Raw genomic sequence first — 95,538 nt, forward strand, 5'->3', positions numbered from 1 at the left:
CCACCAGCTAGAGACCGATCCGCGCGGCATGGCAGAGCAGATGCTGGGGCTGGTTCAGGGGGATGTCATTCTGAGTTTCGCCTTTCGTCGCGCCCCACGTGGCTATGCCGCTCTTATCGAGACCGCGCGCGAGGCCGGTGCCACAACCATCATGATTTCGGGCCAGTCGGGTGCGCTTCTCGCGCCGCGGCCTGACCAAATTCTGGCCGCGCCGAGGTCTGGTGACCCCGACGCGTTTCAGACCCTGACCGTGCCGATGACGGTGTGCAATGCCATCGTCATCGCCGCCGGTCTTACGGCTAAAGAGGAATCGCTGAAGAAGCTCGAACGGCTGGGACAGCTGATCGAGCGGTTCGAATAACGAAGGACCCAAGGGAGGATCACATGAAGGTTCTGACTGCAACGCGCCTCGGCGCGATAAGTATTCTCATGTCCACGGCTGCGTTGGCTCAGGACAATCTGGACACCATGACACCGGAAGAGCTGTTGCCTTTGGCGCAGGAGGAAGGGACCGTCACGGTCTATTCATTTACGAGCCGGATAGGCCGCGTCGAGACTGCGTTCGAGGAGGCGTATCCGGGCATCGACCTGCAAGGATTCGACATCTCGTCTACCGAACAGATCGCGCGCCTGACCGCCGAGGCGCAGGCCGGCGTGACGAATGCGGATGTCATTTACGTCTCGGACGTGCCTGTTGTTCTGCCTGCATTGTTGGAGGCCGGGATCATAGCCAACTATGTGCCGCCCCGGGTAGCCGATCGCGTCTCGGCGGAGTTCCAGTCGCCGCTATTGGCACAGCGGCTTTCAACCAAAGTCTTGATGTACAACGAGGAAGCCAATCCCGAAGGGTCTCCCATCACGAACCTGTGGCAACTCACCACAGATGACTGGCGCGGCCGGGTCGTCATGGTCGATCCGCTACAGCGTGGCGACTACCTAGACCTGATGACGGAAATCGTGCTGCGCTCCGGGGAGATGGACGAGGCCTATGAGGCCCAGTTCGGGCAGGCCATCGATCTCGACGGGGCCGCGAATGCAGGCGAGCGCTTCATTATGGACCTTTTCGCCAATGACCTGATCCTCGTCGGATCGACCGATGATGTGAACATCGCGGTGGGTGCGATCGGGCAGGAGAACCCGCCTGTGGGCTTCACCAGCTATTCGGACCGCCGCGACAATGAGGACGAGGGATGGGCGCTCCAGGTCGCGAACGGTGTCGAGCCCGCTCCGGGGATCATCTTCCCGGCGATCCTGGCCTTGTCTACTGAGCCGAACAACCCTGCTGCAGCGCGGTTGGTTATCGACTTCCTGATGGGAGACGAGACAGAGACCGGCGGTCCCGGCCTCGCGCCGTTCTATGTCGCAGGCGACTACGTAACCCGCACCGACATCCCTCCGCATCCCGACGCCGTGCCGCTCGACGATTTCACCGCCTGGCGGATCACCCCGGCGGAAACCGCCAAGATCCGCGCCGAGATTGGCGACCTGATCCTGACCCTTCAGTAGACGGGGCCTCCCTGGTGGGGGCGGGCGTGACGTAGCGACCGCCCCCGCATTATCATGACTTCAATCTATAGAGGTGACCTCGGATGGCGGATACAGCCATGAGCGGGCAGGGACGGCGCGTGTTCTTTCGACAGGGAACCGTTCTGAAGACAGTGGTTCTGGCGATCCTGATCGCACTGATCGTTCTGCCCCTCCTCAGAACTGTGCTCTTCACGTTGCAGCCTGGCACTGTCGGCGCCTGGTCGGACGTGCTCGTTGGACGGCTCTCGACCAATCTCTTCTACAAGCCGCTCGGCAACACGCTGCTTATCGGTTTCGTCGTGTCAGCGGGCTGTGTGCTCATCGGTGGATTTCTGGCCTGGCTTGTTGTGATGACGAACGTACCCTTCCGCAAGACTATCGGCGTGATGGCGACGCTGCCGTTCATGATTCCATCCTTCGCCGCGGCGCTGGCATGGGGATCGCTTTTTCGCAATGATCGCGTCGGCGGTCAGATCGGCTGGTTGCAGGGCTTGGGCGCAGACATCCCCGATTGGCTGGCCTGGGGCATGGTGCCGACCCTGATCGTGTTGACGCTGCACTATTTCAGTCTTGCCTTCACGATCATCGCCGCCGCGCTGGCGACCGTGAACTCGGACCTCGTCGAGGCAGCCCAGATTGCTGGTGCCAAGGGGAGGCGCATCCTGATGGGGATCATCCTGCCAGTGACGACGCCCGCGCTGGTCGCCGCCGGGTCGCTCTGCTTCGCCGGAGCGGTGTCGAACTTTGCGACGCCCGCGCTTCTTGGACTGCCGGTCCGGATGCAGACGCTCTCTACCCGGCTTTTTGGTATGATCGAGGTGGGGCAGGTCGGACGCGGCTATGTCATCGGCATACTACTGGTGCTGATTTCGGGCGCCTTCCTCTGGGCGGGGAACCGCATCGTCTCAGGGCGGCGTTCCTACGCCACGATCACCGGCAAGGGCGGGCGGGCCAAGCGCTTCGACCTGCGCAGTGCGCGCTGGCCGCTCTTCGCGGTGGCGATGGTAATCCTTCTCAGTTCCACAATCGTGCCGGTCATCGTGCTGACCGCATCTAGCCACGCGCCCTCTTCGGCCAATCTCTTCTCGGACTGGACGCTGCACTTCTGGATCGGGCAGAGCGATCCGTCCTTTGCGCAAGGCATCCCAGGCATCGCCTACAACGAGGATATCGTGCGAGCGCTGACAATCACGCTGGCCCTCGGCTTCGCGGTCGCTTTCACCGGCATGGCGGTGGGGCTGCTCGCCTCTTACACTACGGCGCGTTACCGCGAGGGCTGGATGTCGGCGGCGATCACGCAGGTCAGTTTCCTGCCGCTGCTGGTGCCCGGCATCGCCTTCGGCGCGGCCTATATCGCCTATCTCGGTGCGCCGATCGGACCCTTCCCGGCGCTCTACGGCACTTTCGCGCTGCTGGTCATTGCCGCCACCGCCTACCTGTTGCCATTTTCAGTGCAGACGGGGCGCGCCGTGATCCAGCAGGTTGGCGGAGAGCTTGAGGAGTCGGCCCGCATCACCGGGGCGAGTTTCGCCCGCAGGCTGGCGCAGATCACTGTGCCGCTGGCGATCCGGGGTCTGGCGGCAGGCGGCATCTTGATCTTCGTCAAGATCATCCGCGACCTATCGCTCGTTGTGCTTCTGTTCACCCCGACGATGCCGGTCCTGTCGGTGCTGGCCTACCGCTATGCGTCGGAAGGCTTCGGCCAGTTCGCCAACGCAATCACGGTCGTGATCCTGTTCCTCTCCATTGCCGCGACGCTCATCGCGAACCGGTTGCAATCGAAATCCCAGCCCTGGCTGCAGAACTAAAGGTAACCCATGCTGGAAATCCAAAACCTCGTAAAACGCTTCGGCTCGTTCGAAGCGGTCAAGGACGTCTCGATCTCCGTCCCAGACGGCGCTTTCCTTGTACTGCTAGGACCGTCGGGCTGCGGCAAGACTACGCTCTTGCGCATGCTGTCGGGGCTCGAACTGCCTTCGGCGGGGCAGATCGTTTTCGACGGCGAAACCGTTTCGGACGGCGATCGCAATTGGTCTGTCGATCCGGCCAAGCGCAATTCGGGCCTCGTCTTCCAGTCCTACGCGCTCTGGCCGCACATGTCGGTCAAGGGCAACGTGGAATGGCCGCTCAAGGTCATGAAGATGCCGAAGGCCGAGCGCGCTGCGCGGGTCGCCGAGGTGCTGAAGCTTCTCGACATCGCACAGCTGGCCGAGCGTTACCCGAACGAAATCTCGGGCGGCCAGCAGCAGCGCGTCGCCATCGCGCGGACCATCGCGCCGAAGCCCTCGGTCTTGCTGTTCGACGAGCCGCTGTCGAACCTTGACGCCAAACTTCGCGTCGAGATGCGGACCGAGTTGATGAAGCTTCATCGCGCGACGGGCGCGACAACCGTCTACGTGACCCACGACCAGATCGAGGCGATGACCATGGCGACCCATGTCGCGGTGATGAATCAGGGCCGTGTCCAGCAGTTCGGCACCCCGGCCGATCTGGTAGACCACCCCGAGACGGCGTTTGTCGCGACATTCGTCGGCACGCCGCCCAACAACATGGTGCCCGTGGTGAAAAACGGCATCGGTTACAAGGTGGGCGGGCGGCACATGCCTGTGACCCCGCCTGCGGACGAGTGCCTCGCAATGTACCGCGCCGAAAAGATGACGCTGGCGGAGACCGAGGGCGAAACAACCCTGCCCATGGAACTTGTCGAGACGAGCGCCATCGCAGGGCGCACCATGGTGACCGGATTGCGCGACGGGCTACGCCTGACGGCAATCGTTGACCGTCCACCCGCGGCCCGTATCGGCGAGACGGTCCAGTTCCGCCTACCCGAGCGCCCGGACAGCTGGTTCGCCCCCGACGGCGAGAGGATCGACTGATGCGGTTACTACTGGTCCGCCACGGGCAATCGGAATGGAACGCGGTCCACCGGTTGCAGGGTCAAGCCGATATTGGTTTATCCGAATTGGGCAAGGCTCAAGCCGATACTCTGCGTCCCGTGATTGAGAGGATTGGACCCTGCCGTACCGTGGCATCCGACCTCAAGCGTGTCCGCGAAACCGCCGCACGCATCGGTGCCGAGGCACCCCGCCACACGATGGGTCTTCGCGAGATCGATGTCGGAGACTGGACCGGACGGCCGATTGAGGAGATCGTGGCCGAGGACGAGGCGGCTTATCTCGGCTGGCGCGCCGGAACAGTGGCGCCGCCCCGGGGCGAGGCATGGGGCGACTTTGTGTTCCGCGTCTCGGGGATCATCGAGCAAGAACGGGCGAAGCCATGCGAGAATCTCTTGGTTGTTTGCCATGGGGGCGTGATCCGGGCGCTGCTCCAGAAATACATCGGGCTGGAACCGGCACATATCATCCCTGTCGCCCCGGCAAGCCTCAGCGCATTTCGCCTCGGCAACGGAAAGCCGCCGCGGCTTGAGCTTTTCAATTACCGCCCCACCGATCTGGATTTTGGGGCACCCGACTGATGGGCCTGGAAATCCTCTTTCTCGGCATCGGTGGTGCACTTCTGTTCTATGGCGGAGACTGGTTGGTGGACGGTATCGAAGGGCTCGCCACCAGTTGTCGCCTCCCGTCTGTCCTCGTGGCCTTCGTGGTCATGGGGTTTGGAACCTCCGCACCTGAACTTTTTGTCGCGGTGCAGGCCACACTGGCGGGGGCGCCCGACATCGCCATGGGAAACGTTGTTGGCAGCAACATCGCAAATCTGCTTCTGGTGCTCGCGGTAACGGCCCTGGTCATGCCGCTGGCCATCGACCGAAACGTCCTTCGGATCGATGGCGGCGCGATGCTTTTGTCGGCCCTGGCGCTCTGTGCGGTCGCATGGGACGGAATGGTCTCTAGGAGCGACGCACTCATGCTGATATTGGGCATGCTAAGCTACCTTGGATCTCGATACTGGACGCTTCCGGAGAGTGCCGCGGTTGATGATAACCCTGCGCAGGGTCATTCCGTATCGATTTTCAGATGTGTCACGGCGCTGGTTACCTTGCCAGTTGGCGCCTATCTTTTCATCGACGGCGCGGTCGGAATTGCAAAACTAGTTGGAGTGTCTGAAACGATAATCGGACTGACCGTCGTGGCACTCGGGACATCGTTGCCGGAAATGGCATCCTGCGTGGCGGCGGCCCTGCGAAGAAATTCCGACATGGTTCTCGGCGGCGTCCTCGGGAGTAACGTCTTCAACGGCACCATTGTCTTGGGAAGTGCCGCTCTGACCGTTCCTCTGCCGGTTTCGCCAGACTTCACGGGGTTCTGGATCCCGGTGATGCTTGTCGGTTCCGTGATAACTCTGATCTTCCTTAGGTCCGGGTTCGTGCTAAGCCGTCGCGAGGCCTCGATCATGCTCATTGGGTATTTCGCGGTGTTTCTGTCCATTTGACTTGCGAAAGTCGGGATTTGCAGGCTGAAGCATGAGCCAAAGACACTTTTTTTTTGGGCGTGCTGCACGATAATGGGACGCATTATCGCGTTCTAGACGTCCCTGTAATTTCGATACCTTTCCAATGTCCGCTATGGGGGCTGCACATGCAGCATACATCGCCGTTGTTGAAAGTCGGCTTTGGGCCGTCAGCGTGTCCCAACAACCAAGACCTCCGAGACACCGCGTTTACCGCTGTCGCGTCCCAGCTGAACAATGACATCGATAGATCGGCGGATGTAGCTCTGTACCTCGGCGAAGGTCAAAGGTGTCCCGGCCTGCAAGACCATGATCGCCAACCGGTCTATCGCCAGCTCAGCGGTTTCGGCGTGGATTGTCGTCACCGATCCGCCGTGACCCGTGTTTATGGCTTCCAGATATGTCAGCGCTTCGGCACCGCGCAACTCGCCCACAACGATGCGATCCGGGCGCATGCGCAAACTCGCCTGTAGCAAAGCATTTGTAGACCGCTGGGATGTCGGAACGCGTTCAGCCAGCAGGCAAACAGTATTTGGCTGGCCAGGGAAAAGCTCGAAGGCGTCTTCTATGGTGATAAGCCTCTCGTCGTCCGGGACCGATTTCAGCAGATGCCTTGCGAATGTGGTTTTGCCGGTGGACGTCCCACCGCTGACCAAGAGGTTCAAACGATGACGGACGAGCGACGACAAGGCTCTGGAGAGGTCGCTCTTTGCAATTTCCTCGACTTCTGAGACTCTCGATTGCCGCCGATCATCGAGCGAGACCGGTTTCCCGAACAGATACTCAGGATCGAAGGTTGTCTGGCCACCAACGCCAAATAGCCGAATGGAGATCGCTGCGCCGTGTTCTACCGCGGGTGGCACAACAACCTGGATGCGTAGCGGGCGCTCAAGGTATTCGATCTTACCAGAAACTAAAGGCGACTTCTGCGACACTCGCGCGCGCGCATCACCGACCAATGTGGCAGCCAGATTTGCTGCTGCGGCCACCTCTACAGTCCGGTCAATTCTCTCCATGGCGTGGGCACCTTGGCGTTCGATCCAGACATTACCATCCGGGTTGATCGCCAACTCAATGATGTCGTCCCCCAGGATCAAATCGCGGTAGGGTTCTAGGTATTGCTCGAGATACGAGGAGGGGAGGGACGCTTCGCTCAATAGATCACGATGTCCCTATCGACCAGTACGGTTACCATGGCCCCCTGATCGACGTAGATGGTTGGCGAGATCGAGACCTGATCGGCGATCACCGAACTTGTCGCGTCTTCGAGATCATTGCCGACCTCCTCCAGAACCTCGCGGGTTACTTCGTCTTCCGTGGAGTTGGCGGCGACGGCGGGGGCTGCGCCGATCATCGATATCAGAGCAGCTCCTCCAAAGCGTTCGTCGAACTTCGTATCCACCACACCGGTCAGGCCGGAGCGTCCGAGTCGATCACCCCCGACTGAGGTGATCTGCATGGATGTACCGTCCGGCGTGAGGACGCGCGTCCATAGAATGAGGATGCGCTTCTGGTTCACTTCCACACCAGATCGATATTGCCCGAACAACCGCGAACCTCGTGGGATCAGTACTGCGTCGCCGGAGAACGCGTAGACAGGTTCCGCGACGACCGCGACAACGTTTCCGGGCAGATCACTGTTGATGGCCGTTTGCAGTGCCGCCTGTATGACGGACCCTTGCGCGAGAGTGCGTTCGGGTCGCTCCATCTGCGCCGCCTCATCGATTTCAAGCGGCCGCGCCGCGCTTCTGAGATAGGCTTCGTTTTCATTCAGTGGGATATCTGCGCCTGGCGCGCCGTTCTGCAGGCCGCTGGCGTTTGGTGCCGAAACCGATGATCCTGTCGAATAGACTACGGCAGGAGACTGGATCTGGGCCCTCAATAGTTGTTCGGCCTGCTGTTCGGCTTCGCGGCGCTTTTGCTCCTCTTCCTGTCTGCGACGTTCCTCTAGAAGCTGTTGGTCGCGGATCAGGGCGTCATTGGCGCGTTCCGCTTCAAGGGCTTCGCGTTGCGCGCGTTCTGCGTCCAGAAGACTCTGAAGAGAGTTCAGCCGAGTCTCGCTGTCGCGTTCCAGGGCCGCAAGTTTTTCGTCTCGTTCCGCGACAGCGGCTTCGAGGGCTTGTGCTTGATCTGCGAAGGCATTGCGCAGTTCGGTGACGGCTGACTGAATCTCGGCGTTTCGCTCGGCTTGAGTAGTGGCGAGTGCTTCGCGAAGCTCAGCCAGTTCGGCGAGGATATCAGCGCTTGGTTCAGCCGCGGGCGGGACCGGCTCGGGGGCTTCAAGGGCTTCTTCCACAGCGATAAGGGCATCGTTCACGCGCTGGTCCGCTTCATTGGCGGGAAATTCCAGCCGACCACCATTTGAGATACCGTCATTCTGAAATGGCTCGACACCCGAAGTCTCTAGTTGGTCTGGATCCGCTTGCCAGTCAGTCGACAGGAAATACGCAACGCCCGCACCGCCGAGGCCGAGAGCGAGCGCCAGGGCAGTGACACCGAATCCGGATCTGGGTTTGGAACGTTTTGCCTTGCTGAATGTATCCAGCCGGTTCTTCAGGTTGGGATCATCCGACATGGCTCAGTCGCTCACGTATATCGCGGAGGTGTCTCGGTAGATGCAGAGCGCTTCTTCACCCAGCCGCAGTGTCCAGAAGTCGTTGACACCGGAGACGCGGACGGTGTTGCCGTTCTGGGTCCAATTGACCGTGCGCTCGCGACCGCGGTTGTCAGCCTTGAAGATCGCGGGTTGCCGTCCGCTTTCGGGAAAACTGAAGTAGGTGAACCGACCGTCGTCATAGACCGTGGCTGGGCGAAAGTCGCCTTCGCCGGCGATCTTGTAGTTGTAGTTGCGCGGCGCTTTGAGCCCTTTGGGCTGTGCGTTCGTCAGTGTGGCAAGGCGCTCTTCGCTCGGGTAGCGAAACCGCACTTCGAAGAACATGCCCGTGCGACCTGGAATCGAGCCTTCCCGGAGATGGAATGCATAGCTGCGACGGTTGGTGATCACGGTCATGTTGGTCGAAGCATTTTGGACATGCGGCTTGATCGTCAGCACATTGCCAAGCTCGGGAATTGGATCGACCTGAAAGCTTTCGGTGTCTCCCACGATTACAGCCTCGAACCGCTCCCCGTCTCCAAACTGGATCGTGGTCGAGTGCCGCAGATCCGTCTCGATACGGAACACCTGCTGCTCGTCGTAGACCGCATATCGTATGCGGATATCTTTCGGCCCACCCTGAGGCGTCGCTTCCGAAAGCACTTGAGAAGGTGCAAGAGCCAAAAGCAAACAGGGCAGGGCGGTGCGCAGCTTCATCACTCAGTTCTCCAACGTTTCGGCGTCGACACGATAAGACGTGACGACAAATCCGAGCGGGTTGGCCCAGACCTGCTGCAACCGCTGACGGGTTTCCGGGCGAAACTCGTAGCGCAGCGTAGCGACGTAGGGCCGTGTCACAGTCCTGTTGTCACGGGGTTTTCGAAGCGTTTTCGTGAACCGCACCTGCGCCACCCCGGGTTCGACCTGGTTCACAGACCGGATGACCACATCGATTTTCGCGTCCCGTCCATAGACTGAGATCGGATAGGCAGGATTGGTTGAAGACCAAAGATCGCGAAGCGTGCGTGCGGCGTCTTCGTCGGATCTTTGCAGGACCGAATTGATCCGTTCTTCACCGTCGGTCAGGTCGTAGGTTTCGCGATCATCCACGTAGGCGACCAGATTAGCCTGAATGATCGCATCACTTTCGTCGAGGCTGAGCGCCTCGACAGCGGCAACACGGTCCATTTCGCCGGTTTCCTTGTCGACGACGACCACGAAGGTCTCGACCGTCTTGAGCGGGAACAAAGCAACGGCTCCCACGAAACCGACCAAACCGACGATCACACCAGCAGCGGCGACAAAGTAGGCAAAACGCTCGCGCCTGCGTGGCCCAAAGATGAAGTCGGCCTCGAAAGCGTCCTGATCGAACTCCGCGCGGGTCATGTCTTGCGAAAGGATTTTGTCAGCGCGAGCGCGGCTGCAGGCGTCCGGCGGATCAATTCGTTGCTCTTCGTGGCCGCACCGCTCACTTCGCGTCGTAGCTCGTACGGCGTTCTGCCGGTCAAGATGCGTCCTGCACCACCCGCGCCATACTCTCCAGCGTTGACCACGCCGCGTCGCGCCAATCCCGTCAGGCCGATCGCATTCGAGGCGATGCCCATGACACCTGTGAGGTTGGATGCGATGAACGGGACGGCGGCCATCACGCCAGCTGAAAGGAGCAAGATCACGAGGAACGGCAGGATCAGGCTGACCGTTTCGACGTTGTCCGGGTCGGCGGAGGCGTCGCCAATAGACTCAGCGATGGCGACGATGATCCCGGCGGCTCCGGCAGCGGCCACAGGCATCAAGGCATAGCCGATGGTTGCCCGGGTCCAGGCTTCGAAAAGCGATTGGGTCGGTTTGAAGAGCGACGTCAGGATCATGAAGGGCGCGATAACGATCATCAGTGTGAAAACGATACGCGCATAGGCGATGATCCCGGCGGTGACGGCTGCGAAGATGGCGGACAGAACGAAGAAGATCGCTCCGAGCACTGCGCCAAACACCCAGCCTGCACGGTCGCCGATGGCGTCACCATAGGCGGTGATCCGGTTCACCATGCTGTCGAGGCTTTCGTAGACCCCTGCTTCATTCCCGGAATCCGTAAGCGCGAGAATCGATGCACCAATGCTTTCTGGGACTTCTGTGACAATCGTGTACACGACTTGGAAGTTGTCCCAACTCTGGGCAAATATCCCAATTAAAGAAATCTTTATTCCAAAAGCAAAACCACTTCCAAAGGTCATCGGTCTGATTTGCATTACTACATTGGTGCCGATCAAGATGAGCAAGACAGCTGACCCAATCGAAAGAACATCACCGACGGCACCTGCGGAAGAGACAAATCCATCCTGCGAAACCGTATCGATGGCGTCATCGACTTGTTCGAGTATGTCCCTTATTATTCCCATCAGTCTGCCGAGCATGCCGCAGTGCGGGCTTCCTCGAACTCAGTTGCCATTTCGTCCAATTTAACGACGTCAAACGGCAAGCGCGGGTTGCCAGAGATGACAAATTCTTCGGAACGTTCAACGACCTCCCGCCACGAAAACTCCGCGATCTGGCAGTCGCAGCCACCCGTTTCCCTCCAATGCTCTGTAGCGATGATGCGCAAAATCGCGCGGTAGCCGTTACGAATGTATGCGGTTTCCGCAAGGTCCTTCGGCGGCCGCGGAGCTTTGCATTCTGTTTGGTCATCGGTCGGTTGCACCATGGTTTCGAACCCACCTTGGGAGGTTTGAGCGCTCAGCGTCAGCGGCATGCAGACCAGCGTCAGCGCGGTCAGGGAAATGGGAGCCACTCGGATCATTTTGGCACCTCCATGGAGCGGAATTTTCGCTCCTCGGCGAGGGTTGCGGCATCAACAACACCCAACTGCCCGCCATTGACGCCGGCGGCGGCTTCCAGACGCCAGATCTGGGTGAGGATGATGCCGAGTTCGGCCGTCACGCGCGTGTTGAGATCGACCGCGGCTTTCAGACCGCCTTGGTCGTCGATCAGCCCCACCATGGTCTCAAGACGGCCAAGGCTTTCCCCGGCTTCGACATGGCTTTCCTGAGCGGCAACCGACAGCATCGCGCTGGACCCGGCTTGCGTCGCGATCCGATTGTCTGCGGGCTCACCGCTGGTCGCCAGGGATGTCAGGCGCTCTTGGGTGAACCCGCTGCCGGACAGAACCCGTTCAACGGCAGCATCCAGCTCCGCCCCCGGTCGAAAGCCGCTCAGAAAGTCACCGCTCGAAATGGCTTCGGCTGTCGCGAGTGGTGCCGTCAGCTTGCCACGGACCCTCTCGAACTCTTCGACGGTCGCAAAGAGTTGGCCCAATTCATTGCCATCGATAAGAGAGGCTAGTTGGCCCTCGAGGTTCAGAAGCTGGCTCAACTGCGTTTCCAACTCCTGCCGCATCGTCGCGAGCTGTTGCAGCTGGACATTCAGATCCTCCGCCATGTGTTCGAGCTGCAAGACCAATTGCCGAAGGTTTGAGTTGTCGAATGTCGGGACACCCTGGGCATCGGCTTGATCTGCGGGCGTGACGGCGAGAAGCGTGGCGAAGGCGGTGCCGAAGGTTTTTCCTTTCATCGGATGACTCCCATGCGCATGAAGTCGCGCTCAGAGAGCCGGTCCGCGGCCAGATGTTGGCCATGGGCTGCCTCGCGCTGACGGTTGGCAGCCATCAGACGAACGCGAAGGTTGAGGATGCGGCCTATTTCGGCCTTGGCGTAAGTATTGAGTTCGAAGGCCCGCTTGATGTCCGGCGTCTCGTCGATCTGCCGGATGATCGAGGCGAGCCGATTGATGACTTGCTCGGTCGTGGCGTGGCTATCGGCGGCGTAGTAAACACTGGCTTCTGAGATGCTGCTGTACTCCGCAAGCGCCATGTCCGACGGCGAGAGCGTGCCGAGCGCATCCGCCCCACCAACAACGGCGAGATATTCGTTGTAGAACCGCGAGATATTCCGAACATATCCCTGGGTTTCGGCAAAGGGTGGCACGCCGCCATATTCATGGACCCGGCCAGGTCCGGCGTTATAGGCGGCAAGTGCATGCGGGATGTTTCTGAACGTGTTCAGCTGCGTCGTGATGTACCGCGCGCCGCCGCGGAGGTTGTCCATAACATCGTATCGATCAACGCCCATGTCAGACGCTGTTCCCGGCATGAGCTGCGTCAGGCCATAGGCGCCCACGGGGCTTTGCGCGGTGACGCTGAACCGGCTTTCCTGTTTGATCAGCGCCTGGAAAAGGCAGCGCCACTGGGTGGCTGAAAGGCCAGCCCGCCGCACTCCGGCCGCTCCGGCATATTCATCGGCCACCCGCACAATCATCATCTCGATGGTCTCGCGTCCCTCCCCGAAGAGGCGGCCGTCCATAGGGTGATTGGCGGCAACGGGGTAGACATCGCCCGCAGGGAAGTCCGCATTTCCTTCCAGCGCGCGAATGTCGAGCCCCGGGCCGGTGAGTGCAGTTGACATTGCCTCCAGCACTCGAAGCTGATCGGATTGAACCGATGAGAGCGTTTCTCCCGTGCCCAATTGGTCGCGCTGCGCCTCCATATCGTCCCCCAGTTTCGAGAGGATGGTGAAAAGCTGCCCAAGCCCTGCGTTGTCTTGCGTCGGCACGCCTTGCGCCTGGGCGAGGGGCGTCGAGCAGACCAGAATGGCAATGAGAGAGGCCGCTGGTTTCATGGGTTGCGCCCGATCGCTTCGAAGTCGCAGTCCTTGGTGCCTTGCGCTGCAAAGGAGAGTACCTCTGTGCTGGCCCGGCTCACGGCAGGCGCGCCGTCGCGGCCAAAGCACGGCGAGGTGGCATCGGTGTAGCGTTCACAGGCGGTGAGTATGGTTGCCAGAAGGATCAGTATTAATCGCATAGCTGCCTCCAGAAGTCGGGGGTGCCGCGCCAGTCGTTGCCGAGCTGGGCCTCAGCGGACCGTCCGCCTCCCAAAATGGTAAGAAGCGGTCCAAGCGCTGTGAGATCCGCATCGACAAAGACGCTGTCACCTGCGGATCGCACCAGTGCGATGCGCTGGCCTGCTGTGGGTCTTGTCAGAAGTTCGGCTTCCTTTTCGTTCACGCGCAGGAAGTCGTAGTCGGAGGGGGTCGCCCGTTCATTGGGGAAAATTATTTGGGTCGGTACCGTCTCGATAATGGTCTTGCCGACCCGAGCCTCTCGCAACTGACTGGGGTATTGGGTCATCATCACGACGACGCAGTTCATCTTGCGGAGGGTGACGAGCCAGTTCTCGAGTCTCGCCGCGAAATAAGGATCGTCGAGAAGCTTCCAGGCTTCGTCCAGAACAATCACTGTCGGTCGGCGATCTTCTACGATCCGCTCGATCCGGCGCAGGATGTAGGACAAGACGGCCATGCGTTCGGTCGACATGTCGAGGATCTCGGTCATGTCGAATCCGACAATGTCACCTTCCATATGCAGGGCATCGTTGTCCTGCGGCATATCGAAGACCCAGCCATAACGACCGCCCGGTGCCCATTCCCCAACACGCGCCTGCACCTCGCCGTCGTCGTCGAGCGATTGAAACAAGGTCTGGAACGAGACAAACCGTTGCAGCGAGGGGCCGGCATCCGCATTCTGCGACACCGCGCTCTGAACGCGCCGAGACTGCTCTCCGGACAGATCGCCCGCCCGCGCCAGAAGCGTCGCCAGCCAGTCCGACAGCCAGGCCCGTCCGCGTTCATCCGTTTCTGTCTGCAGCGGATTGAGGCCGGTTGGGATACCGGCAAGAATCGTATTGTAGTGACCGCCCAGGGCGCGCACCGCCATCTCGAGCCCGCGATCCTTGTCGAAGAAAAACAGCCGCGCGCCGACCCGCTGCGCTTGGGCGGCGAGAAAAGCAGTCGTGAGGGTCTTGCCGCTGCCCGTGCGACCCAGAACAAGCGTATGGCCAACGGTCGGTTCGCGCTCGGGCGACCCGGGTTCGTGGAAATTGAAGCCGTAGGAAGAGGTGCCAGTCGTCGGGAAGACTGTCACGCGCGCTCCCCACGGCGTCTCTCGATCCGAACGTCCTTCGACGCATCCATGCAGCGCCGAGAAATCCGCAAAGTTGATCGTGGAGATCGGTGTCTTTCTAGCACGGTAGCCGTAGTTGCCGGGAGCCTGCCCAAAATAGGTTGCCTTGAGGGCCATGTTCTCTCGTACGATCACGGCCATGATTTCCTGCCCCAGACGTTTGATCTCGGCTGCGGCCTGTTCGAGCGTCGGTTGATCGGGCGCGTGGACGGCGATGGACAAGTGATGATCGCCGAACGCAATGCGCCCAGCTTCCTGATCATCGGCCGCTTCCATGAGCTGATCCCGCAAGGAGACTGCCGCGTCATCGGCCGCGCGCATCTGCCGAACGATCCGTTGAATCCGTTCTGCCATGATATTTGTGGGGATCGGGGTAAAGGAATTGGTCAGCACGATATCAAGCGGAAGGTCGAGACCGTCAAACAGAGAGACATCCGTAAGCGCAGGATAGCTCTTGATGCTGAAGAGGGCCGCATATCGTGTCTCGCCCGTCGTGCCACATGCGATCCGGGCCGTATCTCCGTCAAAAGTCGCTCGGCAGGATCCAAGCGCGTAGGCCAGGGGCAGGGGGGCGTTTGGTCGGGCAATCGGGGCGTATTGGCCGGTGAGCAGCGTCGCAAGAAACCCGAGCCATTCGCCGGTGATGTTGTCGAGACGAACGGGTTTTGCAGGTGCAAGCGCAGTCTCGAAGAATCCGGCCACTTCATCGAGTTCCCGCGCACGGCCCGCGCGGTCTTTCATCCAGGTTCGCTTGGCAAAGGCGTTGAGCAGCGGGACCCGTGCCCCGATCTCCGGACGTCGCAAGATGCTCAGATAAAGTTGCGGTTTCTTGGGCGCGAGTTGCGCGATGTGAGCTTGCCAGCGTCGGTCGATCTCCGCTGCAAAGCCGTCGCCTTGTACAGGACGCATCGCGAGCTTCTGAGGGACAAATATGCGATGGACATAAAAGCCGTAGAGATTGCCCGTTTGCGCGATGACGGCCGCGACCGCGCGTTTCATGGCATCAAGATCGGCGTCCGGCGTTGTCGGTGCCGCAAGTCCCTCGAGACGGAGCGTGGCCATCAGATCGCCCTCCCGCAAGACCATGACATCGGGTTTGGCGAAGGCGACGTAGGGCAAATGCTCGGCGAGATGGCTTTCGCGTGCCAAGGCTGTGCCGCTGGTTTCAATGACCGCCGGGCTGGGCTTTGCGTATTTTATCCCGTCAAGCGCCATAGCTGTCTCCGCCGTGAAGCGCTCGATTGCGCGTGCCGCGCACCGTGCCGTAGGAGACTCGCAGAACTTCGAAGAAATGCGGTTCCTTGTCGGCAACAAACCAGAGGACAGGATAGGCGAGCGCGCCGACCAGAAAGAAGACCGGTGACTTCGTCCAGATAAAGGGCAGGACCACGCCAAGCGTGAGCACGACGAGATATCCGACCGGCAAGCCGAGATATTTCGGTGGGCGGGCCAACCCGAGAAAGAGAGGGGATCGCATGGCCATCAGGTAAACCCGTCAACGATGGTGCCCGCGGAGAAGATCAGGACGATCCCGATCACCACGGAGGCGAACCATCCCCAGTTGAGCCGCCCCATCATGCACATGAAGCCAGTGCCGATGACGGCGAGCGTCGCGACCGCGATGCCGATTGGGCCGGTGAGCGCCGCTTCGATTGTCTCGAGCATTGTCTGGATGGGCGAGAGGTCCTGGGCAAGGGCAGGGGAGGCCCATAAGGCCAGAAGGCCAATGATTGGAGGCAGGTATCCTGGAGGCAATCTTCGCATCGGTTTCCCTCGTTTCAGGTCTTACTTCAGGTCGAGCACGACGACGGGACGCGTGGCGTCGCGCATCGTCGGTCCGGTCAGGTCTTGCGTGGCTGCGCCGGAAAGGTGCGCTCGAATGCGATGCACCCGGGCGATGTAGTCGCGTGTTTCCGTGAAGGGTGGCACGCCCCCGTATTCTACGACGCGATGCGGCCCGGCGTTGTAGGCCGCCAGCGCCAGATCGACATCGTTAAAGGATGCCAGCTGCGCCAAAAGGTACCGTGCGGACCCGTCGAGGTTCTGCGCGATATCGGTTCTGTCTACGCCAAGGTCGCGTGCGGTGGCGGCCATGAGTTGGCCAAGACCATAAGCGCCTTTGTCACTGATGGCGTCAGGGCGATAAGCGCTCTCGGCTTCGATCAAGGCGCGGAATAGAGCCAGCCAGTCATCGGAGCTGATCTCGAGTGCTCGTAGGGCTCGGTTGCGTTCATGTCTTGAAGCTGTCGCATGAATGGCCGCCAGCACATCCGACGGGGCCGTGGTCGCAAAGTTCTGAGAGTGTGTGGGCGGGGGGTTCTTGTCTACCTGGCCGTGAACCGTCCAGCCGTCAGTCGTTCTGACGCTTCCGTCCGCTCCGAAGATCATCGCCTCCGCCGGGAGCGTCGAAGGGGATAGAGTAGTCGCTGTCAAAACACAGAGTGCGACCATCGCCGAACTCGTGGTGATGTTTGAAGAGGCCGGGCCAGATGTTGAAGAGGCGGGGTTCTGGTCCGTAGGGTCCGAACCGTGTAGAGACGAGGATCGCCTCGGGCTCTCCTTCGCGCAGGTAGACACACTGATAGCGGGGCTTCCCATCGTCCGTGAACTCGACAAGCTCGTACCGACAGCGGAAGTCGACTCCCGACCCGATGAGGTCCTTCACCCCATCAATAGTAATCAAGATTTGGTCTCTTGCGATCGGCACCGGACTCCCCCACTGGGAGTCCTTCTACAATCGGCAGCATTCCGCAGAAAGCCATCACTCTGCAATATATAATAATGCGCAATACGTATTTTGAGCGAGAATTGGCCTAATCACTCCAGGAGGCCGATATGAGACACACCCGCCTTGCGTCACTGGTTCTGGCAGCCGGGCTGACGGTCGATGCCCAGAAAGCCCGTGCCTACGATATGGATTGCGCCATCATGCTGTGTATGGCCGGGGGGTTTCCGTCGAGTGCTGTGTGTTCCGCCGCCTATGCCGAAATGATCCGGCGGATTACGCCTTGGCCGAGCCGGCCACCCTTTGGGGTCTGCACCTATGCTGCCGTTCCGGTTGCTTTGGGCGGACCGGGTGGAGAGGATGCTCTCGATATTTCGACACCGGACTACGAATGGCTACGCCGAACGCGCGTGCTTTGGTGGCGCGGTCGGTCTTATGAGCCGCGCGATGAACCACGTCAGTGGGACTGGTCCATCAGATCCTGCGATCATGAAAACAAGAACTGTCATTACATCGTGCGCGTCTACGGCTCACATTCGCCTTGGCCGGCTTCGTTCGCGTCGGAAAACGGTCAGGAGATCCCGACACCTGGCTCCGGTGGGCTTTGGACCTTCTATAGCCGCGCCGTCATGATGGAGTATGGCGATTACGACGGCGCCATGGATTACACCGATTGGGTCAGATACTGAGGCGTCGTTCGGCAACTAAAGGTATTCGATATCGGCACGGGCCTGCGCCGCCAGTTTCGACAGGCCATGCCGGGTCAGGTCGAGCAGGAACTCGGACGGTGTCATCGGCGGGTTTTCATACCTTTTTCTCACGCGGCGGAGTGCACGGGCACCGCCGGATGGATACAGGTCGTAGGTATTGGCGAGCATGTCATCCGCGCCGAGCGTTTCGACGCCATAATCGTCGAGAACTTCGCTTGGGAAGTCTCGATGGTTTTCTGTCACAATAACCTGTGCCGAGCATCGGATCGCTGCCGCGAGAACGTGTCTGTCGTCCGGGTCCGGCAGGTCCAGACCAGCAATCAAGGGCTGGTATCCGGTCACGAAACATTCTTCGAAGGTCTCTCTAATCGCGGCTTCCTGCTGGCGAATGCTCTCTTCGAGATGTGGTTTGAGCGCGATCAGGTTGCGTGTCCATTCGTCGAGAATCTCATCTGTGACCCTGGCCCGAAACAGGCCTTCTTGTGTGAACGTCAAGAGGACGTCCCGAACCCGGAACGGAAACAGGACGTTGGCATCGAGGACAACCACGAAGGGGTTGGCCACAAAGCTCATGCGTTGTCGAACTCCTGACCCAATCGCGCAAGGTCGCGCATCGCTTGCTCCTGGCGCCGCTCTTTCTCTTCCCGGTATTGCATGAGCGCCGTCAGAGGCACGCGCCGGTGCTTGCCCACCTCTTCAAATCGGATCTTCCCCTCCTTGAGCAACTTCGTGAGATGAGGGCGGGATACGTTCAGCATGTCGGCGGCCTCTTGGGTTGTGAGCATTGTGCCGACCGGAACCAGCGTGACCATGTTGCCATTGCTCACATGGCCGAGCAGTTCGATGATCAGTTTTCCAACCTCTGGCGCGATGGAGACCGGATCGCCGTTCTCTCCCGAGACTTTCAAGCCTCCGTCCAGTTCCATAGCCACGGCGATGGCTGTCGCAGCATGCGCGGCACTGTCGATTTCTTCCGGGGTCGGCGGGCGCTCCATGAGTCCGCTCTGGGCTGGTCTTTCCGCGGTATCGGCCATGGTTTTTCTCCTCGGTTCATCCCCTTAGATGTACCCAGGGAGTCACGCATGCAAGAGAAATAAACGGAATAAGTGAAATAAGTGTAACGATTTTGATAGACGGGTCGCGCCATCGAGTGTAAACAAAACAGGAACAGAATCGCCTTAAGGAGCAGTCTCATGGGCAAGAACACGAAACGCACCTCGCGCAAAGTCGCGTCGCAGGCAGCGGCCACGCTAAGCGACCCGAACGCCTCCGCAACCGCCAAGAGCCTGGCGGCATCGGCGCTGGCGCAGTCCGGGACTGGTAAACAGACGGGGGCGGCGATGGAGGACAAAGCCTCCAAGGTCCTGCAAAGCGACAAGTATAGCAGTGACACGAAATCGTTGGCAGGAACGGTTCTCTCGCAATCGAACAAGGCGCGCTAGACTAGGCGGGTCCGGATCTATCGAGATCGATATCTCGTTCGATGATATTGACTACGCAAATCTCCTCGGGCCTTACGAGCCAGACCCGCGTGCGGTCGCCGGTGTTCCAGAGATGCTCTTGCCAGACGACAAGTTCCGACCCGTTCACGATTGCTACGCCTTCGCGCACGGGCACGCCTGTGAGCGGACGATCATCCACCCGCCATCCCGGAGCAGGGTGTCGTCCGGCCTCCTAGCTGCGGGGTTTGAGAAGTTCCGAAGGATCGATGTTCAGAGCCTGGGCGATCTTTTCGAGCGTTGTCAGCGAAGCGGAATACTTGGCATTTTCGATCTTGCCGACATAGCCGCGGTTCACACTTGCACGATGCTGTGAGCGATACTTGAACTGCGACTCCTATTCCTTTCGAGGGTAGGGGCGTTGGCCCATCTCTTCCATCATGTTTTCACGGAAGACCTCGGCGGGTGTTTTCCATCCGAGGCATTTTCTGGGTGTCGCGTTGAGGCGGTCGCAGATCATTTTCAATTCATGATCTGTGACCGCCGTGATGTCGCGCTTTCTCGGCAGCCATCTTCGAGCGCGCCGGTTGGTGTTTTCGACGGTGCCTTTTTGCCAGGGTGAGGACGGATCACAAAACCAGGTTTGCGTCCCGATCTCGGCCTGAAGGTGCGGCCAACTGACGAACTCGGTGCCACGGTCAAAAGTAATCGAACGACGCGCGATGTAGGGCAGGTCGCGCACCGCTTTCATGATCTTGCCCATCACCGGTTTGGTGCGCTTGTTCGGGTTTTTCAGAAGCACGGTGAACCGGCTCACACGCTCGACCAGCGAGGTCACGTTTGATTGCCCAAAGCGTTGTTTGAACAAGACAAGATCAGCCTCCCAGTGACCAAACTGGCGCCGGTGCGCGACATCATCCGGGCGGAACAGGATGCTGACATCACGGTCGAATTTGGGCTTCTGGCGCTTTCTGGCACGACGCGGCCTGCGGGCTTTGCGATGTTCGGGCAGGTACCACCACAGCTCCTGATCCATGCCTTCCTTGGAGTAGATGTAGCGGTAAATCGTCTCCTGACAGACGCGCAGTTTGGCGCCTTCATAGATCATCCGGTTGCCGATCTGCTCGGGCGTCCAACCTTGTTTGATCCGCGCGATCACCGTCTTGCACAGGTCTGGATGTCGGATCAGTTTGCGCTGCACCGACCGACGTTTGAGCGTCTGCAGTTGAGCGGCATGACCGAAGTACCCAGCATACTTCTTCGGGAAGGCATCATCCGCCCAGAAATTGCGTTTGATCTCGCGATGAATGGTCGACTTCGAGCGCTTCAGAACACGCGCCATTTCACGGACGGGGACCTTTGCGTGCCACCAATCCTCAATTCTCCGGCGTTCTTTCAAGCTCAGTTGCGAATAAACAGCTCCCATGCCATGGTCTCCTATTAGATAACTCATTGTTTTCTAATAGGAGTCGCACTTCAGGGTAGCGCGCTCCCAACGGGTGTTCTGAGTCTGATAAGATTTATTATGTTAATTATAAGACTTTCTCATCAAAATGTTCATCATATGCTTTCTTGGAAGCTGCTATTCAAACAGGTCGCAGCCAACGGCGGGTATGAGCCCATTTTAATCGATGCTGCATTGCTAATGAAAGTCGGTTATGTATACCGCAACTCGGAGTTGGTTAAGCGCCAGTTGTGTCGTTTAATTCTCGAAGAGCTTACCAAAAAGGCTGCTGGCTCGCCGCGATCGTGCTTCAATCTCGTCTTGAGACAAAGCCGGGACCGAGCCAAGAGATTGCTGCATTTGCAACTCGCCGATCAGGAGACTGACATACACCTCGGTTGCGACGGCGACGCCGTGTTCGAAAGTAAATTTCCCTGACGCCTCCATGCCCGCCAGCTGTGCCTTGATACAACGAAGCATCGCCTGGCGTGCATGTGTTTCAATTGCCTGAGACAGAAGTCCCGTTTCTTGCACATCTGCAACAGCCGCCCTGTTGATGATGATCGCCTTTTGCGTGGCTGTGAAACCGAGAACCAGCTTTCCCAGTGCAAAAAGATCGTCGCTGTCCCCGGTGAATGTACTCTCCAGAGCTTCCTCAACTGCCCCGGCGTTGGCCACGATAAGGCTCTGAAACAAGGACTGCTTGTTGCCATACCAAGCATAGAGTGTCTCGTTCGATGCTTTCGCTTCTTTGGCGATCTGCAGCATGCTGGCCTTCTTGTAGCCGACCCGCTCGAGCACCTTGAATGCGGCTGCTTCGATTTCGGCCCGACGCGTCGTCTGATCTTCACTCATCGTGGTCTCCGGATTTCTGTTGACTCGAACCGTACATAGGTTTACGGCATGAGTAAATGACCGTACATGTGTTTACGGTTGATTTGCTTCTCGAGGAAAGGAGTCGCATATGACCATCTTGAAATGGATCGGTGGAGGGGCGCTTGTCGCTCTCATCGCCACCTCAGCAACAATCGGTATCGGCACATACCTGACCAAGCGTGACATTTGACAGTTTCAGGAGCAGGTGGAGGAAATTGCACGCAGCGCACCGGCTCCGGTGGCTGCACAGGCAGCCATCTCGAACCTGCCTGAACCGGTGCAACGCTATTTCGGCTTCGTCTTTCCCGACGGCATTCCAGAAACGCGACTGGTGCGTTTGACGTCAGAAGGTCAGTTCCGTCGCCCACAAACTGACGGCTTCAGTTTCACGACATCCGAGCAGGTGATTGCGACAAACACGCCTGCGCTCATGTTCTCGGCTACAACACCCATCCTCCGTGGCGTCTGGGCGCGCGCCTATGACTTCTTTGCCAATGGCGAGATGGAAATGAAGGCCAAAGTGCTATCCACCATCACCGTTGTGGACGAACACGAAACGCCTGAGTTGAATGTAATCTCACTGCGCCGCTGGTTGTTGGAAAGTGCGCTTTATCCCCATGCCCTTCTCCCGGGTGGGCCGGTGACATGGGAGGTGATTGACGGTCAAACAGCCCGTGCCGTCGTCGCAGCCGATGGCCTGCAATCCTCGATGATCGTGCACTTCGGCGAGACGGGCGGCATCACACACATGGTCGCCGAGGAAGATGGCGATCTGAACACGCCATACCACGGGTCAGGAGAGCATGTGACCCGATCCGACTACCGCAACGTCGGCGGCGTCATGATCCCGCATGCTTTTGTCATCTCAAGGATGGCCGGAAGCGAGATTTATCCGTTCTTCGATGCTCAGATCATCAGCATCGTTTTCGAATAGGCCGTAAAGGAACCATAACCATGCTACTCAAGACACTTGTAATTCTTGTCGGCCTTGTTCTCTGCATCGCACTCGTCGCGGGTATTGGCCTTTACCGGGCGCATGGCCAGAATGCCGCTATCATCGACACCCGCGTGCTGGCGGATGAACCGATCACGATAGACCTCAGACCTGAGGTCTATGCCGATTTGCCGGCACCTGTACGGCGCTACTTCGCCTACGCATTCAACGGCGAAATAAGCGTCACGCTGCGCGGCGTCGAGTGGAGCCAGGATGGCGACTTCAAGTTACCGGTGGTTGGCCAATTCGTGGCGGATGGGCGACAGGTCAGCCATCCGAACCGGCCCGCATATGCCTGCACCGGATGGTTCTGGCGCTACGGGCTACCGCTCATCGAAAGCCGCGATGCGTTCTTTGTAGACACACACGACATGCGCGCGAAACTCCTGGGGTGGATGACGGTCATGCACACCGATTATCAATCCGCTGAGCAGATCGATTCCCTCCACAGCTACCTGGTGCTGCGCTACTACGGCCAAGCCCCCCTGATGCCGTGGGCACTTCTCCCAAACGACTTCGTAGTCTGGGAGGAGAACGATGAGACCTCGGCTTACCTACGCATTACCCATCGCGATCTTGAAGGAGCATACCTTGTGACTTTTGGCCCCGACGGGGAAATCGTCTCCATGAATGGTGACAGGCTCTTGATGGAAGGAAACGAGACGATGCAGCGCGAGGTTGGCGGTAAATCGCAGTACCGTGAGATCGGAGGCTTCATGCTGCCGACACGGCTGGAGTATCGCTGGTACGACCAGTCTGGCGCTTTGATCAGCCGCTTCCAGTCAGAGATAAGCGATCTTCGCGTCATTCGCTGATTCATACTCTGGAAAAACCGCAGCAAAGGCTCACTCTGTCCGCTGAACTGCCGACCGTCCAACCCTAGCTGTACGGCTGCTCTGGGAAGAAGCAACCCTGGCCGCGGACACAGCGATCGACGGCTTCGAGCCCACCTTGCCTAATGCTGCATCGAGAATGAATATCGGCTTCAGTGACTTTTATGAAAACCGGCCAAGATAAGCGGAACCCATGATCTGCTCACATTTTGAACCGGTACTCGTAGGTTAGGTCTGTTGAAGTCTTGAAGTGCTGACAAAACTGCCCCCGCTTGGGGGTGTAGATTTTCGGCTGTTTGATAACACAGACTGGCTGGTCGCGCCTGGCAATTACAAAAGCGCGGCTGGGACGTTGTTCCCGACTGCGCTGTGCGGCACTTCTTTTTTGTAGCCTCTGAAGGCTTCACTGAAGGCGTTGTCCGTCGGATTTCCTGGCCATGAGACGTCGAGCGCGATACCGCGCTGATAAGCCAAAAGGGACCATATTGCTTCGTTCCAATCGCGCAATTGTATCGCACCATCTGACCATTGACTCAAATACCTTGAAAGCCCCAGATCAGAATGAGACCTGTAGCCATTATCCAATCGCAAATGACGCAAAATGGAATGAACCAACGTGGCACGTCAGTTTTGACCAAATTGTGATGTAATAGGTCCCATAGACCATGCGCCGCAAGCGCGGCTGCTATGACGTAAGGATAGCCGTTCAGACCAAGCCAAGCGGCGGTGGCGAATGCGAGAGCAACAGAAAACTCCAGAAGTATTGTTTGTGGTCGCCCATCCTTAAACGCATAGCCAATGTAGATTCCGGCTATGAGCACAAGCGTTATAGCGGCTAGCTGATAAGACAACACAACCGGGAGGAAGACGTGTATCGGTAGCGGCAACACGCCAAACAGAAAGCCCGAAGTTAGAGGTACGCGTGCGAAGATATGGCTAGGGACAGTCATGACATTCTGTTTCAGCAGGTGACGCCTCTAGTCAATGCGGCTAACCGACCGACGCATCTAAATCCATTATGAAGGCCAACCGGGGCATTCGCCTATTGGCGGGGTAACAGCTGCTTTGTCACGCCCTGCTTTCTTACTGCAAGCGCGAAACCAATGTCGGCTTCGAGACCAACTTGACCGATGCTGCACAATCTATGAAGGTCTGGTATGGATACGAAGCATCAGCTCCGTCCTCCAAAAAGCAGTGAACTAAATGCCATTAGAACCACAAACTTATCGTCAGTATGCCTACCTTGGGATTCAAGGCAAAGGACCTTCAAAACATATTACGGACGTTTTGGGGATTGATCCTGATGACGAATGGTCTGAGGGCGACCCTTGGCAAACGAAAGGCCCTCATAAGAAGCGCTGGTTCACGAACTGGAAGCTCAATAGCGGTATACCCGAAACAGAAGACCTAAACATCCATGTCGAGGCGATCTTACGGCGACTACGCACCCGTGAGCTTGCATTACAAAGCCTAAATGGCGACTACGATGTGCGGATGGTTTTCGTAAGCCACAATCTCCAATGCTTCAGTTTCGAATTGGATTTTCAACATCAAAGACGTCTTACCCAACTTGGTATCCGAACTTGGTTCGACGCATACATTGATGAGGACGTGCACAAATTGATGTTTGATTTGCGATCAAGATATGGTCGTGATGTCTTTGACGAAGCAAGAGATGGGGGCGATGTCGCCTTAGACATGATGCTTTCGGCAAAGAAGGATATAGCCAAAGAATGATTTCCGTTTTGCCGACATTGGCGCAGCCGCAGCGAAATGGTGCTTTGTCCGCATTGCGGTCATGCCGAGGGCATTCAGGCATGCCGCAGCGCGGCAAGTCCGCTAATGGGATGTACCGGCTGCTCCACCCAGCAGGTTAGGCTTTGCCTATTTCTGCAAACTGGAGAAGTAGCATGGCGAAGAACGACTTTGATGAGCTGATGTCGATCGGCATCGATATCGGCAAGGACACATTCCACATTGTAGGTTTCGATCTGTCTGGACAGCGCGTCCTCCGCAAACAGATCAAGCGACTTGCCTTGGTCGCCACATTCGAGAAGTTGCCGCGCTGTGTCGTGGGAATGGAAGCATGCCTGAGCGCTCACTTTGTCAGTCGAACGCTGCGCGAGATGGGTTCCGAGCCTCGGATCATTCTGGCGATCTATGTCAAGCCGTTCAATAGGGGGCAGAAGAACGACTACAATGATGCAGAGGCAATCGCCGAGGCCGCGCTTCGGCCAAACCTGCAAACCGTGTCTGAGAAGAGCCAGGATCAGCTGGACCTCCAGGCCCTTCATCGTGTGCGGTCGCGTCTGGTTTCGCGCCGGACTGCCACGATCAACCAGATCCGCGCGTTCTTGATTGAGCAGGGCATCACTGTGCGCAAAGGGCTACGCGCCTTGAAGAACTCGTTCGAGACAATTCTGGAAGAGCGCAAAGACGAGATATCGCCGCGCATGCGCTCGATCCTGATCGGTCTTTATGGCGACTGGATGTGGATGGATGATCGGATCGACAAGGTATCGCAGGAGATCGAAGAGATCAGTCGAACAGAAGAGAACTGCGTCAACGTCATGACTGTCCCTGGCATTGGCCCGATGATCTCGACAGCGATGGTTGCCGCCATCGGTGAAGGAGAGGCGTTTGATCGCGGTCGCGACTTCGCGGCTTGGGTGGGGTTGGTTCCTCGGCATTACAGCACCGGAGGACGAACGGTCCTCGGCCGCATCACTAAACGCGGCAGCAGATATCTAAGGATGCTGTTTGTTCAGGCGGCGAAGATCATCATGATGCGACCGCATCGTTGGCCTGACTTCAGCTTCGGCGATTGGCTGGCACGTGCTTCCGAACGCATGCATCGCAACAAGGCTGCCGTCGCGCTTGCGAACAAGCTCGCACGCATGGCTTGGAGCATACTGAGGCACAAAACGGCGTTTGATGCGCAAAGAGACGAGGTTGCTATCGGCATCTGAGCCGAGGCAGTCCAAAGGAGTTCGCGACAGATCGACAGCATGGAACGGAAAAACTACGCCCCCAGAATCTGACGGCCCTAATGGTCATTATCGACCTGTCCGCTAATGAGATCACGGTGCGAGCGTAACCCCAACAAGGCCACGACCCGCGTGTCGATCAGTAGGCCGGATACATATGAGCGACTTCCGAGAACATGCGAGATATCATTTGCGAACAGCAGCCGGTACATACATATGAGCCGATAACGTGGAGAAAGACCACACAGCGGATGAAGACGCCCGCCTTTACTGAGCGGGAGACTTCCTTTCCGCCCTTCGATGGGGGACCCAATTCGCCAATCGTCCAATGGAATGGGAGGCATTGGGGGCATGGGCTGCAACCTTGCTTCCAGGAGTTACGTCGCGATCATGCTGTTGCGTGCCACGATGGCGATGGCAACCCATACGACCAGGCGTAGGGTCATTGCGAACACTGTGCGCATCTCGAAGGCTCCGCCAGACAAGATGTGCAAACCAAAAAGCACGAACACAACCGCGATAGAGATCGCCAGGAGGATCGCAAGTGAGACCGCCCAGCGACGTCTCATCGCAATTCCAACACCCGCCAGCACATAGGCAAAGCCCGACAGGAAATTGAACCACAGGACGAACCAGACGGCGTTTCCCGCCGCTGCCTGGGCCGCGTCATCCCCAAACAGCACGCGCCCGCCAGACAGGATCGTCAGCATGCCAAACAGAACGGCTACGCTGGCAGCTGTTCGTATCGGCCAGTTCTTGGGTGAACGGTTTCTCATGTCGCTTCCTCCTCTTGATCCTCCAGAACCCCATCGCGCAGGTGAAACAACCGGTCGAAGCGGTCGTAGATCTTCTCGTCATGGGTGACGGCGACAATGCAGGCATCGTGTTCGGCAGCCAGTTTGCGCAACAGATCCATCACGATCCCCGCGCGTTTGCTGTCCAGCGCCGCCGTTGGCTCGTCCGCCAGGATGATGCGCGGGCTGTTCGCGAGGGCGCGTGCGATGGCCACGCGTTGCGCTTCACCTCCCGACAGAACTGCCGGCATGGCGTCCTTGCGATGGCCCACTTCCAGATAATCGAGCAATTCCAAAGCCCGCTCTTGAGCTTCCGCGGATGATCGACCCGCCAGCGTCAACACCAAGGCGACATTGTCACGGGCGTTGAGAAACGGAAGCAGGTTGTGGAACTGGAAGATGAAGCCGATCTTGTCGAGCCGTAGGCGGCGCAGATCGCCGCGCAGGGCCCGGTTGTCATAGACGAGCTCGCCGTCGAGCGTCACCCGGCCTACGGTCGGCGCGATGATGCAGCCGATGACGTTGAGCAGGGTGGTCTTGCCCGACCCCGACGGGCCCAGCAGGGCCACGACCTCGCCACGGCGTACGGTCAGGTCAATGTCGCGCAGCGCATCGACGCGTGCCTCGCCCTCTCCGAAATGCTTGGAGACGCCGGCGATCTCGATCAGGGGCCGGCGCGCTTCATCCATTGTTCAGCCTCCGATCGCTGTTGCCGGATCGACCTTTAGCGCAGCGCGGACACCAAGCCCGCTGGCGACGATACAAACCACGATGATAATCCCGCCGAGCGCCGCCGCATTCACCGGCTCCAGCACGACGCGGCGGGGGAAGTAGTCCTTGACCAGGAGGATCAGGATCAGGCCGAAACTCCAGCCAACCATGCCCAAGGCTAGCGATTGTTGCACGATCAGGCTGACGATGGTGCGATCGGGTGCGCCGATCAGCTTCAAGGTGGCTATCTGCTTCAGTTTTTCCATGGTCATCGTGTAGATGATCAGCGCGATCACCACGGCCGAGACCGTCAGCAGAATACCGAGGAACAGGCCGATCTGCCGCTTGGCGCGGTCCACGACCGACCCGATCAGGATCGCCTCCTGCTCTGCCTGCGTCAGCGCGCCGAGGTGCTTCCATTGGCGAACAGTGGTGGCGACACCCAGCGGATCGGCCGCGGGTTCGAGCCGCGCGATGACCGCCGCAACGGTGTCGGCGCTTTCCAGCAAACCGGCGCCCCGGGCGGTCTGGATCCGCTGGGCCGGCGGGGCAAGTTGCGATTGCAGGATTTGCGCATTTGGAAGCGTGATGAACGCGGCAGGGTCGCCGCCCGAATTCATCGTATCCTCGACGAGGCCAACGACAGCAAAGCTGTTGCGGCCGAGGCGGATGCGGTCGCCGACCACAAGCCCGGTCTGCCGGTCGGCCACTAGTTCGAAATGGGTCTGCGTGATACCGCGCCCCTCGGCAATTGCCTGCGGCCCGCCGGGGCGCCCTGGCTCATAGCCGATGACATACAGGCGCAGTGTGTCGCCCGCATGGCGCGCCTCGACGGTCTGGTAGGTGATGCTGCCCGCTTCTGCCACGCCATGCAGCCGGGCGACGGCATCACGCGTGCTGCCGGGGATCTTTGAGGCCTCCGCAAATGGGCCTTGCGTGCCCGATTCCACCACCCAAAGATCGGCTTGCGGTGCCTTCACGATATTTAATGCGTCGGCGACCAGACCATTGTAGATCCCGATCATCGCCAGCACGACCGCCATCAGCAGACTGAGGCCAAGACAGGTCAGCACAAATCGAAACAGGTTGTGACGCACATCGCGGTAGGCGAGGTTCATGATGCCCCTCCCCCCAAGACACGCGCCATCCGCCCTTCGGACAGGCCTTTCGCGGGAGCCGAGACCACCTGGTCACCCTCGGCCAGTCCGCTCACGATCTCCAGCCGTGCGTCTTCCGTGCGGTGGCCGAACACCGCAGAAACCTCGGTCAGTTTCTCGTCCCGCACCACCCAGACGCGGCCCTGGTGCCCATCGAAACCGCTGACGGCAATCTCGGGCACAAGGAAGGCTTCGGTCAGAAGAGCGACGGTGATCCTGACTTCGGCCTGTTCTCCCAGATAGACTTGCGGCGGACAGCGGTCGCAGGCGATCCAGACGCGCCGCTCCTCGTTGACGCGATCACTCTCGATACCGATCCGCGCCACCGTGCCGCTAAAGACCTCGTGTGGCAGCGACCGCAGCCGAACTTCTGCCGACTGGCCCAAGGCAATGGCACCGGCACGCGCTTCGTCGACATAAGCCAGTGTCCAAACGGTTGTGGGGTCCATCAGCGTGAAAATCGGCTCGCCCGCACGCACGACCGTGCCCGCCTCGACATGTCGATCAACGACAATCGCGTCGAAGGGTGCCCTCAGAACATGATGATCGAGGAGCGCTTGCTCGTAGCGCAATGCAGCTTCGGCATCGGCACGTTGTGCCAGCGCGACCGCGATATCGCTTTCGGCCACGGCAAGCTCCGCGGCCGCGACGTCCACGTCGCGCTGCGCTTCCTCCGCTCTTTGCGCAGAGATCGTGTTGCGGACGGCCAAGGCTTGTTGACGGGTATTGGTCGCCTCACGCTGTGCAAGAACGGCACGTGCACGCACGACGTTCGCGCGGGTTCGTCCAAGTGTCGCGTCCGCCGCTTCGGCGGATGCGGCGGCACGTGCCACCCGGGCCTCCTGTTCGGCGGCGTGCAGTCGCGCCAGTATCTGACCCCGCGCAACGGCATCGCCATTATCGACCTCCAGACCGGTCAAGGCGGCGCCAACCTCGAACCCGATCCGGGAAACGATGCGCGCCTCCACCGTGCCAAGTCCGTAGATCCGGACCGGAACATCCCGATCGATGGTGACCACCTGCACCGCGATGGGGCGTTCGGTCAGAAAGAACCAACCGGCCATGACGATCAATGCGATGACGGCAATGGCAACGAGGCTTCGGCGTGTTCTGCGTTTCATGAGCTTGGCTCCCCGTCTGGGGCGCCCCGAAACAGGCGCATCTGCGCGTCGAGAAGTCGCTCGCCCTCTGTCGCAAGCGGGAACGAGCGGTCGCCGAGTGACCAACGCAGCGCCATCCCCTGAATCAGCGAAATCAACAGGACCGCGGCATCTTCCGGGACAAGATCGGAGCGAACGCGCCCCGTATCACGGGCGCGGGTGAGCTCTGCCTGCAGCAGTCCCTGAAACCGCGTCATCAGTACGCGGAAACTCTGCCGCAGATCGCTGTTTTCGGTTTGCAATTCGTGTGAATGCAGGATCGCGGGGATCGCGGGATTGGCTTCGATCTGGCGAAATTGAACGAGAACGAGCGCGACCAGCTGTCGATCCGGCTCACGCTCTTTCGCCAGTGCTCCCTGCCATGCGTTTGTCATCCTTTCAGTGATGACCTCTGCCACCGCTTGCCAAAGGGCCTGTTTCGTCGGGAAATGTCGGAAGATCGCGGGTTGGGTCAGCCCAACGGCATCCGCGACTGCCTGGGTCGTCAGCCGGTCCGGCCCAAGCTCATCAGCCAACCTCAGGGCGGTTGCAACGATCTCTGCCTTGCGATCATCGGCGGATTTGCGCGGCATTTCCGTTGTCCTAAGTTAGTTATCTATTACTAACTAATATCTCTCCTTTCGTTCTTCAAGTGCCGTTCTGCGGCCCCCCGCCCGGAGGACCTGACGTTCATCAGACCGCCACTGCATGCCGCGCGATATTGGTCGCAAGATAGGCATCAAAGACTGCTGCAACCACTCGCACAACCGGCGCGCCTTCCTTGGTCATAGAGATCCGGCCAGCACGGCGCGCAATCAGTCCGTCCGCTTCGAGCGTGGCCAACTCCTGCTCATGGATGTGATACCAATTCTGCGAGACACCGGCCCGCAGGGCCGCCGCATCAAGATCAACTTCGCCGGTACACATCAGCCGGTCGATCACATGGCCCCGCAAAGTATCATCCTGGCTCAGGGCGACGCCCTTGGCGACCGGCAAAACACCGGCGTCGATGGACCGTGCCCAAGCACCGGTTTCCGACAGGTTCTGCACATATCCCGAAGGGGTGCGACCGATGGATGTCGATCCAACCCCGAGCATGGTTTCGGCACGATCCGTGGTATAGCCTTGGAAATTGCGCCGCAGGGTGCCTGCCTTGGCGGCTTTCGCCATGGAATCGTTTGGAAGTGCGAAATGATCCAGTCCGATGGCGACGTACCCCGCCTCGACCAGCGCGCTGGCGGCCGATTGTGATTGTCGAAGCCGTTCTGCGCTCCCCGGCAGCGCGGTTTCATCGATCAGTCGCTGTTTCTTGGCCATCCAAGGCACATGTGCATAGCCGAAGAGCGCAATCCGGTCCGGGCGCATGTCGATGCAGAGGCGGATCGTTTCCAGCAGCGTGGCGACAGTCTGGTGCGGCAGGCCGTAGATCAAATCGAAGTTGATGCCCGCCACCCCTGCCCGGCGCAACTCTTCGACCGAATGGCGCACCATTTCGGGTGGCTGGACGCGATTAATGGCTTTCTGAACCTTCGGATCGAATTCCTGCACGCCGAAACTGGCGCGGGTGAAGCCCAACTGTCCGATCCGCCGGATCATTTCATCCGTGAGCGTGCGCGGATCGCTCTCGATGGCAAGTTCGGCGTCAGCGGTGATGTCGAAATTGTCCCGGACGCTCTGCATCGCGCGCTCCAGATCATCCGGCACCAGCGCCGTCGGTGTCCCCCCACCCCAATGCAGATGAGAAATCGACATGCGGTCCGGCAATTGTTTGGCCAGAAGACGGATTTCCTGGTTGAGCGTCTGCGCGTATTGCGCGACAGGCGCATCTTTTCGGGCCAACTTCATGTTGCACCCGCAATACCAGCAAAGCTCGCGGCAATAGGGAACGTGCAAATAGAGAGATACGGGTTCCTTTGGAGAGAGCGAGGAGAGCCAGTTGGCGTAATCCGCTGGCCTTACCGCCTTGGAGAAGTGCGGGGCAGTCGGATAACTCGTGTAGCGCGGTACATTGCGGCTCATGTAGGTTTTCAGCGTGTCCGTCATTGATGTTCCGATCTGCTCCGATCATGCCCCGACTTGATTCCGGGAAAAAATGTCGCGCGATTGTTGCCTGTCTTCCAAAAGCCATTTCAATCAGCTCATGTTCTGATCATTCTCACCGACAACCCTTGATCCGTCCTTGACCGAGATCACAGATGCGGCGTGAAAGGTCTCAGGCCACATCCCGTTCCTTGTTCAACACAGTTTGTAGCCAACGGACCAAGTCCTCCAGGGAAGGCTCGAGCTCTGTTGCTTCAGGGCCCACGAAGTCTTGAAAGGCCTCCAAGTTTAATGCGTTGACCCCAACAAGAACGGGCATATCGCGCGCAATGGCCTCTGCGATCACCGAACGGAACCCCCGACCATCGGCCTCGTGCTTTCCGAACTTGTTCACGATCAGCAGCTCCGGGGTGGCCTCAAGCCCTGTCTCGACCAGTCCAACAGCCGTTTCGAGAGTGGCAGGGTCCAGTCGGCATCCCCTCGCCCCGGCCCCGAGGTTCTGGGAAATTCGCAACACAGGCCCGTCCGGGAGCACCTTGACATCCATGTCACACGGATGCGCGCCACAATCCGTGTTGATCTGAACCGTGCCGCATGTGCGATACCCGTCAGACGCGAGGTGTTGCGCCAAAGTGAAAAGCAACTGATCGGTATCACCGCGCCCAAGGCCCATCGTATAAGCAATCTTCATGGTCTTTCTTCCTTTATCAATCACGGAAGGGCTGGAACTCGACCAGCGCACCTTCCGGCAGAACTTCAACTTCCGACGGAATCAAAATGACGCCATCTGCTGCGGGAAGCCGCGCCACGCGGCCGGAATGGGTGGTCTTGTCAAAGCGGACGATCTCACGGCCTGTGCTGTCGAAACCTGAGATTTCCGCGAGCCGCACTTCGCATCGCCCGTAGCTGTGGCGCAACTCCTGTGACAGCACCACATGACGGCGGTCGGGCGATGACGCGCTGTTCCCGGCAAGGGACTGGCAAAGCACCGTTCCGAAAAGCTGCCAGGTGACGAATGCGGAGAGCGGATTGCCTGGCAGCCCCAGCCAATGCGCCTGTCCCAAACGACCGTACGAGACCGGCTTGCCGGGTTTTATCGCAACGCCGCTGAACACCATATCCAGACCAAGATCACTCAAGGCGGGTTTGACATGATCTTCCTCACCCACCGATATCCCGCCGGTGGTGACGATCAGGTCGACCTCGTCAGCAAGCGCGCTGAGCTGCTGCCGCAGAGCTGCGCGATTGTCCCGAAACCCCAGGACATCGACCAATTCGATCTCCGGAGCAGGGATCAGAGCGCTTAGCATCGGCGTATTCACATCCCAGATGCCGCCAGAGCTCAATGTCCGGCCGGGGGAATTCACTTCATCACCGGTGACAACAAGCGCAACCCGAAGCCGACGGCGCACGCAAACGGTTGCCCGCCCTGCTGCCGCGCAGGCTGCGATATCACGCCCCGTCAGGGTGCGGCCCGCAGGGACAACCATGTCGCCCGCCGCCATGTCCTCGCCCTTGCGCCGGACATGCGCGCCTGCCAGAATCTCATGCGAAACGATAATGGTGTTTTCTGTGCGTCGGACGTTTTCCTGCATCACGACCGCATCCGCACCATCGGGCATCAGAGCGCCTGTAAAGATCTGTGCTGCCGCGCCCATCGGCAGCGGTTCCGAGCCGCGCTGCCCTGCCGGAATGCGGGTGACAACGGGAAGCCGCCACGGTCCCGGCCCGACCAGGCAGGCCGTGTTCAGCGCAAACCCGTCCATCGCGGCATTGTCAAACGGGGGTGCGGCCGCGATTGCAGCAATAGGTTCGGCCAGAGTTCGGCCACGCGCCCCGGCAAGCGCCACCTCTTCGGACTCCCGAACGTGTCCCGCGTTCCGCAAAATCTGCGCAACCGCTTCATCGATTGATATCAAATCCCCCGGCTGATCAGCAGTGCCGCATCCGCACCCCTGCTCTTCGATCCTCGTGAGAACAGTCATTTTGCAGCCTCCTGTTGGAAATGCCCCGGGCCCACAGTGCTGTCGAGATCGCGCAACCGCCCGTCCTTCAGGCCATAGATGAGCCCGTGAATGCGGATGTTGGCTTTTGCGCGCCAAGCTCTCTGCATGATCGGCGTTTCCGCAATACGCCGAACCCCTTCGATGACGTTGAATTCGGCCAGCCTGTCTTGCTTTGCTTCCGCGCAATCCTCCCGCGCGAGGTCCACGGCGTAGGCGCGGGCCAGGCGGCGGATCGGCTCCAACCAATGGTCGGCCAGGCCATGCGGTAGGTCCTCCGTGGCGGCCTTCACGCCGCCGCAGCCATAATGGCCACAGACAATGATCTCGCGAACACGCAACGCATCGACGGCAAACTCAAGCGCCGAAAGCATGTTCATGTCGCTCGAGTGGATCACATTGGCCACATTGCGATGGACAAACACTTCGCCGGGATCCAGCCCGGCGACGACATTGGCAGGCACTCTGCTGTCAGAGCAGCCGATCCAGAAGAACTCGGGCGATTGCTGTTGTGCCAGCCTCGGGAAGTAACCCGGCTCCTCGGCATTGATCGTGTCAGACCACCGGGCATTCCGCTCCAGAAGATCAGCCAGCATGTTCCGCTCCTTGTTCGGTTGCCTGTCCACGGCGCTCCAACATATGCGCGCGCATCTTTTCGAGATCTGCTTTGGTCAGCCGCGCGCGGGCTAGCGGAAGGAGGATGGCATTCTCGAGGATCAGATGGCGCCGCGCATGCGTGGCGAAGTCCGACATCTTGGCGCAGTCCGTTTCGGACAACGGCTTTTTGCGATCCGCTTGGGCCACGATCAACGCGGCAATAGCCGGGGAATCGCCAATCGCATGGCGGTGATCGGCTTGCAGACGCGTGATCATCTTGTCAATTTCCTCGTCCGGATCGCATCGTTCCAGCATCAAGGGAAAGAGGTCACTCTCCTCGTCCGCAAGATGCTTTGGCAAATCGTCGATCAGGAATGTGCGCATCATTGCGATGTCTTCGTGATCGACCGGTTCTCCCTCCACCATGCGATCGATCAGGGTGCAGACTTCCCGCTCACGCAGGTGGTCTTCGGCCATGAAATCCAATGGATTCTCTAGCGTCACAAGGCGATGTGTTGCGCTGCGTGCCGTGTTCAGACGTCTGTCTCGATCTCGCGCCATCGGTCCTTCCTCCCGTTCAGACCTGCTTCAAATCCGCCCCTTCGATATCTGCGGATTGGACCAACTGGTCGACGAACCGCCGCGCTTCGCGCGCCCATGCGGCCTTTTCGAGCGCCTCCGCAATCCTGGCACGCACCGCAGCCAAGGGGAGAACTTGTCCCAAGGCCAGAGCGTCCATGCGAATGATGTGGTACCCGTGCCGTGTCAGGACCGGTTCGGATGTGACCTCCCCCTCAGCCAGAGTGCGCAGTGCGGCCTCGAATTCCGGAACTGTATCTCCCGGACCCAATTGGCCTAAAGCTCCGCCCGAGGATTTCGACCCACAGTCACTTTCGCGGGCGGCCAGGGCGGCAAATGCTTTCGGATCGTTTGACGCGATGTCCAACAGTTTTTTGGCGCGGTTCAACGCACGGTCTCGGGCTTCCGCGTCTCTTGGATCACAGGCAATGAGAATATGTGACACCTCCCAAAGTGGCGGGGACCGAAAGCGCGAGGGATCCTTGCTCCACTCGGCCTCGATTGCAGCGTCATCGGGGGCTCCGACATCGATGGCCTCTTCGAGGAGGCCCCGTATCCGGGCCTCCTCGTCGGTCTCGAAACGGCCCGGCCCCACCTCCTGCGGGTCAGCGGCAATGCCGCGTGATCGGGCTTCCTGCAGAAGCAGCGTTCGGATCGCAACTGCGTTGGCCGCTTTCCGCCAGGCAATTCCGGGCTTGCCCTTTGGGGCGTCCTGGTTCTGCGTTTCTGCGGCGACGAGCGTGTGCGGCACATGCTCGCCGTTCACGATCAGATCGGGAAACATTGCTGCATTCATGATCCCTACTCCGCCGGCGTTGCTTTGGGCGCAGCGCGCTTGGGCAGTGGTTTCTGCCGCCGCGAGCGCACCAATTGGTATCCGGGGCGCAACAGGTACCGGAACGGCGCGGCAAAACCGGACACCATGTGCACCAGCCGGGTGAACGGAAACAGTGCCGTGATGATGAGCCCGAGGAAGATGTGCAGTTTGTAGAGCCAGTGCACGTCAACCACCATGGCCCAGGCGTTCAGGTTCCATGACACGATGCTCTGCGACCAGGTCATGAAACGCACCATCTCTGCGCCATCCATGTGTTGCAGGGTCTGCGTGATGGTCAGAAGGCCGATCACCAGCTGCCACCAGATCAATACCATGATAATGATGTCAGCCCAGCTGGATGTCATCCGGATACGGCTGTCGCCCAAGCGGCGATGCAATAGCATTGTCGCACCGATCAATGCAGCGATGCCCGCAGGGCCGCCAATGAGCACGGCCATCCATTGCTTGACCCAGTACGGCACGCCAATCGCGTCCAGCACCCAGACCGGGGTAAAGAGCCCGACCAGATGCCCGAAGAAGACGGTGATGATGCCGACGTGAAACAGGATCGACCCCCAGATCAGTTGCTTGCGACGCAAAAGCTGGCTCGATGAGCTCTTCCACGTGAATTGATCCCGATCGTAGCGGGCGATCGAGCCGACCACGAGGATGGTCAACGCGGCATAGGGCATTATGCCGAAGATGATGAAATCGATATCGAAATTGGCAAACATGGTGCTTTCTCCCTATTCGGCCGCGTGGTGCGGTGCGGGATTGACGGGTGTGTCCATGCGCGAAAGCATGTCACGAACTTGCGGGCACCCCGCATTCGGGTCTGGGCCGAAAAGCACTTCGCTTTCTTCCCAAACCTCGTCGAGGGCCTCCAGATCGGAAGGATCGTCATCGGGCTGCGCCAGCATCTCGGCCACTGCGCCCTGGTCGGCCTTTGCGCCTGCCAGCTGCAAGAGGCTGGCAAACACAGCACCGTAGTTGCTTTCCCGCCGGCCAAGTCGTGCGTTCAACGCCTCAAAGATATGGGCTGCATCCGCGAGAATGTCCTGTGCTTCCGAGAAGGGACGCGTCGACAGGAATTCCAGCAGGACCGGCAGGTGATCAGGCAGTTCCGATGTATTCGGCTCGAAGCCGCCCGCGCGATAGGTCTCGATCAGAGACACCATCGCCCCGCCCCGGTCCCGGCTTTCGCCGTGGACATGCTCGAAGAGGTTGAGCGACAGGGTCCGCGATCGGTCGAAGAGCAGCACGAACTGTTCTTCGAGGTCATAGATGTCGCGCCCGCCAAGCTCCTCCACCAGCGGGCGCAACGCCCGACGGGCTGCTGCTGTCAAACGCGTGTCCGAGGCCAGAACGGCGCCGATCTCGGGCATGGCATGCTGCAGCTCGCGTGTCGGGTAGCTCAGAATGAGCGAGAGTGCTTTCAAAGTCCGGTCCATATCACATCGCCTCCGTGGGCATCTTGAGGGGCCTTTTGGAACCACCGAAGAGGGAACCCTTGGTTGATCCGCCGCCGCATCCATTGGTGTCGGTAAAGCCGCAGCCGCCACGCAGGTCATAGGCTTCTTCGACCTGCTCGCGGTGCGTGGTCGGGATGACGAACCGGTCTTCGTAATCTGCAAGGGCCATGATTTTATACATGTCCTCGATTACGCGACCGCTCAGGCCGACGCGGGCCGCAATGGCCTCGTCGATCACACCCTCGATGGTCTTGGTCCGCATGTAGGACCGCATGGCCAGCATACGCTCCAGCGCGTGCACCACCGGCTCTTCGTCTCCGGCCGTCAGCATGTTGGCGAGGTATTTCACCGGAATGCGCAGGTTCTTGACGTCGGGCATGCCACCATCGGTCCCGATCGCCCCGGCTTCCGCCGCGTTCTGGATCGGGCTGAGTGGCGGGATGTACCACACCATTGGCAGCGTCCGGTATTCGGGATGCAGCGGGAAGGCGACCTTCCACTCCATTGCCATCTTCCAGATCGGGCTTTCCTGCGCGGCCTTGATCCAATCCTCGGGAATGCCGTCGGCACGGGCCGTCTCAATAACCACCGGGTCTCTGGGGTCGAGGAAGACACCAAGCTGCGCATCATAGAGATCCTGTTCGTTCTCCATGTTGGCCGCATCTTCGATCTTGTCGGCATCATAGAGCATGACGCCGAGGTAGCGGATGCGCCCAACGCAGGTTTCCGAGCAGACAGTCGGGTTGCCGCTTTCGATCCGCGGATAGCACAGGGTGCATTTTTCGGATTTCCCGGATTCCCAGTTGTAGTAGATCTTCTTGTAGGGACAGCCCGAGACGCACATCCGCCAGCCCCGGCACTTCTCCTGGTCAATCAGGACGATGCCGTCCTCCTCGCGCTTGTAGATCGCACCCGATGGACACGAGGACGCGCAGGCCGGGTTAAGGCAGTGTTCGCACAAGCGGGGGAGATACATCATGAAGGTGTTCTCGTATTCCCCGTAAATCTCCTTCTGGATGCCTTCGAAGTTATAGTCCTCGGACCGTTTGGAGAATTCGCCGCCCAGGATTTCTTCCCAGTTCGGACCTTTCTCGATCTTCTCCATACGCTCGCCGGTGATCTTGGAGCGGGGACGTGCCGTCGGAAACGCCTCCATCTCGGGGGCGGATTTCAGATGATCGTAGTCGAAGTCGAACGGCTCATAATAGTCGTCGATTTCCGGCATGGATGGGTTGGCGAAAATGTTGGACAGGATGCGCCACTTGCTGCCCTGCTTAGGCTGCAGTTTGCCTGCCTTGGTCCGTTCCCAGCCGCCTTTCCAACGCTTCTGGTTTTCCCAATCCGTCGGATAACCTGTGCCCGGTTTCGTTTCCACGTTGTTGAACCAAGCGTATTCAACGCCATCCCGGCTCGTCCAGACGTTCTTGCAGGTGACAGAACAGGTGTGGCACCCGATACATTTGTCGAGGTTCAGCACCATGCCGATTTGTGCGCGGATTCTCATGTCGTGGCCTCCTGTGCAGGCGCTTTCCAGCTCTCTTCGCGGTCGAGCCAGTCAACTTTCTTCATTTTGCGGATGACCACGAGCTCGTCCCGGTTCGCGCCCACGGTGCCGTAATAGTTGAAGCCGTAGGATTGCTGGGCGTAGCCGCCGATCATATGGGTGGGTTTCAGGACCGTTCGGGTGACCGAATTGTGGATCCCTCCCCGGTGTCCGGTCTTCTCGGACCCCGGTGTGTTCACGATCTTTTCTTGAGCGTGATACATGAAGGTCGTGCCTTCCTTGATCCGTTGGGACACAACCGCTCGAGCGGTCAACGCGCCGTTGGTGTTGTAGACCTCGATCCAGTCGTTATCGACGATACCGGCGGATTTGGCGTCCACTTCGGAGATCCAGACCACCGGCCCGCCCCTGTTCAGCGTCAGCATCAACAGGTTGTCGGTATAGGTGGAGTGGATGCCCCATTTCTGGTGGGGTGTGATGAAGTTCAGCACAAGGGTGTCACCTTCGTCCTGCACCTCCTTGGTGATCGTCTTGAGGTCGATCGGAGGTCGATAGGACATGAGCCCTTCGCCGAAGGCCAACATCCACAGGTGATCCTGGTAGAGCTGTTGCCGTCCTGTCAGTGTCCGCCAGGGGATCAGTTCATGAACGTTGGTATAGCCTGCGTTGTAGCTGACCTTCTCGCTCTCGATCCCTGACCATGTCGGGCTCGAGATGATCTTGCGCGGCTGTGCGGCGATGTCGTGAAAGCGGATCTTCTGGTGATGCTCACCTTCGGCCAGATGCGCGTGTTCGCGACCTGTCGCCTTGCCTAGCGCTTCCCAGGCTTTCACGGCCACGTTGCCATTGGTTTCTGGGGCCAGCATCAGGATGACCTCGCAGGCATCGATCGCACTGTCGATCTTCGGCCGTCCGGCCGCGGCTCCGTCCAACTGCAGGCCGTTCAATGCCGCTAGGTTGTCGATTTCCTCCTCCGTGTTCCAGGTGATCCCCTTGCCGCCGTTGCCCAGCTTGTCGAGCGCGGGTCCAAGCGCCGTGAAACGATCATAGATCGCGGTGTAGTCGCGTTCGACCGCCACGTAAGCCGGCGCCGTCTTGCCGGGGATCAGGTCGCATTCGCCTTTCTTCCAGTCCTTCACCTGGTCCTGTGCAATCTCGGCAGGGGTGTCATGCAGGATCGGGAGAGCGACGATGTCGGTCTCCTTGCCCAGATAGCCCGGCACGATCTCCTGGAACTTCTTGGCGATGGCCTTGAAGATCTCCCAGTCGGATTTGCTTTCATAGGCTGGGTCCACGGCCGCCTGCAGCGGGTGGATGAAGGGGTGCATGTCCGACGTGTTCATGTCGTCCTTTTCGTACCAACTGGCCGTCGGCAGAACGATGTCGGAGTAGACCGCCGTGGTGCTCATCCGGAAGTCGATGGTCACCAGCAGGTCCAGCTTGCCGCGCGGCGCGTCTTGATGCCACTTGGCTTCCTTGGGCAATTGGCGACCGTCTTCGCCCAGGTCCTTGCCCATAACGCCGTGGTCGGTGCCGAGCAGGTGCTTGAGGAAGTATTCATGGCCCTTGCCGGAGGAGCCCAGCAGGTTGGAGCGCCAGACAAACAGGTTGCGTGGCCAGTTGGCGGGGTTGTCCGGGTCCTCGCAGGACATTTCCAGATCGCCCGACTTGAGGTTCTCGGCCACATAAGCCGGGATTTCCTTGCCCGCTTCCTTCGCGGCCTTTGCGACCTCCAGCGGGTTTGTCTTGAGCTGTGGTGCCGAGGGCAACCAGCCCATGCGTTCCGCACGGATGTTGTAATCGATCAGGCTGATGTCCCAATCCCCCTCGGGGGCGGTCGGTGACAATATCTCCGAGGCCTCAAGCGTCTCGTAGCGCCACTGGTCGGTATGGGCATACCACGCGCTGGTCGAGTTCATGTGGCGTGGCGGACGGTTCCAGTCGAGCGCAAAGGCCAGAGGTTGCCAGCCAGTCTGCGGGCGCAGTTTTTCCTGCCCCACGTAATGCGCCCAACCACCACCGGACTGGCCGACGCAGCCGCACATCACCAGCATGTTGATGACACCGCGATAATTCATGTCCATGTGGAACCAGTGGTTCATCGCGGCCCCGATGATGATCATCGACTTGCCTTGTGTCTTCTCGGCGTTGTCCGCGAATTCCCGAGCGACATGGATGATCTTATCGGCCGGAACCCCGGTGATCTTTTCTGCCCAGGCAGGGGTGCCGGGCATGTCATTGGCATAGTCCGAGGTGACCCAGTCCCCGCCCAGTCCACGATCCAGACCGTAGTTGGCGCAGAACAGATCGAAAACCGTGGCCACGGAAATCTCGCCATCCGCCGTCTTGATCTTCTTGACGGGGATGTTGCGGGTCAGCACGTTGGGGTGATCGGCGTCGGTCGCAAACTGACCGTACGCCTCCCCGCCAAAATAGGGGAAATCAACGCCGACCACATCGTCATGGTCTTCGTCGAGAACGAAGGACATCTTCAGGCTGGTGTCCGCCTCGTGTGCCTTTTCTTCGAGGTTCCACTCCCCGTCTTCGCCCCAACGATAGCCGACCGACCCATTGGGGGCGACAAGCCCCTTGGAGTTCTCGTCATAGGCGACGGTCTTCCATTCGGGGTTGTTCTGTTCTCCGAGCTTGCCGTCCAGATCGTCGGCGCGCAGAAAGCGGCCCGGGACGAGCTTGCCGTTGCGTTCGTCCAGTCTCACCAGCATCGGGAAGTCGGAGTACTTGCGGGTATATTCTTCGAAATATTCGCACTGCTGGTCGAGGTGGAATTCGCGCAGGATGACGTGACCGAAGGCCATGGCCAAGGCTGCATCCGTGCCCTGCTTGGCATTCAGCCAGACATCGCCGAACTTGGCGGCCTCGGAATAGTCGGGGCAGATGACGGCGGATTTGGTGCCCTTGTAGCGGGCCTCGGTATAAAAATGCGCGTCCGGCGTCCGCGTCTGCGGCACGTTTGATCCCCAGAGCAGCAGGTAGCCCGCATTGTACCAGTCGGCACTTTCAGGCACATCCGTCTGCTCGCCCCATGTCATCGGAGAGGCCGGCGGCAGGTCGCAATACCAATCGTAAAACGACATGCAGACGCCGCCCATCAGGCTCAGGTAGCGCGAGCCGGCGGCGTAGCTGACCATCGACATGGCCGGGATCGGGGAGAACCCGAACACGCGGTCGGGGCCGTAGGTCTTGGCGGTGTAGGCGTTGGCAGCCGCCGTGATCTCGGTCGCTTCGTCCCATGTGGCGCGCACGAACCCGCCCTTGCCGCGGGTCTCCACGTAGGAGGCCCGCAGGATCGGATCGGCCTGCAGCTTGGTCCAGGCCTCGATCGGGCTCATGTTTTCGCGCATCTTGCGCCAGATCTTCATCAGCCGTCCGCGGACCAGCGGGTTCTTCACGCGGTTGGCGCTGTAGAGATACCAGCTGTAGCTTGCACCGCGGGCACAGCCGCGCGGTTCATGGTTGGGCAGGTCGGCCCGCGTACGCGGATAATCGGTCTGTTGCGTCTCCCAGGTGACGATGCCGGATTTCACGTAGATCTTCCAGCTGCACGACCCGGTGCAGTTCACCCCATGTGTGGAGCGCACGACCTTATCGTGACGCCAGCGGTTGCGGTACGTATCTTCCCAGTCGCGGTTCTCGCGGGTGACTTTGCCAAAGCCATCGGAAAACTGTTCAAGGTCCCTGGACTGGAGGAAGTTCAATCTGTCGAGCAGGTGGCTCATCTGGCGTCCTTTCTTATTCAGCAGGTTGCGCAGCGGCACCTGTGCCGCGACCGCGTTCAATGTCATAGAGAAGCCCGCCGGGCCGGGTGTAGTAGACCCAGGTCACGACCAGGCAGATCACGTAGAAGCCGAGGAAGGCCCAGAGCGCGCCATTCGGGGCTCCGGTCATGGCAATCGACGTGCCGTAGAGTTTGGGGATGAAGAAGGCCCCGTAAGCCGCGATCGCCGAGGTAAAGGCGATGATGGCAGCGCTTTCGCGTTCGGCCTGCCTACGGCTTGCCACCGCATCGAGTTCCGGCATCAGGCGCGGGATCTCGCGTCCCATGATCGCGGGGATCATCTGGAAGGTGGAGGCGTTGCCCACGCCGGTCAGGAAGAACAGAGCCATGAAGCAGGCAAAGAAGCCCATGAAGCTGCCGCCCTGCCCGTCCGACGGCAGGAAAAAGATCACGCCATAGACCGCAATGATCATACCGAGGAAAGTCCAGAAAGTGACACGCCCGCCGCCGAAACGGTCGCTGATCCAGCCCGTGCCCGCGCGGCTCAGCGCTCCAACGAGGGGTCCAAGGAACACGTACTGCAATGCATTCACTTCCGGGAACATCAACCGTGTCAGCAGCGGAAACCCGGCCGAGTAGCCGATGAAGCTGCCGAAGGTGCCGGTGTAGAGCACACACATGACCCAGTTGTGGAAGCGGCTGAAGATGATCGCCTGATCGCGGAAGCTGGCCTTGGCGTCGGCAATGTCGTTCATGCCAAGCCAGGCTGCCGCCGTGGCGACGAGGATGAAGGGCACCCAGACAAAGCCTGCGTTCTGCATCCAGAGCTGGCTGCCGTCATCCAGAGTGACGGGCGATCCGCCCATGGCACCGAATACACCGGCGGTGATCACGATCGGCACAAGGAATTGCATGACCGAGACACCGAGGTTGCCGAGACCCGCATTCAGTGCCAGCGCATTCCCCTTCTCTGCTTTCGGGAAGAAATAGGCGATGTTGGCCATGGAGGAGGCGAAGTTGCCGCCACCGAGGCCACACAGAAGCGCGAGCGCGAGGAAGATCAGATAGGGCGTTTCGGGGTTCTGAACGGCATAGCCGATCCCGATGGCCGGTAGCAGCAGCGATGCCGTTGACAGAGTTGTCCAAAGCCTGCCGCCGAAGATCGGCACCATGAAGCTGTAGAAGATGCGCAAAGTCGCGCCCGACAGGCCCGGCAGGGCAGCCAGCCAGAACAACTGGGACGAGGTGAAGTCGAACCCGATGGCGGGCAAGCGGGCCACAACCATCGACCAGACCATCCAGACCGAGAAGGCCAGGAGCAGCGCCGGGATCGAGATCCACAGATTGCGGCGGGCGACGGCGCGCCCTTTCTGCTGCCAGAAGTCGGCGTTCTCGGGCTGCCACTCGGTCAGCGTCCGGGGCATGGCCGTTTTCTCGGGCGAGTGGATCTCCTGCATCTCGGGAAGTTCGGGGAGGGCATCGAGTTCGGGACCATGCGCCGCCCGCTCCATCGCGCGCACCGACAGGTGCATCCAGCCGAGTGCGATCGCGACCAGCGCAAACAGAAGCGCGAAACAGCTTGTGTAAATCCCCGTCAATTCGAGCAGGGCACCAAAGCCGATCGGCAGGACAAATCCCCCGAGGCCGCCGATCATGCCCACAAGACCGCCGACCGCGCCGACATGGTGCGGATAATAAACGGGGATGTGCTTGAACACGGCCGCCTTGCCGAGGCTCATGAAAAAGCCGAGGACAAAGAGCGTGATGATGAACGGCCAGAGCGCCATCTCGGTGGAGAAGGTGATGGCGCCGTCCTTGCCCTGGATGACATAGTCCGTCGGCGGGTACGACAGCATGAAGAGCAGCACCAGGCTGAACCCGAAGGTCCAGTACATGACCGCGCGTGCGCCGAACTTGTCGGAGAGATGTCCGCCATAGGCGCGGAAGAGCGAGGCCGAGAGGGAGAACGCCGCAGCCGCCATACCGGCCGCCCGGACATCAAGCCCGTAGACATCGATCAGGTAGTGCGGCATCCAGAGCGCCAGCGCCACGAAGGCACCGAAGACGAAGAAATAATAGAGCGAAAAGCGCCAGACCTGAAGATTCCGGAGCGGTGCGAACTGCTGCGTGAGGCTCGGCGCCTTGACGCCGGATTGACGCCGCGCCACCAATTCCGGATCGTCCTTGGCGAACAGGAAGAAGATGACGGCCATGATCGCCAGCCCGATCGCCCAGACATGCGCGACGCCCTGCCAGCCGTAAGCCACCATCACAAAGGGAGCGACGAACTTGGTGACTGCGGCCCCCACGTTGCCCGCTCCGAATATGCCGAGTGCCGTCCCCTGATGGCCCGCATCGTAGAACCGAGACACGTAGGCCACGCCGATGATGAAGGAGCCGCCAGCCAAACCGATGCCGAGCGCCGCGACCAGATACATGATGTAGGTTGACGCGAATGTCAGCGCCCATGTGGCCAGCGCCGTCAGCAGCATCTGTGCGGTGAATACCAGACGTCCACCGTATTTCTCGGTCCAGACCCCCAGGAACAGTCGCGAGATCGAGCCGGTCAGGATCGGTGTTGCCACCAACAGGCCGAACTGAGCCTCGTTGAGACCGAGCTCGGCCTTGATGCCGACCCCGATGATCGAAAAAATGGTCCAGACGGCAAAACAGGCTGTGAAGGCGATCGTGCTGAGCGCGAGGGCTCTGTTCTGGTCTGATCTTGGGACGGTTCCGGCACTGTCCATGGCGTGTCCTCCTGGCATCTGTACGGCAAGAATGCCCTTTGCGGGCTTGCGGACAGGAGTGGCGGAGGTCGCGTGAACGGTGCTTGATCTGGATCAATAAAACAGGAAGTTGCTGCGAAATAAATGGGTTATGCAGATTTATCAAATCTGCGCGCGCGGTTATCAAGTCAGGTCCAGCAGAGGTCATACGCTCGATTGACATTTATCAATTAGTAGGAAAACATAAATCAAAAATGAACTGGGGGACACAAAGTATACATGCCTGAGTCTTACAAGGAAGACATCCGCGCGCTCAAGCTGTTCGCGGAGATGGAGGAAGCAAATTTCGATGCCTTGATGCGGGGGGCCTATGTGCAGAATTTCCCGCCACGCATCGATCTAATCCACGAAAAAGACCGGCCTGATTTCCTACATGTCGTTCTGACCGGATCCGTAGATCTTTATTCGTCCTGGAACGGCCGCGAGAGTTCGATGGCCACGGTGCGGCCGATCTCGACCTTCATCCTTGCGGCAACCATCAACAACCTTCCTTATTTGATGTCCGCCCGCACAATGGAAAGAAGCCGTATCGTGTTGCTCCCTTCCACGGACGTGCGGCAAGTCTTTTCCAAGGACCCCGCCTTTGCGCGGGCGATCGTCACTGAACTGGCGCAGTGCTATCGGTCGGTCGTCAAGAACACCAAGGATCTGAAACTGCGCACATCGCTGGAGCGGCTAGCCAATTACATCCTGCGTCAGCAAGCGCGGACCGGATCGACCGAATTCGACCTGACAATGGAGAAAAGGCGCCTGGCCTCCTTTCTCGGCATGACCCCGGAAAACCTGAGCCGCGCCTTCAAAGGCCTGGAGCCCTATGGCGTAAAGGTCTCCTCGAACCATATCACGATCGCCGATCCCGATGACCTTGCCCGGTTCGCAAAGCCCAATCCCCTGATCGATGATCATACAACGTGAGGAACTCCCGATGACAAAATCCATGCCCGGCGCAGCCGGTGACCTTGCAGAGCAGCACCCCGAAATCTGGAGCGCTTATTCCAGCCTCGGCGCAGCCTGCGCCGGTGCGGGTCCGTTGACGGATCGCGAAAAACGGTTGGTGAAACTGGCGCTTGCGATCGGGGCGGGCTCCGAAGGGGCTGTCCACTCGCACAGCCGCCGCGCGAAGACCGAGGGCGTCGAGAATGCAGCGCTCACGCAGGTGGCGCTACTGGCGATCGGCACGCTGGGCCTGCCGCGGGCCGTGGCGGCCAAAACCTGGATCGAGGACGTTCTCGGCGCGTAAAGTGACTTAGCGCGGTCTCAGCCCGTCAAACAGCTGTGCGTTCGGACAGAAGGACGGTGGCGGAGCACCGTGCTCGGCCTTTGCCAACCAAGCCTTGCAGGCCTCGTCATTCCGACAGTTCAGACATCTGATGACGGCTGACTGAAGCTCCGAGTCCCCACACAGCCCGCGTTCAAGGGCCGTCATCGCGCCGGTGATATCAAGCATATCTCCCATCTGGCCCAACCGCGCCTCGCGGACCGCGTAAAAGCTGCCAAGTGCCTCGCGAATGGTCATGCGCCCGGTTCCTGTGTGTAGCCGTCTGCCTTCAAACGCAGGATCGTGTCCCGGTTCGGACAGAACGCGGGCGGCGGCACGCCATCCTCCGCTGTCGCAAGCCAGCTTGCGCAGGTTTCGCCGCTCTTGCATTCGTAGCAGTTGATAATGGTGTCGCGAATTTTGTCTTCCACGTCCTTCGGGATACGCCGTTTCGGGAGCGTGACACCCGTGACGTTGAGCATTTTCCGCCTGAGCGCCATGCGTTCTTCGAAGGCACCAATCGTTGTCTCGAACAAGCTTGTTGTCATGGCAGACACACCTCCCCTGTGTTGCACATGCTCACCTTACGCGTAGAATCACTGAATACCTTGATCTGGCGCAATTCGGCTCAAAATGAGACGCGCGGCGTCACCGGTTATCCGGGCACCACAAAAGCGCTCGCTACCCGGATATGTATCGCTCCAGTTGGTCGATCACGAAGCGCTGGTCGCTGATCTTGCTTTTTACCAGATCGCCGATCGAGACAATGCCAATGACCCGGTTCTCATTGATGACCGGCAAATGACGTATCTTCTTTTCCGTCATCAAAGCCAGGCCCTGATCGGTTGACTGGCCGGGGTCGGCGCAGACAACCGGGGTTGTCATGATGTCCCTGACTTTGGTTTTTGGAGAAGATTTGCCTTTCAGAAAGACCCTTCGTGCGTAATGCCGCTCGGTGATAATCCCGACCAGCATCTCACCATCCAGAACAACAAGCGCCCCGATGTCATGATCGGCCATCGCCTGGATGGCATCAAGAACGGTGGCATCAGGCGTCACACTGAAGACCTCCGTGCCCTTCTCGTCCAGGATTTGCCGAAGCGTTTTCATCGGAAGCGGTTCCATGCATCAACTGCTGCAAGATACTGTAGCCGATCCCGGTGCGCGCGCCTTGATCGGAATCAATCATGGGTTTTCTCAGCCCAGCGGGCTGACACCGAACAACCATGGATGCACCCAGATCAAGCCGACATAAAACGCGACGCCAGCGATCCCGCGGGCGATCGCCCCGCCCCAGGACGTCGGTCTGGCAGTCCCAAGGCTGGAGGTCACCTCGGCATGGAGACGGTGCCACGCCACCCCCATGTCACGCTGCCGCCGCCGGTCGACAAGACGCACGCCGATCGCGGCGAAGATCGCGAAAAACCCGAACAAGAGCACATGCGCCAGATCGCCGTTGGGCACGACATGCGCCAACGCCCAAAGCGACAATGCCAGAAGTATCGGGTGCCGCGTCATCCGAACTATTCCAGCGTGCGTCGGATCAAAGCGGTCGTTGTGCGCGCCGCCGAAGGAAAACGGGTTCGGCCGCCCGATGGCAAGCGCCAGGACCACGCAGACGGGCAGCATCACAGCAAGTGGCACATGCCCCTGCCACGGCGTCCAGTTCCACAGCAGCACGACAGGCGCGCGCCCGGCGGCGCCAATCAGCCAGACCAGTGCGGCCAGCGACAAAGCAGAATAGGCAATGGTGAACCCGCGTTGGCCCAACCGGGCCTGCAACCACGGCCGTATGGGAGGGCGCAAGGGGAGCGAATGTGTGACAAGAAAACCGACCCAGGCCAAGGTGAATTCCAGCCAGCCCACATCCTTACCCTCTGCGCTGCTTGTCTGGAGGCAATCGCAGCAGGAGTGGTCCATAGATCATGACGAACGCGCCGAAGCCCGTGATCCAGCCAAGGCCCGCGAGCAGGTGCAGCCTGTCCGCCTCGGACGGCCAGACCCCTGCACTCACCCGGGCCAGAACCGCCACGATCACAGCGACATAGATACCAATCGTTCCGATCCCGGCCGTCAGCGGCTGGCCCGTATGCCCCAGCGTGGCACGGGTCATCACGGCCAGCGTCATCAGCCCGATCGCCCCGGCCATCCAAATATGCTGTGCCGCTGCCGCCCCGAAGAGGTCCGGCCGGAGAGTTTCCGCGGCGATGGCGAGTGCCCCCAGCGGCACAAAGGCATAGGCGACGTGCAGAACGGCAACCAGCGGCTCGGGTCCCGTGCGATACCCGGCCCACCGCGCCTGACGGAGGGCATGTGCAATCCCCGCCAGAAGAAGCGCGAGGCCCGCGACCCAGTGGTCCGGCAAGACGACCCAGATCAGAAGCGCCGCCAGAAGCAGCAGCAGGGCGCCCTTGTCGAGTTTCTGCATCGGCGGTGTCGGCAATTGTCCGTCACCACGTTTGACGAGCCAGTTGCGCGTGAAAGACGGCACAATCCGCCCGCCAATCACGGCGATCATCATCACGCCAGCGACAAGCCCCAGGCGCAGGCCATAGCCTTGCGCGGCATAGGAGCCAGTCGCGGCCTCCCAATGAAACAGCGCATTGGCAAGCGTGAACGCGGCCAGCATGCCGAGAACGATAAGGTTCTTCCAATTCTTGCCCGCGACAATCTCGCGCGCGATCACAAACCCAAGGGCGACCGGCATCGCGAGGTCGACGACGGCGACCACGAGAGGCGGCAGCAGCAGCGACAGCCCTACGGCAACGCGCCCTGCCACCCAAAGCGCAGCCAGCCCGCCCAACGACCAGCCGACAATCGGCAGACGACCGGTCCAGTTCGGCACAGCCGTCAGCAGAAACCCCGCAACGACGGCCGAGAGATAGCCGAACAGGAATTCATGCGCATGCCATGACACCGGATCGAAGGCCGTCGGCACTGTCAGAGCACCAGACAGCATTGGCACCCAGAGCGCCATGATCAGCACGGCCCAGACCCCAGCCCCGAGGAAAAAGGGGCGAAAGCCGAATGTGAGCAGTGCCGGGCCGCGCCAAGCGCGCATTCGCTCAGCCGTGGAGCTCATGGTGTTTGCCTGGAAACTTGCACGCCCTCTTGGGTCAGGATGACGTCCAAGGGAATATCGTGAGGCTGTGGGAAAATCGTTGTCAGGTAGGCGGAGTGAAACCCTATTCCGATGGTAAACGGCCGTGGCGTCAATGCGGCCAGCGTTCTGTCGAAATAGCCACCCCCATAGCCAAGTCTGCAGCCCTGGCTATCCCAGCCCACCAATGGCGCAAGCGTTATGTCGGGCGTCAGCGCATCTGCCTCGGGCGGCGGGACGGGAATGTTCCAACTCCCCAGCACCATGATTGTGTCGGGGGTCCAGCGCCGAAAAACAAGCGGCGCGGCCTCCTGATCGACCACTGGCAAAGCAAGTGTGACACCTGCCGCGTGCAGATCGGCCATCAGCGGTCGCAGATCGGGCTCTCCCTTGATTGGCCAATACGCCGAGATCACCCTGCCCTGCGCGCCGTCAAAGCGCGTGACCAGCAGCTCTCGCAGATGCCTGGCGACCGCCGCTCCCACGGCTGCACGGTCGCTGACGCTGAGCGCTTGGCGTTCGGCGCGCAGTCGCGTACGTTCCGACGTTCGCCATCGCGCCACGTCCCGCGCCTGTTCGGGATCCACCGCCATCGGATCAAAATAGTCTGGCGCGATCTCGCCCGCGAGGCACGGCGGCGAGGCGAAACGGCTTCCAGTGTCTGTGATCCCCATTTCGCGAGCGCCCTCAAGCCGGCTCGAACTGTGGGAACAAGACATCGTTTTCCAGGCGCATATGCTCCTCCAGGTCGCCGAGGAACTCTGCCAGTCCGGTGTAAAGCGCAGTCCAGGTGCCGCAGGCCCCCGCCGGCAAGGTCAAATTGCAGGTCAGACGGCGGATATCGGCAATTTCGGTGGCGTGATTGTCGTGATCAGCACGCATGACCGCAATCGGGTTTTCGATGCCGGGCATCCCCCCCTTGCGGATGGCGGGGAAGAGGATCAGTTCCTCTTTTTTCATATGCACTTCCATATCGCCGGTCATCCGCTCTAACAGGTTGGACAAACCCTCCGGCACATCATCATCACCGAAATGCACCGTTTCAACCCGTTCGGCCATCTGTGCAAGCAGGGGCAGCTGTTCACGGTGCCGCTCATGATAACGCGTTTCGATGTACCGGGTCAGCTCAGCAGGATCTTGTGGCGGGCTTGTATCAGGCATTGCAGCATCCTTTCTTCAGCGTAAGTTAGGAACGGTTTTTGAGTTGGCGCGAGCCGTGTCCTCCACGGCCATATGCAAAGAGTGTGCAATCCGCTCGGCGCGGATCATCACATGCGCGGCACCGGCAGGTGGGCAGGTCTCATAGGCGGTCTCGCGAAACAGGCTCAGCCAACGGTCGAAATGCGACCGTGATACCGGCAGATGCGCATGCGCTGGCACTGGTGCACCGTGATACTGCCCTGTCATCAAAGCGACGGACGACCAAAAGGCTATCATCCGCGCAAGATGTGGCTCCCAGTCGGTGATGCGGCTTGCGAAGATCGGTCCGAGAACACTGTCTGCGCGAACCTTACCGTAAAATCGATGTACCAAATCCGTCAGCATCCCTTGATCAAGGCCGGTCTTGTCCATGATCGCGCGGGTCATCTCGGGTCGTGCTGATGAAAAGCGCGGTTGTTCTGATTGCATGCCGGCCATTCTGCCGTCCTGAGGGTTTTTCCGTTGCTTCAAGGCGTAGACCTGTTAATAGGTATTGTAAATACCTATTCATGCAGCGGAGAGCCCTTTGCGTCTCACATCTTTTACCGATTACGGCCTTCGCATGCTGATGCGCATGGCTGGTGCGCCGGACCGCGCCCACTCCACGGCCGAGATGGCAGATGAGTTCGGTCTGTCTCGCAATCATCTGAGCAAGATCATGCAACGTTTGTCATCAGCCGGTATCGTCGAAACGCGGCGCGGGGGAGGCGGCGGTGCACGGCTTGCCAAACCGGCGAGTGATATCCCGCTCGGGGCGTTGATCAAGCTGCTGGAGGAAGATCAGCCCTTGGTCGAATGCTTCTCGACCGGAAATGCCTGCACGCTCGATGGCTCCTGCGGTCTCAAGGTCCGCCTGCGTGTGGCCGAGACCGCTTTTCTGGAATCGCTCGATCGCAGCACGCTCGCCGACATCGCACTGCGCCAATCGCAGAGCATGTGAGACAGGATAATGACGACATCACGTTGCAGGCCGACCACAACACCGGGCACGATTTCCTTTGACGGTGACCGCTTTCTGGTCCCGGCCGAACTGATCGCCACGGCGTTTGATCTGGCACCCGCCGACGTCCCCGACCTGATGCGGCACGGATCGATTACGAGCCGCAGTGAGACCGGGGTGGAGGAGGATGCAGGTCGTTGGCGTATCACGTTCTTCTACAATAGACGGGCGTTGCGTCTCACCATCGACTCTCAGGGGGAGGTCCTGAAAGGTGCGCTGTTCGACACGCCCGGACGTACCGGCTAAGCGACGGCGGGGCCGAACGCGGCGTTTTCGGAATCACGAGCACGGCCAAGGCAAATCGGTCGCCCTCGCGTCGGGCGTCTCTCGATCCCGGCTGCCTGAGCTGTAGCCATCAGGATACCGGTATCGCAGGAGGGGGAGGTTTGGCCTTGCGCCCCGGCGCCCAGAGGGCGCCGATCCGGCTCTAGGCGCCTGCCCCGGAGCCATCCCTGTCTCCGCCCTTCGGGTCACGATCCGTGGCGCGGAGGTCGAAGGCGTGCCCGGCGATGCCGGGCACATCGTTAATTGAGATCCGCCTAACATCCGGACGACGGCGCGAACAGGGGCTCGGGTGCCGCTGGCGCGTCAGCCTGCGCCGGAGAAATCCGGTGCCTCCCGTCGGCTGATGCCGCCGGGTCCCTCCCGATTTCACCGCTCCGGCCCCCTGTGTCCCGCCGCCGCCCGGCCGCAGGTCGGGCTGTGCCCTTCCCTGCTCTGCCCTTCGGAAGACGCGGGGGTCTTCCGAACGTCAGAGACCGGGATGGCCCGCGCCCAAGGCGGACAATGGGCCACTGCACAAAAGACCCATGCCGTGCCAACCACGAAGGAAAGGAGCGAGACCATGGGCCTCGACCAATATGCCTATCTCAAGACACCCGAAAGCGGAGACGAAGGGGAAGTACCCGCCTTTGTCTGGCGCAAGCATTCCAGACTGCAGACATTCATGGAATCCCTCTATGTCGCCCGCACCGGCCTCTCGGCCAGCGACCTCAATTGCGGCGAGTTGATCCTCGCGCCGGAGGACATCGATCGTCTGGAACAGGCCGTCACCGACGGCACCCTGCCCCGGTGCGAGGGCGGCTTTTTCTACGGGCACCAGTTTCAGGACGAACAGGCTGCCGACTGCCGCACCTACGACCTGGACTTCTGCGCATGGGCACGGGCCGAGATGCAGGCCGGATCGACCGTGGTCTATTCCTGCTGGTGGTAGGTCGCCCGACAGCGCCCCGGAGACGCCCTGAGCGTCTTTTGGGGCTTGTCCCCTGCCCCCTTACCCCTCCATCGTCCTCCCGCGCCGTTCTCAGGGCGCAGGGGGGCTCTGACCATCCAAACCGAAAGGAGACCCTCCCCATGACCAAGCAACACCCCATCCCCACCGACACAGGCAGCATCGAACTGGTGCCGCTGGACGCCCTCACGCTCTCGGACCTCAATCCGCGCAAGAGCGTCTCGGAGGCGCATATCGACACGCTGGCAGCCAGTATCGCCCGTTTCGGTCTGATCCAGAACCTTGCGGGCCTGCGCACAAAGAAAGGCCGCGTCGAGATCGTCGCGGGCGGATGCCGCCTGCGGGCATTGCAGAAGATCGCCGCCAAGGCCGAGACCCCTGCCCCGGTCACCGTCCCGGTGCGCATCACCGAAGATGCCGAGGAAGCCGCCATCTGGGCCAATGCCGAGAATGCCGCGCGTGAAGCCCTGACCCCGGCGGATGAAATCCGCGCCTTTGGGGCAATGACGGCCAAGGGCGCGACGGTGCCCGATATTGCGCTGGCCTTCGCCACCAGCGAGGCCCGCGTCTATCAGCGGCTGGCGCTGGCCGCCCTGCCCGCTCCGGTCATTGACGCGCTTGCCGCAGGCGAGATCACCCTCGGCGCGGCCAAGGCCTTCACCCTGTCGGAGGATGCGGCGCTGACGCTCACGCTTCTCGAGCAGATCAAGGGGCAGCCGATCTCCGAGGCGCAGCTGAAATCCGCGCTTACCCCCGAAGCGGTGACCGGCAGTGACCGCCGCGCGCTCTTTGTCGGCCAAGAGGCCTATGAGGCCGCAGGCGGCGCGGTCACGCGAGACCTGTTTTCGCAGGCGGTCTATTTCACCGATCCGGCTCTGCTGGATGATCTCTTTGACGAACGGCTCGAGGCGGCGCGTGCCGCGTTGGTGGCGGATACGGGCTGGCTCTGGGCCGAGGCCAAACGCGAGCCATGGCTCAACTACTATGAAATCGACCAAGCCAAGCTGACACGGCTCTACCCGGTCGAGGGCGATCTGAGCGACGCGGAGGCCGAGGATTACGACCGGCTGGCCGAGATGTGCGAGGCGGGTGTGCTCGACGCGGACGGCGAGGCGCGGCTGGCCGATCTGCAGGCCACTCTCGACGGCTCATACACCAACGACCAGAAGCGCGTCTCGGGCTGCTTTGTGCTGGTAAATCAATCTGGTAAGGTGGAGATCACCGCCGGTCTGGTGCGCTCCGAAGACAAGGACGCGGCGCTTGCGGCGGGCGTTCTCACCGCCCCCGACCGCCCTGCCCCCGCGCCGAAATCCCCCTACTCCCAGAAGCTGAGGGCCGACATGCAGGCGATCCGGCTGGCGGCGGTGCAATCGGCCCTTCTCGCCAAGCCGGACCTTGTGCTTGATCTTCTGGCCTTCGGCCTGTCGGAAGCCTCCGGGTCGTTCGAAAGCCTCTTTGATTTGCGCCTCGGACGTCCCAACAACGTCCCGAGCATCGAGGATGGGTTTGACCGCGAGCCGCGGCTTGATCACGGTCTCGACCCGACCGCCGCGTGGCCGACCGGTACCCGCGTCGATGATCTGGAGGAGGCCTTCGCCGCCTTTCGGGCCAGCGGCAAGAAGGCCCGCAACGCGGTCCTCACCGAGGCCTTCGCGCGTGCCCTGCCTGATCAGGCCGGGGACGAAGGTTTCTTTGCAGCCATTGCCGCCGAGGCCAAGGCCGATATTCGAGCCCACTGGACGCCCACAGCGGAGAATTTCTTTTCGCGCGTCTCCGCCGGGGTGCTGACCGACCTGCTCTGCACCTTTCTCGACTGCGATACCCGCGACGCGCGCGTGGTGGCCTTCGGCAAACTCAAGAAGGCGGAGAAGGCCGAGAAGCTGGAAAAGCTGATCGGCGATGCGACCACGCAGAAACTCATGGGGCTGACCTCCGAGCAGAAAGACAAGCTGGCGATCTGGGTCCCGGATTGTGTCTGAGCCTTCCTTCGTGGGAAGACCACCTGGCCCCGCTCCGGCGGGGACTTTTTTTTGTGCTCCGGCAAGCACGGGAACGAGATGGCCCAAAATTGTCCGGCGGCGGGGCAGAGGAATGCCCCCTGCCCCGCCGCCGGACCGGCGCTGCCCGCGCGGGGGTCGCTGCGCGACGGGAGGTGCCGGGAAGGCACTCAGTGGGGGACGTCACGTCTGTGGGGCGTGGAGCGGCCACTGGTGGCAGCTCCGGGGCGTGCCGTTGCGGCCAGTGGATCGCCCCGGTGGCCCATGAGGCGGGGCGGGCGCGTGACACCCGGCGCGCCGGGCATGGCGCTGAGACAGGTGGCCTGCCCGCTGCGACCCGTGCCGAAACCCTGATTGGTATCTCACGAGATCGTCTTGGGGCGACGACCGGTTGACGCCGCCTCGCAGGTTTGCGGCATGGAACTCATGGCGGTGACTGGTGCCGCAGGTTGGGCGGCCGGTTCCTGGGCGAGACGCGGGATGGCGTGCCGCTTTGGGTGCCCGGCGACATGCATCACCGAGGCGCAGATCCTGTCCGAGCCATTGGCGCTCATCGTGGCGGTCACCTGTTGTTGTCCGGGGGTCCGGCCCGTCTCCGATTGGTGTTGCTGAGCGTCGCCGGTGGCAGGGCGCTCCGGGAGCCGCAAAGGTTGGAGGCCGTCTTTTTCCCCTGCCCGTGCCGGGCATTCCGCGCGGATCAAAAAGCGCGGCCCCCTGCCCTTCTGCGCTGCGCTGCGCCTGCGGTGCTGTCCCTCGGACGCCCTGCTCTGGTCACCGGCATTGCAACACCAGACAAGGAGACACGCAATGACCCCGAACTGCATCAAATTCGACGCCGCCGAGATCGGCACCGCCAAGGGCACCGGGTCGATCTCGACCCTGACCTTCGATCTCGACATCTCCGTGGAACCCGTGACCAGCGACAATCCGATGGCACCCACCCACCGGGTGCTCGGCCGCTCGCCCCGCGGCCGTCTCGTCGAATGCGGCGGCATCTGGCGCAAACAGAACCGGGAGACTGGCGCGGACTATTTCACGCTGACGATCCGGGACTACGGGTTCAATGCCAATCTCGGTCAGGCGGCGCATCAGGACGACCCGACCCTGCAGGCGGTGATCCCCTGGGGCCCGAAAGAGGCCGCGTGAACTCACGGTTGGCCGGGACACCCGGCCAACCCACCCGGGCTTGGACCTGAGAATCGGGCACCGATTCTCCCGAATGGGTGTGCTGGGGGTGTTTCTTGCCGGAATCCTCCGAGCGTGACCCCAGTGCGCGCCGCGCGGAAGACCGTGATTGTGGCGCAAGCCTGCACGGGTGGTCGCAGGCAACGGCAATCTGGCTCCACGGCCCATGTGCGCAGATCGTGGTTTGTCTTTCTTGACAGCCGTGCAAATCGGGAAACATTATTAAAAACAACAATCTATAGTAATTCTGCCGCCGTCTGCGCAAAGACGCAAGGACTGGATCGGTATTGCACCCTACCAGATATTGCGGTCCTTCTTGCCCTATCTGCGGGGTCTTGTGGTCGCACCGATCTCTGCCATGATCCGGCAGCGCTTTGCCGCCCGCTGAAAAAATCGTTGTGGATAACCCACTTCCGCTGTAGTCACAGTTTAACGAAAGAAATCGCGATAAAAGCGATATTAGGCGAGGCGGCAGGATGGCGACAGCACCATTCCGGCAAGATACAGGCGAGTTGGCCTTCGATGAAATCATCCTCCAGCAAGGAGAACTGATTTCCGATCGACTCAATATCTTGCGTCAGGAACAATACCCCCCCGATGCCCAGAAGGGTCTGCGGCAGTTTTCTCTCGCCGAAGTAGCCTATTTTCTCGGCGTCACGCAGTCGACGATCAAGAAGCTGCATCTGGAGGGCAAGGGACCGGAGCCACAAACCTCGGCCTCTGGGCGGCGATCCTATTCCGCAGCACAGATGCTCGAGCTGCGCGCCTATCTCGATGCCCATGGCCGTCCGGGCAAGCGGCGTTACCTGCCCCATCGCACCGAAGGCGAAGAGCTGCATGTCATCTCCGTCGTCAACTTCAAGGGCGGCAGCGGCAAGACAACGACCGCCGCCCATCTGGCCCAACACCTGGCGCTCAAGGGCCATCGGGTGCTGGCGGTCGATCTCGATCCGCAGGCCTCGCTCACCGCGCTGCATGGAATTCAGCCTGAATTAGACTCTGTTTCCTCGCTCTACGAGACCCTGCGCTATGACGCGGAGCGCCAGCCGATCAGCGCAGTCATTCGCTCCACGAACTTCCCGAACCTCGATATCGTTCCGGCCAGCCTCGATTTGCAGGAATACGAATACGACACGCCGGTGGCCCTCACGAGCCGCGATCCCTCCGAAGGCCGCGCCTTCTTCACCCGCATCTCAAAAGCGCTGGAAGAGGTCGAAGACCGCTACGACGTGGTGGTGATCGATTGCCCGCCCCAGCTTGGATATCTGACTCTAACGGCACTGACAGCGTCGAGTTCGGTGCTGATCACCGTGCATCCCCAGATGCTCGACGTGATGTCGATGAGCCAGTTCCTCCTGATGCTGGGCGGTATCCTGCGCACCATCCGCGAAGCCGGAGCCGAGATGCGGCTCAAATGGTTCCGCTATCTGGTGACACGGTTCGAACCCACCGATGGGCCGCAAAAGCAGATGGTCGGCTTCCTGCAGGCGATGTTCCCCAACCAGATGCTCGAAGCGCAGATGGTGAAATCGACGGCGATCTCGGATGCCGGGATCACCAAGCAGACGCTTTACGAGGTCGAGCGGGCGCAGTTCGTGCGGTCGACCTATGACCGCGCGATCACCTCTCTGAATGCCGTCAACGATGAAATCGCCGGTCTCGTGCATCAGGCCTGGGGGCGCGAAAGCCCATGAGTTTGACAGCCGTGCAGATGCGTTTTGACAGCCGTGCAGACCAGGGGTCTCGTGGCCCGAAAAGGAGGGCATCATGGCCAGAAAAGACCTGTTGAAATCCGTGATCGGACAGCCGACCGACCCGCCGGTCGATGGGGGCCGCTCGAGCTACGCGATGCGCGGTGCTTCGAAATCCATGAAGGTTTCGATCGACAGTCTCGCCGAAAACTCCAAACGCCTTCTCGAAGGCGAAACCATCGTCGAGATCGATCCCGCCCTGATCGATGCCTCCTTCGTCAATGACCGGCTCAGCGGCGATGACGAGGCCTTCGAGGAGTTGAAGGCGTCAATCGCATCAAGCGGACAGGACACGCCGGTCCTGCTTAGGCCGCATCCGGAGGCCGCCAATCGCTACATGGTCGTCTTCGGGCATCGCCGGGTGCGTGTCGCGCGCGCGCTCGGACGTCCGGTCCGCGCCGTGGTCAAGGAGATGGACGATGTCGCCCATGTGCTGGCGCAGGGCCAGGAGAACACCGCCCGGGCCGACCTCTCCTTCATCGAGAAGGCGCTTTTTGCCAGGAACCTGCATGATCTCGGCCAGGCCAAGGAGGTGATCCAGCAGGCGCTGACCATCGACGGCACGCTCCTGTCGCGCATGCTGTCGGTGGCGGGGACGGTGCCCGGCCATGTCATCGCCGCGATCGGACCCGCCAAGCAGATCGGGCGCGACCGTTGGGAAGATTTCAAGAAGCTGATGGCAGTCAAAAGCAATGTCACAGTGGCCGACCGTATCCTGGCCACGGAGGGGTTTGACCAGCTCGACAGCGACACAAAGTTCGAAATTCTGCACAGCAAGGTGACCGAGGCGGGCAGGGCACCCCGGCGCCGGGCGGCGAAAGCCACCCCGGCCAAGCGCACCTGGACCGCCGGAGAGGGCCGGATCAAGGGCGTCATCGGACGCGCGGGCCGCGCCTATACCATCTCGCTGACATCCAAGGATTCCGCAGGCTTTGGAGCGTTTCTCTCGGAGAACCTCGACCAGCTCTATGCGGAGTATCTGTCTCAATCGGAGGAGACATCGACATCATGACCTGAGGCAAAAGAAAAGCCCCCAAGCCGATCCGGCCCGAGAGCTTATCCAAATAGATTAGACACCTTCTGGATACCGCTCCCGCGAATCACTGTCAACGAAAGAACGTCGTTTTGGCGCACGGGAATCTTTTTGCCTCCACAAAACCGGAGGTGAGATACAGGCATGACACAGAGCGGTTGGCGCAAGCCGACGCCGGCTCTCGGGACCGCGGATCAGCTGGCCCGAGACGGCGAACAGATTTTCATTGCCAAGACACGCAGTGTTGTCGCGGCGAAACGTGTGGGGGCCCATATCGGGCTGAAAGCGGCGGATCTTCTGCTGCTCGATACGCTTGCGGCCTTCACCCAGCCCCAGGACTGGGAGGAGGGGCGGCGTCCGATCGTCTGGGCGTCGAACGCCTATCTGATCGAGCGGACCGGGTTTTCCCTGTCGACGCTCAAACGCCACGCCCGGCGTCTGGCAGAGGTCGGCGTGATCACTTTCCGGGACAGCCCGAATGGCAAACGCTGGGGCCGCCGCGATGCCGATGGCGTGATTGTCGAGGCCTACGGGTTCGATCTCGCCCCCTTGAGCGCCCGGGCCGCGGAGTTCGAGGCACTGGCGGCTGATCTGGCAGCGGAGCGGGCGCTCTGTCAGCGTCTTCGGCGTCAGATCACAATAGCCCGGCGCAGTATCCGGGCGCGTCTCGAGGCGGTGCTGGAGCGCCCGGAACACATGCCGGGGCTCCGGAGCCTGCAACAGGCCTTCGAGGCGCTTCTGGCGTGTCTGCCAGGCCCGCGTGCGGGGGCCGACATGCTTCAGCGACTGGCAAATCGCTTCGCTGACCTGCTGTCGCGGGTCGAGAAGGTATTTCTGCGGGAGGCAAAACCTGTGGATCAAAGCACAGAGATGACCGAGGAAATGGAAAATATGGACCCCAGGGAGGTCAGTTCCGGACCTCACATACCAATTACAAAACAGCTTCATCATGTAATTCGTAATTCCTCAGAAAATGAGGAAGCGGCGGGCGAACCGCCCGGACCGGCACAGCCAGTGCCTGTGGCACGGACAGCGTCGGACAGTGGGGCAGGGGAGGCAAACAAGCCGCAGGTCGGGATCGAGTTGGGAACGATATTGCAAGCCTGCCCGGAATTCACTTCCTGGGGGCGCAATCTGGGCGGCTACATCCGCGATTGGCGCGATTTCGTGCGGGTCGCCGGTGAATTGCGGCCGATGATCGGGATCTCGGAACACGCCTGGATCGCCGCACAAGAGCAGATGGGCAAACCCGCCGCTGCGGCTGCATTTGCCTTGGTCTTCGAGAAGGTCCATTCAGGCGAGGTCAACTCGCCGGGCGGATACTTGCGGGGCATGGTCGAAAAGGCCGGGGCAGGGGAGCTGCATCTCGAGCGCAGTTTCTTCGGTCGGCTGAGCGAGATGGCGGCGTGAGACCGGGCTTTGCTTTTCGAAAACCTTGCAAATCTTCCACGAGATAGAATAAATGCAAGGTATGATCGTGCGCAATCACCTCAAACGGGTCGAAGACGCCCTCGATGTCCAGGCGGGGGTCGTCCTTCTCGGGCCGCGTCAGGTCGGCAAGACCACGCTGGCCCAGGATATCGCAGAAACCCGCGAGGCGATCTATCTCGACATGGAGCGGATCGCGGACAGGCAGATCCTCGAGGAGCCCGATCTCTATCTCGACGCGCAGATGGGCAAGCTGGTGGTCATCGACGAGGTGCAGCTGATGCCGGGGCTGTTCGGTGCCCTTCGGGGGCAGATCGACCGGCGACGGCGGGCCGGGCACCGCACCGGGCAATTCCTGCTCCTGGGGTCGGCCTCCAATACGCTGCTACAGCAAAGCGCGGAATCGCTGGCAGGCCGGGTCAGTTATCACGAACTGACGCCGTTCACGCTGGATGAAGTGAGACAGGAGGCCTTGCAGAGGCTCTGGCTACGCGGCGGCTTTCCCGACAGCTTTCTCGCCCAATCGGACCGGGCCAGCCTGAATTGGCGCGAGGATTTCATTCGCACCTATCTCGAACGCGACATCCCGAGCTTCGGCCTGCGCATCCCGGCCGAAACCCTGCGGCGGTTCTGGACCATGCTGGCCCATGAGCAGGGCGGGCTCTTGAATGCGGCGAAGCTGGCGGCGGGCCTCGGCGTCTCTGGCCAAAGCATTGCGCGCTATCTCGATCTGCTGGTGGACCTGATGCTGGTGCGACGGCTCCCGCCCTGGCACGCGAATACCGGCAAGCGGCTGGTGAAATCGCCCAAGGTCTACATCCGCGATGCGGGTCTAACCCACGCGCTCTTGGGGATTGAGACGTCCGAGGCGCTGCTCGGTCATCCGGTGGTCGGCGGCTCTTGGGAAGGCTTCTGCATCGAAAACCTGATCGCGGCGGCCCCGCGGGGCACCGAAGCCAGTTTCTACCGCTCCTCTGCCGGGGCCGAGATCGACCTGATCCTGAAATTGCCCGGCGGGGCGCTTTGGGCCATTGAGATCAAACGCACGACCAGTCCCAAGGTCACCCGCGGGTTCCATATCGCCGCCGACGATCTCGACGTGGCGGAGCGGCTTCTGGTCTATGCCGAGACCCGCGAAGTGCCGGGGCAAGGCGGGCTCCGTGCCGCGCCGCTCTCGGCCGCAATCGACTGGCTGAGCGCGCTCTAGGAGCGCGTCTCCGCCTGGGTTCCCGGCCAATCCGCGGCCCAAGCCCTGATGACACGGGGCTGATCAATCCTCGACCCGCCTGCCAGTTGCGCCTCCCGTCAGGTCCCCCGTGCGAGCAGGGGAGCGCGGGCGTGACAGACGCCGCCGCCAGCGCAATGGCCTGCCCGCGCCGGTCGCGGACGCTCCCCCGTGTTGACCATGCGCCGTCGGCTCACAGCGTCCGTCCTGCCTTTCCGCGTCCCGCACGAGGGACCTGCCGAAAGGAGGACATCATGGCAAAACGGCCCGACATCTACACCCGCGTCACGGCGAAGATCATCGCCGATCTCGAAGCCGGGACCCAACCCTGGCACAAGCCTTGGAGCACTGAGCATCTTGCGGGGCGGGTTTCCCGACCCTTGCGGCACAACGGGGTCGCCTATCGCGGTCTCAACATCGTCCTGCTCTGGATCGCCTCGGTCGCCAAAGGCTTCGCCGCGCCGACCTGGATGACCTATCGTCAAGCGTCAGAACTCGGCGGCCAGGTGCGCAAGGGCGCGAAGGGCGAGTTGGTCGTCTATGCAGACACCTTTCGCAAGACCGAAACCGACGCCGCCGGTCAAGACCGTGAAGTCGTGATCCCCTTCATGAAAGGCTACACGGTTTTCAACGTCGACCAGATCGAGGGCCTTCCCGCGGCGTTCTACGCCGTCCCGGAGCCGATGCTCGACACAGTCGCACGCGATGCAGCTGCAGACTCCTTCTTTGGAGCCACGGGGGCCGACATTCGTCACGGGGGAACCCAGGCCTACTACGCCGTTGAGCCGGATTACGTGCAGATGCCGCCCTTCGAAACGTTCGAAGACCCAGAGAGCTACTACGCCACACTCGGTCACGAGATCACCCACTGGACCCGCCATCCCGATCGCCTGGACCGGAGTTTCGGTCGAAAACGCTGGGGCGATGAAGGCTATGCGCAAGAGGAGCTTGTCGCGGAACTGGGCGCTGCGTTTCTGGCCGCCGATCTGGGATTGTCGCCGGATCCGCGCCCGGAGCATGCCGCCTATATCGATTATTGGCTTCGCGGTCTTCGGAGCGACACGCGATATATCTTCCAGGCCGCGGCCCATGCGCAGCGTGCAGTCGATTTTCTGCATGATCTGCAACCGTATCGGGACGAGGCCGTCGCTTAGGCGGTCTCAAAACAGACCTGCCTAAGGGTTCGCAGGTGACGTTTCCGGACCTTCATCGCGCCAATAATCGGTGGCGGCAACACGGACAAACCCGGCCTTGGATTTTTGGTCTTCGCTGACGCAGCATTTCTTTGCACGCGGGGCAGAGCATATCAGGAGGCGAGGCAAGATCCACCGAACCGGTCATTCGGGGAGATCACAATAGCTTAGTTACTAACTGCATTCTCGCCACGGAGGGCATCGAGAAAGCTTTCGATACGAAGCGCAATGTCGGGAGCCATTATGCATCAGCTGCCACAGGCATGAACAAGAAAGTCTATTCGCGCGTAAATGAAACTTGGCCGGAGACTTCTTGCACCTAAAGGTCGAAGCTCAATGATTGTTAAGGCCCGTCGGACGTTTCTTGAGCAGACGCCGCGGAAACTACCCGCGGCAAGGGCGACAATGGATACAGGGATGCAGACGTCGAGATACTGAAACTATTTGCATACTTGCCAGCCGAACATGCACCGTAGCGCATCTGCCGCTAACCCGTCATTTCTTTCCCGAATAGTGTGCGTGCCACGACCATGCGTTGGATCTCGTTGGTTCCCTCATAGATTTCCGCGATCTTGGCATCTCGGTAGTGGGTCTCAACCGGATTGTGATGATCGTCATGGCTGAGTGACCGCATGAAGCCATAGCCACCCATCGCCTGAATCCCATCGCGCGCCATGTCCACGGCCAACTCCGTGGCATAGAACTTGGCCATCGCCGCTTCGGGTTCGGGAAAGGCCACGCCGCTGTCCATACGCAACGCAGCTTTAAGGTAGAGGCTGCGCGCGTTCTCCAGGTGACAGGCGCGTTCCGCCATCTTGAACTGCCAATACTGGTTGGCACCGATGGGTTTGCCAAAGGCGTGTCGAGTCTTGAGATGTGCCATCGTCTCGTCAAAGCAGGCCTGCGCCATGCCGACCCCGGTTGCGGCGATGCCAACGCGGCCATAGGTCAGGGTTTGCAGCGCGATGCGCAACCCTTCTCCGGGCGTACCGATGCGGCGGCTTTCGGGTACTTCGACGTCTTTAAGGTAAATATCGCCGGTCAGTTGCCCCCGATTGCCGAGCTTCTGGTCGGGTTTGCCGACGGTGACACCCTTGGCGTGAAGGTCAATCGTCAACTCTACGAGGCCATCCTTGGAGGTGCAAAGCATTGTCACAAAGTCCGCCACAGGTGCGTTGGTGATCCAGCGTTTGTGGCCGTTGACGGTATAGATGCCGTTTTTCAGCGTGGCGCGTGTCTTTAGCGCTTTGGGCGAAAGATCGGTGCTTGCTTCAGGTTCGGTGGTGGCAAATGCGCCAATCTTTTCCCCTCGAATGAGCGGGTGCAGGCACTCTTCGCGCACCTCCTCGGAAGCCCGCTCAAGCGTACGCCCGGCAAGGATGCAGTTCACGTCATAAACCGCCGCGACAGAGTTTGAGAAATAGGCCAACTCTTCAATCGTGGTTGCGGTGGCGGCGACGCGGTGGGCCAATCCGCGGCCCTTGTTTTCAGTGCCGAAGGGGATCGCGAACAGCCCCTCATCGCCCATGCGGCGGTAGAGGTCGAAGGCGAATCCTTCCACGCTTTCATCCGCCTCGCCGATCTTACGGGCGCGCGGGGCAACATGGGTTTCGGCAAAGCGCCGTACCTCGGCGCGGATGTTCTGCGTTTCCTCGGGCGACAGCATGTCATGGTAGATTTCGTCGGACATGCGGGCTTTGAAATTATGGTCTTTGGCTATCGTATTCATCTCTGCCTCACTAGGTTCAATAGGTCGACCGGCCGCCGGAGAAGTCGAAGACCGCGCCGGTGGTGAACGAGCTTTCCTCGGATGCGATCCATGTGGCCATGGCAGCCAGTTCGTCGGTGGTGCCAAAGCGACCCATCGGGATCTTCGACAGCATGTAGTCGATATGTGTTTGCGTCATCTGATCGAAGATCGCGGTCTTGATCGCTGCCGGCGTGATGCAATTGGCCGTCACCTTGGTGTCGGCAAGCTCTTTGCCGAGACTCTTGGTCAGCCCGATCACGCCTGCCTTGCTGGCGCTGTAAGCGGGCGCGTTGGGGTTCCCGTCCTTGCCCGCGACGGAAGCGATGTTGATCACGCGGCCATAGTTCTGCGCGATCATCTGTGGCACAATGGCGCGTGCCGTCAGGAACGGGCCGTCAAGGTTGATGCGCATGACCCGCGACCAGTCTTCGGGCGCATAGTCCCATGTCTTTGCGTTGGGGCCAGTGATGCCGGCATTGTTGACCAGAATGTCTATTTTGCCATGCGCCTTGAGCACATCGGCGGTTGCCGCTTCGATACTGGCGACGTCAGACACATCAACCCGTTGAGAGTGCAAAGCAGCCGGCAGCGCGTCCAGCAACGCGTCATCCACGTCCCAGCAGACAACCGTTGCGCCCGAAGCCATAAATCGCTCACCAATGGCAAGGCCAAGACCCTGCGCACCACCGGTCACGACGGCCACGCGACCGTTCAGATCATAGCTATTCATATCGTGCCCTCGGATACAGCAGCAAACCGGGTTTGAACTTTGCCCAGCCCCGCAATGCGCAACTCCACATGTGAGCCTGGATTGACCCTTTGAAACGGCCCAAGCGCGCCGCTGAGCACGATGTCACCAGCCTTGAGCGGCAGATCCACCTCGACCATTTTTTTCGCCAGCCAAGCGGTCGCGTTCAGCGGCGAGCCAAGACAGGCCGCCCCGATGCCGGTCGATGCGATCTCGCCGTCGATTTCCATCTTCATGCCGCACAGCTCAAGGTCGACGTCCGAAAGGCGCACCGGCTTGCCGCCCAGAACAACAAAGACGCACGAGGCATTGTCGGCTACCGTATCGACAATCTGAATGTCCCAATCGCGCACGCGGCTGTCCACAACCTCAATGGCGGGCAGACAATAGTCGATGGCGCCAATCACATCCGCGAGGGTGGGGTGTCCAACCGTCAGGTCCCGGCCCAAAACAAAGGCAATCTCACCCTCAACCATGGGCTGGATCACACGGTTTGCCGGAATGACCTCATCTTCGCGAAAGAAATCATCCGCAAAGATCGCGCCGTAGTCGCATTCATCAATGCCCAGTTGGGCCTGCACGGCCTTGGTCGTGATGCCAATCTTGCGGCCGACCATGCGCGCACCCTCGGTGAGGCGTCGGTCGATATTGTGGCGCTGGACGGCATAGGCACCTTCCACATCTCCGGGTGCGAGCAGATCGCGGACGGGTGTGGTCGGCTGGTTCGTGATCCGGGCTTCGTGCAGCGCATCGGCGGCGCGGATGACTTGCTCTTTAGTAGACAGCATCTTTCGGCTCCTTAGGTGTATGAGGTCGGAGTTGCGGACAAACCCAGCATCTCGCGCGCCTGCGCAGGCGTGGCGATCTCGCGGCCCAGCTCTTTGGCAATGCGCACCGTCCGCTCGACAAAGCGAGCGTTGCTATCGGCCATTTGACCCGGTGCGTGGGACAGGTTCGTTTCCAGCCCGATCATCACGTGCTGGCCGGTCAGGATGGCCATGGTGGACATGGGAAGATCATGGCGGCCCACGGACATCACAAACATCTGGTAAGGCTTGGGCGCGTCACGCAACATTGAAAGGAAAGCGTCGGGCGTTGGCAACGACGAAGAGATCATCCCAAGCATCATGGCAAAGGTGTAAGGCGGCTCGATCAGCCCCTTATCGATAAGGTTGTGCACCATGCTCCAATGGCCAGGATGAAACAACGCCGGGATTGCCTTGATGCCCTTTTCTTTCATGCGCCGCGCACGTTCTTCGGTTTCATGCACGGTGACGGGCAGCACGTCGTTCAACACTTCATCCGCGTCGCGTCCTGACAGCGGGGCCTTGCGGGCCTTGAGTTTCAGCGCAATCGCGAAGGGGCCCATGTCAATGTCAGAGGTTTCGGGGTTCGCATCCAGTGAACTGAGGCGCTCTTCCAGCTCCAGCCCCATGCCGCCGCCCGACGTGTTGTCGATGATCAAATCAGGACACTGCGCACGGATCAGGCGGTTCACTTCCAGGAAATCTTCGGTCCGCCGCGCGGGACGCGCATAGCCGGTATCCGGGTCGCGGGCATGAATGTGCACCATCGAGGCGCCCGCATCATAGCAACGCTTGGCCTCCGCCGCCTGTTCTTCCGGAGTTTCGGGCAAGGCTGGGTTCAGCTCTTTGCCGTGCATCCCCCCAGACATGGCCGAACAAATGATCAGTGGGGGCATCTTCGCCGTACCTGCGCGCTTCATGTAGTCCCGTGCATCGTTAAAATCATAAGCGTCCGGCATATAAAGGCTCCCTGAATGGTGGTGTCGTTTGTCTGAGATAAGGGATATGCGGCACCGGCCTTTACACACAATTTCCCAGAAATGATGGGATCATTCACGAAACGCATGACCTCGTAAGACAAAGCATATGGAGCGCGCTAGAGTTTCGCGTCAGGTTCGGCACCAACAGCAGCGAACCGGAGACCCGCATCATGAAAGCCATCTGTATCGAGCAAGTCGGCGAGGCACCTGAACTGTTTCTACGCGATATACCCGAGCCTGAGCCGGGCCCAACCGATCTGTTGGTCAAGGTACGGGGTGCGGCGCTGAATTTTGCGGATCTCTACCGCTTTGTCAGTCACTATGGACATGACACAGGGGCAGATCATGCGGTCGCAGGGCTTGAGATGGCGGGCGAGGTTATCGGCATGGGCGCGCAGGTGCGTGGCTTTTCCGTTGGGGACAGGGTGATGGCAATGGCGGCCAAGACCTACGCCGAAGAATGCCTTGTGGATTACCGTCTGGTGATGCGAGTGCCGGAAAACCTGAGCTGGGAAGAGGCGGCGGCCACCCCGGTGGCCCTGATGACGGCCCATAATGCGCTGATCACCAATGGACGGTTGTCCAAGGGGGATGTGGTCCTGATTGAGGCGACGACATCGGGGATCGGACAGGCCTCTGCCCAGATCGCGCAAGCCTTCGGTGCCTGTCACGTGTTCGGCACCTCCGGATCACCGGAAAAACTGGTGCAGATGGACAAGATGGGCGTCACCCGTGGCATCAATACGCGTGAAGAGGATTTCGTGGCTGTCGTCCAAGATGAGACGGACGGGCACGGTGCAGATGTGACCATCGCCCAGATCGGCGGTGAAACGGCGGGCAAATTGATCAACTCTGCCGCCATCAAGGGTCGGATCATCAACGTGGGCCGCTTGGGCAAATGGACTGGCGAGATTGACCTGAACGAGCATTCTGCCAAGCGCATCCAGATGATTGGCGTCACTTTCCGCACACGTGACGTCAAAGAACACTCAGCTGTCGCGTCGGCCGCAGAAAAGGACATGTACCCGCTGCTTGCCAGCGCAGCGTACACCACCAGGGTTGATCGGGTCTTTCCCCTGGCCGACGCGGATGCAGCGCAGCAGTACATGAAACAGAACAAACACTTCGGAAAAATCGTTCTGACACCCTGAGTATCAGCTTCGTGAATGATGCCATTACGGCAGCAATACGGCCTGCCTTCGAAGGCCGGGTTACAAAACAGTCAACGGGAAGGGAGCACTGCAATGGGACGATTGACTGACAAGACCGCATTTGTGGCCGGTGCAGGCTCTGCATCCACGGGCGTCAGCAATGGAATGGCCTGCGCGGTGGCCTACGGACGTGAAGGGGCCCGGGTCTTTGCGGTAGACCGTGACGCGACGGCGTTGAACGTGACGCTCGCCGCACTTTCAGAGGACGGTGTGACGGGCACAGGTCATGTTGCTGACATGACGGATGAAGCGCAGGTGGCGGCAGCAGTTGAGGTCTGCGTGCGTGCCTACGGCACCATCGACATCCTGCATAACAATATCGGCACAGCCACCGCAGGCGGCCCTGTGGAGATATCCGAGGATGACTGGGACCGTGTGATGGAGATCAACCTGACCACTGCGTTTCTGGCGTGCAAGTATGCGCTGCCTGTGATGACCGCCCGGAAGTCAGGTGTGATTTCCATGATCTCCTCGCTTGCGGGTCAGGTCGACAGCGGTTCAGCTTATATTGATTACGCGGCCAGCAAGGCTGCGATGGATCAACTGGCTCAGGCCGTTGCTATCGACAATGCCGCCAACGGGGTGCGCTGCAATGCAATCCTGCCGGGCCTGATCGCGACACCTTTTGCAATGGCCGTACCCTCGGTTGTGGCCAAGACGGCCAAAGATACTGACTTCAATGCGCCGGTTGCCAGTGATCTGGTGCCAATGGGCCATTTGGGAACCCCGTGGGACGTAGCGGGTGCTGCGGTCTTTCTGGCCAGCGATGATGCACGGTTTATCACTGGCACGACATTGCGCGTGGATGGCGGGATCGGCAACACGATCGCCACAGCGGGGGCAGCGGCATGAGTGAACTGCAAAGATACGCACGCAAAACCGTGCTGGTCTTCGGCGCAGGTTCTGACGGCGAAGGCTGGTCCAATGGCAAGGCAGCTGCGGTGCAATACGCCCGCGAAGGGGCCAAAGTGCTGGCCGTCGATCTGCGTGATGACGCGGCCACAGAAACCCAGGAGATCATAAGATCCGAAGGGTTTGAGGCGACAAGCTTTGCGGCCAACGCCGCTGACAATGCATCCGTTCAGGAGGCCGTTGCGGCCTGCTTGGACACTTACGGCGCCATTGACGTGCTGCACAACAATGTGGGTATCGGCGAGATGGGCGGCCCTGTGGAAACGACGCTGGAAAGCTGGAAACGTGTCCTTGATGTGAACATGAAGTCAGTCTTTCTGACCACCAAACATGTTCTGCCTATTATGGAGGCCAAGCGCGCGGGGGCCATTGTCAACATATCCTCCATCGCCGGTATTCGCTGGAGCGGGGTTTCCTACGTCGGCTACTACGCCTCGAAGGCGGGGGTAAACCAAATGACCCGGGTGATTGCCGGCCAGTATGCGCGCCATGGCATTCGCTGCAACGCCATCATGCCCGGGCTGATCGACACGCCGCAAACTTACAAACATCTGGCCAAACATTATGGCGACGGCGACTTCGAGCGCATGCGCGAAGCCCGTCGCCAGCAAATCCCGATGAAGATCTTGGGCAGCGCGTGGGACATCGCCAAAACAGCAGCGTTCCTCAATTCAGACGAGGCAAAATACATCACCGGCGAAGTGGTGACCGTGGATGGCGGCATGTCCTGTTCCATGGTCGCGCCGCCGCCGCAGGCTGCATAGGGAGAACGAGATGAGCTTTTTTGGACAGGTGCGCCAGCTTGGCTATGTGGTCAAAGACCTTGAAGCGGCCATGACATACTGGCGCGATGTGATGGGTGTTGGCCCGTTCTTTCACTTCGAAAATGCACCGGTGGGGGATTTCAAATACTACGGTGTAGAAACCGACGCCAAGATCAGCCTCGCGCTGGCCAACTGCGGCGACATGCAGATCGAGCTGATCCAGCCGCGCGACGACAAGCCAAGCCCGTACCGCGATTTCTTGAATGAAGGCCGCGAAGGACTGCAACATCTGGCGTTCTGGTCAGAGACCTTCGACGCTGACCTGGCGCACGCACAAACGGCTGGGTTCAAGGTGATCCTGTCAGGCTACGCTGTGCAGGAGGACGGGTTATTTGCCTATTTCGATGACACAGCGGCACCGCAGCCGGGCGTCATGGTTGAGCTTTCTGCGCTCACTGGTGCCAAGAAAGAGACCTTTGCCATGATCAAGGAAAAGTCCCTGACCTGGGACGGAAAGATACCTGTGCAACGTATGGATGCCGGGTGAACACGAACCGTGGGCCCTGCGCCCATCAAAGTCTATTCAATGGGAGGACGACACTATGAAACGACTGATTACAGCACTTGGCCTGACAGGCGCGATGGCGCTTGCAAGCGCAGCAACAGCTCAAACCACATTGGTTTACGGCAGCCCATCCAGCCCGGACGGACCTGAAGCAACAGCATTCAAAGCCTTCGCGGAACGTGTCACCGAGACATCCGGCGGCGAGATCGCCTTTGACGACAGTTATTCCGGCAGCGTTGTGTCCTGGGGCACATCCCTCACGGGCGTGCGAGACAGTCTGGTGGATGGCGCTTTCCTGACGCCTGCGTTTAACCCATCAGAGCTGCCTGCGACCTTTGCCTTTATCCTGCTTGCCGCCGCCCCCGGCGAGTTGAATGCGCGCACCGCAGCAGTGGCCGAAACGGCGCTTTTTGGCTGTCCGCAGTGTCAACAGGAGTGGAAGAAGTTCAACATCACGCCGCTCTTGTTCTCTGGCTCGGACCCGTTCCAGCTGATGTGCAAGCCTGAGGTTTCGTCCTTGGTGGATATGGAAGGCAAAACCGTCCGCGCAGCCGGGCCCTTCGCGAAATATGTCGAAGCCGTTGGTGGCACACCAGTTTCGATCGTACCCAGCGAGCTTTTTGAAGCATTGCAGCGCGGTCAGGTTGACTGTGCGCTTGGCGGCGTCGGCTGGCTGCGCCAATTCGGCCTTGGCGATGTGGTGGAGCATATCGTGGATGAACCCCTTGGCTATGACCACGTGCGCATGCCGCTGGTGATGAACTCTGACAGCTGGGACGGCCTTTCGGACGCCCACAAGGACGCCTTTATCTCCAACCTCGGTTTCATGCACGCCGAAGCCAACGCCGCTAACACCAATTTTGCCATGCAAGCGGTAGAGGAAGGGGTCGGGAAAGGCATCAAGATTGTCGCGATGGCCGATGATATGCGCGATGCAGGTAACAGGTTCCGCGACACGTCGTATGACTATGTAGTTGCAGGCGCGACGGGCATGGGGGTCGACGGTGCGGACCAACTGGTTGCCACTTTCCGCACCAATCTCGACAAGTGGAACGGGATCATGGCAGACGTGGGCGACGACCGTGCCGCATATGAAGCCGCCCTTCAGCGCGAAATCTATGATCGCCTGAAGTAACCAGACCCCAGCCAGGAGGGGGCGACCCGGCAATGGGTCGCCCAAATATGCCATGGTATTGCTTGACCGTCTTTCTACCTTTCTGCTGATCCTTGGCGGCATCGCTCTTCTCGCCATGATGGTCCATGTTAGCGCTGATGTGATCTTTAAGCGCGTCTTCGGAACGCCGCTGCAAGGCACAACAGAGATGGTTTCCAGCTACTACATGGTGGCTTGCGTATTCCTGGGCCTTGGCGTGGTGCAGCGTGAACGCAAGCAGATCGCGGTTGAGTTCTTTACCGAAAGCCTACGGGGCCGCCACCGCGCCGCGGTCAACATCTTTTCAGGTGGGGTGACCATCATACTGGCGTCCCTGCTGGTGTGGATGGGCACCGATCAGGCCATCCAGAACACTCTGGACCGTGAGACCAACTGGTCCACCATTGCCAATTTTGAAATCTGGCCAACCCGCTGGTTCCCTGTGGTCGCTTACGCCGCCATGCTGGCCTATCTCCTGATCCAGCTCTGGGGCGATCTGAAGGTAATGGTGCAGGGTTCCAAGGGGCAAGAACAATGAGCAATCTTGAGATTGGGTTTTCCGGCATTGGCGTGTTGCTTGTCCTTCTGGGGCTGCGCGTGCCAATTGGCGCGGCCCTCGGCATCGTGTCCTTTGTGGGCATCTGGGCGATCCGCAACTCCAACGCAGCACTTAGTGCGGTCGCCAACATTCCGCATGATTTTGCCTCCAGCTGGGTCCTGTCGGCGGTGCCGATGTTCCTGCTGATGGGTGCGATTTCTTATCATATGGGGCTGACTAACGGGCTCTATGCTGCGGCACGCGCCTGGCTGGGCCGGTTACCCGGCGGGCTTGCGCTTGCGTCCAACTGGGCTTGCACCGCGTTTGGCGCTGCGTCTGGGTCGAGTGTGGCAACGACGGCTGCGATGGGGAAGTTCTCTGTCAAGGAAATGCTCGACGCGGGCTATAACCCGTCCTTGGCAACCGGCAGCGTGGCGGCCGCGGGCACCATCGCCGCGCTCATCCCGCCCTCGATCGCGCTTGTGATCTTTGGATGGTATGCCGAGCAACCGATTGACCAACTCTTAATTGCCGGCATTTTGCCTGGTATCCTCACAGCAGTGGTGTTCTCGGTCCTGATCATCTCGATTTGCACGCTCAAGCCCGAACTTGCACCACGCAAGAAAATCGAGATGCCGCTGGGTGAAAAGCTGAAACTGCTCATCTCCGTCTGGCCATTGCCTGTTCTGGTCATGGGGGTTGTCGGGGCCATGTGGAGCGGTATGGCCACCTCGACAGAGGCTGCCGCAGTGGGCGCATCGCTTGCGCTTTTGATCGGGATGGCGCGACGGTCGTTTTCGGTCTCGAAACTGACAGTGGCTGTGCGCGAGACCCTTGTGACGATGGCGTCTCTGTTCTTTATTGTGATCGGTGCGGTGCTCTTCACTCGTTTTCTCGCGGTGTCCGGGGTGCCCAATTACATGGCGGGCGTGTTGGCCGATCTGGACAGTCAGTGGCTTGTGCTATTGGCGATGATCGTGATCTTCGTCGTGCTTGGCATGTTCCTTGATCCCATCGGGGTGATGCTGCTGACCTTGCCGATCCTGCTGCCGGTGTGCCGCGAGCTGGATATGAACCTGCTGTGGGTCGGTGTGCTGGTGGTCAAGCTGGTGGAGGTCGGCATGCTGACACCGCCTGTGGGTTTTCATTGTTTCGTGATGAAATCGGTCACCGGCGACAGCGTGCGGATTGGGCAGATCTTTCGCGGGGCCAGCTGGTTCCTTGGAGCCGAGATCATCGTCATAGCGATCCTGATCCTGTTTCCATCAATCAGCCTGTTTTTGCCATCGCTCATGGCAAACTAGAGCCCCTGTTCACGCACCACCTTGCGAATGGTCTGGCGCAGCCATTTGTGCGCCGGGTCGCGGTGCGTGCGTTCATGCCAGACCATGGCGATCTTGAATTCGGGTGTCTCAAACGGAAGGTCATGTACGCCAACGGGCAGGCCACTAGTCAACTGTTCCGCCGCGCGGCGGGGCAACACAGCCAGCATATCGGTTTGTGCAACAATGTGGGGCATCACCATCACGTTGGCGATGCGCAGAACGACGTCGCGGCGTACCCCCACGCCCGCCAGCTGTTCATCTACGATCCGTTCGATGGTCGAGACGACATCGGGACCAGCGCCCGCTAGGTAGACATGTTTGGCTTTGCCATAGTCAGCCTGCGTCAGCGCGTCGCCCTTCGGCACGATGTTCTCGCCGGCGATGCAGGCAATCGTATCGGTATGAACAACGGAGGAATAAAGACCTTCGGGCAAGTCCTGAAAGAACCCCAGAACGATGCTCGTATCCCCGGTCTCAAGCTGTTCGCGCATCTGAAGCGGGCGAGATTGGCGCACACCGACCCGAATGTTCGGCGCGTCCTGCTCCAAAGTTGCCATCAGCTTTGGCAGGACCGTCAGAGCGCCATAATCTGTCGTCATAATGTTGAACGTGACCGCAGCATCAGCGGGAGTGAACGGACCCGTGGAACTCAGAACCGTATCTATCGTGCGAATGGCGGGGCGCAACATGGCGACAATCTCTTCGGCCCGTTCTGTCGGGCTCATGCCATTGGCAGTGCGCACGAGCAGAGGATCGCCCAACAGATCACGCAATCGCCCAAGTGCATTCGACATGGCGGGCTGGCTCATGTTCATACGTTCCGCTGCACGGGTCACATGGGCCTCGTTGACCAATGCGTCGAGGCAGGAAAACAGATGGACGTCGACTTTGTGGGACATTGTTCCTCCGAGGACAGCACCCTGACGACCATTATGCGATCCGTCAATAATGGGATCAAAGCTGCTGGGTGGTATTCGCCCGCATATTTTCGGAATGATCAGAGCGAAAACAAGGCGAGAGGACCAAAATGAAATTGCTGAGATATGGCCCTGCGGGGCAGGAAAAGCCGGGTTTGCTGGACGCGGACGGCGTGATGCGTGATCTAAGTGCTCATGTGGACGATGTTGCCCATGATACCCTTGATCCCGCAAAGCTGACTGAACTTGCCTCCTTGCCCACCATAGACCTGCCCGAAGTACCGGCAGACACCCGGCTTGGGCCCTGTATAGCAGGCGTTGGCAAGTTCATCTGCATCGGGCTGAATTATTCCGATCATGCAGCGGAATCGGGCATGGCGGTGCCGGAGGAGCCGGTGATCTTCATGAAAGCCACCTCCGCCATCACTGGACCAAATGATCCGATCATCAAGCCGCGTGGCGCAACCAAGCTTGATTGGGAGATCGAACTGGCCATCGTCATTGGCAAAACCGCACGCTACGTGGATCAGGACGCAGCACTGGACCATGTTGCGGGATATTGCATCGCGCATGACGTCTCCGAACGCAGCTTTCAGATCGAACGCGCGGGTCAGTGGACAAAGGGGAAATCCGCAGACAGCTTTGGTCCGATTGGCCCATGGCTGGTGACACCTGATACCCTTGGCCCGGTGGATGATCTGGTGATGGAACTGACGGTCAACGGCGCGGCCATGCAAAAAGGGTCGACCAAAACGATGGTCTTTGGCGTGGCCGAGATCGTCTCGCATCTGAGCCAATTCATGTCCTTGCATCCCGGCGACGTGATCGCAACGGGCACCCCCCCAGGCGTGGGGATGGGCATGAAGCCACCTCAGTTTCTGGATGTCGGGGACGTGGTGGAACTTTCCATCGCAGGGCTTGGGACACAGCGCCAAACCGTCGTGGCAGTCGACTAAGCAGACCTATGGCAGGGCAACCAGAACGCAGCCGCGCTTTTGTCCTGCCTCCACCACTTCATGCGCGTCGGCAATGTCCTCCAGCGCGAAGCTCTGGTGGATTTGATGGATCGCGGGTGTAGACTGCAGCCACTGTGTGATCCCAGCGCGGGCCTCGCGGCGTTGTTCCGCCGCTTCCATCGGCAATAGAACGAATTTTAACGTCATGCTCTTGCGCATGGCACCATAGGCATCAATGGACGGAAAATGTTCCGCCTGAGAGGCATAGGTCGCTATAACACCGCCGATCTTCAACGCGCCCAGAAGCGCGGTTACATTCGCCCCAAGATCTACGTCAACGACGCGGTCGACGCCGTCGCCGCCTGTGATCTCCATCACGCGGCTTGCCACATCTTGATCACGATAATTGATGATGTGATCTGCCCCGCCCTCGCGCGCAAACTCCGCTTTGCTGTCAGAACTGACCGTAGCAACCACCCGGGCCCCCGCCCATTTTGCCAGTTGCACCGCATAGTGGCCCACAGCCCCCGCGCCACCGGTGACAAGCACGGTATTGCCCTTGATCGACCCGTCCGAAAACAGGCAACACCATGCCGTCATGGCTGGCACACCTAAACAAGCGCCATGTTCAAAGCTGACCGCATCGGGCAGCACTGCTACGTTTTCCTCTGGAAGGACCGCATATTGGGCAGCCGTGCCGAGGATTGGATACGTGCTGCCGATATTGGTCCAGACCCGTTTGCCGACCCAGACGTCGGTTACATCCTCTCCGACGGCCTCAATCACGCCCGCGCCATCGTAATGCGGGATCACCAGACCGCTTGTGCTATGGCCCACGCGGCCTGCTCGACGGTTCGTGTCAGAAGGATTGACGGCAGAGACATGCACCCGGATCAAGACCTCACCCTTTGAGGGCGACGGCTTGGGTTGTTCTCCAACCATAAGCACATCGCGGGCGGCTCCTTGTTTTTTAAACCACGCTGCTTTCATGATCTGGTCCTCCTGTTTTTTGGCACAAACCTCGCCTACATCTTGCTTGGCTGCCATCGCGTAAATGCCATTGGACCATAAGAAGTGTGAATGGTCCCATCCGTTGACCGAAATTGCGCACAAGGAGCGTTGCAGGGCACAACAAGGCAAGCAAAGACGGGAGGCAATGACATGGTAGCGTTGAACGAGGCTTGGCCCGAAGAGGCTGAACGCACATTGGGTGGCGCGTTGCGCAGCCGGGCAGAGGCGCATCCTGACAAAGTGGCGCTGCGCTTCAAAGCAGACAGTTGGAGCTATGCCGCTCTTGACGCCTGGGTGGATCGCATGGCGACGGGTCTTTTGGAACAGGGTCTCGCCAAGGGAGACATGACCGCACTAATGCTGCCGAATGATCCGGTGTTTGTAGCGCTGATGTTCGGGTGCGGACGCGCTGGCATTGTCGAAGTGCCGATCAACGTGGCCTACAAGGGGCAGATCCTGCGCCACTTGCTGACCAACTCGGGCGCAAAGTTGGCGGTCATGGCGCACGAGTTCCTGCCTCGTCTGGCCGAGATCGCGGATGAACTGCCAGAACTTGAGAAAGTTGTTGTCTGGCCCGCGCTCGATGGCACGGAACCTGATCTACCATTCGATGTCCTGTCCTTCGATGTACTGGACCAAGATCGCGGCGCATGTCCTGATCAAGGCGTGAAACCGCAGGATCCGCTCGGTATCATGTACACATCGGGCACCACCGGCCCGTCCAAAGGTGCCGTATTCAGCCACAATTACCTGTGGTGGCATGGTGACCGCGCACGCACCCTGCGCGGGGTGACCGCGGATGACGTGCTCTATACCTGCCTGCCAATGTTTCACGCAAACGCCCAAGGCATCACAGTGATGCCTGCAATACTGGCGGGTGCCACGGCGGTGGTGGATGACAAATTCACCGCCTCCGGTTTCTGGGACCGGATGCGCCACTACGGCACCACACAGTTCAACTATATTGGCGGGATCATTCCGATCCTGATGAAACAACCTACGTCTCCTGCGGACCGCGATCACTCCGTGCGGCTCGCCTTGGGGGCTGCTGCACCGAAGGATCAATGGACAGATTTTGAAGAGCGCTTCGGTATTCAGCTGTTCGAAGTTTACGGCCAGAGCGAGGACGGTGTGGCGACCGCGAACACGCCCGGAGATATGAAAATCGGGTCCATCGGCAAGCCCATCTGGGGCTTTGAGATGCAGGTGGTCGGTGATGATGATCTGCCTGTGGCAGACGACACTATTGGCGAATTCGTCGTGCGTCCCCAGTTCCCGGACATCATGATGCAGGAATATTACCGCATGCCTGAGGCGACATTGGAGGCCTTCAAAAACCTGTGGTTCCACACCGGTGACTATGGCTGGCGGGATGCGGACGGCTTCTTCTATTTCCACGACCGCAAGAAGGACGCGATGCGCAGGCGCGGGGAAAACATCTCAGCTTTTGAGGTAGAGCAGGCGGTCAACGGACACCCTGCGGTGCTGGAATCTGCGGCCTTTGCCGTGCCATCGGATGTCGGTGAAGACGAGGTGATGGTGGCCCTGATCCTTAAGGATGACGCCGCACTCGATGAGATCGAATTCATGGAGTACTGCCAAAAGCAAATGCCCTATTTTGCCGTTCCACGCTACGTCGACGTGCGTGCAGAGTTCCCCAAAACGCCAACGTTCCGCGTCGAAAAATACAAGCTGCGCGCCGAAGGCGTGACACCAACAACCTGGGATCGAGAGCAAGCTGGCTTCGTTCTCAGCCGGGGCTAACGGTGTAACCAAACCATTCCGTACGCGTCAATGTAGGTTGATGAAAGCTGCCTGAAACAAGATTGGCAACACGACCAACGCAATTGACGTGCAGTATCCACCCTGGTTGTCGATCAATACGTTTCGGCACTTAAGGAAAACTCATGACCACGAAAAGTGTCCAAGTTTTCGCGCCGTTCAATTTGATGGATGCGGTTACGCGGTTTTACCTTGAAGAGCTTGGATTGGCATCTACCGGCAGAACATCCGACGCCCTATTTGTTTCAATTCCAGCGAAAACTCCCACAACTATTGAGATCATATTCTCGCGGGAGAAGCCTGTGTGTGGAAGAACTGGGCTCGCACTTCATGTCACTAATTTCGAAACAGCCTATCAGGAACTGAATGGCGCGGGACACTATGTTACCAATTCAATAAGACGGGAAGCGCGCATTTTTGACATTGCTGACCCAACCGGAAACATAATAGCTGTGGTTGGAATGGCCACTAACTAACAGCCGTAGCAATCTGGCTGACCGACGGCTGGAGACGTTTTTAATTATTCCCTTTTCCGTGCTCGCGGCCACCCTCGACACCCATATTGACGAATTTTCTTGATGGTACGCGGTTGCCAGGATTCGCGTGGCGTGAATGACTGGTTTTCCCGCAGCGCAGCGGCGTAAGGTTGCGTGCTATTGGTGGCATATTCACGCTGCGAGCGCATGCAGCACAAGATTAACAGGTCCGGATTGGGCTCAAGCCAGCCGTAAGCTGCATGTCCGACAAAGGTCCGCTTGCAGTTTCGCTGGTTCTGGCGGCTTGCTTTAATCCAACGGGACTCGTCACCATCAGAATTCCAATGATGCCACAATCCCCAGTGTTCGGCTGCACCCACAGAAGGTGAGCTAGCTGCGATTTGCGTGCTTCCATGAAAGGGTTTTGCGTCGGGGCTTGTCGTTTAGCTCCGATGCATCTTCGCTAGCGCCTCTACCGTACCTGGAGTCAGGTGTGCCGTGCCAAGATGACGAGCTGTCGATCTCCTCGCGTTTTCTTCCGGATGCAATCTCCGGAACCTGGCCCGACTGACGGTCGCGCGCGGGGCTTGCTCTCTTCAAGCAGAACTTTCCCCTGTCCGCTGACGCGGCCATTCCTCGCGCAGCAAAGTTCCGCCTGACAGCCTGTCCGGACGGTCCCGGTCTCTTCTTGCATCGAAAACGAGAGGAGATCGACATGACCCGCTACTACACCGTCACCACACCCGACGAAGGAAACGACGGCAAGACCCGTTTCCACAAGATCGGCGTTGCCTTCCTCCAGAAGCCCGACGCGAAATCCTTCCTGACCATCCAGCTCTTCGCCACGCCCGTGACCGGGCAGCTCGTCCTCTTTGAGCCGAAGCCAGACGGGCAGGGTGATGCCCCGGCCCTCGTTGAATGAACTGTCCTCCGGGACGCTGACTGCCGTCCCGGCCTTTTTCACACCAACATCCGGGAGACACCTCATGGACCTTCTGCCACAATCCATCCTCGATCAGCTCGCTGCGAACGGGCGTGCCAACCAGGACCGCATCGAAGCAGGCGAAGACACCCTCGACTTCGAACCTGTGGTCAAACTCTTCACCCCCGATGCCGCAGCGACCTGGCTGCTTTCAGAAACCGATCCGGGAGACCCGGATATCGCGCACGGCCTTTGCGACCTCGGTCTCGGCTTTCCTGAAATCGGCGCGGTCCGCCTCAGCGAAATCCGAGCCGTCCGCGGTCGTCTCGGATTGCCCGTAGAACGTGACCTTCACTTCAAGGCCGATGGCACCCTCAGCACCTATGCCGAGAGCGCCCGCAAAGCCGGAGGGATCGTCGCATGAGCACCAATATCCGCAGAGATCATGTCAGCGCCTTCGAGGCGCTGACATCCGGTCGTTTCGAGAACTTCGCGCTCTTCTCCTGTTTCGTGGACGGTGCGCCGGCCTCGGCTATCGTCGCAGTAACAGCACCTGAAGACGCAGGCGGCGAATATGTCATCACGCCACTATTCGTCAGTGTGACCGACACGATGGTGGTCACTGACCACGGGGGAAGACCGGCCTGACATTGCCTTGCGGGCCGCTCCGGTGACCCGCCAAGCATCAGCGCGACACGCCGGACTTTTTCCTGAATAGACGCGTGTCGCCAGCAATTCTTCTTCCCGCAGTGGTCCCGCATCGATGGCGCCTCGGTGCAGTTGCTTCACTCTTGTGCTCAGCATGAGTGCGGGCTTCGGACCGTGCTAGACTGATCCCGACGACTCGGCAGCATTTTGCGCAGTGACACGATGCGCAAAAAGACAAATTGCGCAGATTCACGCATTGATGTATCCCTGAGGATGAAATGAGAGGGACGTTGGCAGGATATGCCAAATGTCTGCGACTTTTGTCCGAGGGGTCTGAGACGTGAAACCGGGACGCCCAAAACGCCTGAAACTCGAAGAGCGGATCGAACTCGCGCGGCGCTATCATGCCGGGGAAACGCCGAGGGTATTGGCGGAGGCCTACGGTGTGTCGCGGCGGCACGTGACCCGGCTGGCCAAGGAGGAGCAGGGCGACGGGCAGGAGGTCCGGGACCCTTCGGTCGCGGTGAGTTTCCGCGCGGCGACCTCTGAGATGGCCGCCTTCGATGCGGCTTGGCAGGCCCGCGGCTTTACAAGCCGCAGCCAGGCCTTGCAGGCGGTTGTGCGGGCGCGGTGTGGGCTGCTTGATCTGATGCGAGACGATCTCCGGGCGTTCTCGGAGACGTTGCAGCAGGCACAAGACGTTGCAGACAGCGGCCGTGTTCTGGCGAAGGCGGTGCAGCGCGGAAAGCTGACGCTGTCGCCGGAGAACCGTGCAACGCTTGTCGCGCTGTATGATCTCGCGCAGCGCACCTATCGCGATCTGGCCGCGCTGAAAGCGTCGGCCTGTCAGCGACGGGGCGTGGGGTGGGACGCGGCGGATCCCGAGGCGTCAGACGTGCATGAGGAGTTGGTGGACCATGTCTGAGCCGCTTGCCCTCTATCACGCCGTCATGGGCAAGCTCTGGGAGACGGAGCGCATCCAGGGTCAGCGCGAGGCGCGCATAGACGCGCGGCTGGCAGGGCGGCGGCAGGGTCGCAGTTACCAGCGCGTGGGCCGGGCCTCGGCGCGCAATCTGATGAAATCAGTTATGCCGGAGAGCCGCGCCGCGGTGTTCAAGCGGATTAGGGCAGGGGGGTGCAAGACGAAGCAGAGCCTTGGCAACCAGCTGTCTTATGTGAACGACAAGGCGGTCTATACCTACGCGACGATGACCAACCCGCTGACGTCTGAGGCCGTGCTGACCGAGGCGCAGAAGGCGGAGATCGTGGAGGCCTGGGCGCAATCCTGGCGGGGTACGACGAAGCTCGGGTTTACCTCGCATATGTTGCTATCGTTCCCGACCGACGTCACGGTGGATCAGGTACGCGAGATCGCACTCGACTGGGCCGAGCATTTCTTTGAGAGTGGCGACTACGGCGATCAGTGGGACTACGTGCTCTCGGTGCATGATGACCGGGCCCACAAGCATGCGCATGTCCTGCTGAACAACCGGGGCCTCACCAACGGCACCTGGTTCTCCTGCTGGGCCGAGGGCGTGATGTCGCCCCAGCTGATGCGGGAAAAGCAGGCGGAGATCGCCGAACGCTACGGTGTCTTGCTTGAGGCCACGACCCGGCTCGAGCGCGGCATCTTCGAGAAGGCCCCCGGTATCGCTGAAATTTACCGGGCAAAGGACGAGGCGCGTCTGCCGCGCGAGATCGCGCCGTCGCCCGAAGAGCGGGCCATCGCCAAGGCGCAGGTGATAGCGTTTGCCAAGGACTACCGCGCCCTCGCCGATGTGCTGGATCGCATGGATCAGAAACATCTGGCCTACGCGATGCGCCGCATGGCGGCCTCAATCGGCTCGGACACACCCTACAGGTTCACCGCAGGAGAGATCGATATGGAGACCATTCGTACGGTCGGTGAGGCTATCGACTATGCCGAGAAAACCATCGAAGCGCTAAGGCTCAAGGCAGAAGAACTTGATGCCACCGAACGCCCGGGATTTGAGACCAAGGCGGCGGGTGTCGTTCGTGATCTCTCGCAGATGGTGCCGGACCCCGATCTGCGTGCTAGGTTCGGGCGCGATTTGACCGAACCCTATCCGCCAGGCGCCGGAGACGCGCGTTTGAGCGCTGCGTTCTCATCGGGCAAGGACCCTGTTCTGGGAGCCTTGAAGGCGGATGCCGCAAGGGCCGGTCTCGATCCGCAAGAAATGGCTGCCCGGATCGAAGCCGGTGGGACGACGAACTATGGGCTTGCCCAAGATTGGGTGGACCGCGACATGGCGGCGGTTCTGGCCAAGGATGGCATCGATCTCGCTCAGGCCAGTGACGATCAACAAGATCGCGCGTTGGAAACAGTCGATCGGTTCATGGACCGATTGCTGGAGCGCGCGAAGGAGCTCGGCATAGCGACGGGTCTGTCACGCGCATCGGACGATTTGCAGGTGATCGATGACGAGGACCGTGGGCCAAACCCGTATCTGCAGGACCTCTCGGACATGCTGCGTGACGGCACCCTCTCAGAAGCTCAGGAAGAGACCGTCGAACGCACCCTCAGAGCCGAACTTTTCAAGGAACTGGGCGAGGAAGGTCTCGGGGAGCTGCGGCGCGGCAATTACGAGGTTTTGGCAGAGGTGCTTCCCAACCGGATTGATCAGATCACGGTCACGCAGGAGTTTCTCGAGCTGACCCATGAGGAGACCGGCGATCAGGTCTTTACCGACCGTGCTTCCGCCTTGCAGCAGGACAAGGTCGAGGCGTTGGCCCGCGACACCCATCTCGAGATGCAGCGGGGCAGGGGGCTATCGCGCGATCTCGACGATGAGATCAGCTTCTGATGAGCACCCGGCTTCCTCTCTGGGCTGCCGTGCCAGTCGGGACTCTCTGTGGAACGGCCCTCGGCACGATCGCGGCGAGCTTCTATCTCGCACTGGCGTTGAGAACGGGGTTTGCCGAGTTTGACATGTTTGCCGTCTGGACGGCCAGCGCGGGTCTGCGCGCGGCGCATCCCGAGGCATTCAAGGTTGCGTTCGGCGCCGTTGGCTTCGGGGCCATTGGACTGGCGGTTCTGGCCTTCAGCTGGACCTGGGCCCAGGACCGGGATGATTACGGGTCCGCACATTGGCAGACCAGACGTGAACTCAAGGCGAACGGCATGCTCCAGACACCGGGATCCGGGTTTGTCTGTGGTAAGCTGGGAATGCCCGCGTCAAAGGCGCCCTACATCTCTGCGAGCGATATCCCGCATGTGATGATGGTGGCCCCGACCCGGGCCGGCAAGGGCGTGGGCTTCGTGATCCCGAACCTTTTGTCTTTCGCAGGTTCGGTCGTGGTTCTGGATGTGAAAGGCGAGAATTTCGAGAAGACGGCGCGGCTGAGGGCGCTCAACGGCGATGAGGTCTTTCGCTTCAGTCCGTTCGATTGGGCGAACAGTTCGCATCGCTACAACCCGCTCGCGCGGATCGCGGCCGCCCCCAGTTTCGCCCAGCAGTTCACAGAAGTCTCGATCCTGGCGGACCTCTTCCTCGACAAGGACAACAAGACACTCGACACCTTCTCCGAGGCAGGCAAATCGATATTCGTCGCGGCCTGCCTTCTGGCGATCCAACGCGGCAGGCCGACCTTGGGCGAGGTCAACAAGATCGTGACCGGTGGGGATTACAAGAACGCACAGTACAGTGCCTATGCGGACGAGGCGAAGGAAGCGACGGTGCGCGAGCTTTGGATCAATGCGGCCAGCGCGTCGTCGCGGCTGCTGACGTCCAACATCCAGGCTTTGATGACGGCAGGTCTGAAGCAGTGGGACAACCCGGCGGTTCGGACGGCAACCGATGCAAGCGACTTCGAGTTCACGAACTTCAGGAAAAAACCGCACGCGCTCTACATCGTGGTGTCGGAAGATCACATTGCGACGCTGGCACCGCTCCTGCGGCTCATGTTCGCGGATCTCATTGCCAGTTTGCGGCAGAACGAGCCGGGTCATGACGAGCCGTGGCCGGTCATGATGATGATTGACGAGTTCCAGCAAATGGGTGCGATGCCTTATCTCGAGCGGGCAATCCATTCGCTTGCTGCCTATGGCGGGCGTGTCGCGATGATTGCGCAGTCGTTGGCCTCGCTCGATCGCATCTACGGACCCGAGGGGCGTGAAAGCCTTGAGAACGGTGCAGGGCTTAAGCTGTACATAACCCCCCGCGACCAGCGTACTGTGCGCGAGGTCTCGGCGGCCGTCGGCAGCACCACGCGGGAGGCGGTTACCCGCATGTATGGTCGAAACAAGGGCATCTTGGGCGCGACCTCAACGACTTCACGTCTGGAGGAACGTCCACTCCTCTCCGAGACCGAGGCGCGCACCATGGATCCTGATGAGGTGATTATTCTGGCCTCACCGCAGCACCCGATCCGCGCGCAGCGCATCAAATACTTCGAGGATTCTCTTTTCATCACTCTGGCGGATCGCCAGGCGGGCCGCGACTTCCCTTACCCGCCACGTGTTGACGGCGTTGGGCCCTGGTTCGAAGAACCGAAACCCGCTCCTCCGACATTGCATCCTGCATCTGTCGAATCCACTGCAACAAGCGAGCGTGCACGCCGACGGCAATCGCGATCCATGCAGACGCAAATGAATGAAAACACTGCAGGTGAGCTGCGTCCGGAAACCTTGGATCGGGAGGACCCGGTCCCAGAAAAGTGGGAGCAAGTCTTCCGCGAGCAAAGTGACTTCATCGACGAACTGCTCGGGGATAGTCAGTAGGCGGGGCGGAGTCCGGACTTTCGCTGCAGCCGCGATATGAAGATGCGAGAAAGCTGGGAGCGGACATTTAGCCAGTCGTCACTCAGGCGCTGGCCAGATCGACACGACGGGTGGAAAGCAGAGATTTGCGGCAGAAGCGGGATCACAAGAGTGCTCCGTGGGGAGCGGACATCGCCCTCGTCCGGCCGAAAACAAGCTGGCTTTGATGAAAATCTTGTGTGGGAGCGGCGTCCTATCCAAGGCATGCTCTTCCGCCCACTGGTTTCCGTTCTCTCCAGTCATCCCAGCTGAGCCGCTGCTCGACCAGTATTCATTCAAGCAAGACATGATGGTAGTGTCGACACAAAGAGCTCCGGGAGTATTGACCATTCCAAGCCTTGCGTTCCAGAAGGCGATCACAATTCGCCATTTGCGGGTGATTGCCGCCTTGTCAGAGCTGAAATTGGTCGCGCGGGTGTCCGAAGCGCTTAATGTCTCACAGCCCGCCGTGTCCAAGCAGATTGCGGAACTGGAAAGGATTGTCGGCGCTCCCATCGTGAAGCGCGAGCGGAACCGGCTATTTCTGACGCCGATCGGGCAAAGGCTTGCAGAATACGCGAGGCAGGCGCTCAATCAGCTGGATCGGGCCGCCTTTGACATCGAGGCCATGGCGAGCGGAGTTTCCGGATCGGTCTCGGTGGGGGTTGTCAGCTCGGTTGCTCCCACCCTTTTGCCCGGCGCAATTGCGCTGTTCAAAGGCAGTACGCCGCAGGCCAGCATCTCGGTAAAGGAAGGCCATTTCGTCGAACTTCTGCCCGAGTTGGAGACCGGTGAGCTGGATGTTCTCATTGCCCGGATTTGGCAACCCCAGGAACTGCCCGGTATCGCGCAGCTCGGCCTGTTTGCGGAGCCGGTGGTCGTCGTGGCCGGGCGCAATCACAAGCTGGCAAAACTGGCTGAACTGGACTGGGGTGATGTCGTGGATTTTCCGTGGATTCTGCCTCAGGCAAACTCGGTTGCACGGCGCGCGATTGATGCGCTTTTTGCCGGGTACGGGCTGACCCCACCGGCCAACACGATTGCCTCCCTATCGCTGACGTTAAACCTCGCCCTGCTGGAGGCGATCCCCGCACTGGGTCTCATGCCGCAACGCCTGGCTCAGGCCCATGCAGCGCGCGGCGACATCGTTTCGCTTCCATTGGACACCCGCGGTCTCCTGTCCGAAGCGCGCTGCTTCTGGCGCAGCGAACAGGTCGACACGAATCCGACCCTGACGTTCTTCTTGAAGTGTCTGGAGAAGGCGACGGAAGACCTGAAAACCATTCCTTTTGGTTAAGGTTACTGACGGAACTTTCAATATCCTTCAGGAACGACCCGCTTTATCTTAACTGAAATCGTTTCTGGGGAGGGAAGGCGATGACAGGTTCGATCTGGCTAGGGTCGGTCCGTGTAGGCGCATGAGAGGGGACACAATGATGGCCCTGTCTGCACACGAGGTGTTGCTGCGCTTTGCGGACCACAGGCTGACCCCGAGCGAGTATCTGGCGGCCTGCCTCGAGCGGATCTCGCAGGTCAATCCCAAGATCAACGCCCTCACCGCGATCGATGCCGAACGGGCGGTCGGCGAAGCGGTCCAGGCAACAGGCAGATGGCGGGCCGGAGCGCCCAAGGGGCCGCTGGACGGCTTGCCGGTGGGTGTGAAGGATCTTCAGGACACCAAGGGGTTGCTGACCACCCATGGTAGTCCTCGGATGCGGGCCAACTGTCCACAGGTGGATATGCCCTTGGTAGCGCGGCTGCGCGCCGCGGGCGCGATCATTCTGGCCAAGACCAATGTTCCGGAATGTGGCGCCGGCGGCAACAGCCGCAACCCGGTCTGGGGCGCGACAGGCAATCCGTTCGACGCCAACCTGATCGCTGGCGGGTCTTCTGGCGGATCGGCGGCGGCGTTGGCGGCAGATCTTCTGCCCCTCTGCACCGGGTCGGACACGGGCGGGTCTCTCAGATTACCGGCGGCACTCTGCGGTATCGTAGGCTATCGGCCGTCCGTCGACGTCATCTCCCATCCGACGCGGCCTTTGGGATGGTCGGGCATTTCGGTGCTGGGTCCGATGGCGCGCACGATGGATGATCTGGTTCTGATGTTGCAAGTCTGCCAAGGGTTTGACGCCGACGATCCGCTGTCTTTACCGGCCGCGCCGGACCGTTTTGCGACGCTGCCGGTGGTCGACCTCTCAAACTTGCGCGTCGGTTTTAGTGAGGATTTCGGCGGGGCGCCGGTGGACCCCGCCATTCGGGCGACGTTCCGCGCGCGTGTCGAGAAGATCGCGCCGCATGTTCGGAACTGCCGCGCGGTTGATCTGGCGCTTGGAGAGATGGACCGGTGCTTCGACATATTGCGCGCCGAGAGTTTCGTCTCGTCCTTTGGCGAGGTTATCAAATCCGACCCGGACGCCTTCGGTCCCGATATCGCCGCCAATGTCGAACTGGGGCTGTCCATGTCGCTGTCCGACCGGGCATGGGCCCATGCCGAACAGACCCACACCCTGCGTCGGTTCAACGAGGTGATGCGGGATGTCGATGTGATCCTGCTTCCCACCTCGCCGGTTTCTCCGTTTCCCTGGACCCAAGGGCACGCCACTGAAATCGACGGCCAAAGCATGGATATATACTACCGCTGGCTGGCTCTAAACTATCGCGGCTCGCTTATGGGCGGCCCGTCGATCACGCTACCTTGCGGCCGTGATCCCTACGGCATGCCGTTCGGGCTGCAGATGTTGGGGCCGGTCCGGAAGGATGAGGCTGTTCTGGCTGCGGCCAAGGCGGTCGAGGCCTTTTTCGCGGCAGACCCGGAAACGGAGCGACCATGCCCCGATATGTCGGGGCTTGCGCCGTCTGACACCGACCTGCGCTCTATCGTGACCCATCCGCCGATCCTGAACGGAGCTGGTCAGTCCGAGACGGCTGCCATGCGGACGGCAGTGTAGCACCATGTATCTGATCCCGATCGTCTTCATCATACTGCTGATCAGCGGAACAGCCTTTGCCTATCTGATGGGGGCCGTTTCGGTGCTGACCTTCGTGGCCCTCGACAAGAGCCAGTTCCTGTCGATCCTGCCGCAGCGCATCTTTGCCCAGCTCGATGTCTTTGCCTTCATGGCGATGCCGCTGTTCATCCTGACCGCCGAGATCATGGGCCGCGCGGGCGTCACGCGCAGCCTGATCGATTTCGCCATGTCCATCGTCGGCCGCTTTCGTGGCGGGCTGGGGCATGTCAACATCCTAACCAGCGTGTTCTTTGCCGGCATTTCAGGTTCGGCCATCGCGGACAGCGCCGCCCTGTCCCGCACTTTCGTGCCCGAAATGAAGGCCCGCGGATACGACCCCTATTATGCAGGCGCGATCACCGCCGCCTCGTCGATGATTGGCCCGATCATTCCGCCCTCGATCATCATGATCATCTATGGCGGCCTGACCGGAGCTTCGGTTGCCGCCCTGTTCATCGCGGGCGTGGTGCCGGGCTTGCTACTTGCCGCGTCCCTGATGGCGCTGAATGCCATCATCGCGGCGGTCAAGGGACACCCGGGCGGGAGATCGGACGATCTGCCGCCGTTCCTGCCCAGCCTGCTCAACGCCGCTCCGGCGCTCTGCCTGCCTTTGGTGATTCTCGGGTCTCTGGTGTTTGGCCTGGCGACACCGACCGAAGGGTCGGCCATCGCGGTGCTAGTCGCGCTGATGGCGGGCCAGTTCTACAAGGGACTGACCCTGCGCATGATCTTCGACGCTGTCGAGGCGACGGCCAAGATGACCGGTACGATCTTCATCATCCTCGCGGCGATTTCGGTGCTGGGCTACCTGGCCGGGCAACTCGGGTGGTCCAGTGCTCTTGCGGATTGGGTCGGGTCCTTCGGGCTGACTGGCACAAAGTACCTGTTCTTCCTTGTTGCGATCTTCCTGATTGCAGGCATGTTCATGGACACGCCGGTGGCCCTGACGCTGCTCATTCCGCTCTTCGCGCCGCAGGCTCTGGAGCAAGGTATCAGCCCAATCCAGCTTGGCATCGTGCTGTGCTTCAACCTCTGTGTCGGGCTGATCACGCCGCCGCTGGGCAAATGCCTGGTGGTCGTCTCGGCCCTCACAAACCTCAACTACTGGCGGCTGGCCTATGCCGCGCTGCCCTTCATCGTCGTTCAGGTGCTGCTGCTGATGGCGCTGGTCTACTGGCCGGCTCTCTCACTCACACTGCCGCGCCTGCTCGGTTTTTCAGTGAACTAGACCTACAACGGAGGAGAAAATCATGAAACTCAAGGCACTCTCACTGGCGGCATTGCTGGCCATGTCCACCGCGGTCAGCGCGGAAGTCAAGATCGCGCTGGACAGCGCGCCGGATCTTGAAACCAGCGGATCTTACAATTGGGCGCATGCCTTCGGCGCAGCGCTGACCGAGGCCGGGATGGAAGTCCGCGAACTTCCGCGCGGCGCGGTCGGCAACGAGTCCGAGAAGTTCGACCAGGTATCGACCGGGCTGCTCGAGGTGTCGCTGTCGGACGTACGCGCCATCGCGCAGGTCGATCCGTTCATCTATGGCGTCCGTCTGCCCTACATCTTCGACGATGTTGAACACATGGACCGCGTCCTGGACGCAGGCAAGGTCTTTGACCGCGTCAACGAAAAGCTGGCCGATCAGGATGTCGTCGTGCTGGCGCTGGCGCCGCTAGGCCCGCTTTCGGGCATCATCACCACCGACGCGGTTGTCCGCTCACCGGCCGACATGTCCGACCTGCGGATGCGCGCACTCGATGATGCGCAGATCGCCATGTACCAAGCCTGGGGGTCCAGCGGCACTATCGTGCCTTGGGGCGAAGTGCCGGCAGGTCTGCAAACCGGCGTAATCGACGGCTACCTGAACTCGCCCTTCGTGCCAGTGATGTTCGGGCAGACCGACTTCGTCAAGAACTTCTCGGATGCCGGTGTGATCATCCCGATGCGCGCCGTCCTCGCCTCCAAGGATTGGTATGACGGGTTGTCAGAGGCCGACCGGGCCGCCGTGGACAGCGCAGTCGAAACGGCGGATTCGGCAGCGCGCGCATGGCTGGCAGAAGCCTCCGAGCGAGGTCTCGTCGCTCTGGAGGAAAAAGGCGTGACCGTACAACGCCTGAGCGCGGAAGAACGCGCGGTGTTCCGTGAGGCCTCCAAGCCGGTCTACGATTCCGGCCTGATGCCTTCAGAAGATGTGAAAATCTGGACCGAACTGTCCGACGCCAACCGCTGACCCGCAATTGCCGGGCCTTTGACGAGGCCCGGCTCCTTCGGCAGGATATTACACATGCGCAACGCCATCATCGCCGCAAGCAACCGCGTTCATCTCGTCGCGCGCGGGGCCGCCGTTTTCGCCGTTTGCCTCATGTTCTTGACCGTGGTGTTGCAGATCATTGCCCGCTACGTGTTTTCCGCGCCGCCCGTCTGGACCGAGGACGTCGCCCGCTATGCCATGGTGTGGACCGGGCTGCTAGGAGCCACTTTGTCGTTCAAGACGCGCGCCGATGCGGTGCTGATGCAAAGCGTCGCGCCTGAGCGGCCTCACCTGCTGGGCCATCTTGCTGAAGCGGTTCAAAGCGCGGCGGTTCTGATCTTTGTCCTGCCAGTGGTCTATTTCTGCTTCATCGGCCTGAAAGGTGGCTTTGCCAAAGGCTACCTCGCGCGCCAAGCCGGCTTGACCGCCGACACGCTCGGCATTCCGATGGTCTGGATCTCCATGTCGGTGCCGATTGCCATGATCATCATACTCTTGCACCTGGCTGCGCGTTGGGCCGGAGAGGACCAGATCGACACCGCAGACACGCAGCTGGACTGAGATCGGCCCACGTCAAGCAAGCCGGAACCACACCAGTAGACCATTTTTCAAAGAGACCTTCCATGACCACGGACCCGACCGCTCAAGCCATCTCCGAACTGAAAAACCTGTTGGGCGAGCGCCTCTCAACCGGCGAGTCGATCCGGGAAATGCATGGCCGGGACGAGGCCTATTCAGCGCCCGCATTGCCGGATGCGGTCGCTTTTCCTGAAACCACCGAAGAAGTCTCCGGGATCATGAAGATCTGTTCGCGCCACGCGGTTCCGGCTGTCCCTTTCGGCATCGGCACGTCGCTCGAAGGCCACGTGATCCCGATTCACGGCGGGATCAGTGTGGACACCAGCCGCATGAATAGGATCCTCGAAATCCATGAAAGCGATTTGGACGCCGTCGTGCAGCCCGGCGTCTCGCGGACCCAACTCAACGATGAGCTGCGCGCAACGGGCCTGATGTTCACGGTCGATCCCGGCGCGGATGCGACATTGGGGGGAATGGCTGCCACCCGAGCTTCGGGGACCAATACCGTGCGCTACGGCACCATGCGCGAGAACGTCCTGTCGCTCGAGGTCGTGCTGCCCGATGGCACGATCATCGAAACCGGCTCTCGATCACGAAAATCCTCGGCCGGGTATGACCTGACACACCTCTTCGTTGGTTCAGAAGGCACGCTCGGCATCATCACCAGGCTGACGGTGCGCCTGTTCGGCCAGCCTGACACCATCCTGGCCGCGACATGTTCTTTCGAGACCGTCGATTACGCCGTGAACGCGGTGATCATGGCCATTCAGATGGGCATACCGATGGCGCGGATCGAATTGCTGGACGAGGTCCAGATGAAAGGTATGAACATCTTCAACCCCGATTTGAGCCTGCCCGAAAAACCGCACCTGTTTCTGGAATTTCACGGGTCTGACACCGGCGTGAAAGAGCAGGTGGAGATGTTCGAAAGCGTCGGGGAGGAGTTCGGCGTGTCCGGCCTTCAGTGGGCCACAAATGCCGAAGATCGCAACCGGCTGTGGACTGCACGTCACAACGCCTACTACGCCGGAAAATCTCTGCGCAAAAGCTGCGAGGGTTTGATCACCGACTGCTGTGTGCCGATTTCGGCCCTGTCCGAGTGCATCTCGCAGTCTAAGAAAATGGCCGCGGAGTCCGGCATGATCGCCCCGATTGTCGGTCATGTCGGCGACGGCAATTTCCACCTCATGATCCTGGTGGACCCGAACGACCCCGACGAACTGACGCGGGCCAAGTCACTGGCCTCGGAGGTCAACAAGCTCGCTCTGTCCTTTGGCGGGACCGTTACCGGCGAGCATGGCGTGGGCATTGGCAAGAAGCGCTACATGGAGGAAGAACACGGCGCCGCCTACGCGATCATGGCGACATTGAAGCGCGCGATTGATCCGAAAAACATCATGAATCCCGGCAAGACAGTTGAAGTTCATTTATAGCCCCTGTTTCAACGAATGAACGAGGCTCGTTGAAACAGGGGAAAAAGGCCACTGACCGCTGACGCGATGCATTTCTTGAGGGAAGCGTTTAGTGTTTTCACAACTCGGTTACATCGGATGACCAAAGCTACAGCAACCATTTGATGCGATTTCATCCATTTTGGAACGACTGCTTCGGCGAAACTGCAACGCAGCGAAATGCTGCTGGATCAAGAGCCGTTTGGGGCCGTCAACGGTGAAGAGAGTTTACGGCTGCGGTTAGATGCTGCGCGGCCCCCGATGGCGGCGAAGAGCCCAAACTGCAAGGTTTCTGCCGCGCGGCTAATGTCGGCTCTGCGGAACCTCCAGCATTTCCTCATGAACCCCGGTCGCGCCCCACCGAACGATTTCGGAGAGGATCGGCAGAAGAGCCTTGCCGCGCGGTGCGAGCGAGTATTCGACCTTCTTGGGCACGACCGGATACTCTTTGCGGTCGAGCAGGCCCAATTCGGTCATGTCCTTCAGTTCTCGGCTCAGGATGCGCGGCGTGATTGGCTTGCCGAGGCCCCCCTTGACCAGCGATCGCCCAATCTCGCCGAAGCGCAGCGGACCACGATGCAGCACGCAGAGAATGTGCAGCTTGTATCGGCCACCCACGATCTTGTTGAACGCAATGGCGGGGCAAAGCGTGATATGGCTCATGTCGAGGCCGGTCAGAAGGGAAACGCCCGGTCCCCGGTGAGTGTCGTCATCCAGCGCCATGAAAAATCTCCATACTATCGTTTTTGTCCGTATTTACGAAAACGTACTACCCCATGTAGCCTGTAATCAATGGCAAAGAGGAGAACTACGATGACAAACACCGATACATTCGATAGCCAAGGCGAGGTGACCGCAACAACGGACCCGAAGACCGGCGAGGTTGAAGCATCTGCTGTTTTCGGCACGACGCCTGAACGCCTGTTCCGGGCGCTTTCGACCAAGGAAATCTGTAACTGGTGGGTCCGGCCTGGAGTGTTCAACACAGAAGAATGGAGCGGCGATGTTCGGGAAGGTGGCCGTTGGGCCGCTGCGGGGATCGGCGGCGGACAGGCCTACCAACTCGAAGGTGAGTTCATCACTGTCGAGGAACCGCACAAGCTCGCACACACTTGGAAACCTGTCGGCGCACCCTTCAAGCCTGCGACACTGACCTACGATTTGAAGCCGCAAGCGGACGGTGTTCAACTGACCCTGCGCCATAGCGGCCTGCCGAACGAGGACGTGTGCGAGAAAACTCGCGCCGGATGGGAAACCAGCCTTATGCGGCTTCAGGATATCATCGCAGCCGAAAAGGGCTGAACCCAGCATGGCCTACGATGAAGAGGTTGCCGCCCGCGTTCGAAACGCTTTGTCGGACTTGGGCGATTTGCGGGAGCAGAAGATGATGGGGGCGCTGTGTTTCATGGTCGGCGATCATATGTGCTGCGGTGTCACCGGTGATGCGCTCATGGTCCGGGTCGGGCGTGACGACTATGAAGTTGCGCTGACCAAGGATTATGTGCGCCCGATGGAGATGGCCGGTGGGCGCAGACCGCGCGGGTTTGTACTTGTCGATCCGCCCGGCATTGAAACCGAGGAAGCTCTGGCTCGCTGGATCGGGCGCAGTCGGGATTTCGTGTCCACATTGCCAGCAAAGTAGCGGGTTCGCTGATCTGATTTTGAAGGAGCGGTCATTCAATTTTGAGAGGCGAAAGCCTGCTTCGTCCCGCGATGTGTCTATCCGCTGGAGCTAAGGTTCTGCATCCACAGCGAATGTCTCCTCTGACGGGCCGCGCGGCAGCATACAGGAGCCAAGGTGAAGGTCCGCTCTGGGCCGTAACCGCGGCATCGACCATGATACCGCCTTTTTGTATCTCATTCCGAACACGCCCGAAGCAAGTGCGTTCGCGATGCTGATACTATTTCATCGGCCTTCCGCAAGCCTACTTGCAGAAAGAAATGAATAATGCAAGTATTCCTGCAAAGAGGATTGAAACTTGCATGTCACTTATCGAAAAGATCTCTGACCAGGCGCCGAGCCTAACACCAAGCGAACGCCGGCTTGTCGAGACGGTGATCGAAAGTCCGGCGGTGGCAGCCCTCGGGACCGCCGGCGAATTGGCCAAGTCAGTTGGTGTTCATGAAGCGACTGCATCTCGACTGGCGAGAAAGCTAGGCTACGACAGCTATGCCTCCTTCCGGGACGCGCTGCGCGAGGAATTCATTGCCACCCGCGAAACCGCCACACGGTTCGAAAAAACAATGGCAGGAAGTTCGTCGGACACGATCCTCGGCAAGCTGATGCAGGACGAAGCAAGAGCGCTGGAGCGGATCGAGGAATTCATCAGTCCCGAGCAGATCACGACAGTTGCGGATCTGCTCATGAGCGCACGCCGCATCTTTGTCTATGGCTACGGCAATGCCGAGGTTCTCGCACTGATGATGGTCAAGCGGTTCCGCCGGTTCGGTCGCGATGTCCACCAGCTAGAGACCGATCCGCGCGGCATGGCAGAGCAGATGCTGGGGCTGGTTCAGGGGGATGTCATTCTGAGTTTCGCCTTTCGTCGCGCCC

General features: G+C 60.2%; 101 protein-coding genes. 48 read left to right on the forward strand and 53 right to left on the reverse strand.

Features of this window, described 5'->3' with window-relative positions; translation table 11 throughout:
- From BUA42_RS21255 to BUA42_RS18505, 6 genes are all read left to right on the forward strand, one after another.
- Positions 1–361: MurR/RpiR family transcriptional regulator (locus tag BUA42_RS21255; protein WP_218588647.1), on the forward strand; the 361-nt coding region annotated here is incomplete at its 5' end.
- A 23-nt stretch (positions 362–384) separates the two neighbouring features.
- Complete coding sequence (locus BUA42_RS18485; protein ID WP_072779833.1) at positions 385–1,506, forward strand: ABC transporter substrate-binding protein; 1,122 nt, start codon at positions 385–387, stop codon at positions 1,504–1,506.
- Positions 1,507–1,589: 83 nt separating this feature from the next.
- Entirely contained in the window at positions 1,590–3,335 is a 1,746-nt protein-coding gene (locus tag BUA42_RS18490; protein WP_072779834.1) for an ABC transporter permease, read from the forward strand.
- A 9-nt stretch (positions 3,336–3,344) separates the two neighbouring features.
- Positions 3,345–4,403: an ABC transporter ATP-binding protein gene (locus BUA42_RS18495; protein ID WP_072779835.1), complete on the forward strand. Its 1,059-nt coding sequence runs from the start codon at positions 3,345–3,347 to the stop codon at positions 4,401–4,403.
- Positions 4,403–5,002 carry a histidine phosphatase family protein gene (locus BUA42_RS18500; RefSeq protein ID WP_143152748.1) on the forward strand — a complete coding sequence of 200 codons (600 nt, stop codon included), beginning with the start codon at positions 4,403–4,405 and terminating at the stop codon, positions 5,000–5,002. Before BUA42_RS18495 ends, BUA42_RS18500 begins: the two co-directional genes overlap by 1 nt.
- Positions 5,002–5,916 (forward strand): calcium/sodium antiporter, encoded by a 915-nt coding sequence (locus BUA42_RS18505; RefSeq protein WP_072779837.1) that lies wholly within the window; start codon positions 5,002–5,004, stop codon positions 5,914–5,916. Before BUA42_RS18500 ends, BUA42_RS18505 begins: the two co-directional genes overlap by 1 nt.
- A gap of 188 nt (positions 5,917–6,104) precedes the next feature.
- Here the strand turns inward: BUA42_RS18505 and BUA42_RS18510 are convergent, their stop codons facing one another.
- From BUA42_RS18510 to BUA42_RS18575, 14 genes are read right to left on the reverse strand one after another with little or no spacing between them, the layout of a single operon-like run.
- Positions 6,105–7,091, reverse strand: a complete 987-nt coding sequence (locus BUA42_RS18510) for an ATPase, T2SS/T4P/T4SS family (RefSeq protein ID WP_072779838.1) — start codon at positions 7,089–7,091, stop codon at positions 6,105–6,107.
- Positions 7,088–8,509 (reverse strand): TraB/TrbI/VirB10 family type IV secretion system protein, encoded by a 1,422-nt coding sequence (locus BUA42_RS18515; protein ID WP_072779839.1) that lies wholly within the window; start codon positions 8,507–8,509, stop codon positions 7,088–7,090. The genes BUA42_RS18510 and BUA42_RS18515 overlap by 4 nt, the downstream gene beginning before the upstream one ends.
- 3 nt (positions 8,510–8,512) lie before the next feature.
- Positions 8,513–9,244 carry a TrbG/VirB9 family P-type conjugative transfer protein gene (locus BUA42_RS18520; RefSeq protein ID WP_072779840.1) on the reverse strand — a complete coding sequence of 244 codons (732 nt, stop codon included), beginning with the start codon at positions 9,242–9,244 and terminating at the stop codon, positions 8,513–8,515.
- Positions 9,245–9,247: 3 nt separating this feature from the next.
- On the reverse strand, positions 9,248–9,913 hold the full coding sequence (locus BUA42_RS18525; RefSeq protein WP_072779841.1) for a VirB8 family type IV secretion system protein: 666 nt from the start codon (positions 9,911–9,913) through the stop codon (positions 9,248–9,250).
- Complete coding sequence (locus BUA42_RS18530; RefSeq protein ID WP_072779842.1) at positions 9,910–10,923, reverse strand: type IV secretion system protein; 1,014 nt, start codon at positions 10,921–10,923, stop codon at positions 9,910–9,912. Before BUA42_RS18530 ends, BUA42_RS18525 begins: the two co-directional genes overlap by 4 nt.
- Complete coding sequence (locus BUA42_RS18535; protein ID WP_245819067.1) at positions 10,923–11,321, reverse strand: hypothetical protein; 399 nt, start codon at positions 11,319–11,321, stop codon at positions 10,923–10,925. Before BUA42_RS18535 ends, BUA42_RS18530 begins: the two co-directional genes overlap by 1 nt.
- Positions 11,318–12,091, reverse strand: a complete 774-nt coding sequence (locus BUA42_RS18540; RefSeq protein WP_072779843.1) for a type IV secretion system protein — start codon at positions 12,089–12,091, stop codon at positions 11,318–11,320. The genes BUA42_RS18535 and BUA42_RS18540 overlap by 4 nt, the downstream gene beginning before the upstream one ends.
- Positions 12,088–13,194 carry a lytic transglycosylase domain-containing protein gene (locus tag BUA42_RS18545; protein ID WP_072779844.1) on the reverse strand — a complete coding sequence of 369 codons (1,107 nt, stop codon included), beginning with the start codon at positions 13,192–13,194 and terminating at the stop codon, positions 12,088–12,090. The genes BUA42_RS18540 and BUA42_RS18545 overlap by 4 nt, the downstream gene beginning before the upstream one ends.
- Positions 13,191–13,376: a hypothetical protein gene (locus BUA42_RS18550; RefSeq protein ID WP_072779845.1), complete on the reverse strand. Its 186-nt coding sequence runs from the start codon at positions 13,374–13,376 to the stop codon at positions 13,191–13,193. Before BUA42_RS18550 ends, BUA42_RS18545 begins: the two co-directional genes overlap by 4 nt.
- Positions 13,367–15,748, reverse strand: a complete 2,382-nt coding sequence (locus BUA42_RS18555; RefSeq protein ID WP_072779846.1) for a VirB4 family type IV secretion/conjugal transfer ATPase — start codon at positions 15,746–15,748, stop codon at positions 13,367–13,369. The genes BUA42_RS18550 and BUA42_RS18555 overlap by 10 nt, the downstream gene beginning before the upstream one ends.
- Complete coding sequence (locus tag BUA42_RS18560) at positions 15,738–16,016, reverse strand: VirB3 family type IV secretion system protein (protein ID WP_013959852.1); 279 nt, start codon at positions 16,014–16,016, stop codon at positions 15,738–15,740. Before BUA42_RS18560 ends, BUA42_RS18555 begins: the two co-directional genes overlap by 11 nt.
- Positions 16,016–16,297: a TrbC/VirB2 family protein gene (locus tag BUA42_RS18565; protein WP_013959853.1), complete on the reverse strand. Its 282-nt coding sequence runs from the start codon at positions 16,295–16,297 to the stop codon at positions 16,016–16,018. Before BUA42_RS18565 ends, BUA42_RS18560 begins: the two co-directional genes overlap by 1 nt.
- Before the next feature lie 21 nt (positions 16,298–16,318).
- A complete protein-coding gene (locus BUA42_RS18570; RefSeq protein ID WP_072779847.1) occupies positions 16,319–16,921 on the reverse strand; it encodes a lytic transglycosylase domain-containing protein in 603 nt (200 codons plus the stop codon).
- The gene (locus tag BUA42_RS18575; protein ID WP_072779848.1) at positions 16,884–17,240 is read right to left on the reverse strand and encodes a hypothetical protein; all 357 of its coding nucleotides are present in this window, start codon (positions 17,238–17,240) and stop codon (positions 16,884–16,886) included. The genes BUA42_RS18570 and BUA42_RS18575 overlap by 38 nt, the downstream gene beginning before the upstream one ends.
- A 128-nt stretch (positions 17,241–17,368) precedes the next feature.
- On the opposite strand from BUA42_RS18575, the gene BUA42_RS18580 reads away from it, so the two are divergent.
- A complete protein-coding gene (locus BUA42_RS18580; protein ID WP_072779849.1) occupies positions 17,369–17,947 on the forward strand; it encodes a hypothetical protein in 579 nt (192 codons plus the stop codon).
- 15 nt (positions 17,948–17,962) lie between these two features.
- Here BUA42_RS18580 and BUA42_RS18585 read toward each other — a convergent pair whose 3' ends face one another.
- Positions 17,963–18,541 (reverse strand): PIN domain-containing protein, encoded by a 579-nt coding sequence (locus tag BUA42_RS18585; protein WP_084066302.1) that lies wholly within the window; start codon positions 18,539–18,541, stop codon positions 17,963–17,965.
- Entirely contained in the window at positions 18,538–19,002 is a 465-nt protein-coding gene (locus BUA42_RS18590) for a helix-turn-helix domain-containing protein (protein ID WP_072779850.1), read from the reverse strand. Before BUA42_RS18590 ends, BUA42_RS18585 begins: the two co-directional genes overlap by 4 nt.
- A 159-nt stretch (positions 19,003–19,161) precedes the next feature.
- Here BUA42_RS18590 and BUA42_RS18595 point away from each other — a divergent pair, with 159 nt between their 5' ends.
- Positions 19,162–19,410: a hypothetical protein gene (locus tag BUA42_RS18595; RefSeq protein WP_044025800.1), complete on the forward strand. Its 249-nt coding sequence runs from the start codon at positions 19,162–19,164 to the stop codon at positions 19,408–19,410.
- Position 19,411: 1 nt separating this feature from the next.
- Here the strand turns inward: BUA42_RS18595 and BUA42_RS21260 are convergent, their stop codons facing one another.
- The 4 genes from BUA42_RS21260 to BUA42_RS18615 form a co-directional block, all read right to left on the reverse strand.
- Positions 19,412–19,609, reverse strand: coding sequence for a hypothetical protein (locus BUA42_RS21260; RefSeq protein WP_178346933.1), 198 nt, complete (start codon positions 19,607–19,609; stop codon positions 19,412–19,414).
- A 33-nt stretch (positions 19,610–19,642) separates the two neighbouring features.
- Positions 19,643–19,765: a helix-turn-helix domain-containing protein gene (locus tag BUA42_RS18605; protein WP_084066303.1), complete on the reverse strand. Its 123-nt coding sequence runs from the start codon at positions 19,763–19,765 to the stop codon at positions 19,643–19,645.
- 39 nt (positions 19,766–19,804) lie between these two features.
- On the reverse strand, positions 19,805–20,833 hold the full coding sequence (locus BUA42_RS18610) for an IS30 family transposase (protein WP_072779851.1): 1,029 nt from the start codon (positions 20,831–20,833) through the stop codon (positions 19,805–19,807).
- 276 nt (positions 20,834–21,109) lie between these two features.
- Entirely contained in the window at positions 21,110–21,706 is a 597-nt protein-coding gene (locus BUA42_RS18615) for a TetR/AcrR family transcriptional regulator (protein WP_072779852.1), read from the reverse strand.
- 226 nt (positions 21,707–21,932) lie between these two features.
- Between BUA42_RS18615 and BUA42_RS18620 the strand changes: the two genes are divergently transcribed.
- Positions 21,933–22,661: a DUF6920 family protein gene (locus BUA42_RS18620; protein ID WP_143152749.1), complete on the forward strand. Its 729-nt coding sequence runs from the start codon at positions 21,933–21,935 to the stop codon at positions 22,659–22,661.
- A gap of 20 nt (positions 22,662–22,681) precedes the next feature.
- Positions 22,682–23,536 (forward strand): DUF6544 family protein, encoded by an 855-nt coding sequence (locus BUA42_RS18625; RefSeq protein ID WP_072779853.1) that lies wholly within the window; start codon positions 22,682–22,684, stop codon positions 23,534–23,536.
- Between the two features lie 551 nt (positions 23,537–24,087).
- Here BUA42_RS18625 and BUA42_RS21345 read toward each other — a convergent pair.
- Entirely contained in the window at positions 24,088–24,504 is a 417-nt protein-coding gene (locus BUA42_RS21345; protein ID WP_072779854.1) for a DUF6010 family protein, read from the reverse strand.
- Between the two features lie 253 nt (positions 24,505–24,757).
- On the opposite strand from BUA42_RS21345, the gene BUA42_RS18635 reads away from it, so the two are divergent.
- Together BUA42_RS18635 and BUA42_RS18640 are read left to right on the forward strand one after the other, a co-directional pair.
- Entirely contained in the window at positions 24,758–25,291 is a 534-nt protein-coding gene (locus BUA42_RS18635) for a DUF4279 domain-containing protein (protein WP_072779855.1), read from the forward strand.
- 173 nt (positions 25,292–25,464) lie between these two features.
- Positions 25,465–26,523 (forward strand): IS110 family RNA-guided transposase, encoded by a 1,059-nt coding sequence (locus BUA42_RS18640; RefSeq protein ID WP_072779856.1) that lies wholly within the window; start codon positions 25,465–25,467, stop codon positions 26,521–26,523.
- Positions 26,524–26,918: 395 nt separating this feature from the next.
- Here BUA42_RS18640 and BUA42_RS18645 read toward each other — a convergent pair whose 3' ends face one another.
- From BUA42_RS18645 to BUA42_RS18720, 16 genes are all read right to left on the reverse strand, one after another.
- Complete coding sequence (locus BUA42_RS18645; protein WP_072779857.1) at positions 26,919–27,317, reverse strand: hypothetical protein; 399 nt, start codon at positions 27,315–27,317, stop codon at positions 26,919–26,921.
- The gene (locus BUA42_RS18650) at positions 27,314–28,024 is read right to left on the reverse strand and encodes an ABC transporter ATP-binding protein (RefSeq protein WP_072779858.1); all 711 of its coding nucleotides are present in this window, start codon (positions 28,022–28,024) and stop codon (positions 27,314–27,316) included. The genes BUA42_RS18645 and BUA42_RS18650 overlap by 4 nt, the downstream gene beginning before the upstream one ends.
- A gap of 3 nt (positions 28,025–28,027) precedes the next feature.
- The gene (locus BUA42_RS18655) at positions 28,028–29,164 is read right to left on the reverse strand and encodes an ABC transporter permease (RefSeq protein WP_072779859.1); all 1,137 of its coding nucleotides are present in this window, start codon (positions 29,162–29,164) and stop codon (positions 28,028–28,030) included.
- Positions 29,161–30,324 (reverse strand): efflux RND transporter periplasmic adaptor subunit, encoded by a 1,164-nt coding sequence (locus tag BUA42_RS18660; RefSeq protein WP_072779860.1) that lies wholly within the window; start codon positions 30,322–30,324, stop codon positions 29,161–29,163. The genes BUA42_RS18655 and BUA42_RS18660 overlap by 4 nt, the downstream gene beginning before the upstream one ends.
- Positions 30,321–30,935, reverse strand: coding sequence for a TetR/AcrR family transcriptional regulator (locus BUA42_RS18665; RefSeq protein ID WP_072779861.1), 615 nt, complete (start codon positions 30,933–30,935; stop codon positions 30,321–30,323). Before BUA42_RS18665 ends, BUA42_RS18660 begins: the two co-directional genes overlap by 4 nt.
- A 100-nt stretch (positions 30,936–31,035) precedes the next feature.
- Entirely contained in the window at positions 31,036–32,385 is a 1,350-nt protein-coding gene (gene hemN / locus BUA42_RS18670; RefSeq protein WP_072779862.1) for an oxygen-independent coproporphyrinogen III oxidase, read from the reverse strand.
- A 169-nt stretch (positions 32,386–32,554) separates the two neighbouring features.
- A complete protein-coding gene (locus BUA42_RS18675; RefSeq protein WP_072779863.1) occupies positions 32,555–33,073 on the reverse strand; it encodes a DUF2478 domain-containing protein in 519 nt (172 codons plus the stop codon).
- Positions 33,074–33,089: 16 nt separating this feature from the next.
- Positions 33,090–34,367 carry a molybdopterin molybdotransferase MoeA gene (locus BUA42_RS18680; protein ID WP_072779864.1) on the reverse strand — a complete coding sequence of 426 codons (1,278 nt, stop codon included), beginning with the start codon at positions 34,365–34,367 and terminating at the stop codon, positions 33,090–33,092.
- A complete protein-coding gene (locus BUA42_RS18685) occupies positions 34,364–34,981 on the reverse strand; it encodes a carbonic anhydrase (protein ID WP_072779865.1) in 618 nt (205 codons plus the stop codon). Before BUA42_RS18685 ends, BUA42_RS18680 begins: the two co-directional genes overlap by 4 nt.
- Complete coding sequence (locus BUA42_RS18690) at positions 34,971–35,543, reverse strand: hemerythrin domain-containing protein (protein WP_072779866.1); 573 nt, start codon at positions 35,541–35,543, stop codon at positions 34,971–34,973. The genes BUA42_RS18685 and BUA42_RS18690 overlap by 11 nt, the downstream gene beginning before the upstream one ends.
- A gap of 16 nt (positions 35,544–35,559) precedes the next feature.
- On the reverse strand, positions 35,560–36,357 hold the full coding sequence (locus BUA42_RS18695; RefSeq protein ID WP_072779867.1) for a peptidylprolyl isomerase: 798 nt from the start codon (positions 36,355–36,357) through the stop codon (positions 35,560–35,562).
- Between the two features lie 5 nt (positions 36,358–36,362).
- Entirely contained in the window at positions 36,363–37,112 is a 750-nt protein-coding gene (narI, locus tag BUA42_RS18700) for a respiratory nitrate reductase subunit gamma (protein ID WP_072779868.1), read from the reverse strand.
- Between the two features lie 12 nt (positions 37,113–37,124).
- Positions 37,125–37,829, reverse strand: coding sequence for a nitrate reductase molybdenum cofactor assembly chaperone (gene narJ, locus BUA42_RS18705; protein ID WP_072779869.1), 705 nt, complete (start codon positions 37,827–37,829; stop codon positions 37,125–37,127).
- A 1-nt stretch (position 37,830) separates the two neighbouring features.
- Entirely contained in the window at positions 37,831–39,354 is a 1,524-nt protein-coding gene (narH, locus tag BUA42_RS18710) for a nitrate reductase subunit beta (protein WP_072779870.1), read from the reverse strand.
- Positions 39,351–43,091 (reverse strand): nitrate reductase subunit alpha, encoded by a 3,741-nt coding sequence (locus BUA42_RS18715; protein ID WP_072779915.1) that lies wholly within the window; start codon positions 43,089–43,091, stop codon positions 39,351–39,353. Before BUA42_RS18715 ends, narH begins: the two co-directional genes overlap by 4 nt.
- Before the next feature lie 13 nt (positions 43,092–43,104).
- On the reverse strand, positions 43,105–45,837 hold the full coding sequence (locus tag BUA42_RS18720; protein ID WP_072779871.1) for a nitrate/nitrite transporter: 2,733 nt from the start codon (positions 45,835–45,837) through the stop codon (positions 43,105–43,107).
- Positions 45,838–46,095: 258 nt separating this feature from the next.
- Here BUA42_RS18720 and BUA42_RS18725 point away from each other — a divergent pair, with 258 nt between their 5' ends.
- The gene (locus BUA42_RS18725; protein ID WP_072779872.1) at positions 46,096–46,791 is read left to right on the forward strand and encodes a helix-turn-helix domain-containing protein; all 696 of its coding nucleotides are present in this window, start codon (positions 46,096–46,098) and stop codon (positions 46,789–46,791) included.
- Between the two features lie 10 nt (positions 46,792–46,801).
- Positions 46,802–47,116 carry a carboxymuconolactone decarboxylase family protein gene (locus tag BUA42_RS18730; protein ID WP_072779873.1) on the forward strand — a complete coding sequence of 105 codons (315 nt, stop codon included), beginning with the start codon at positions 46,802–46,804 and terminating at the stop codon, positions 47,114–47,116.
- 6 nt (positions 47,117–47,122) lie between these two features.
- Here BUA42_RS18730 and BUA42_RS18735 read toward each other — a convergent pair whose 3' ends face one another.
- From BUA42_RS18735 to BUA42_RS18770, 8 genes are all read right to left on the reverse strand, one after another.
- Complete coding sequence (locus BUA42_RS18735) at positions 47,123–47,392, reverse strand: DUF6455 family protein (protein WP_211096246.1); 270 nt, start codon at positions 47,390–47,392, stop codon at positions 47,123–47,125.
- Complete coding sequence (locus BUA42_RS18740; RefSeq protein WP_072779874.1) at positions 47,389–47,682, reverse strand: DUF6455 family protein; 294 nt, start codon at positions 47,680–47,682, stop codon at positions 47,389–47,391. The genes BUA42_RS18735 and BUA42_RS18740 overlap by 4 nt, the downstream gene beginning before the upstream one ends.
- Before the next feature lie 133 nt (positions 47,683–47,815).
- The gene (locus BUA42_RS18745) at positions 47,816–48,259 is read right to left on the reverse strand and encodes a CBS domain-containing protein (RefSeq protein ID WP_218588648.1); all 444 of its coding nucleotides are present in this window, start codon (positions 48,257–48,259) and stop codon (positions 47,816–47,818) included.
- 72 nt (positions 48,260–48,331) lie between these two features.
- Complete coding sequence (locus BUA42_RS18750) at positions 48,332–49,000, reverse strand: NnrU family protein (protein WP_245819069.1); 669 nt, start codon at positions 48,998–49,000, stop codon at positions 48,332–48,334.
- Positions 49,001–49,004: 4 nt separating this feature from the next.
- Positions 49,005–50,216 carry an NnrS family protein gene (locus BUA42_RS18755; protein WP_072779876.1) on the reverse strand — a complete coding sequence of 404 codons (1,212 nt, stop codon included), beginning with the start codon at positions 50,214–50,216 and terminating at the stop codon, positions 49,005–49,007.
- Positions 50,213–50,908 carry a 5-formyltetrahydrofolate cyclo-ligase gene (locus tag BUA42_RS18760; RefSeq protein WP_072779877.1) on the reverse strand — a complete coding sequence of 232 codons (696 nt, stop codon included), beginning with the start codon at positions 50,906–50,908 and terminating at the stop codon, positions 50,213–50,215. Before BUA42_RS18760 ends, BUA42_RS18755 begins: the two co-directional genes overlap by 4 nt.
- A gap of 13 nt (positions 50,909–50,921) precedes the next feature.
- Positions 50,922–51,395 carry a hemerythrin domain-containing protein gene (locus tag BUA42_RS18765; RefSeq protein ID WP_072779878.1) on the reverse strand — a complete coding sequence of 158 codons (474 nt, stop codon included), beginning with the start codon at positions 51,393–51,395 and terminating at the stop codon, positions 50,922–50,924.
- Positions 51,396–51,410: 15 nt separating this feature from the next.
- Entirely contained in the window at positions 51,411–51,821 is a 411-nt protein-coding gene (locus BUA42_RS18770) for a group III truncated hemoglobin (RefSeq protein WP_143152753.1), read from the reverse strand.
- A gap of 139 nt (positions 51,822–51,960) precedes the next feature.
- On the opposite strand from BUA42_RS18770, the gene BUA42_RS18775 reads away from it, so the two are divergent.
- The 4 genes from BUA42_RS18775 (at position 51,961) to BUA42_RS18790 (ending at position 55,644) form a co-directional block, all read left to right on the forward strand.
- Entirely contained in the window at positions 51,961–52,374 is a 414-nt protein-coding gene (locus BUA42_RS18775; RefSeq protein WP_072779879.1) for an RrF2 family transcriptional regulator, read from the forward strand.
- A gap of 9 nt (positions 52,375–52,383) precedes the next feature.
- On the forward strand, positions 52,384–52,680 hold the full coding sequence (locus BUA42_RS18780) for a DUF6522 family protein (RefSeq protein WP_245819070.1): 297 nt from the start codon (positions 52,384–52,386) through the stop codon (positions 52,678–52,680).
- A 598-nt stretch (positions 52,681–53,278) separates the two neighbouring features.
- Positions 53,279–53,647 (forward strand): phosphoglycerate kinase, encoded by a 369-nt coding sequence (locus BUA42_RS21265; RefSeq protein WP_178346934.1) that lies wholly within the window; start codon positions 53,279–53,281, stop codon positions 53,645–53,647.
- A gap of 140 nt (positions 53,648–53,787) precedes the next feature.
- Positions 53,788–55,644, forward strand: coding sequence for a ParB/RepB/Spo0J family partition protein (locus BUA42_RS18790; protein ID WP_072779880.1), 1,857 nt, complete (start codon positions 53,788–53,790; stop codon positions 55,642–55,644).
- Between the two features lie 380 nt (positions 55,645–56,024).
- Here BUA42_RS18790 and BUA42_RS20995 read toward each other — a convergent pair whose 3' ends face one another.
- Positions 56,025–56,228, reverse strand: a complete 204-nt coding sequence (locus BUA42_RS20995; RefSeq protein ID WP_143152750.1) for a hypothetical protein — start codon at positions 56,226–56,228, stop codon at positions 56,025–56,027.
- A gap of 241 nt (positions 56,229–56,469) precedes the next feature.
- Here BUA42_RS20995 and BUA42_RS18800 point away from each other — a divergent pair, with 241 nt between their 5' ends.
- From BUA42_RS18800 to BUA42_RS18825, 6 genes are all read left to right on the forward strand, one after another.
- Positions 56,470–56,808, forward strand: a complete 339-nt coding sequence (locus tag BUA42_RS18800) for a DUF736 domain-containing protein (RefSeq protein WP_013959932.1) — start codon at positions 56,470–56,472, stop codon at positions 56,806–56,808.
- Positions 56,809–57,323: 515 nt separating this feature from the next.
- Positions 57,324–58,541 (forward strand): plasmid partitioning protein RepA, encoded by a 1,218-nt coding sequence (repA, locus tag BUA42_RS18805; protein WP_072779882.1) that lies wholly within the window; start codon positions 57,324–57,326, stop codon positions 58,539–58,541.
- Positions 58,542–58,614: 73 nt separating this feature from the next.
- Positions 58,615–59,610 carry a plasmid partitioning protein RepB gene (gene repB, locus BUA42_RS18810; RefSeq protein WP_072779883.1) on the forward strand — a complete coding sequence of 332 codons (996 nt, stop codon included), beginning with the start codon at positions 58,615–58,617 and terminating at the stop codon, positions 59,608–59,610.
- 165 nt (positions 59,611–59,775) lie between these two features.
- Positions 59,776–61,041, forward strand: a complete 1,266-nt coding sequence (gene repC, locus BUA42_RS18815; protein ID WP_072779884.1) for a plasmid replication protein RepC — start codon at positions 59,776–59,778, stop codon at positions 61,039–61,041.
- 52 nt (positions 61,042–61,093) lie between these two features.
- Positions 61,094–62,266, forward strand: coding sequence for an ATP-binding protein (locus tag BUA42_RS18820; protein ID WP_178346935.1), 1,173 nt, complete (start codon positions 61,094–61,096; stop codon positions 62,264–62,266).
- A 272-nt stretch (positions 62,267–62,538) separates the two neighbouring features.
- Entirely contained in the window at positions 62,539–63,438 is a 900-nt protein-coding gene (locus BUA42_RS18825) for an ArdC family protein (protein WP_072779885.1), read from the forward strand.
- Positions 63,439–63,964: 526 nt separating this feature from the next.
- Here BUA42_RS18825 and BUA42_RS18830 read toward each other — a convergent pair.
- From BUA42_RS18830 to BUA42_RS18845, 4 genes are read right to left on the reverse strand one after another with little or no spacing between them, the layout of a single operon-like run.
- On the reverse strand, positions 63,965–65,206 hold the full coding sequence (locus tag BUA42_RS18830; protein ID WP_072779886.1) for an acyl-CoA dehydrogenase family protein: 1,242 nt from the start codon (positions 65,204–65,206) through the stop codon (positions 63,965–63,967).
- 16 nt (positions 65,207–65,222) lie between these two features.
- Positions 65,223–65,957: an SDR family NAD(P)-dependent oxidoreductase gene (locus tag BUA42_RS18835; RefSeq protein WP_072779887.1), complete on the reverse strand. Its 735-nt coding sequence runs from the start codon at positions 65,955–65,957 to the stop codon at positions 65,223–65,225.
- Positions 65,954–66,763, reverse strand: coding sequence for a 2-keto-4-pentenoate hydratase (locus tag BUA42_RS18840; protein ID WP_072779888.1), 810 nt, complete (start codon positions 66,761–66,763; stop codon positions 65,954–65,956). The genes BUA42_RS18835 and BUA42_RS18840 overlap by 4 nt, the downstream gene beginning before the upstream one ends.
- Positions 66,764–66,774: 11 nt before the next feature.
- Positions 66,775–67,740 (reverse strand): beta-keto acid cleavage family enzyme, encoded by a 966-nt coding sequence (locus BUA42_RS18845; RefSeq protein ID WP_084066304.1) that lies wholly within the window; start codon positions 67,738–67,740, stop codon positions 66,775–66,777.
- A 191-nt stretch (positions 67,741–67,931) separates the two neighbouring features.
- On the opposite strand from BUA42_RS18845, the gene BUA42_RS18850 reads away from it, so the two are divergent.
- The 7 genes from BUA42_RS18850 to BUA42_RS18880 all read left to right on the forward strand — a co-directional run bounded on the left by BUA42_RS18850 (position 67,932) and on the right by BUA42_RS18880 (position 74,208).
- Entirely contained in the window at positions 67,932–68,912 is a 981-nt protein-coding gene (locus BUA42_RS18850) for a zinc-binding dehydrogenase (protein WP_072779889.1), read from the forward strand.
- A gap of 93 nt (positions 68,913–69,005) precedes the next feature.
- Positions 69,006–69,824, forward strand: a complete 819-nt coding sequence (locus BUA42_RS18855) for an SDR family NAD(P)-dependent oxidoreductase (protein WP_072779890.1) — start codon at positions 69,006–69,008, stop codon at positions 69,822–69,824.
- Positions 69,821–70,648, forward strand: coding sequence for an SDR family NAD(P)-dependent oxidoreductase (locus BUA42_RS18860; protein WP_072779891.1), 828 nt, complete (start codon positions 69,821–69,823; stop codon positions 70,646–70,648). The genes BUA42_RS18855 and BUA42_RS18860 overlap by 4 nt, the downstream gene beginning before the upstream one ends.
- A 10-nt stretch (positions 70,649–70,658) precedes the next feature.
- Positions 70,659–71,195, forward strand: coding sequence for a VOC family protein (locus BUA42_RS18865; protein WP_072779892.1), 537 nt, complete (start codon positions 70,659–70,661; stop codon positions 71,193–71,195).
- A 55-nt stretch (positions 71,196–71,250) separates the two neighbouring features.
- Positions 71,251–72,348: a type 2 periplasmic-binding domain-containing protein gene (locus BUA42_RS18870; RefSeq protein WP_178346936.1), complete on the forward strand. Its 1,098-nt coding sequence runs from the start codon at positions 71,251–71,253 to the stop codon at positions 72,346–72,348.
- A 52-nt stretch (positions 72,349–72,400) separates the two neighbouring features.
- Positions 72,401–72,904 (forward strand): TRAP transporter small permease, encoded by a 504-nt coding sequence (locus BUA42_RS18875; protein WP_072779894.1) that lies wholly within the window; start codon positions 72,401–72,403, stop codon positions 72,902–72,904.
- Positions 72,901–74,208, forward strand: a complete 1,308-nt coding sequence (locus BUA42_RS18880) for a TRAP transporter large permease (protein ID WP_072779895.1) — start codon at positions 72,901–72,903, stop codon at positions 74,206–74,208. The genes BUA42_RS18875 and BUA42_RS18880 overlap by 4 nt, the downstream gene beginning before the upstream one ends.
- On the opposite strand, the gene BUA42_RS18885 is transcribed toward BUA42_RS18880, so the two are convergent.
- Positions 74,205–75,128, reverse strand: a complete 924-nt coding sequence (locus tag BUA42_RS18885) for a LysR family transcriptional regulator (protein ID WP_072779896.1) — start codon at positions 75,126–75,128, stop codon at positions 74,205–74,207. The two genes, BUA42_RS18880 and BUA42_RS18885, sit on opposite strands and share 4 nt — an antisense overlap.
- 128 nt (positions 75,129–75,256) lie before the next feature.
- On the opposite strand from BUA42_RS18885, the gene BUA42_RS18890 reads away from it, so the two are divergent.
- A complete protein-coding gene (locus tag BUA42_RS18890) occupies positions 75,257–76,102 on the forward strand; it encodes a fumarylacetoacetate hydrolase family protein (RefSeq protein WP_072779897.1) in 846 nt (281 codons plus the stop codon).
- A gap of 6 nt (positions 76,103–76,108) precedes the next feature.
- Here BUA42_RS18890 and BUA42_RS18895 read toward each other — a convergent pair whose 3' ends face one another.
- On the reverse strand, positions 76,109–77,149 hold the full coding sequence (locus BUA42_RS18895; protein ID WP_425435045.1) for an NADPH:quinone reductase: 1,041 nt from the start codon (positions 77,147–77,149) through the stop codon (positions 76,109–76,111).
- A gap of 114 nt (positions 77,150–77,263) precedes the next feature.
- Between BUA42_RS18895 and BUA42_RS18900 the strand changes: the two genes are divergently transcribed.
- The 13 genes from BUA42_RS18900 (at position 77,264) to BUA42_RS18965 (ending at position 92,966) form a co-directional block, all read left to right on the forward strand.
- Entirely contained in the window at positions 77,264–78,877 is a 1,614-nt protein-coding gene (locus BUA42_RS18900; RefSeq protein WP_072779898.1) for an AMP-binding protein, read from the forward strand.
- A gap of 1,209 nt (positions 78,878–80,086) precedes the next feature.
- Positions 80,087–80,293, forward strand: coding sequence for a hypothetical protein (locus BUA42_RS21000; RefSeq protein WP_143152751.1), 207 nt, complete (start codon positions 80,087–80,089; stop codon positions 80,291–80,293).
- A gap of 64 nt (positions 80,294–80,357) precedes the next feature.
- Positions 80,358–80,717 (forward strand): DUF2958 domain-containing protein, encoded by a 360-nt coding sequence (locus BUA42_RS18915; RefSeq protein ID WP_072779901.1) that lies wholly within the window; start codon positions 80,358–80,360, stop codon positions 80,715–80,717.
- The gene (locus BUA42_RS18920; protein WP_072779902.1) at positions 80,714–80,941 is read left to right on the forward strand and encodes a hypothetical protein; all 228 of its coding nucleotides are present in this window, start codon (positions 80,714–80,716) and stop codon (positions 80,939–80,941) included. The genes BUA42_RS18915 and BUA42_RS18920 overlap by 4 nt, the downstream gene beginning before the upstream one ends.
- 340 nt (positions 80,942–81,281) lie before the next feature.
- The gene (locus BUA42_RS18925; RefSeq protein WP_084066306.1) at positions 81,282–81,866 is read left to right on the forward strand and encodes a helix-turn-helix domain-containing protein; all 585 of its coding nucleotides are present in this window, start codon (positions 81,282–81,284) and stop codon (positions 81,864–81,866) included.
- On the forward strand, positions 81,859–83,766 hold the full coding sequence (locus BUA42_RS18930) for a relaxase/mobilization nuclease domain-containing protein (RefSeq protein ID WP_084066307.1): 1,908 nt from the start codon (positions 81,859–81,861) through the stop codon (positions 83,764–83,766). The genes BUA42_RS18925 and BUA42_RS18930 overlap by 8 nt, the downstream gene beginning before the upstream one ends.
- Positions 83,766–85,682, forward strand: coding sequence for a type IV secretory system conjugative DNA transfer family protein (locus BUA42_RS18935; protein ID WP_072779904.1), 1,917 nt, complete (start codon positions 83,766–83,768; stop codon positions 85,680–85,682). Before BUA42_RS18930 ends, BUA42_RS18935 begins: the two co-directional genes overlap by 1 nt.
- 334 nt (positions 85,683–86,016) lie before the next feature.
- Positions 86,017–86,997 (forward strand): LysR family transcriptional regulator, encoded by a 981-nt coding sequence (locus tag BUA42_RS18940; RefSeq protein WP_245819071.1) that lies wholly within the window; start codon positions 86,017–86,019, stop codon positions 86,995–86,997.
- A 139-nt stretch (positions 86,998–87,136) separates the two neighbouring features.
- Positions 87,137–88,648 (forward strand): amidase, encoded by a 1,512-nt coding sequence (locus BUA42_RS18945; protein ID WP_245819072.1) that lies wholly within the window; start codon positions 87,137–87,139, stop codon positions 88,646–88,648.
- 4 nt (positions 88,649–88,652) lie between these two features.
- Positions 88,653–89,936, forward strand: coding sequence for a TRAP transporter large permease (locus tag BUA42_RS18950; protein WP_072779906.1), 1,284 nt, complete (start codon positions 88,653–88,655; stop codon positions 89,934–89,936).
- Positions 89,937–89,958: 22 nt separating this feature from the next.
- A complete protein-coding gene (locus tag BUA42_RS18955) occupies positions 89,959–90,933 on the forward strand; it encodes a TRAP transporter substrate-binding protein (protein WP_072779907.1) in 975 nt (324 codons plus the stop codon).
- A 54-nt stretch (positions 90,934–90,987) separates the two neighbouring features.
- Positions 90,988–91,515, forward strand: a complete 528-nt coding sequence (locus BUA42_RS18960; protein ID WP_072779908.1) for a TRAP transporter small permease — start codon at positions 90,988–90,990, stop codon at positions 91,513–91,515.
- 62 nt (positions 91,516–91,577) lie between these two features.
- The gene (locus tag BUA42_RS18965; RefSeq protein ID WP_072779909.1) at positions 91,578–92,966 is read left to right on the forward strand and encodes an FAD-binding oxidoreductase; all 1,389 of its coding nucleotides are present in this window, start codon (positions 91,578–91,580) and stop codon (positions 92,964–92,966) included.
- A gap of 321 nt (positions 92,967–93,287) precedes the next feature.
- On the opposite strand, the gene BUA42_RS18970 is transcribed toward BUA42_RS18965, so the two are convergent.
- A complete protein-coding gene (locus BUA42_RS18970) occupies positions 93,288–93,707 on the reverse strand; it encodes a winged helix-turn-helix transcriptional regulator (RefSeq protein WP_218588650.1) in 420 nt (139 codons plus the stop codon).
- 90 nt (positions 93,708–93,797) lie between these two features.
- On the opposite strand from BUA42_RS18970, the gene BUA42_RS18975 reads away from it, so the two are divergent.
- From BUA42_RS18975 to BUA42_RS18985, 3 genes are all read left to right on the forward strand, one after another.
- Entirely contained in the window at positions 93,798–94,286 is a 489-nt protein-coding gene (locus BUA42_RS18975; protein ID WP_072779910.1) for an SRPBCC family protein, read from the forward strand.
- A gap of 7 nt (positions 94,287–94,293) precedes the next feature.
- A complete protein-coding gene (locus BUA42_RS18980; RefSeq protein WP_072779911.1) occupies positions 94,294–94,626 on the forward strand; it encodes a TfoX/Sxy family protein in 333 nt (110 codons plus the stop codon).
- A gap of 341 nt (positions 94,627–94,967) precedes the next feature.
- On the forward strand, positions 94,968–95,538 hold a 571-nt coding region (locus BUA42_RS18985), incomplete at its 3' end, for a MurR/RpiR family transcriptional regulator (protein ID WP_072779912.1).

The sequence above is a fragment of the Marivita hallyeonensis genome (assembly GCF_900129875.1).
Classification (GTDB): domain Bacteria; phylum Pseudomonadota; class Alphaproteobacteria; order Rhodobacterales; family Rhodobacteraceae; genus Marivita; species Marivita hallyeonensis.

Bases quoted from the DNA above. Each gene is read 5' to 3' on its own strand.
- BUA42_RS18485 (WP_072779833.1), top strand. From the start codon at position 385: ATGAAGGTTCTGACTGCAACGCGCCTCGGCGCGATAAGTATTCTCATG.
- BUA42_RS18490 (WP_072779834.1), top strand. From the start codon at position 1,590: ATGGCGGATACAGCCATGAGCGGGCAGGGACGGCGCGTGTTCTTTCGA.
- BUA42_RS18495 (WP_072779835.1), top strand. From the start codon at position 3,345: ATGCTGGAAATCCAAAACCTCGTAAAACGCTTCGGCTCGTTCGAAGCG.
- BUA42_RS18500 (WP_143152748.1), top strand. From the start codon at position 4,403: ATGCGGTTACTACTGGTCCGCCACGGGCAATCGGAATGGAACGCGGTC.
- BUA42_RS18505 (WP_072779837.1), top strand. From the start codon at position 5,002: ATGGGCCTGGAAATCCTCTTTCTCGGCATCGGTGGTGCACTTCTGTTC.
- BUA42_RS18515 (WP_072779839.1), bottom strand. From the start codon at position 8,509: ATGTCGGATGATCCCAACCTGAAGAACCGGCTGGATACATTCAGCAAG.
- BUA42_RS18520 (WP_072779840.1), bottom strand. From the start codon at position 9,244: ATGAAGCTGCGCACCGCCCTGCCCTGTTTGCTTTTGGCTCTTGCACCT.
- BUA42_RS18525 (WP_072779841.1), bottom strand. From the start codon at position 9,913: ATGACCCGCGCGGAGTTCGATCAGGACGCTTTCGAGGCCGACTTCATC.
- BUA42_RS18530 (WP_072779842.1), bottom strand. From the start codon at position 10,923: ATGGGAATAATAAGGGACATACTCGAACAAGTCGATGACGCCATCGAT.
- BUA42_RS18535 (WP_245819067.1), bottom strand. From the start codon at position 11,321: ATGATCCGAGTGGCTCCCATTTCCCTGACCGCGCTGACGCTGGTCTGC.
- BUA42_RS18540 (WP_072779843.1), bottom strand. From the start codon at position 12,091: ATGAAAGGAAAAACCTTCGGCACCGCCTTCGCCACGCTTCTCGCCGTC.
- BUA42_RS18545 (WP_072779844.1), bottom strand. From the start codon at position 13,194: ATGAAACCAGCGGCCTCTCTCATTGCCATTCTGGTCTGCTCGACGCCC.
- BUA42_RS18550 (WP_072779845.1), bottom strand. From the start codon at position 13,376: ATGCGATTAATACTGATCCTTCTGGCAACCATACTCACCGCCTGTGAA.
- BUA42_RS18555 (WP_072779846.1), bottom strand. From the start codon at position 15,748: ATGGCGCTTGACGGGATAAAATACGCAAAGCCCAGCCCGGCGGTCATT.
- BUA42_RS18560 (WP_013959852.1), bottom strand. From the start codon at position 16,016: ATGGCCATGCGATCCCCTCTCTTTCTCGGGTTGGCCCGCCCACCGAAA.
- BUA42_RS18565 (WP_013959853.1), bottom strand. From the start codon at position 16,297: ATGCGAAGATTGCCTCCAGGATACCTGCCTCCAATCATTGGCCTTCTG.
- BUA42_RS18570 (WP_072779847.1), bottom strand. From the start codon at position 16,921: ATGATCTTCGGAGCGGACGGAAGCGTCAGAACGACTGACGGCTGGACG.
- BUA42_RS18580 (WP_072779849.1), top strand. From the start codon at position 17,369: ATGAGACACACCCGCCTTGCGTCACTGGTTCTGGCAGCCGGGCTGACG.
- BUA42_RS18585 (WP_084066302.1), bottom strand. From the start codon at position 18,541: ATGAGCTTTGTGGCCAACCCCTTCGTGGTTGTCCTCGATGCCAACGTC.
- BUA42_RS18590 (WP_072779850.1), bottom strand. From the start codon at position 19,002: ATGGCCGATACCGCGGAAAGACCAGCCCAGAGCGGACTCATGGAGCGC.
- BUA42_RS18595 (WP_044025800.1), top strand. From the start codon at position 19,162: ATGGGCAAGAACACGAAACGCACCTCGCGCAAAGTCGCGTCGCAGGCA.
- BUA42_RS18610 (WP_072779851.1), bottom strand. From the start codon at position 20,833: ATGGGAGCTGTTTATTCGCAACTGAGCTTGAAAGAACGCCGGAGAATT.
- BUA42_RS18615 (WP_072779852.1), bottom strand. From the start codon at position 21,706: ATGAGTGAAGATCAGACGACGCGTCGGGCCGAAATCGAAGCAGCCGCA.
- BUA42_RS18625 (WP_072779853.1), top strand. From the start codon at position 22,682: ATGCTACTCAAGACACTTGTAATTCTTGTCGGCCTTGTTCTCTGCATC.
- BUA42_RS21345 (WP_072779854.1), bottom strand. From the start codon at position 24,504: ATGACTGTCCCTAGCCATATCTTCGCACGCGTACCTCTAACTTCGGGC.
- BUA42_RS18635 (WP_072779855.1), top strand. From the start codon at position 24,758: ATGCCATTAGAACCACAAACTTATCGTCAGTATGCCTACCTTGGGATT.
- BUA42_RS18640 (WP_072779856.1), top strand. From the start codon at position 25,465: ATGGCGAAGAACGACTTTGATGAGCTGATGTCGATCGGCATCGATATC.
- BUA42_RS18645 (WP_072779857.1), bottom strand. From the start codon at position 27,317: ATGAGAAACCGTTCACCCAAGAACTGGCCGATACGAACAGCTGCCAGC.
- BUA42_RS18650 (WP_072779858.1), bottom strand. From the start codon at position 28,024: ATGGATGAAGCGCGCCGGCCCCTGATCGAGATCGCCGGCGTCTCCAAG.
- BUA42_RS18655 (WP_072779859.1), bottom strand. From the start codon at position 29,164: ATGAACCTCGCCTACCGCGATGTGCGTCACAACCTGTTTCGATTTGTG.
- BUA42_RS18660 (WP_072779860.1), bottom strand. From the start codon at position 30,324: ATGAAACGCAGAACACGCCGAAGCCTCGTTGCCATTGCCGTCATCGCA.
- BUA42_RS18665 (WP_072779861.1), bottom strand. From the start codon at position 30,935: ATGCCGCGCAAATCCGCCGATGATCGCAAGGCAGAGATCGTTGCAACC.
- hemN (WP_072779862.1), bottom strand. From the start codon at position 32,385: ATGACGGACACGCTGAAAACCTACATGAGCCGCAATGTACCGCGCTAC.
- BUA42_RS18675 (WP_072779863.1), bottom strand. From the start codon at position 33,073: ATGAAGATTGCTTATACGATGGGCCTTGGGCGCGGTGATACCGATCAG.
- BUA42_RS18680 (WP_072779864.1), bottom strand. From the start codon at position 34,367: ATGACTGTTCTCACGAGGATCGAAGAGCAGGGGTGCGGATGCGGCACT.
- BUA42_RS18685 (WP_072779865.1), bottom strand. From the start codon at position 34,981: ATGCTGGCTGATCTTCTGGAGCGGAATGCCCGGTGGTCTGACACGATC.
- BUA42_RS18690 (WP_072779866.1), bottom strand. From the start codon at position 35,543: ATGGCGCGAGATCGAGACAGACGTCTGAACACGGCACGCAGCGCAACA.
- BUA42_RS18695 (WP_072779867.1), bottom strand. From the start codon at position 36,357: ATGAATGCAGCAATGTTTCCCGATCTGATCGTGAACGGCGAGCATGTG.
- narI (WP_072779868.1), bottom strand. From the start codon at position 37,112: ATGTTTGCCAATTTCGATATCGATTTCATCATCTTCGGCATAATGCCC.
- narJ (WP_072779869.1), bottom strand. From the start codon at position 37,829: ATGGACCGGACTTTGAAAGCACTCTCGCTCATTCTGAGCTACCCGACA.
- narH (WP_072779870.1), bottom strand. From the start codon at position 39,354: ATGAGAATCCGCGCACAAATCGGCATGGTGCTGAACCTCGACAAATGT.
- BUA42_RS18715 (WP_072779915.1), bottom strand. From the start codon at position 43,091: ATGAGCCACCTGCTCGACAGATTGAACTTCCTCCAGTCCAGGGACCTT.
- BUA42_RS18720 (WP_072779871.1), bottom strand. From the start codon at position 45,837: ATGGACAGTGCCGGAACCGTCCCAAGATCAGACCAGAACAGAGCCCTC.
- BUA42_RS18725 (WP_072779872.1), top strand. From the start codon at position 46,096: ATGCCTGAGTCTTACAAGGAAGACATCCGCGCGCTCAAGCTGTTCGCG.
- BUA42_RS18730 (WP_072779873.1), top strand. From the start codon at position 46,802: ATGACAAAATCCATGCCCGGCGCAGCCGGTGACCTTGCAGAGCAGCAC.
- BUA42_RS18735 (WP_211096246.1), bottom strand. From the start codon at position 47,392: ATGACCATTCGCGAGGCACTTGGCAGCTTTTACGCGGTCCGCGAGGCG.
- BUA42_RS18740 (WP_072779874.1), bottom strand. From the start codon at position 47,682: ATGACAACAAGCTTGTTCGAGACAACGATTGGTGCCTTCGAAGAACGC.
- BUA42_RS18745 (WP_218588648.1), bottom strand. From the start codon at position 48,259: ATGGAACCGCTTCCGATGAAAACGCTTCGGCAAATCCTGGACGAGAAG.
- BUA42_RS18755 (WP_072779876.1), bottom strand. From the start codon at position 50,216: ATGAGCTCCACGGCTGAGCGAATGCGCGCTTGGCGCGGCCCGGCACTG.
- BUA42_RS18760 (WP_072779877.1), bottom strand. From the start codon at position 50,908: ATGGGGATCACAGACACTGGAAGCCGTTTCGCCTCGCCGCCGTGCCTC.
- BUA42_RS18765 (WP_072779878.1), bottom strand. From the start codon at position 51,395: ATGCCTGATACAAGCCCGCCACAAGATCCTGCTGAGCTGACCCGGTAC.
- BUA42_RS18770 (WP_143152753.1), bottom strand. From the start codon at position 51,821: ATGACCCGCGCGATCATGGACAAGACCGGCCTTGATCAAGGGATGCTG.
- BUA42_RS18780 (WP_245819070.1), top strand. From the start codon at position 52,384: ATGACGACATCACGTTGCAGGCCGACCACAACACCGGGCACGATTTCC.
- BUA42_RS21265 (WP_178346934.1), top strand. From the start codon at position 53,279: ATGGGCCTCGACCAATATGCCTATCTCAAGACACCCGAAAGCGGAGAC.
- BUA42_RS18790 (WP_072779880.1), top strand. From the start codon at position 53,788: ATGACCAAGCAACACCCCATCCCCACCGACACAGGCAGCATCGAACTG.
- BUA42_RS18800 (WP_013959932.1), top strand. From the start codon at position 56,470: ATGACCCCGAACTGCATCAAATTCGACGCCGCCGAGATCGGCACCGCC.
- repA (WP_072779882.1), top strand. From the start codon at position 57,324: ATGGCGACAGCACCATTCCGGCAAGATACAGGCGAGTTGGCCTTCGAT.
- repB (WP_072779883.1), top strand. From the start codon at position 58,615: ATGGCCAGAAAAGACCTGTTGAAATCCGTGATCGGACAGCCGACCGAC.
- repC (WP_072779884.1), top strand. From the start codon at position 59,776: ATGACACAGAGCGGTTGGCGCAAGCCGACGCCGGCTCTCGGGACCGCG.
- BUA42_RS18820 (WP_178346935.1), top strand. From the start codon at position 61,094: ATGCAAGGTATGATCGTGCGCAATCACCTCAAACGGGTCGAAGACGCC.
- BUA42_RS18825 (WP_072779885.1), top strand. From the start codon at position 62,539: ATGGCAAAACGGCCCGACATCTACACCCGCGTCACGGCGAAGATCATC.
- BUA42_RS18830 (WP_072779886.1), bottom strand. From the start codon at position 65,206: ATGAATACGATAGCCAAAGACCATAATTTCAAAGCCCGCATGTCCGAC.
- BUA42_RS18835 (WP_072779887.1), bottom strand. From the start codon at position 65,957: ATGAATAGCTATGATCTGAACGGTCGCGTGGCCGTCGTGACCGGTGGT.
- BUA42_RS18840 (WP_072779888.1), bottom strand. From the start codon at position 66,763: ATGCTGTCTACTAAAGAGCAAGTCATCCGCGCCGCCGATGCGCTGCAC.
- BUA42_RS18845 (WP_084066304.1), bottom strand. From the start codon at position 67,740: ATGCCGGACGCTTATGATTTTAACGATGCACGGGACTACATGAAGCGC.
- BUA42_RS18850 (WP_072779889.1), top strand. From the start codon at position 67,932: ATGAAAGCCATCTGTATCGAGCAAGTCGGCGAGGCACCTGAACTGTTT.
- BUA42_RS18855 (WP_072779890.1), top strand. From the start codon at position 69,006: ATGGGACGATTGACTGACAAGACCGCATTTGTGGCCGGTGCAGGCTCT.
- BUA42_RS18860 (WP_072779891.1), top strand. From the start codon at position 69,821: ATGAGTGAACTGCAAAGATACGCACGCAAAACCGTGCTGGTCTTCGGC.
- BUA42_RS18865 (WP_072779892.1), top strand. From the start codon at position 70,659: ATGAGCTTTTTTGGACAGGTGCGCCAGCTTGGCTATGTGGTCAAAGAC.
- BUA42_RS18870 (WP_178346936.1), top strand. From the start codon at position 71,251: ATGAAACGACTGATTACAGCACTTGGCCTGACAGGCGCGATGGCGCTT.
- BUA42_RS18875 (WP_072779894.1), top strand. From the start codon at position 72,401: ATGGTATTGCTTGACCGTCTTTCTACCTTTCTGCTGATCCTTGGCGGC.
- BUA42_RS18880 (WP_072779895.1), top strand. From the start codon at position 72,901: ATGAGCAATCTTGAGATTGGGTTTTCCGGCATTGGCGTGTTGCTTGTC.
- BUA42_RS18885 (WP_072779896.1), bottom strand. From the start codon at position 75,128: ATGTCCCACAAAGTCGACGTCCATCTGTTTTCCTGCCTCGACGCATTG.
- BUA42_RS18890 (WP_072779897.1), top strand. From the start codon at position 75,257: ATGAAATTGCTGAGATATGGCCCTGCGGGGCAGGAAAAGCCGGGTTTG.
- BUA42_RS18895 (WP_425435045.1), bottom strand. From the start codon at position 77,149: ATGGCAGCCAAGCAAGATGTAGGCGAGGTTTGTGCCAAAAAACAGGAG.
- BUA42_RS18900 (WP_072779898.1), top strand. From the start codon at position 77,264: ATGGTAGCGTTGAACGAGGCTTGGCCCGAAGAGGCTGAACGCACATTG.
- BUA42_RS21000 (WP_143152751.1), top strand. From the start codon at position 80,087: ATGACCCGCTACTACACCGTCACCACACCCGACGAAGGAAACGACGGC.
- BUA42_RS18915 (WP_072779901.1), top strand. From the start codon at position 80,358: ATGGACCTTCTGCCACAATCCATCCTCGATCAGCTCGCTGCGAACGGG.
- BUA42_RS18920 (WP_072779902.1), top strand. From the start codon at position 80,714: ATGAGCACCAATATCCGCAGAGATCATGTCAGCGCCTTCGAGGCGCTG.
- BUA42_RS18930 (WP_084066307.1), top strand. From the start codon at position 81,859: ATGTCTGAGCCGCTTGCCCTCTATCACGCCGTCATGGGCAAGCTCTGG.
- BUA42_RS18935 (WP_072779904.1), top strand. From the start codon at position 83,766: ATGAGCACCCGGCTTCCTCTCTGGGCTGCCGTGCCAGTCGGGACTCTC.
- BUA42_RS18945 (WP_245819072.1), top strand. From the start codon at position 87,137: ATGGCCCTGTCTGCACACGAGGTGTTGCTGCGCTTTGCGGACCACAGG.
- BUA42_RS18950 (WP_072779906.1), top strand. From the start codon at position 88,653: ATGTATCTGATCCCGATCGTCTTCATCATACTGCTGATCAGCGGAACA.
- BUA42_RS18955 (WP_072779907.1), top strand. From the start codon at position 89,959: ATGAAACTCAAGGCACTCTCACTGGCGGCATTGCTGGCCATGTCCACC.
- BUA42_RS18960 (WP_072779908.1), top strand. From the start codon at position 90,988: ATGCGCAACGCCATCATCGCCGCAAGCAACCGCGTTCATCTCGTCGCG.
- BUA42_RS18965 (WP_072779909.1), top strand. From the start codon at position 91,578: ATGACCACGGACCCGACCGCTCAAGCCATCTCCGAACTGAAAAACCTG.
- BUA42_RS18970 (WP_218588650.1), bottom strand. From the start codon at position 93,707: ATGGCGCTGGATGACGACACTCACCGGGGACCGGGCGTTTCCCTTCTG.
- BUA42_RS18975 (WP_072779910.1), top strand. From the start codon at position 93,798: ATGACAAACACCGATACATTCGATAGCCAAGGCGAGGTGACCGCAACA.
- BUA42_RS18980 (WP_072779911.1), top strand. From the start codon at position 94,294: ATGGCCTACGATGAAGAGGTTGCCGCCCGCGTTCGAAACGCTTTGTCG.